The following is a 112921-nucleotide window of genomic DNA, read 5'->3' as shown; positions in this document are numbered from 1 at the left end:
GCATCAGAGCCTCTGAGGCCGGAGGTTGCGCGGGCGTCGCTGAGTGCCCGTGTGAGTTCACTGATCACCGTGCAGCTTGCCCGTGGCAAGGTCGGGGTGGAGGTTGTGGCTTCCCAGTTGCACATGAGCCGTTACACCCTGCACAAGAAGCTGAAGCGAGAAGGATTGACCTTTGCCAGCTTGCTGGAGGACGTTCGCCGTAAGCAGGCGCTTACCTACATGCAGGACAAAACCAAGCCGCTGGTGGAAATCGCCGAGCAGCTTGGGTTCTCGGAGTTGAGTGCATTCAGCCGGGCGTTCAAGCGCTGGATGGGCACTTCCCCGGCTGAATACCGTTCCCTCAGACTTTCTTGAAGATCAGGGTGGCGTTGGTGCCACCGAAGCCGAAGCTGTTACTCATTACCAGGTCCAGCTTCTGATTGTCCATGCGCTCACGGACAATCGGGTAGCCCCCGGCACCTTCATCCAGGTTCTGGATGTTGGCGGACGGTGCGATGAAGCCTTCCCGCAGCATGATCAGGCTGTAGATGGCTTCGTGCACGCCGGCCGCGCCCAGGGCGTGGCCGCACAGCGGCTTGGTTGAGCTCAGCGGCGGGATCTTGTCGCCGAAGGTTTCCTTCAGTGCTTTCAGCTCGGTGATGTCACCGGCCGGCGTGCTGGTGCCGTGGGTGTTCACGTAGCTGATTTCGCCATCCAGATTCTTCATGGCCTGCTTCATGCAGCGTACGGCGCCTTCACCGCTGGGGGCGACCATGTCTGCGCCGTCGGAGGTGGCTCCGAAGCCGACCAGTTCGGCCAGGATATTGGCGCCACGGGCTTCGGCATGCTCCAGTGCTTCCAGGGCCAGGACACCGCCACCGCCAGAGATAACGAAACCATCGCGGTCGGCGTCGTAGGTACGGGAGGCCAGTTCCGGGGTGTCGTTGTACTTGGTGGACAGGGCGCCCATGGCATCAAACAGCAGGCTCAGGGTCCAGTGGATGTCCTCGCCGCCGCCGGCAAACATGACATCCTGGCGGCCCAGGGCGATCAGGTCGGCGGCGTGGCCGATGGCGTGGGCGCTGGTGGCACAGGCGGAGGTGATGCCGTAGTTGATACCGCGGATGCCGAATCCGGTAGCCATGGAGGCGTTGATGGCGCTGCCCATGGTGCGGGGCACCCGGTAAGGGCCGACCCGGCGGATGCCCTTCTCGCGATGGGTGTCGATGGAATCCAGCAGTTCCACCGTGGAGGCACCGCCCTGGCCGAAAATGATGCCAGTGGTGTCGGCCTTGATGTGCTCATCAGTGAGGCCCGACTGCTCGATAGCTTCGCGCATGGCCAGGTAGGTGTATCCGGAAGCCGGGCACATGAAGCGCCAGAGCTTGCGGTCGATCAGCTCGGGCAGGTTCAGGTCAATCTGGCCACACACGTGACTGCGCAGGCCGTTGTCCTTTGCTTCCTGGCTGAAACCAATCCCCGGCTTTGAGTCGCGGAGGGACTGGGCTACTTCTTTCTGGTTGGTTCCCAGGCTGGAGACAATCCCCATGCCGGTGATTACAACGCGACGCATCCTGTTAACTCCTAAAAATCATCGGTCGAGGTGAACATGCCAACCCGGAGGTCCTTGGCGGTGTAGATTTCCCGGCCATCCACTTCCATCCGGCCATCGGCAATCGCCATGGTCAGCTTGCGCCGGATCACGCGCTTGAGATCCAGGCGGTAGGTTACCTTCTTGGCAGTGGGTAGCACCTGGCCGGTAAATTTCACTTCACCGGAACCGAGCGCACGTCCCTTGCCTTCGCCGCCACCCCAGGCCAGGAAAAATCCGACCAGTTGCCACATGGCATCCAGGCCCAGGCAGCCGGGCATAACGGGATCATCAACAAAGTGAACCTTGAAGAACCAGAGGTCCGGGTTGATGTCCAGTTCGGCCACGATGCTCCCCTTGCCATACAGGCCATCGTCGTCTGCGATGTGAGTGATGCGGTCGAACATCAGCATCTGGTCAATAGGCAGGCGCATGTTGCCGGGGAACAGCTCGCCGTGGCCACACTTGATCAGGTCTTCTTTGTCAAAATGATCCGGGTTCATAGTGCCAGTGTCTCAGTTACAAAATGATTTACTCATACTTTAGCGCCTATTCGGGCCGGTGCTATTGACCTTTAGTGGATGATTACCGGTTGATTGTCTGAATTCGGGGTTCCGGATCCCCTGAAACGGGTCAATTGACAGTCATCAAAGACCCCGTACCCGGCCTTTGCTAGCCTGACCCGAACCTGAACCTGGAATCGTCATTAAACGGGATTCCCCGGAGGTGTCTATGAATGGCGAAGAACTGGCAATTGAGGGCGATCTGGCGCTGCGGGGTGACCGGGTCGAGATTCAACTGGAGCGGCAGATTGATCATTCGCCGGCGCGGGTGTGGGCGATGTTAACCGATTCCGTGCATCTGGCCAGCTGGCTTGCCCCGGGCGTCATCGAGCAGCGGCCCGGTGGCAGGGTGCAGCTGGAGTTCGGCAACAGCGGAACACCCATCGACTGCTACATCCGGGCGTGCGAGCCGCCGCGTTTGCTGGCCTACTCCTGGAGTGCCGGTGATGACCCGGAGCGACCGCTGACCTGGGAGCTCGACGCGCTCGGGGATTCCGGCGAGGCAACCCGGCTCCGTCTGACTCTGTCCCTACCCAACGATGAGCTGGTGCCCATTGCCTGCGCTGGCTGGGATGCCCATCTGGAAATGCTGATGGCCGCCCTTGAGGGTATAAGCATTCACTTTCCCGCTGACCGGTTCCGGCTGGCCCGTGCGGTCTTCTCCGAGTTGGCAAAAGAAAAGCTGGCTGCCTGAGTGGCAGCCAGCTTACCTGCTCCCTTCCTGACTTACCCTTCCTTTCCGTCCGGCCGTGGTGACGCCAATACCCCGGTGTAGCGGATCAGGAACAGTCCGAATGCGACGAACCACAACACGGTGCTGCTGCCGATGCCCGGGTGCCAGGGAATGATGTCAAGGGCCGTGAGCACTCTGATCAGCGCCGCCAGATGAATGGCAATGAAGGCCAGCACCATGCCTCGAGGCAGTACGAGCGGGCGGCCGGTGTGGCCCAGGGAAACCCGGGCGATCACGCCAAGGATCAGGCAGCTGACAGCCCCGGTACCGGCGGCGTGGCTCCAGGCATTGGACGGCCACCCGGCCAGCAGGGTGCCGGCCAGCAGTGCCAGTGCTACCGGAACCCAGAGAATGGACAGATGCAGGATCCACAACAGCGGTTCCTCTCGGACCAGCCAGCCCTTCCAGCCGGCCAGCCGGACCAGCATCAGGGTTGCGGCGACGATGGCGAGTAATCCGCTTATGGTTTGCCAGCCGGTGACCAAAGAAGCCATCAGCAGGATCATGGAGAACAGAGTGGCCATGTCCAGGGCAGGCACCATACGGATGCCTGAAGCATCGAGGCCGTGCTGGCGCAACCAGCCACTGGAAAAGGCCGGCGTGATGCGCCCGCCGATGATGCTGATCAGTGCCATGGCCATGATCAGGGCGCCGTAGCTGTAGGTCATGTCCAGACGCAGCACGAACCCGATCTGCATCAGCCAGAGCAGGCCCAGCACCACCAGGATCATCAGCTGCCGCTTCTGCCGGGCATGCCAGACGCGCCAACCGGCATCAATCATGACCAGGGGCAGGAAAGCCAGGTTGACGGTGTGGACCAGCCAGTCCGGCAGACCGGCACCGAAGGCCAGAACCAGTCGGCCTGCCAGCCAGACGCCCCAGAGCGCTACCAGCCTGACCCCGTGGGTCCGGTTGGTACCGGTCCAGACGCAAACCGCGGTCAGCAAAAAGCCGGCGACGGCCGCGCTCAGGAACCCGAACAGCATTTCGTGCTGGTGCCAGAACAAGCCGGGCATGGCCAGGGGCAGATTCAGCACGCCGGTTACCTGCATCACCCACACCGGCACCACCACCAGCGCCAATACGGTCATGGACAGGAAGAAGATGCGAAACGGATAGCTGAACAGCTGACGGATGCTGGCCGCATCCTTGGTCGCCGAGGTCGGGATTGCCTGCATAGCGGGCCTCCATAATACATATATTTGTGTTATATGTTATTCCTTCGTGCTGGAGATGACCATACCCCCAACCGGGTATCTTTGCGTACAATGCCTCTATCACATTGATTCAGAATGGAAGTCTTATGAGTGCCTACCTGATTTTGAAACACCTGCACATGACGACAGCGTATATCACGGTGGTGCTGTTTGCCCTGAGGTTGCTGATGGATGCCGTCGGTCGGCCGGAATGGCGGCGCACGCCGCTGCGCTGGATTCCCCACGCCAACGACACCATCCTGCTGGTAGCGGCCATCAGCCTGCTGTTCGTGACACCCTGGATGCCCTTTGTCCACGGCTGGCTGACGGCCAAGATCTTCCTGCTGGTTGGCTACATCGTCGCTGGTCTGTTTGCGCTGAAAACCACCCTCGGCACCCCGACCCGGGTCTTCGCCGCCGTTCTGGCGTTTATCCAGATCGGCGCCATTTTCCATCTGGCCATGACCAAGCCGGTATTTGGCTGATCAGCGCCGCTCCGAGATCGTCCGGGTCAGCTCCTGCAATTGCGCCTGCACTGACTGGAGCTGACGGGCGATTTCATCCCGTTCATCGTGGGCTTTCTGGGCCTGCTTGGCGTTCTGCTCCTCTCCCATTACTTCCAGAATGGCGCCGATCATCATGTTCAGGAACACAAAGGCGGTCAGGAAGATGAAGGTGAGGTAGTACAGCCAGCTGAGCGGGTACTGCTCCATGGTGGCGTACATCACATCGGTCCAGTCCTCGAACGTCGCGACCCGGAACAGGGTGAGCATGGCAATGGCGACATCGCCCCACAGCTCCTTGTCGACATCCGCAAAGAACAGCGCGCCCATGGCCGCATAGATGTAGAAGATGATGAACATCAGAAGGGCGATGTAGCCCATGCGGGGGATGGCCTTAAGGAGGGAGTTGATCAGGAACCGGAGCTCCGGCACCACGGAGACCAGGCGCAGGACCCGGAATACCCTGAGCAGTCGACCCAGCAGTACGGCCTCGGAGTTGTCCAGCGGGATCAGACTGCCTATCACCACGATGGTGTCAAACAGGTTCCAGCCGTCCAGCAGGAACCGCCGTTTAACCGGGCAGGCGGCAAACCGGAACAGGATCTCGATCAGGAAGAACACGGTGATGGCGTTGTCCATCACGGTCAGGCTCTGCTCCACCAGCGGTGGCAGATCGTAGGTCTTGGCGCCGATGGTCAGGGCCGACAGGATGATGATGGCAATGACCGCGCCCTGAAAGATCTTGCTCGATTCTATCCGGCGCAGGGTGTTGAAACCGGCAACAGGACTCAGTTCCGGGGACATGCTGGAGCTCCGCGTAAAGAAAACCGGCGCCAATTCTAATGGCTGGCGGGGGTTGGGGGTAGGGTATTTACCCTGATGTCACGATTGGCTCAGGCCTGGCCGAGGATGATCCGCCATTCCGATTCGCTCACCGGCATCACCGATAACCGGCTTCCTTTGCGCACCAGGGGCAGATTCTCGAGACCCGGGAGGGTCCTGAGTTCGTCGAGCGGGATCAGCCGGGGCAGTGTGCGGACAAACTTCAGGTCCACCGCATCCCAGCGAGGCTTGTCCGGAGCGCTCTTCGGATCGTGATAGTCAGAGGAGTCGTCGAACTGGGTCGGGTCCGGATAGGCGCTTCTGACCACCTCCACAATCCCGGCAACACCGATGTGTTTGCAGCTGGAGTGGTAGATGAAGACCTCATCCCCTTTGCTCATCTCTCTCAGGAAGTTTCTGGCCTGGTAGTTGCGCACACCGTCCCAGGGGATGGATTGTTCGGGTGTCCGGGCAAAATCCTCGATGCCGCATTCGGAAGGCTCTGTCTTGACCAGCCACTTTGCCATGATGTCCTCACTTGGTTAGCGCACCCAGTATACCAGCAAAAAAAAAGCCCCCGGAGGCCGGGGGCGCAGTATTGCAACCGAGGCTTGCCGGAGAGAATCCGGGTCACTCCCGTTTCGGCGGCGTCTTGCCGACGGGTGGTTGATGGTGCGGGCGATTCAGAGGGTAGAACAGGTGCGGTGTTGCCAGTTCCGGCAGGTCGGTCCGTTCCTCATGGGCAGCCCATTCCTCCCGCTCCGCGGTCCGGATGGCGTAGTGCATCCAGACCAAGGCGGCAGCCACGATCACGAACATCAGCATGAAGCAGCTCTGCCAGATGCCGGTGATGTCATTCAGGGCACCGAAGGCCAGGGGCAGGATAAAGCCGCCAAGGCCCCCGATCATGCCCACAACACCTCCCACAGCGCCGACATGCATCGGGTAGTACACCGGAATGTGCTTGTACACCGCTGCTTTGCCCAGGGACATGAAGAAGCCGAGGGTGAAGATCAACACCACGAACATCGGCAGGCTCATGTCCAGGGTGAAACGGATGTCGCCCTCGATGCCGTGCACGACGTAGTCTGTGGGCGGGTAGCTGAGCAGGAAGGTACAGACAACCGAGGCACCGAATGTCCAGTACATGACCCGCCGGGCACCGAACCGGTCAGACAGCCAGCCGCCCAGGATCCGGAACAATGACGCGGGGATGGTATAGAGCGCCGCAATCATGCCGGCTGTTTTGATGTCCAGCCCGTACACGCCAATCAAAAAGTGCGGTAGCCACAGGGCCAGGGCCACGAAGGCACCAAACACGAAAAAATAGTAGAGGGCAAAGCGCCAGACCCGCAGCTCCCGGAGCGGCTCCATCTGTTCCATGAAGGTTTTGGCCTTCTCGCCGCCGCGCTCCGCGGCAAGCGGATCTTCCCTGGCCAGGATTATGAACACAACGCCCATGATGGCCAGCACCGTGGCATAGATCTGGGCGGTCTGTTCCCAACCGAAGGCCACCAACAGGAACGGAGCGCCGAAGTTGGTCACCGCAGAACCCACATTACCCGCACCGAAGATGCCCAGCGCGGTGCCCTGGCGCTCCTTCTCGAACCAGGCAGCGGTGTAGGCCACCCCGACAATGAACGAGCCACCGGCCAGGCCAACCCCCAGAGCCCCAACCAGCAGCATGGGGTAAGTAGTGGCGAAGGTGAGCAGGTACACGCAGGCGGCAGTAGTGAGCATCAGGATGCCGAACACCCAGCGCCCGCCGTAACGGTCGGTCCAGATGCCCAGGAATAAGCGGCTGATGGAACCGGTCAGGATCGGGGTGGCCATCAGCAGTCCGAGCTGGGTATCCGATAACCCCAGGTCTTCGGCAATCCGGATCCCGATGATGGAAAAGATGGTCCACACCGCAAAGCACAGGGTGAACGAGAAGGTCGATAAACCCAACGCCCGGTATTGCTGTGGTCGTGTCGGAGTAGTGGTCATTGCTGCCCTCCATTCCAGCATTCGATGATGTTTTAACCATACCAAATACGGGGTTTTTTGATGCGGGGCATTGGAGGTACCTCCACATGGATGCAGCGGTGGTAGGAAAGTGACGGCTTTGGCCGGTAAGGGGATAGGTACTTGATTTCTCTCGTGGGGTAGGCGCCAGAAGCGTTGATTTACGTCAATTATGGGGGGTGGCGGAATGTGGGCTAATGGCTGACAGATATCAATTGATCCCCCCTCTTGAGGGGCGGATACCTGCCTTCGGAGAAGCCCATGAAAATCATGATTGCCTACGATGGTTCGCGCAATGCCAGGTTGGCACTGGCTCAGACCATCACCATGTTTCGCGACCTGAAACCGCAGCTGACCCTGGTGGCCGTGGCGGAAAACCCCCGGGATATCACCTCGGGTAATGAGGATCTGTTCCAGCAGGAAGTCACCGAGCTGAAAGATTACCTGAACGAGGCCATGGAGGTGTGCCAGAACGAGGACGTGGCTGCCGAAACCATGCTGCTCGAGGGCGATCCTCGCAAGATGCTCCTGTATGCCGCCGAGAAAAAGATCCACCCGGAGATGCTGGTGATTGCCCGCCACAGCCATGAACCGGACGGTGGGTTCATCGCCCGCTCGCTCACCTATTTCGTGGACGAACTGGATTACATGACTTTCGGCAGCGTGAGTTCGTTCCTTGCCCGCCGGATCCAGTGCCCACTCCTGATCCTGCCCAGCCGCTGAACCGGCCAGTACCGAGATTCTGATTGATAGCCCAAGGAGGCTGAAATGAAAGTCGCAGACGTCTTCCGCTTCAGGAACGCCGAGATCAAGGCGCTGCACCTGACCTGGATTGCATTCTTTATAACCTTTTACGTGTGGTTCAACATGGCGCCGCTGGCGTCCAGCATGCTCAAGAGTGTGGACTGGCTGACCACCGATGACCTCCGTCTCTTTGCCATCTGCAACGTGGCGTTGACGATTCCGGCCCGCATTGTGGTGGGCATGGCCCTGGACCGGTTCGGTCCCCGCCGGGTGTTCTCGGTACTCATGGTGCTGATGTCCATCCCGGCACTGTTTTTCGCTTTCGGTAACACCATGACCCAGTTGCTGGTCAGCCGCCTGGTGCTCAGCTCCATCGGTGCCAGCTTCGTGGTCGGCATCCACATGACTGCCATGTGGTTCAAGCCCAAGGACATCGGCTTTGCGGAAGGCTTCTATGCCGGTTGGGGTAACTTCGGTTCCGCCGCGGCCGCCATCTCCCTGCCCACCATCGCCCTGCATATGTACGGCGGTGAAGACGGCTGGCGCTGGGCCATTGCCCAGAGCGCCATTGTCATGGCGGCCTATGGCGTCTACTACTGGTTCGCCATCACTGACGGCCCTGTCGGCACCGTTCACCGCAAGCCCCGCAAGGCGGTGGCCCTGGAGGTGAGCACCTGGGGTGACATGGTCAAACTGATTCTCTGGACCATTCCCCTTGTGGGCGTGCTGGCCATCCTGGTCTGGCGCATCCAGAACATGGGCTACCTCAGCACCACCGGTGCTGCCATTTGCTATGCAGTCATTTTTGCCATCGTCTGCTACCAGATTATCCAGATCCTGCGAGTCAACGTGCCTATCCTGAAAAAGGGTGTCCCGGAGGATGACAAATACCCGTTCAACAGCGTTGCGGCCCTGAACAGCACCTACTTCGCTAACTTCGGTGCCGAGCTGGCCGTAGTCTCCATGCTGCCCATGTTCTTCGAGGAAACCTGGAGCCTGAGTGCCACCGCGGCCGGACTGATTGCCGCCTCCTTTGCCTTCGTGAACCTGGTGGCCCGGCCCATGGGTGGCCTGGTCTCGGACCGTATGGGTAACCGCCGCTTCGTGATGCTCAGCTACATGTTCGGTATTGCAGTCGGCTTCGCCATGATGGGCCTGATGAACTCCAGCTGGCCGCTGATCATTGCCGTCGGTATTACCGTGTTCACTTCTTTCTTCGTGCAGGGTGCCGAGGGCGCCACCTTCGGCATCATTCCCTCCATCAAGCGCCGGCTTACCGGCCAGATCTCCGGTATGGCGGGGGCCTACGGTAACGTCGGGGCGGTGGTGTACCTGACCATCTTCACCTTCGTCACCCCGACCCAGTTCTTCTACATTATTGCCGCCGGCGCCTTCATCAGCTGGGTGCTGTGCGTGATGTGGCTGAAGGAGCCGGAGAGCGGTTTCTCTGATGAGTACCACGTCTCCTCCGTGGACCGCCAGATCGAGGAAGAGGAGCGTCTGCGCCAGGCTGCTGCCAGCACCAGCTGAGGTCAGCTCCTCCAGAAAGCCCGCCGGGAGTAATCCCGGCGGGCTTTTTTTGTTTTTAGGCAGGCGGGGCGTAATCGGGCTCAAAAAACGGTCCAATTGCTCGGGCAGGATGAAATGACCCTGCCCCGGAGAAGTGTCAGCTGAACATGACCGGGGAGGACAATGGCCATGGAAAAGGAGGATCTTGAAGCCGCTGACCGGTTTGAAACGGTCGCGGAAACCTATGAACAGCTGCTGGTGCCGGCTTTGTTCGGTCAATGGGCAGCAGCGGTAGCGAATTCAGCGTCGGTCCGGGAAGGACAGCGGGTGCTGGATGTTGCCTGCGGCACGGGCGTCCTTGCCCGGACCTTGGCAATGCGGGTTGGTCCGGAGGGTATTGTTGCCGCACTGGATATCAACCCGGCGATGCTGGCGGTCGCACGGAAAAAGGGAGCTCAAGCTATCGAATGGCGTGAAGGGCCGGCAGAGCAGTTGCCTTATGGAGACGCGCAGTTTGACGCTGTTGTAAGCCAGTTTGGGCTCATGCTGTTCCCGAGCCCCGAGCGTGCGCTGCAGGAAATGATGCGGGTCCTGGTTCCCGGTGGGCGGCTGGCAGTGGCGGTGTTCGATTCGCTCGATACCCTGCCGGCCTATGCGGCGTTGGCGGACATTTACGCACGTGTTGTCGCCGAGGAGGTCGGACAGGCCCTGCGCAGCCCATTCAGCCTGGGCGATGTCGATGTGCTGGCATCGTGTTTCGCCGATGCGGGGATCGCTGATGTGGTGATAACGAGTTCGGAGGGCACGGCCCGTTTTCCGGATGTGGGCACGATGGTTGCGGCTGATGTGAGGGGTTGGTTTCCTTTCGCACAGATCCGGCTGGACGAACAGACCGTTGACGTTGTGACCCGGGAGGCCGAGGAAGCGTTGGCGCCGTTTACCGGGCCCGATGGCACCGTGGAATTCCCGTTGCCGGTTCATATCGCTTCAGCAGTGAGGGCTTGAAGCCGTCCGGTTCGGAAAGGGAGTGGGCTGAGAGGCAGAAAAGCACCGGCCTCCACACAGGAGGCCGGTTGGGGCAGGGCGTTGCTGTCCTGTTCTAGGGGTTCTTGATGTACGCGTTCTTGCGCAGGTAGAACCACCAGTTAACCACCAGGCACACCGCATAGAACACCGCGAAGCCGTACATGGCCACCTCCGGGGTGCCGGCCTGGATTTCCTGGCCCATCACCCGGGGGGCGATGAAAGCGCCGTAGGCAGCGACGGCGGAGGTCCAGCCCAGGACCGGGCCCTTCTGCTGCTGGTCGAAAATGAACCCGATGCTGCGGAAGGTGGAGCCGTTACCAATACCGCTTGCGGCAAACATGACGATGAACAGGATCAGGAACAGGGCGAAGTAGCTGTTCGGATCTGTGGAGTTGTAGGCCAGCATCATCACGTAACCGGTTGCCACGGAAGCGACCACCATAACCACGGAGATGATCTGGGTCACGATGGAGCCACCCATCTTATCGGAGATCCAGCCGCCCACCGGACGGATCAGTGCACCTACGAACGGTCCCATCCAGGCCCAGGTCAGGGCGCTCGGTGCATCCGGATTGACCACCCGGGTCATGGTGCCGTCGGCGCCCACTTCCATCATGTTGCCGAAGATGACGCTGATGGACAGGGGCAGGGCCGCAGAGAAGCCGATAAAGGAGCCGAAGGTCAGGATGTAAAGCACGGTCATGGACCAGGTGTGCTTGTTACTGAAAATCGCGAACTGCTTCTTGATGTTGGGCTGGATGTCGCCGGGAATCAGGCGCAGCAGGACCACGGTCAGGATGATGGTTAGCGGCAGGGCAATCCACATGTTCATGATGCCCAGAGCCCAGACACCGATAATGGAGGTCAGGAGGCCCACGCCATAAAGTCCCAGGATCTTGCCGAAGGCGGATATCGGGCTGCCCGGGTTCGGGGTGACCACCTTCAGGTTGTTCATGCCGAACCAGCCGGCAAAAGCCAGCGGTATCAGAAACACCAGCCAGATGAAGCCGGCATTCTGGATCCAGGTGTCGGTGCCGGCTTCAATACGGCCGATCAGGGTACCGCTCGGGCTTTGCAGCTGCATCGGATCGCCGGCGAGGGCACCGAAGATACCTACTGTCATCACCAGCGGGATCAGGATCTGCATCGTGGTAACGCCGAAGTTACCGAGTCCGGCATTCATGCCCAGGCCATAACCCTGTTTGCTCTTGGGATAGAAGGCGCTGATGTTGCTCATGGAGCAGGCGAAGTTACCGCCGCCGATACCGGACAGCAGCGCCAGGGCCTGGAACACGATGAATGGTGTCTCCGGATTCATCAGGGCGATGCCAGTGCCGAGCGCCGGAAGCATCAGCAGTGCAGTGGTCAGGAAGACTGTGTTACGGCCACCGGCAATCTTGATCATGAACGAGGCCGGAATCCTCAGGGTCGCGCCGGAAAGGCCTGCTATTGCGCTCAGGGTGAACAATTGGTCCACCGTGAATGGGAAGCCCAGATTCTTCATCTGAGTCGTGATCATGCCCCACATCAGCCAGACCGCAAAACCGATCAGCAGGCTGGGGATTGAAATCCACAGGTTGCGGGTGGCAATACGCTTGCCCTCCCGCTCCCAGAACTCTTCACTTTCGACATCCCAGTGTTCGATGTCTGCGTTGGTTTTGGCCATTTTCTGCTCCTTGATTTACTGCCCTGGCACCACGGAACCCCGTGGCTATTTGGGTTTGGTGTCATTGTGCAAATCAAGTGGCAGAACCAATCTTGATATTCATCAAGGAAACAGCTGGCTGAATTGTGGTGGCGAATCTCAATACCATTCGGCTGTCTTGGCGGGCTCTTATAGTGCTTTAAAAACAACAGGTTGCAATGGTGATATTTCCAAAGTGGTAGCCTGTGGCAGCCCTGGCGCAGTAGAGGTAGCCAATCATTTCCGGCGGTTGTGAGCGGGCCGGTAGAGGATCAAAAGCTGTGTGGCGACCCCAAGATAGGCCAGGCACCAGAGCCCGGCGGACACCCACAGCCAGCCGGGACTGGCGAAGGGCGTTGGGCCGGCGAGGTAGCGGAAAATCGCGGACAGTCCGAGCATGGCAGCCAGGGTGACAGGTTGCCAGCCCGGTGGCGGGCAGCGCGAGGCCCGCTGCCAGGCCAGCCGCAACATGACGCTGGCGGAGAGCGTTCCCAGGGCCCCGATCGTAATCAGATGCAAGGCCGGTGTTACGGCGATGCCGGCAAGCAGATGGGTGCCAGCGACCGCGGCGCCTGCGGCAAGCCAGAGATAGCCGGTCGCAAGCACCAGCAGATCCGGGCGCTCCGGGCAATGCCACAGGCGCCACCGGAGAATCCTGACAGTAATCAGCAGAGCTGCGGACAAGAGCACTGCACCGGCCAATCGTTCGGTGGCTGCGTTCATGGCCAGGCCCATGACCACGATCAGCAGCACAATCAGCGCCCCCTCGATTCTCGGCTGGACCCTGGCCTCAAGGGGAATGCCTTTCTTTTCCAGGGTACCGGCGACTGCAGGCGCAATGATCCGTCCGCCCATAAAGGTCATCAACAGCAGCAGGCCCAGAACCGCGGATTGCAGGAGTCGAGTCCGGTCCGGAAACAGGCTTTCCGGCCCGACCAGTCCTGCGAGCCAGAAACCCGGCACCATCAGGCACAGCACCAGGATCAGAGGGCCGGCTATCTTGTTGCGCCATTTTTTTGCGGCGTTGAACCGGGGCACCACGTAACGGGCTAGCAGCAGCGCAAAGGCGGGGCTCAGCAGCTGAGCGGGCCAGCTGTCCGGTGCCAGCAGCCAGGTGATTCGTGCCAGTAACCACAGGGTGAACAGGGTGGCCAGTATCCGGCGGGGCTGTGGGCCGAGGGTATAGCCGGCGATCAGCGCCAGGGCAAAACCGAAGACCAGTTCATGACCGTGTCCGGCTGCCAGCAGCCCTGGCGGCCACCCGGAGCCCGAAAACACCCCATAGATGGACAGGGGCACGGCGAGGGCGGCAAGAATGGCAGCAGCCGGAAAGAACAGCCAGAACGCATGAGTGTTTTTGCCGGGGCGGGCCGACTTGTCCGAGGTCATCTGCTGTCCTTGACCGTTGGGTGGTGCAGGGCTAACAGTTAAAAGTATCGGAGGCCGATCTGTAAAGGTGCATCATGAATATTACACAACTAGCCCGTCTGCCGTTCTCCGGCAATGGCGCCTGGTCAGAACTGCGGCGCCTGAACCTCTCCATTCCCTTCCTGGCCTGGGTTGTAGTGGTACCCATGTCCTTCCTGCCGCCGGTGCTGCTCTATTATGCCGGCACCCAATACGGGGACAGCTTTATCGAGGGCTTTGGTGGCAAGGAATGGCGTTTCATCACCACTATCCTGTTCCTGGCAGAGCTGCTTACGTTCTTTGTCATGGGATGGCTGATTCACGCAGTGCTTGATAGCCACAAACTGGAAACCAGTTACCAGGATTGCTATCTCCTGGCTGCCATCGCGCCTCTGCCCCTGTGGCTGTCGTCGTTGGCCTTGCTGGTTTCGGCGCTGGCAGTAAGCGTGGTAGCGGTGTTTGCAGGGCTGTTTCTGTCATGCGCGCTGGTGTATCAGGGGTTGCGTTCAATCTGTGAGCGTAAGGACAACGATGTCGAGATGATGTCGGCCACCTACACCATTATGGCCGCGTCCTTGCTGGCCTGGGGTGTCCTGATGGCGATGGTCTGGGCGTTCTGATCAGGCGGCGTAAGGCAGAACACCGTAGTAGATGGCGCTGAAGTGGCAGGCACTGCCGCCGATGACGAACAGGTGCCAGACCGCGTGCATGTAGGGAATGCGGTCCGCCAGGTAGAAGGCGACGCCGGCGGTGTACACAACGCCGCCGGCGATGGTCAGGTTGAGTGCGGTTTCACTGAGGCTGGCCACCAGGTCCGATGAGGCGAAGGTGATCAGCCAGCCCATGGCAACGTAGATTCCCACCCGTGCCAGCTTGAAGCGGTTCTTGAAAATGACCTTGAGAATCACCCCGGTCAGTGCCAGCGACCAGATCACGGCAAAAAGGGTCCAGCCCACGGTACCCCGCATATTCACCAGCAGGAACGGTGTGTAGGTGCCGGCGATCAACAGGAATATCGCGCAGTGATCCAGGGTCTTGAAGGCCCGTTTCAGCTCCGGCCGCCGGGCGCCGTGATAGAGCGCCGAGGCCAGATAGAGAAGAATCAGGGACGCCCCGAAGATACTGAAGCTGACGATCTTCCAGGCATCGCCGGACTGACTTGCGCCGGCAATCAGTGCCACGGTGCCGATAACGCTGAGTAGGGCGCCAATACCATGGGTGGCACTGTTCAGCCACTCCTCGACGCGATGGTGAATGGAGTCAATGGTCTGCTGTGTTTGGGTCATTGCTGGGGATTCCGGATTAGCCATTGGTCTAAGGTACTTCAGCGTACACTTGTACGCAATGGTTCGGGATGAACATCCTGTGACCACGTTCAGAAAAACTGAACAAGGCATCTGAAAACTTCCGGTTTCATGGTCATCCAGCTGGCAGTAACCTTCCGTATATACTTAAACGACGGGAGGTTACCGATGGCGAAAGTTCTTGTTCTTTACCATTCCATGTACGGTCACATTGAAACCATGGCCGAAACAGTGGCTGAGGGTGCGCGCAGCGTTGAGGGCGCGGACGTAGTGATCAAGCGGGTGCCGGAAACCATGCCGGAGCAGGCATTCCTGAATGCCGGTGGCAAGGCGGACCAGGACGCACCGGTTGCCGATCCGCAGGAACTGGCCAACTACGACGCCATCATTTTCGGCACGCCGACCCGCTTCGGTAACATGTCCGGACAGATGCGCAACTTCCTGGACCAGACCGGCGGGTTGTGGGCTGGAGGCAAACTGCACGGCAAGGTTGCAAGTGTGTTTGCATCCACCGGGACCGGAGGCGGCCAGGAACAGACAATCACCTCTTTCTGGACCACTTTGGCCCACCACGGCATGGTCATCGTGCCCCTGGGCTATGGCATTCCGGAGTTTTTCGACATCTCCGAAACCAACGGTGGCACTCCCTATGGTGCGACCACCATCGCCGGCGGCGACGGTTCACGTCAGCCGAGCGAAAAAGAAGTCGCCATTGCCCTTTTCCAGGGCAAGCATGTGGCTGAACTGGCGGTGAAGCTTCACGGTTAATCGATATTGCTCTGCAAAGCGTTGAGCGGTTTTGGGCAGTCAGGATTCCTGACTGCCCTTTTTTGTGCCCGAATCAGCGAGCGGCCCGGTCAGCGGCACCGGTTTTCAGCCTCGAGAAAGTCGCCGGCACCACCCCGAGCCAGGATGCGAGCTGGTTGTCCGGCACTCGTCGAACCAGCTCCGGATACTCCTCCAGCAACAGCTTGTAGCGTTCACTGGCCGGCATGGTGTGTTTCCGGAACTCCCTCATGCTGGTCAGTTCCGCCAGTTCCTCGGTCAGTGCCAGGGCAAAGCGGGGCCACAGACCATCGCCATGGGACTGGATGGCAGACCGGAATGCGGCAAAGTCCGCAACCCAGAGGGTAGCCGGTGTGCTGGAGGTCAGGCACAGGGTATTGCGCACCGTGCGGCTGCGGCCGAAGACCGGCCATACCAGATCACCCTCTGAGAAGAAGTGGTGCACGGAGACTTTGCCGTTGGGCGCTTCCCGGAATAGCCTCAGGATGCCGTACTGAACCAGATAGACGTTCGCCCACGGGGAATCATGTTTCTCGAGGTTCGTCTCACCGTCTATCCGGCGTTGATGGAACAGGCGGGTCAGATCGCCGAGAAACCTTGCTTCCGGGCTGTGCTGGTCCTTGCCCAGGCGGATTCCGAACACGCGGCTGAGGCCATTGAGCAGGGCCACTTCGGCGGGGGCGCTGTCTTGCTGAATGACGTCAGGGTTGTTTTCCCCAAGCATGCAGGGGGCTGAGGAGACGTCTGGCCTGAAGATGCTGTTCATGGTTCTGACCCCGATTGGACTATGGGTAAATTATGGTATCAGAAAAGCATCTTTTGAAATGACTTAAATCATTAAGGCTTTTTCACTGAGTCGATTTAGGTCGGTAGCTTTTGGCTGCGGAGCGGGCCCGCCAAGACGAGGTCAGATGAACGCTTTCATCTGACCCCATGTTCATTCCCGGGACCTCAGTGACTGGTCCCCTCTTCGTAATTGATCTTGTTCCAGACGTTGTACTTACCGGAAGGCTTGTTCATCGGAATACGCTTCTCCTCCTCCAGGGTGTCGGCATCGTAGACGATGACGGCGCCGTCCTTGTCCCACACACTCAGTAGCAGCTTTTCGCCGTAGCGGTCGAATTCCACGTGGGCGGCGACCTTGCCCGGGGCCGGCTGAAGCGTTTGCACGATCTCCAGGGTCTTCTTGTCGATGACGTGGACCTTGTCCTTGTTGGGGCCGAAGAACACATCCACCCAGGCGTACGGGGAGTTTTCGTGGCTGCGCATGAAGAATCCGGGGCCCTGGGTTTCCAGGGTTTTGATCACGTCCCAGTTGTCCATGTCGATGATGGACACGGCGCCGGTGCGGAAGTGGGGGGTGGCCATCACCCGGCGGCCCTGGTATTCCCAGGTAATGCCGGAACCCAGGTGGGGCATGCCGGGAAGCGGAAGCTTGGCGATGGTGTTACCGGTGTCGAGGTTGATCACATAACCGTGCTTGCCGTCACGGGCGGCGCCGATGACGTGTTCGTAGCCGGGGTCGAAGAAGAAGTCGTCCAGCCAGGTGTCGGTTTGCATCCGACGAACCTCGGCCCCGCCATTGTTCACGGTGATTTCCCAGGCTTCGGGAATGTCCTTGAGTGCCGCAATGAAGCTGTCCCGCGGTGGGGCGGCATAGACAGCACTGACCCGGGAGCTGTCGCCGGCGTCGTTTTCCACGGGGATAATCTCCATGAGCTTCAGGTTGGCGGCGTCGAACAGAACCAGGGTGTGGGGCAGGTAGTTGGCAGCCATTACGTAGTTGCCATCGGCGGAGACAGCGATGTTGCGCATGTTGATGCCGGCGCGAATTTCCGCCACCACTTTCAGGTTGTAGAGATCGTACTTGGTAATCCAGCCGTCCCGGGATCCGAAATAGACGTAGCGGCCATCCGGACTGTATTTGGGCCCGCCATGCAGGGCGTAGCGGCTCGGGAAGCGATGAATGGGCTCCATGCTATCACCATCGAGGAGGGTGACGTGGTGATCGCCGATTTCCACCACCAGGAACAGGTTCATCATGTCCGCTTCGTACACCGGCTCATCGGGCAGGCTGCCTTTCGGGTGGGGTAACAGGTGGCTGCTGAGGATTTCCTGTCTACCCCAGACCGGCGTGACTTCCGGAGGCTGATAAATGAAGTTGGCCAAGGCCGTGACCGATGCCTGGTTCAGGGTATCGCCGAAGGCGGGCATCTGGGTGGCAGGGCGGCCAGCGGCGATGACGCTCTCGGCCTCGGCCTGGCGAAGCCGGGAGAGGTTTTCCGGTAACAGGGCCGGGCCCATGCCCCCGAGCCGATCCGTGCCGTGGCAGCTGGCGCAATGTTGCTGATAGAGGGCTTCGGTTTGCATGCCGGTAGCTGCCAGCAAGGCCGGTGCTGCAGACAGGCTGGCACCAAGCAGCACGGCGGATTTCAGGATTTGGCGGATCGGGATTCTGTGTTGCGTCACCGGGGATGGCTCCATGTTCCGGGTTGTCGGGTGCTGCTCAGGCCGGGCGAGTCAGGGCGCTGTCCCAGCCTGCCTGGGCCGGTCGGGCCAGCTTCTCGGCGAGTTTGACCACGTCACCGACAATGATCAGTGTCGGAGGTTGGAAGTCTTCCCGGCGGATGGTGTCTTCCAGGTCCTCAAGGGTGGTAACCGTCATGTGTTGCAGGGGAGTCGTCCCGCGCTCCACCAGGGCCACCGGACAATCGGCCCCCAGGCCATGGGCGGTAAGTTCCCGGACAATAGTCGGGGCGTTGTGCAGGCCCATGTAAAACACGCGGGTCTGGCCCGGAGCTGCGAGTACGGCCCAGTTCAGCTCCAGGGAGTGGTCGGCTTTGCGGTGGCCGGTAACGAAGGTCACGCTCTGGGCATAGTCCCGGTGGGTGAGAGGAATGCCGCAATAGGAGGCGCAGCCGGCAGCGGAGGTGATACCAGGCACAACCAGGAAATCGATGTCGTTATCCACCAGCACCTCCGCCTCTTCGCCGCCACGGCCGAAGATGTACGGGTCGCCGCCCTTGAGCCTGACCACTCTGCGTTTTTGAGTAGCCAGTTTGACCAACAGTTCGTTGGTCTCCTCCTGGGGCACGTAATGGCACCCGCTGGCCTTGCCTACGTGGATGCGCTCGGCACCGGGGTTAACCAGTTCCATGATCTGGGGGGATACCAGGCGGTCATAGACGATGGCGTCTGCCTGCTGAATCAGCATCAGGGCCCGCAGCGTCAGCAGGCCCGGATCGCCTGGGCCGGCGCCGACAATGGCGACGTCACCGGGGCGTAGCGGCTGCTCCGCGAGCTGGAATTCCACCAGGCATTTCTTCCTTGGATTGGGGGTCATGGCGCCACTCCTCACAGATTGTGTACCGGAATTTCTGTCACCGGGGCGGCCACACGTCGGGGCGCATCCACCACACCGATTTCCTCGTTGGTCAGGTAACAGCCGGGGTCTTCTTCCCAGAAGTCCCCGGAAATGTTGTAGGCCCGAACGCGGGTGTTGCCGTTGCAGATGCCCAGGTATTTGCACCCGGCGCAGCGGCCCTTGACGGGTCTTGGGTGTTGGCGGAAACCCTGCATCAGGGGGTCCCGGGCTTCCGACCAGATTTTTGAGAACGGGGCCTGCCGGACATTGCCCAGGTTGTAATCCCACCAGAACGTGTCCGGGTGCACGACGCCCAGGTTGTCGATATTGGAAATGTTGACGCCGGAGGAATTGCCGCCCCAGTTGGTCAGGCGTTGCTCCAGGGCCGGAACCTGGTCCGGGTAATGCTCCTTGGCCCACTCGATCAGGAAGGGGCCGTCCGCGTCGTTGTTGCCGGTCACGTATTCCCGCTCGATGCCGCGCTTCAGCTCGTCATGGCAGTGATTGAACAGCAGGGTCATGGCATCACGGGTCATGTCGTACCAGGCATCGCGTTTGCGGTTGCGACCGCCCCGGCCGGAATAGTTCAGGTGCGACAGGTAGAATTTGTCGATGTGGTGTTCGTCCAGCATGTCGAGCATGGCCGGCAGTTCCGGGTAGTTGTCCTGGGTCAGGGTGAAACGCAGGCCCACCTTGATACCGGCCTGCTTGCACAGGGCAACGGCGTGCATGGATTCGCGGAAGGCGCCTTTTTTCTGGCGGAAGGTGTCGTGGGTCTGCTCCAGGCCATCGATGCTGATGCCGACATAGTCGTAGCCCACTTCTGCAATCTTTCCGATGTTGTCTTCGGTGATCAGGGTGCCGTTGGTGGACAGGCCCACGTAGAAGCCCATAGCCCTGGCCCGGTGGGAGATCTCGAAGATGTCCGGGCGCATCAGCGGTTCCCCGCCGGAGAGGATCAGTACCGGCACACCGAAGGCTTTGAGGTCGTCCATGGTGGCAAAGACTTCCTCCGTGCTCAGCTCGCCCTTGAAGTCGATGTCGGCCGAGATCGAATAGCAGTGTTTGCAGGTGAGATTGCAGCGGCGGATCAGGTTCCAGATCACCACCGGGCCGGAGGGCCTCGGCACCGGACGCACCGGGGTCGGCTCCATCAGGCTCTTGATGTAGCGGGTCATTCGGAACATGGGGCATCTCCCTGCTTTTTCAGTCGTAAGCCGGTTTTCTTGAGAATCGCCGAGCTGTAAAGGATGCTGTGGCCGGAACAGGTGGTTCCCAGCAGTTCCCTGATCTGCCGGGCCTTGTCCTCCACTTCCTGCCGGCTGGTACCGTGGACCATGGCGAACAGGTTGTAGGTCCACCAGGGCAGGTGCCTGGGGCGGCGGTAGCAGTGGCTGACAAAGGGCAGTTCACCGACGCGCCGACCCATGGTCGAGACGGCCTTGTCGTCGATATCCCACACGGTCATGCCGTTGAAGCGGTAACCGAGCTTGTAGTGATCGGGCACCGCGGCCACCCGCCGTAACACGCCGGCGTCCTGCATGCGCTGGAAACGGGCCAGGATTTCGTCCGCCGGGATGCCCAGTTGTTCGCCCAGCGTGGCCCAGGGATCGGTGGTCAACGGCAGCCCCCCCTGGGTGGCCAGAATCAGTTGCCGGTCCCTGGCGCAGAGCTGGTAATAGGTGCCGGCGTCCCGTTCAGACGGGAAAGTGGAGACGGACATGGAACTCCTCCTCCTTGGGCATGTTGTAGACCGGGTAGCCGGTGCGCGCCTCGATCTGTTCTATCACCTCGGCGATGCCTTCGCCGGCCTCGGTCGCCAGAACGAACCACATGTTCAGCTCATGATCCCGGCGGTAGTTGTGAGCCACTTCATCTAAGGCGTTGACCTGACTGGCCACCCGGTCAAAGTCCTCTTCGGCAACGCGCATCGCCGCGAGCGTCAGGCCGCCACCCATTTCACCGGCATTGAACATCGGGCCGAAACGGGTAAAGACACGCTCTTCGAGCAGTTTTTCAAGGGTGTCGAGCAGGGCCTGCTCGCTGATGTCGAGTTCTTCGGCCACGGCCAGGTAAGGACTGGCAACCAGGGGCAGGCCGTGCTGGAGCCGGTTGATAACCGCTTTCTCCAGATCGGTGAATCCCTGCTGCTGCGTCTCCCGACGTGAACGCTCAATCGTGGCTGACATAACGGCCTCCCCGTTGGCGGTAGGCTTTGGTGCTGAACAGGACCGTGTGGGGAAAATCCTGAAGGTGCTTGTCGGCAATGAGACTGTCGATCTGGGACAACACCCGGTTGCGGTCGACACCATGAATCATGCAGAACAGGTTGTAGGGCCATTCCGGAAGCCGGCGAGGGCGCTGATAGCAAAGGGTTACGAAGGGTGCCCGGGCGACGGCCTCACCAACGGACGTGACCCAGCGATCCGGTACGTTCCAGACCACCATGGCGTTGGCGGTGTAGCCCAGGGTGCGGTGTTTCACCACCAGACCGAGCCGTTTGATCAGGCCCTGGGCCTGCCACTGGTCCACGGCGGTCATGACTTCCTGTTCCGTAAGGCCGGTCTGCTCGGCGAGGGTTTGCCAGGGCCGGGTGGTCAGGGGCAGCCCATGCTCCAGTCTTTGTCGGAGCCGTAACAGTCCCCAGGCGCTGATCGGCCCCTGGCCGGCCACTTCCGGAACCACCGCCAGGTAATCAATGGAGGTGTTCACGGCAATGCCTCCCAGTCGATGTCGAAACCCAGATCGATGTGGTAGCCCTCGACCATGGGCAACCTCAGCATGGGCAGGCGCAGCTGGTGTTCCAGCTCGTCGAGCCGCTCATCCAGAGTGTCTTCATCCGGTGCGGTCATGACGAACCAGAGGTTGTAGGTGTGTTCCCGGGCGTAGTTGTGATTGACCCCGCGGGCACGATTGATGCGGGCAGCCACCAGGTCCATCTGCTCCTCTGGCGCTGCCACCGCGGCAAGCAGGCTGGCGCCTGCCCGCCGGTGTTCGAATACAGGTCCGACCCGGCTGACGACCTGATCGGACTGGAGGGTCTGCAAGCGGTCGATAATCTCACCTTCGGAGATACCCAGTTGCCGTGACATCTCCAGGTAGGGACGCTCACACACCGGGAGATTCCTCTGATACAGGTTGATCAGTTGCTTGTCAGTACTATCCAGTCTCATTGATCTGTCCTCCGGGCCGGAAACGGGTCAGTACACGTCGTGCTGGGTGTTGTAGACATTGAACTTGCCGGTGGGGGTCACCAGCCGCTCGTCCTTGATCACCTTCTTCAGCTTGCGTGTCTTGTCATCGACAACCACCAGGGCTGAGGTCAGATCCTGGGCATTCCATACCGAGAACCAGACTTCGTCACCGGCGACGTTGTACTCCGGCTGCACGACCCGCTTGGGGCCCTCTCCGACATCGGCCCATTCGGCGATCGGCAGTACCTCATAGCCGGCCTCCAGATTGTTGATGTCGAACACCGCCACGCTCTGGCTGACGGCCTCTGCCGGGTTCAGAGCCGTGTCCACATACAGGTTGTCGGACTTTGGATGGGTCTTGATGAACAGTGAGCCGCCGCCCTGGCCGTTCAAGGTGCGGACGACTTCCCAGGCCTTGTCCGGATGGCCTTCCGGGTCAGTGCCGATCAACTGGATGGTCGGGTCGCCCAGGTGGCTGGTGGCCCAGACCGGGCCATGCTCGGGATCCACGAAGTTGGCGCCCCGGCCCGGATGGGGAATCTTGCCCACATCCACCAGTGCCGCCAGGTTACGGTCCCGGGAGTCCACCACCGCAATCTTGTCGGACTGGTTGGCGGCGGTCATGAAGTACCGCATGCTGCTGTCCCAGCCACCGTCATGCAGGAACCGGGCGGCGTCGATGGTGGTGACGCTCATGTTGTCGAGATCCTCGTAATTCACCAGCATGATCTTGCCGGTTTCCTTGACGTTGACGATGAACTCGGGATGCTCGTGGGAGGCAACGATGGCGGCAACCCGCGGTTCCGGGTGGTACTCCTGGGCGCCCACGGTCATGCCCCGGGTGCCGACAATCTTCTTCGGCTCCAGGGTCTCGCCGTCCATGATCACGAACTGGGGTGGCCAGTAAGTGCCGGCAATGGCGTACTGGTCTTCATAGCCCTTGTACTTGGAGGTTTCCACGGACCGCGCCTCCATACCGACCTTGATCTTGGCGACGGTATCCGGCTCTTCCATCCACAGGTCCACCATGTTCACCAGCGCATCACGACCAATTACGAACAGGTAGCGGCCGGAGGCGGACATCCGGGAGATGTGGACGGCATAACCGGTATTGATGATATGGGCGATCTCATGTGTGTCACCGTCAATCAGGGCAATCTGGCCGGCATCCCGCAGCGTCACGCTGAACAGATTCTTCAGGTTCAGGTCGTTCATCTGTTTGGTAGGCCGGTCCTCAGGCGGGACAATCACTTCCCAGGTAGCCTTCATGTCTTCCAGGCTGTACTCGGGTGGCTGGGGCGGCTCGTGCATGACGTACTTGGCCATCAGCTCCACTTCGTCCTCGGTCAGGTCGCCCGAGGTCAGCCAGTTCGGCATGCCCGCCGGTGAACCGTAGCTGATGAAGGCCTTGAGGTAATCGATACCCCGCTCCTGGGTGATGTCCGGCGTCAGGGGCTTGCCGGTGGCACCCTTGCGGAGCACGCCGTGACAACCGGCGCAGCGCTGGAAATAGATTTTCTTGGCTTTTTCGAACTCGGCATCGGTCAGGTCGGGTGCTCCGGGTGAACGGACAACCTTGGCCGAGCCGGGCTCTACGGTACTGGCTGTGCCTTCATAGGCTGTGGATGCCGGGTCATCGGGATGTTTCGTGGCGTCCGTGGCAGCCAGGGCGCCAAACGACGCGACGGCCACCGCCAGAGCCAGGGGTTTGAAGATTATGCGCGATACTCTCATCAGGTTCTCTCCTTGGATTTAAGAGTCCCTTTAGATTTCGCTTCTTGAGCTCCATGAACATTGATTAATATCAGATGAATGTTATTTGTTAGCCGACTACCCCTCAGTGGGTATTTCTAAAGATCACTGGTATTGCATTCCTCTTTTAACCAATATCAAGGATGACGCAATAGGGCGTTGCGACCATGATTCTGAAAATCTGAAAACGGGAGCGGAGCGATGGGCAGGCGAAAAGGCTGGAAGCGGGAGCTGAGTCTCCTTGCGGTTTGTTCCCTGCTGCTGACGCCGGTCACCGGCGCGGAATCCCGAACCCAATCGAACCTGGCCAACCTGGTGTTGCAGGATTGCGGATCGTGCCATGGGATGACTCTCAAGGGGGGACTGGGGCCGGCTCTGCGCCCGGAAAACCTCGAGAGGCTGCCTGCCGAAGCCATTGCCGCGATCATCCGCGAGGGGGTGCCGGACACCGCCATGCCGCCCTGGAAACCTCTCCTGGCACCTGAAGAAATTGACTGGATCAGTCGGCAGTTGAAAGCCGGCACCCTGATTTCACCGCAATAGCATACTCGGAGGCTCGCCAAGCAATGGATCGTCCCGGACATGTTTTCCATCGTCTGTTACTGATAGTCCTCCTGATGGTGGGGCTTGCAGGCTGCCAGGTGTTCACTCCCGCCTCACCGTCGCATGAATTGATGGGCACCGGTGATCTCGGGCTGATCATTGAGCGTGCGACCGGTTCGGTGCTGGTGATCAATACCTCTCGGCACACAGTGCTCGGGCGGGTTGAAGGGCTCGGGGATCTCTCCCACGCCTCGGTGGTTTACTCCCGGGACGGCCGCTACGGCTTTGTGTTCGGCCGCGATGGCGGGCTGACCAAGGTGGATCTGTTGGCCCGGTCCATTGTCGAGCGGGTGATCCAGTCCGGTAACAGCATTGGTGGCGCCATTTCCCAGGACGGCCAGTTCGTGGCGGTCTCCAACTACGAGCCCGGGGGCGTGAAGGTTTTTGACAGCGAGACCCTGAAGCTGGTGATGGATATTCCGGCCAGCTACACAGACGCCGAGGGCAAGGCAGTGCACTCCAAGACCGTCGGGTTGGTGGATGCACCGGGCAACCGGTTTGTCTTCAGCCTGTTTGATGCGGACGAAATCTGGACCCTCGATATGGCCGTTTCCGGGCCCGAGGTTCGCAAGTTCGATGCTGGCGACGCCCCCTACGATGCGCTGATCACTCCGGACGGCCGTTACTACATTGCCGGCCTCTTCGGCGAGGACGGTTTGTCCCTGCTGGATCTGTGGAATCCGGAGCAGGCGGTGACCGAGATCCTGCCGGACTACGGCAAGAGCGAACAGAAACTGCCGGTGTACAAGATGCCTCACCTGGAAGGCTGGGCCATCGCCGATGGCCGGGCGTTTTTCCCGGCGGTCGGGCACCACCAGGTGCTTGTGGCGAAGATGGATGACTGGTCACTGGTGGACCGGATTCCCGTGCAGGGTCAGCCGGTGTTTGTGATGGCCAGCCCCGACAACCGGCAGATCTGGGTCAGCTTTGCCCACCCGAATAACGATGTGGTGCAGGTGATTGATTCACAGGCACGGGAAATTATCCGGACCCTGGAGCCTGGCGAGGCGGTACTGCATATGGAGTTTACACCCCGGGGCGAGGAGGTCTGGGTGTCTGCCCGGGACAGCAATCGGGTGACGGTGTACAGCACCCGGACCCTGGAGCCGGTGGCAACGCTTGATGCGGAGAAACCCAGTGGCATCTTTTTCACCAGCCGGGCCCATGCGCTTGGTCTGTAGCCATCCTCGGGGTCGGGTTGCCTTGACACTGGTGTTTGGCATGGCGGTGTCGGCGGGCTCTGGTGCAGCCGGAAATCCGTCGCCATTGGGGATCCGCATCGAGTCCGTTACGGAGGTGACCGCCGTTGCCCGCCACCGTCTGACCAGCTTTCTGGCACAGGCCGGCTGTTCGGCGGATGTGCGGTTTGGTGAGCCTGGACAGGATGTCGTGCTTGAGTTCCGGTCCGGTGAGACCGGGGCCGACAATGCGCCGGTGCTGGTGGCAACCAACCGGAAGGGCAATCGGCCCACGCCTGTCTGGGTGACCCGCCGAACGGCGGGGGTAGGTTCAATCGCCGAGCTGGCAGGGCGTGATCTTGCGACCGTGGAGGGGCCGGATCCGCTTGGTTCCCGATTGGCCCTGGCAGCCCTGGCGGAAGTGGGCGTGAAGCCGGCCCGGCAGCAGCTTTATGAAGCCGGGGACTATAGCTCGGCGCTGGGCCTTTTACTCCACAATAACACCCATGCGGCGGTTTCGGAGGCGGGCTTTGTTGAGCCGATGCTGAAGAAAAATGGTCTGGTTGTCACCTGGGCCGGCAAGCCTGTTTCCGCAGGTGGATGGTATCGGGGAACGGGCTGGAACATGCCCGCCCTGCTTTGCGAGGATGCTCTGGGAGGGCTCACCCGCAGCGGTGATCGCCAGATCTTCTCGGTTTTTCCCGAATGGGTTCATGGTTTTAGCAGGCCTGAGCGCCTGAATTCAGAGGAAGTTTCCCAATGACGTTCTATCAACCGGTTGGCAATGAGATCGACCTTTTCCAGGCCGCGGCCGACAACGGCCTGCCTGTGCTGATCAAGGGCCCCACCGGCTGCGGCAAGACCCGCTTTGTCCGCTACATGGCGGAGCAGCTGAATCGGCCAGTGTACACGGTGGCCTGTCACGATGACCTGACGGCGGCAGACCTGGTGGGGCGGCATCTGATCGGTCCTGATGGCACCTACTGGCAGGATGGCCCGCTCACGCGGGCGGTCCGGGAAGGTGGGATCTGCTATCTGGACGAAGTGGTGGAAGCCCGGAAGGACACCACGGTGGTACTCCACCCGCTGGCCGACGATCGCCGGGAGCTGCCCATCGAACGCACCGGTGAACTGCTGGAGGCGGCGCCCGGATTCATGCTGGTGGTGTCCTATAACCCGGGGTATCAGAGCCTGCTCAAGGGCATGAAGCCGAGCACCCGGCAGCGCTTCGTGTCGCTGCGGTTCGACTATCCCTCCGAGGCGTCAGAGCAGACCATTGTCGCCAAGGAAGCCGGCTGCGACCGGGACCTGGCCAGGCAGCTGGTGAGTCTGGCGTCGGCACTGAGGAACCTGAAGGATCACGATCTGGAAGAGGCGGCGTCTACGCGCCTGCTGATCCACACGGCAATGATGATCAAGGCCGGTCTGCCGCCGCTGGATGCGGTGCGTGCCGGCATGATCGAGCCATTGTCGGACGATGAAGCCACGGTGGCAGCACTCATGGAGGTGGTGTATGCAATATTCGGGCGGCCGGGAGAAAGTCGCTAGCGGGGCGGTGATCCCGGTTATCTGGTATTTGCTGAATCTTTTGGCAATTCCGGTGATCGGGTTTGCTGTGCTGGTGTGGTTGTATCTTCATGGCGAGGATGACCATATCCTGCGCCGGGCCCATGCCCGGGCGGCGCTGATCATGTCGGTGGTCGGCGCGGTGTTGATCAGCTCTGGCGTGGGCGTGGCCTGGCTGGCCCTGGGCAATACCGGGCACTTCTGGACCTTTTCCCTGGTGTGGGCCATCGTGCTACATACGGGGTTTGTGTTGTGGGGGATGGTGGCCCTGGCGCAGGCGATGGCTGACAAGAAGCCTTTGTTTCCCAAGCGCTGGTTGTAGCCCTATGAAGACGGGGTCAGATGAAGGCTTTCATCTGACCCCAGGTTCCGGCCAGCTCGCGGGGTTACTCCGGGGTCTGATGAAAGCCTTCATCTGACCCCATCTTCACGCCGAAAACACCCCAGATGGGGCACTAGCTCGCCGCATGAAACCCGGCGATCACCGCCACCACCACCGGCGCCCAGGCCTGGGCGGCGAGGCGCCAGCCTCGTGGCGCTTTCCGCATTTCCATGAAGTGGTCTACCAGCAACATCGCCTTCACCACAATCAGCGCAAACACCAGCCAGGCCAGGAACCCGGGCCCCAGACCCGTTTGCAGGGCGATGACTGGTAACGCAGTGCAGATCATCAACGCCAGGTAGATTGTCAGCATGTCAGTTTCTCCTCACGCCAGCACATAAACCATCGGAAAAAGCACCAGCCACACCAGGTCTACCATGTGCCAGTAAGAAGCACCGGACTCCATGCCGTTCATGTCGGTACCGTCGTAGTCGCCATTGCCGACTTTTACCGCCAGGACGACCAGGATGATCTGTCCCAGCACCACGTGCATGAAATGGAAGAAGGTCAGGAAAAAATAAAACATGAAAAAGGTGTCGGTGCCCAGGTTGTAGCCTTGGCCATACAGGTCAGCGTATTCCCAGAGTTTGCCCATGGTGTAGACGCTGGAAACTGCCAGCGCGAGCCACAGACGCAGCCGGCTGCCCTGTTCGCCGTGACGGAGCCGGTGCACCGCGGTGGCCACCAGATAGCTGGCGGTGATCAGTGCCACGGTATTGAGCAGACCGATCCACGGATGCAGAACCTCTCGGCCGGCCTGGAAAGTGGCCGGATCAAGACTGCGGGCCACGGTGAAACCGATGAACAGGATGCCGAACACCGCCAGTTCGGCAAAGATGAACATCCAGACGGCGATGTCGCCGGGCAGGTGTCTGGCCCTGGTTGCAGTCAGGTCGTTCATGGTCATCGGGTCAGGTTGAGATAGAGTTTGGGCAGTTGCAGCGGCAGCTGGGCCGGGTCCCGGATGACCACGTAATGGTTGCTGCCGAACACGTAGGGCAGGTATTCGCTGGCCTCGTCGTCGATGGTGACGCAGAACGGGGTCAGGCCGGCCTTATGGGCCTCCTGCACCGCCATGCGGGTGTCTTCCACGCCGTAACGACCTTCGTACAGATCCAGATCGTTGGGCTTGCCGTCGGTGAGCAGCAGCAGGATCTTCTGGTGTTCGTGACGGGTCTTGAGTAATCGGGTTGCCTGGCGGATAGCGGTGCCCATTCGAGTGTAGTAGCCCGGCTCCAGGGCCTGGATGCGACCCCGGATGGTGCCGGTATAGGCCTCGTCAAAGCCCTTGAGGTGATGGAAACGCACGTGGTCCCGGCGCCGGGAGGAAAAAGCGAACAGCGCGAACGGGTCGCGGCTGGCCTGCAGCGCCTCGCTGAGCATTTGCAGGCCATCCCGGGCCACGTCGATCACGCGCTGGTGGTTGTTGATATAGGTTTCGGTGGACAGGGATACATCGGCCAGCACCAGGCAGGCCAGGTCCCGCTGGCTTTGCTGGCAACGCCGGAACAGTTTCTGGTCGATGGCGCCCTGGCGCTGGCGGTTCTGGACCTCCCGCTCCAGGCAGGCATCCAGATCCAGTTCGTCGCCCTCCACCTGGCGCTTCTGCCACTGTTTGAGCGGTTTCAGGGCATTGAACTGCCGTTGCAGCCGTTTGGCGGGCCGCCGCAGAGGTTCGGGCAGCTCTGCCGGCTGGGCGTCCCGGGCCAGCATGGGCTGCAGGCAGCAGAATTTCTCCCGGTAGCTCTGGCTGCGCCAGTCCCACTCCGGCAGGTGAATGCCGGGGCCCAGGCGCAGGTCGTCATTTTCTTCCGAGGGCAGGTCGAGGTCGAACTTGATGGAGGAAGAGGTCTCGCGCCGGTCGTTGGAGACGGAGATCATGTCCATGTCGTCAGCCACGGCCTCGGCGTCTTCCTCCTCGGTGTCGTCACCGGCCCGGTCCACGGGAATGAACTCGGTCCAGGAGAACAGGCTCTCCAGACGGAAGATCATCAGGCCCTGGTCCCGGTCGAACCCTTCGACCCGTTCCGCTTGCCGGCGCTTGCGTTTTTTCGACAGGCCGCCGGGGCTGGATTGGGTGTTGTCATCGCCAATCACCTGGCCGTTGGCAGGGCTCTGGTTCAGGGACGGGTACAGCCACAGAATGACAGGCCATGGGTCGGTGCCGGCATCCGGAATCCGGGTGACGCTGCCAGGGTGAATCAACGCCTGGCGAATGGCGTCTTCCCGGGCCGCTTCGACTGGTGGCAGGTCATCCGGGTGTGGACGCCACTGCAGTGAGTGACTGACCAGGCGCTGATAGATGCGCTCCAGCCCCGGCCAGCGCTCCAGTACGTCCTGGACCATGGCCTGGTTGCCGGTGAACCAGTCGCTTTCCTCCGGTTCCGGCGAGGCGGCCAGCGCTGCCAGCCAGAGGTACAGGTCCCGATTCAGGCTTGCTGACGGAAACAGGGCCACGCGTTCGGGCAGTCGCAGGTTCTGGTCATCACGCCAGGCCAGTTCGAACTTGCGATGGGTGCCGGCGAGCTTGTGCAGGAATCGCCGGCGCAACCGGAAATGCCGGGGTTCGGCCGTTACCAGGCTCAATGCCGGATCACCGCCCAGGGCCCGGAACAGGATGCCCAGGTTGCGGGCTTCGTCTTTCAGGTGGACGGCATGTTCGGGAAACTCGCCCAGCGCCTGGCGGGTGATGTATTCATGCCATTTGTAGCCAACCCATTCTTCCATTGCTTGCTCCTCGTCAGCTCCGCCGCCCGGCTGGTTCGTTGTCCAGCTGGTGCACCGGGATCAGTACGGTCTGGCGGTTGGGCTCGCCCGGCTCCCAGTGCAGCAGGCTGCCCTCGGGATTGTCTTTCTGAACCTCCCGGCAGGCGCTCACGCATTGCAGGCACTGGGTACAGGTGAACTTGGCCCGCTTGTGACTGCGGGTGGGCAGCCGCATCGGGCAAGCTTCGTCACAGGCCTTGGTGCAGTCCCGGCAGGCGGCGGCGCGGGCGGTATCGAAGGTCACCATTCGGCCCCGGCCATTGGTCATCCAGGCGATGCTCTGCACCACGCCGAAGGCGCAGCCATACTTGCAGAACAGATGCCGGGCAAACAGGAAGTCCAGGGTGAAAACGGCACTGGTCACGGCAAGGAATACCGAGGGGTAGAACGCCAGATTGCCGGTCACGAGATCGGTGTACAGAGGAATCGGCGGCAGCAGATACGAGAGCATTGCCAGTGCCCAGGAGAACCCGATCAGTCCGCACACCAGGGTCAGTCCAGCCCAGTGGATGACTTTGCCCCGGCGGCCTTTCTTCAGTGCTTCCCACAGGGTAGGGCGGCCGGTGATCCGGGTCATCAGATGATTGATGGTTTCCACTACGGAAAAATGCGGGCAGAGCCAGCCGCAGTAGATCCGTCCCCATTTCCACGCAACCCAAAGCACCAGCGGTACGAGCACGAGGATGGGGAGAATGAACCAGAACAGGATCTGCCCGGCGACATCCGCCGGTGAGCTATGGGCGACCCAGTCCAGGTTGAGGTTAAAGGAAAGCGGAAACCCGAACAGGATAAAGCGGGTCTCGGTCAGGTCGTAACGAAACAGGTTGAGGACCGGTGCAAGCAGGAACAGCGCGAAGAAACTGACCCGGGTGATCAGGCGATTCCTCTGCAGAGTGTCCTTTGGGTTGACGGCTTGTGCTTGCACGGTCGGTATCCGGGTTTGGCGGGGGCTGCCGGGCGGCCGGCAGCCCCGCTCAGGGGTGGGTTTACGCGTCTTCGGTGGCGGGGCCGCGGACTTCTTCAGCCGGGGATGCCTGGCCTTTGATGAAGAAGCTGCCGAAGTACACGATCAGTCCGGCCAGGAAGAAGCAGCCGGCCACGAAGCGCATCCAGTAGAACAGTGAGATGTTGTCCTGGGTGGCCATAAACGACAGTGCCTCGCCGCTTTCCGGAATCCGTTGCAGCCAGATCTGCAGGATGCCGGCGCCGGTCAGGAACAGGGTGATGAACACCATGGAGATGGTCATCAGCCAGAAGCCCCACATCTCCAGTATCTGGGCGGTATTGCTGTTGCCATAGGGGCGGCCGCGCATGATCGGCATGGCGTAGGAAATGATGGTCAGCACGATCATCACGTAGGCACCGTAGAAGGCCATGTGGCCGTGGGCAGCGGTGATCTGGCTGCCATGGGTGTAGTAGTTCACTGGGGCCAGGGTATGCAGGAAGCCCCACACGCCCGCGCCCAGGAACGCCATCACCGCCGTACCCATGGCCCAGAGCATGGCGGCCTTGTTCGGGTGATTGCGCCGGCGGCGGTTGATCATGTTGAAGGCGAACAGCACCATCATGAAGAACGGCAGCGGCTCCAGCGCGGAGAACACCGAACCCAGCCATAGCCAGTACTCGGGCGGACCGATCCAGAAGAAGTGGTGTCCGGTGCCTATGATGCCGGTGATCAGGGCCATGGCGATGATCACGTACAGCCACTTCTCGATCACTTCCCGGTCAACGCCGGTAATCTTGATCAGCACATAGGCCAGGATAGCCCCCATGATCAGTTCCCAGACACCCTCAACCCACAGGTGCACCACGAACCACCAGAAGTACTTGTCCAGGGTCAGGTTACCGGGGTTGTAGAAGGAGAACAGCCAGAGCACTGCAAGGCCGATCAGGCCGGTGATCAGCACAATGTTAACGACGGTTTTCCGGCCCTTCAGGGCGGTCATCATGATATTGAACAGGAACCCGACCACTACGAGCGCTATCCCGATCTTGGTGATGGTGGGCTGCTCAAGGAATTCGCGGCCCATGGTAGGCAGCAACTTGTTCATGGTGACATCCGCCAGGGTGGCGTAGTCCACGAACAGGTAACCGAGGATGGTCAGAGTGCCGGCGGCTGCGAACACCCAGAACAGGATCCAGGCCAGCAAAGGACTGTAGAGCTCCGTTTGTGCTTCTTCCGGCACCAGGTAGTAGGTGGCGCCCATGAAACCGAACAGCAGCCAGACAATCAGCAGGTTGGTGTGCACCATCCGGGCAACGTTGAAGGGAATTTCCGGGAACAGGAAGTCTCCCACCACGTACTGCAGACCCAGCACCAGGCCAAACACAATCTGGCCGGCGAACAGGATCAGGGCGAAGATAAAGTAGGGCATGGCGACCCGTTGGGACTCGTATTTCATGTCGTTTCTGCTCCCTCAGCCTTCAATGTTGGGTGGCCAGCCGTTATCGTCGATCTTGGACGTCCACTCCAGGAACGCCGCCAGATCCTCGATTTCCCGGTCGGTCAGATTGAATTGCGGCATCTGCCGGCGGCCCGGCACGTTGGTAGGCATGGCATTCATCCAGCCCTTCATGTAGGCCTTGAAGACCTCGGAGTCACTGGCACCCCGGCGGTCGAACACGTTGGCCAGCTCCGGTGCGAAGTAGGCGCCTTCGCCCATCAGGGAATGACAACCGACACAGTTGTTGTTTTCCCAGACATGTTTGCCCCGGACTACCTGCTCGGTGAGTTGGTCCCGGTTATCCCGTTCGGGCATGGCCCGTGATTGAGTATCAAAAGTCAGGGCCAGGAACAGCAATACAAAGAAGGCACTGCCTCCCAGGTAGATGTTCCTGGCCATGCTTTTGGTAAAGCGCTCGGCCATCGGTCTCTCTCCTTGGTCGTTGTGGAATACCTGACTACAGCACTAGGATATAAAGATGCATCTGAAATGCTGTTGATGATTATCAAGCATTACCGAATTTCACACTATTGCGCCGGGGAGTTACCTCCGGAGGGGTAGGTGATAGACTTCGCGCGCTGAACTTCAATCCTGTTGTCCGGAGTCCTCGATGGCCGCTGCACTGGCGCTATTCCTGAAGCTGATCCCCCTGTATGTCACGGTTGCCCTGGGCTGGATAGCCGGTCGTTTCCTGGAAGCCAGCGGCAAACATATCGCCGGGATCATGCTCTACATTGTCACGCCGTCGGTGGTGTTTTCCGGGGTGATGGCGGCGCCGCTGTCGCCAGAAGTGGTCCTGCTCCCGTTTCTGGTCTTCGCGATATCTTCAGTCCTTGGCATTGCCCAGTTGAAGCTGGCGAGGCGGGTGGTTACTGACGGCAGCGCCAGCATCATTCCCCTTTGTGTGGGCTCCGGGAATACCGGTTATTTCGGCGTGCCGGTGGCTCTGCTGCTGTTCGGGGAAGAGGGGCTGGGTCTGTATATCGTGTGTATGCTTGGCACCACGCTGTTCGAGAATTCGGTGGGGTTCTATCTGGCGGCACGGGGTCGTTACGATCTCAAGGATTCACTCTGGCGGGTGGTAAAGCTGCCTTCGGTATACGCGTTTCTCGCGGCGGTGGCGCTCAACCTGTCCGGGTTCCGGATCCCGGATATCTTTGTACCGCTGTTCGACAACCTGCGCGGCGCTTACAGCATCCTGGGCATGATGATCATTGGTATGAGCATTACCTCGTTCCGGGGACTGGCCGGCAATATCCGGTTCACCGGGCTGGCCTTCTTCGGCAAGTTCGTGGTCTGGCCGCTGGTGGCCATTCTGTTCTGGTGGCTGGATGCCAACATCCTGGGCATTTACGATACCGCCGTGCACCAGGCCATGTTCCTGATCTCTATCACACCGATCGCAGCCAACACCGTAGTGATTGCCACCTTGCTGGATACTGCGCCAAGGCAGGCGGCAGGCACGGTACTGCTGACCACCCTTTTTGCGCTGGCGTTTATCCCGGTAATGATTTCCCTCGCGTTCTAGAGCTCTTGGTGGCGGGCTCCATGGCGCCGGCCCGTGCCTCGAAGATGTCCTTGCGGGCATGGCGAACCACACTGATGCCGGCAGTAACCGCGAGGCTGCCCATGATGGCTGCCACCACCAGGTCCGGCCAGGCCGTGCCGGTGCCAAAGACACCCAGGGCAGCGCCCATGACCGCAATATTGCTGATGGCGTCGTTGCGGCTGCACAGCCACACCGAGCGCATGTCCGAGTCACCCTCCCGGAAGCGGAACAGCATGACGGCGACACTCACATTGGCTGCCAGCGCCAGCAGACCCACGGCGCCCATGGTCAGCGGTTCCGGCGTGATTCCGCTCTGGGCTACCCAGATGGCCCGGGCCCAGACTGCAAGGCCAAAGGTGGCCATGGTGAGACCCTTGATCATGGCGGCTCGGCCGCGCCAAAGCATGCCCATCGACAAGACGCTCAGGGAAAGGATGTAGTTGGCACTGTCGCCAAAGAAGTCGATGGCATCGGCCATCAATGAGACCGAGCCGGACTGGATGCTGGCAATACCCTCCACCAGGAACATGGCAAGGTTCACCCACAGGGCGATCCAGAGAGCCTTGCGGAAGCCGGGGGCGGGGGATTTGGGTTCGGGAGCCGAGCAACTGCAGGCCATGATGTCCTCCTGTGGTCAGTTGCCTATAGTAAAAACCCTGTAGCAGCTACAGGGTCAATCCCCGGAGTCGGGTCCCTGGAAATCGTCAGCTGTGGCCCTGGCCGTGGGTGCCAGGTACGTGGTTGTGGTCACTGGCCATGTCCAGTTTGTCGAGCTCGGAGGTCAGCCCTCCGAGTATGCCGCATTCGCTGACCGTGCCCCCGTCACTGCAGGCGGCCTGCAGCTTTTCCAGGGTCTGCTCCAGGCTTGCCAGCTCCTTCAGGCGCTCCCGCACATGATCCAGGTGACGCGCCAGCAGAGCATCCACATCACTGCAGTCCGCCTCAGGTTGTTCCGCCAGACGGATCAGTTCGCGGATCTCGTCCTGGGCCATATCGAGGTTACGACAGCGTTTGATGAACAGCAGCCGGTCCAGATGGGCCTGTCGGTAGCTGCGATAGCCGCTGGAATCACGGACCGGTTCGGGCAGAAGACCGATCTTCTCGTAATATCGGATGGTCTCTACGGGAATGCTCGCCTGTCTGGCAATGGCTCCGATTCTCAAGGCTCCCCTCCTTCAGGATTTGAGCGCCAGAATGCGCCGGGCACCGTCAAGTACGATCAGACCCACTATGGTGCCGACCACGAGGTCGGGATAGTTGGAACCGGTCCAGGCCACAAGGACGCCTGCTACGATAACCCCGAGATTAATGATCACGTCGTTGGCGGAGAAAATCCAGCTGGCTTTCATGTGGGCGCCACCATGCCGGTGCCTCGAGATCAGGATCAGACAGGTGCTGTTGGCCACCAGGGCAATCAGAGCCATCACCATCATTAGCGCCGATTCCGGCTCGCTGCCCAGCAGGAAACGCCGGCCCACTTCCAGCAGTACCCCGAGGGCCAGGATCAATTGCAGAACGCCGGCAAAATGGGCTGCGCGCACCTGCATCCGGAGGCTATGGGCAACGGCATACAGTGACAGACCATAGACAGCAGCATCGGCGAACATGTCGAGGGAATCTGCAATCAGGGCGGTGGACTGGGCGATTACGCCGATGGTCAGTTCCAGCACGAACATCACCGCATTGATGGCCAGCAGGATCTTCAGGGTGCCGGATTCTTCACCGGCACGAGTCGCCGCTACTGTGGCAGCTTCGATGGCGTCCGGATCCGCCGCGCGTGTCTCCTGCAGGGTTGCCCCCAGTCCCAGGGGCAGGAGCCTGTCAGTCACAGGTTGGGCTTCGCCGTCATGAAGCACCCGGAGCTGGCGATTTTCCAGATCGAATGACAGTCCGCCGATCTGCGCACAGCTGTCCAGCGCCATGCGAATCATCCGTTCTTCCGATGGGCAGTCCATTTTCGGAATACGGTACAGGCTGACCCATTCGCCGGATGTTACGGGCGCCGCCGGAGTTGGGGTCCCGGTATTGACTGACTTACAACCGCATTCACCACTTCCGGGTTCACTCATAAAACGAATTGCCCCACCCACTTTTTCAGGTTCACGTCCAGGGAATATCGATCAGGGCGCGAAGGCCGCCCCGAGCCCCGGTGTCAAACGTAAGTGTACCACCGTAACGTTCGGTGATTTCTCTGACGATGGCCAAGCCAAGTCCGTGGCCCGGAGTCTGTTCATCCAGCCGAAGCCCGCGGACACCGAGAGAAGGCACGGATTCGGAGTGAACTCCGGGGCCGTCATCCTCGACCCGCATGATCATTCGGCCGTCTTCCTCCAATAGTGAGAGCTCGACAGTCTTTTCCGACCACTTGCCCGCATTATCCAGCAGATTGCCGAGCACTTCGTTCAGATCGTGTTCCTCGAGCGGCCAACGCCGTTCCTCCATCAATTCGGAGGATAATTCGAAGGACTTTTCCGGATAGAGCCTGCCCAGCATCCAGAGAAGATCCCGTGCCTGCTTGACCGGGTAGGCGCTTTTCCCCACTTGAGGGCCGGCAAACCGGCTCCGGCGCATTTCCGCTTCAAGCTGTTTGTCGATATCCCCGAGTCGGGCCGCCATTTCGTGTCTGAGGGGGGCGTCCAGCGGGCGGCTGGTATCCTCCAGTATCTGCCGGGTTGCCGCGATGGGGGTTTTGACGCTGTGCGACAGATTCGCCAGCGCATCCCGGGAGCGTTCCAGTCGCTGGTCGAGGGAATCGAGCAATTGGTTGAGCTGTTGCACCAGGGGCTGGAACTCCTCCGGGGCCTGAACGGCAATACGAGAGATTTCGCCATCCTGAAGCCTTTTCAGAGCAGCCTTGAGGGTCACGACGGGCCGCATGGACAGGGTGATGCCCAGCCAGATCACCGCAACGAGCAGCACGATCAGAAGAATGGAGACAATGGCGGTCCACGCATGCAGCTCGGCCTGGCTGCGTTTCAGGGCGCCCAGATCTTCGGAGACAATCACGACAATGGGTGTGTCGCCAACCCGGAACGACGCCCTGTAGGCCAGGATACTGGAGGGGCTGTCCGCACTCCCTCTGCGATCGACCTGAGTGGCACCGTCCGGCCCGGACTCGAGCAAGGGCATCAGCAGAGGCGTCCAGGATTCCGGGGAAATGAGGGTGCGGAAGGGAGACTGGATGGCAAAGGAATGGTGAAAGACTTCCTGGAAATAGTCGCCGGTCTGGAGTGTGTCGATGCGACCGCCGGATTCCCGGATCTGGTGTTCAAGGAACGCGACCTCGTCCTTCAGTCGGCTTTCAACGAATTCCCTTGCCATCCGGTCCAGTAATAGCCCGTGTACCAGCCAGGCCAGAGCCATCAGGCCGATGCCGGCGGGTAACAGCAGGACGAGCAGGGTGCCCTTCACGGACACCGGCTTCTTAAACAGTGTCATTGAACAGATAACCCTGGCCCCGTCGTGTTGCGATGGTGTCCGGGCCCACCAGTTTCCTCAGGCGCCGGATGTAAGCCTCGATCACATTCTCGCTGGGGCTGTCGTTGAGGTTGTAAAGCTGCTCCATCAACTGTTCCTTGGAAAACACATGCCGGGGGCGGCTCATCAGGCAGCGGAGCAGTCGGAATTCGGTGCCGGTCAGAGTGTGCTCGGTGCCGTCGGCCAGTTTCAGGCTCTGGCGATTCTCATCCAGCTCGAACCGGCCCGCTTTCACCACCGAGTGAACCCTGCCTTCACTGCGGCGGACAATGGCATTGAGGCGGGCGATCAGTTCTTCGGTCTGGAAGGGTTTGGCCAGGTAATCGTCCGCGCCGGCCTTCAGGCCATTTACCTTGTCCTGCCAGTCGCCCCTGGCTGTCAGAATCAGGACCGGCAGGTTGATCTGGTTCGCACGCCATTTCCTCAATACATCCAGGCCGCTCCCGTCGGGCAACCCAAGATCCAGAACCACCGCCCGGTAGTCCTCCTGTTCTCCCAGCATCACAGCCTCCCGGACCATGGAGGTGATATCCACACTGAAGCCCGCTTTTTCAAGCTGGCGGGCCAGGCCATCGGCCAGCAAGCGGTCATCCTCAACAAGCAGTAGGCGCATGTTTCTTTTCCTTATCGGCGTCTTGTCGGCCGCGTCAGTGTCACTGACTTACCTGAATTCAGCCTGAACTCTAAATTGTTGGTCATTTTCAGAAAGGATTCAGGTTTGTGCGAGATGGTATCAATCGTTTCTTGGCATTGCTCAAGTTTCAGGGCAAGCCGACTGGCGTACTAACGCACATTATTTCACAGGAGAAGATGGGATGAATGCATCAAAGCTTTTTGTTGCGGCTGCGGCCATGTCGATGACCGCAACTACATTTGCCGCAGGCAGTCACGGTGGTGGTCATGGAAGCAGCATTGGTGAGCCCGGAAATGCAGGCGATGTTTCCCGCACCATCCAGGTGGAAATGCACGACAACTATTACGAACCCGAAGCCATCGAGGTTACTCGAGGCGAGACCGTGCGTTTCATGATCGAGAACAAGGGCAGACTGGTGCATGAATTCAATATCGGTACTCCCGATATGCACGAGGCCCATCGGGACGAAATGAAGATGATGGTCGAGCACGGCGTGATTCAGGGTGGCAAGCTCAATGAGGACATGATGAATATGGATATGGGTAACGGCCACACCATGAAGCATGATGATCCCAACAGCGTACTGCTCGAGCCGGGCCAGAAGAAGGAAATCATCTGGACCTTCAGCAGCAAGACCAACATGGAATTCGCCTGCAATATCCCTGGCCACTACCAATCCGGAATGTACGGTGACGTGAACTTCGATTCCGCAGCCGACACCCAGGCCCGCGCAGACTGATCCCGCCCGAGGACGATAAGAAGGGAGCACCACTTTTCCGGTGCTCCCGTTGCAGTATTCCAGGAGTAACCAACACATGAAAAACGCCCTTATGGCAGGGGCCCTCGGGCTCCTTATGCCTGTGATGGCCGCTGCCGGTGAGTACAGCCTCACCGTGGACCGCGTGATGATCGACACCGGTGACTTTGTGAAAGAGGGCATCGGCTACAACGGAGCCTCTCCCGGACCGGTACTCAGGTTCAAGGAAGGGGAGAGCGTGACGATCAATGTCACCAATAATCTGGATGAGCCGACCTCCATTCACTGGCACGGACTGATCCTGCCGTTCGAGCAGGATGGTGTGCCGGGTATCAGCTTTGAGGGTATCCAGCCCGGTGAGACGTTCACGTACGAGTTTCCCATCGTGCAGAGCGGCACCTACTGGTTCCACAGCCATTCCGGTTTTCAGGAGCCCAACGGCGCCTATGGTGCAATCGTGATCGAACCCGAGGGGCGCGAGCCCTTCCGGTACGACCGGGACTATGTGGTCCAGCTCACCGACAAACACCCGCACGATGCCAACCGGGTCATGCGTAACCTGAAGATGATGCCGGATTACTACAACCGTCAGCAGCAGACGGTCGGGGATTTCTTTGCCGATATCTCTAAGCACGGTTTCATGACCGCCCTGCAGGACCGTCTGGCCTGGGGCGACATGCGCATGATGAAGGCCGACGTGGAGGACGTTCAGGGTTTTACCGGCCTGATCAACGGCAAGGGGCCCGAGCAGAACTGGACCGGCGTATTCGAGCCGGGTGAACGCATCCGTCTTCGATTCATCAACTCGTCCGCCATGGCGTACTTTGATATCCGGATTCCGGGTCTGGAGATGACCGTGGTTCAGGCCGATGGCAATAACGTGCAGCCGGTTACCGTGGACGAGTTCCGTATCGGTGTGGCGGAAACCTACGATGTCATTGTCCGGCCGAAGACCGCCGAGGCCTACACCATCTTCGCCGAATCCATGGGGCGGTCGGGCTATGCGAGGGCGACTCTGGCGCCTGAGGAAGGCATGCAAGGGCCCGTGCCCGAACTGAGAGAGGCGCCATTGCTGACCATGGCCGATATGGGGGGCATGCATGGTATGGCCGATGGCGATATGGCGACCCGCGACGGTGCGGAAGACATGGACCATGGCAACATGAGCCAGGGTTCAATGGAACAGGCCAGTATGAATGGCAGCTCCGGCATGGCCGCTGACGCTGGCACTTCGATGGCCGGAATGGACCACTCGGGCATGGATCACGGTGCCATGATCATGGCCGAAAGTGGTGCCAGCGATCCCTTCTACGCGGAGGGTAGCGGCCTGGTGCCGGTGGCGGCGAATGGTGGCAAGTTCCTCTCGTACTCGGATTTGCGGGCCCAGAAGCCACTGTACGAGGAGCGGGAGCCCACCCGTGAAATCGAACTGCGCCTGACCGGCAACATGGAGCGGTATACCTGGAGTATTGACGGCGTCAAGTATGAGGACGCGGAACCATTGAAGCTGCAATACGGCGAGCGCGTCCGGTTCAAGTTTGTTAACGAAACCATGATGACGCATCCGATGCATCTGCATGGCATGTGGTCGATCCTCGATGTGGGGGCCGGGGAGTGGAACCCGGTTAAACACACCGTCAGCGTTCAACCGGGCACTACGGTCTATATGGAAACCGAGGTGGACGCGCCGGGCCAGTGGGCTTTCCATTGCCACCTGTCCTACCATGCCGCCTCCGGCATGTTCCGCAAGGTCGTGGTCGAGGGTGGTCCGGACCAGGGCAACACCGCCGGCGTTGAAGTTGCGAATGACGGAGGTGATGCATGAGGACTTTGACCCTGTCTGCGCTTGCACTGGCATTGACGTTGCCATCGTTGCCCGTGCTGGGCAGTGATATGCCGCAGGACCAGTCCGGCCGGAAGGACGCGCTGAGCCTCTGGGGTGTCCAGTTCGAGGAACTGGAATATCGTTACAGTGACGATGACGAGGAACTGGGGGTCTGGAACGGCGATGCCTTCTACGGCACTGATGAACTCAAGTTCCGCTGGCTGACTAAAGGTGAGTACGCGATCGAAGAAGAGGCCTATGAGAAGCTGGAAAACCAGTTGCTCCTGCAGACGCCGGTTTCCAGCTTCTTCGACGCCAAGGCCGGCGTGCGCTTCGACACGCCCGAGGGCCCGGACCGTACCTATGGGGTGTTGGGGCTGACCGGCCTGGCTCCGCACTGGTTCGAGGTGGATGCCAGCCTGTATGTCAGTGACGAAGGCGATACTTCGGCGGAGTTTGATGCCGAGTACGAGCTGCTGTTCACCAATCACCTGATCCTGTCTGCTGCACTGGATGCCACTGTTGCTTTCAGTGAAGACCGGGAAATTGGTGTGGGCAAGGGGCTGGTTTCTACAGAAACCGGGCTCCGGTTGAGCTATGACCTGGTTGACCGGTCCTTCTCGCCCTACCTGGGCGTGGTCCACGAACGCAAATATGGCGACACCGCCGACTTTGCGGAAGCAGAAGGGGGAGGCACCGAGGACTGGTTCGCCGTTATCGGAGCCAGAGTCTCGTTCTGAGTCCGCCTCTGACGCTCCAGCTAACGGGCCGAGGGTACCCCCCTCGGCCCGTTTTTTGTTGCTGACAAGTTGATGTGGGTCAACCGGGGGCGGTTGAGGCAGCTGATTTTCAGCCGCAATTCAGCTTCGGATGTTGTGATGAGGTCAAAGCAAGCAGGTTGGGAGGTGAATGCCATGATCAAAGCTCACAAAGCAACCAGTCAGGAACCCTTTCTTCTCCACAGGAAATTGCCCGTTGAGGGGCTGGGTGAGAGTCAGTGGGAGGATTTCATTCACGAACTGAATCACCACCCCTGCGTGGACTTCGCCGAGCGCAAGCCGGGCAACCGTCTATTCGTGACCTATGATGGAAGTCATTGGTCCATCGATGAGTTGCTCGATCTGGTTGCAGGCTATGACGGGAGGCTTCCCGGAGGCTGGTGGACGCGCAGGAAACTGGCCTGGTACCGGTTTACCGATGACAACGTCCGGGCCAATGCCAATCACGAGCCATTCTGTTGTTCGAAGATTCCGCCAATGAAACGAAAGTGACAGGAGGTTGAATGGGCAGTGAGCAGGACAGAACCACCCATTATCAGGAAGGAAGTCTGACGCTTCCCGGAACCGTGATGCTGGGAACCGGCGTCATGATTGGCGCCGGTATCTTCGCACTGACCGGCCAGATGGCCCAGATGACGGGTGTGCTGTTTCCGCTGGCCTTTCTGGCGGCTGCGGTCATCGTGGCCTTCAGCGCATACTCCTATATCAAGATCTCCAATGCCTGGCCATCCGCCGGAGGCATTGGTATGTATCTGCACAAAGCCTACGGGAACCGCTTGCCAACTGCGTTCAACGCCTTGCTGATGTATTTCTCGATGGTGATTGCCCAGAGTTTTCTGGCGCGTACTTTCGGTTCCTACACCATGCAGTTGTTCGGCGGCGACGAAAGCGGACGCATGGTACCCATTCTCGGCGTATCGCTGATCCTGGGGGCTTTTCTGATCAACCTGCTGGGTAACCGGATGATCCAGGGAGTGGCCTCCTTCATCGGCATTCTGAAAATAGGGGGGATACTGGTTTTCGGGCTGGTGGGTGTCTGGATCGCCGACAGCATATCGGTTGATTTCTCCACACCGGGAGAAGCGGGAACCGCTGGTAATTTCCTGGGTGCCACCGCGCTCGGGATACTGGCCTTCAAGGGTTTCACCACCATCACCAACAGTGGCTCCGAGGTGAAGGATCCGCACCGGAACGTGGGGCGCGCTATCGTTATTTCCATTGCAGCCTGTGTGGTGATCTACACCCTGGTTGGCTTTGCCGTTGCCAGCAATCTTTCACTGGCTGAAATCATTGAGACCCGGGACTACTCCCTTGCTGCAGCCGCACGCCCGGCACTGGGGGATTATGGTGTCTGGTTCACGGTTGCCATCGCCATGATGGCCACCGCCGGTGGCATTCTGGCCAGTATCTTCGCTGTCTCGCGCATGTTGGCCATGCTGACGGAGATGAAGCTGGTGCCCCACAGTCATTTCGGCATGCCGGGAACCATCCAGAAGCACACGCTGGTCTACACTGTGGTCCTGGGGCTGATCCTCACGGCCTTTTTTGATCTTTCCCGCATTGCGGCTTTGGGGATCGTCTTCTACCTGGTCATGGATATTGCCATTCACTGGGGCGTGCTTCGGTATCTGCGGGCAGATGTGAAGGCAAGCGTCTGGGTGCCGGCGACGGCGATCATTCTGGATATGCTGGCACTTGGTGGTTTTGTCTGGGTGAAACTGAACACCGATCCTTTTGTTATCGGTGTGGCCGTGGCAACGATGGCCGTGATTGCCATTGTCGAGCAGCTGTTCCTGACCAGAACTGCGCGCACCCGGGAATCCGGGCATGAGGGAACTCAGGTGCATCATCACCATTAATAGGTTATCGACCTGGAGAGCAGTACCATGATGGGAAATGGAGCGTTTGGTAATACCATGTTTTATAACACGATGTGGGCCGGACACTGGTTGTGGATGCTGGTGATCGGCATTGTGGTCGTCATACCGGCCTGGCGTATTTGCCAGCGCACGGGATATCCGGGCTGGATGGGCATTCTGATACTGATTCCAGTGGTTAATCTTTTCCTGCTTTATTTTCTTGCGTTTTCTGAATGGCCCGCGGATAAACAAGGGGGGCCGGATGCCTGAGCACCAGCACGCTCACCATGCGCACCACGGTGAAGGGGAAAGTGGAGAGCACCTCGCCAAGGACCCGGTTTGCGGAATGTCCGTAGACCCCCACACGGCCGAGCATCGAAGTCAGCACGGTGGAAAAACCTGGTATTTTTGCTCGTCACGCTGCCAGTCGAAATTCGACGAGGACCCCGAACAATACCTCGGCGGGCAACCGCAACAGGAAGAGGCCGTGCCGCCGGGCACTATCTACACCTGCCCGATGCATCCCGAAATTCGCCAGCAGGGACCGGGAGACTGCCCCATCTGTGGTATGGCTCTGGAGCTCGAGCAGGTGAGCCTGGATGATGGGCCATCCGCAGAGCTTACGGACATGACCCGCCGGTTCTGGATTGGACTGGTTCTGACTCTGCCGGTGCTGGTGCTTGAAATGGGCGGGCACCTGACCGGGCTTGATCACATTGTCGCCCCTCAGATATCCAACTGGATCCAGTTGGTGCTGGCAACACCGGTTGTTATGTGGTGTGGCTGGCCGTTCTTTGTCCGGGGCTGGAAGTCCGTGGTCAGTCGCAACCTGAACATGTTCACGTTGATTGCCATCGGTACCGGCGTGGCGTTGATATATAGCCTGGTGGCGACCCTTGCCCCTCAGGTTTTCCCGGCAGCCTTTCGGCAGGAGGATGGCTCGGTTGCCGTCTATTTCGAGGCCGCGGCGGTCATTGTGGTGCTGGTCTTACTGGGGCAGGTGCTGGAACTCCGGGCCCGGGAAAAAACCTCGGGTGCCATCAAGGCCTTGCTGGATCTGGCGCCGGCAACCGCCAGGAAACTGGACGATGCGGGCGGTGAGTCCGATGTGTCGCTTGATCAGGTCAAGGTTGGCGACCGCCTTCGGGTTCGGCCCGGAGACAAGGTGCCACTGGACGGAGAGGTGCTTGAGGGCAGCTCCAATGTGGACGAATCCATGGTCACTGGTGAGCCTTTGGCGGTCAGCAAGAAATCGGGAGATCAGGTGATTGGCGGCAGCATCAACCAGCAGGGCAGCTTTATCATGCGGGCCGACAAGGTTGGCCGGGACACCATGCTGTCACAGATTGTGCAGATGGTGGCGAGCGCCCAGCGCAGCCGCGCGCCCATTCAGGGCCTGGCCGACAAGGTCGCGGGCTATTTTGTGCCGGCCGTGATCCTGATCGCCATTATCGCCTTTATCGTCTGGTCCGTCTTCGGGCCCACGCCGCCCATGGCCTTCGGGCTGATTGCCGCTGTGAGCGTGTTGATCATCGCCTGCCCCTGTGCCCTGGGGCTGGCCACGCCCATGTCGATCATGGTCGGCGTCGGCCGGGGTGCCCAGAGTGGTGTGCTGATACGGGACGCGGAAGCTCTGGAGCGCATGGAAAAGGTGGATACGGTTGTGGTGGACAAAACCGGCACACTGACAGAAGGCAAACCTCAGGTCACAAAGCTGGTTCCTGCCGAGGGATTCAGCGAGGAAGAACTCATGCGGTTTGCCGGCGGCCTGGAAAAGGGCAGTGAGCACCCGCTGGCCCATGCCATTCTCGACAAAGCCGGGGCCATGGACCTGACGCTGCCAGAGGCTGAGGGTTTCGATTCCCCGAATGGCAAAGGCGTGACCGGAAAGATCGATGGGCAGCAGGTACTGATTGGCAACCGGCTGTTGATGGAATCCGAAGGCGTCAATACCTCGGATTTTGAGTCTGAAGCCGACCAGCTCCGCAGGGATGGGGCTACGGTGATTTTCGCAGCCGTTGACGGAAAGGTTTGCGGGTTGCTTGCCATTGCCGATCCGGTGAAAGAAACCACCGAAGCGGCCATAACGGCACTACAGAAGGATGGCATCCGTGTCGTCATGCTGACCGGCGATAACCGAACATCGGCTGAGGCCGTTGCCCGCAAACTGCACATTGACGAAGTGGAGGCGGAAGTCCTGCCGGAGGACAAGGGCAAGATCGTTCAGCGCCTGAAAGATGAGGGCCGTATTGTGGTCATGGCCGGCGATGGCGTAAACGACGCACCCGCATTGGCAACGGCGGATGTGGGTGTGGCCATGGGCACAGGTACGGATGTCGCGATCGAAAGCGCCGGTATTACACTGCTCCGGGGAGACCTGATGGGCATTGTGGAAGCCCGCCGGCTGTCTCTGGCGACCATGCGCAACATCCGGCAGAACCTGTTTTTTGCCTTTATCTACAACTCTGCCGGCGTCCCGATCGCCGCCGGGGTGTTGTATCCGTTTGCGGGCATCCTGCTGTCCCCGATTTTCGCGGCGGCGGCCATGTCGCTGTCTTCGGTCAGCGTGATTGTCAACGCACTGCGTTTGCGAGTGGTCAGGCTGGGACCGGGCCACTGAACTTTTCTCTCACAGGAGATAACCATGTCATACACGATCAACCGTCTCATCAAGAATGTCGATTTTGAGGATGTGGACCAGAGAGCGCGGCAGGCCCTGGGGGACCACGGCTTCGGCGTGCTGACCGAGATCGACGTCAAGGCCACCATGAAGAAAAAGCTCGACAAGGACATGTCTGCCTACCGGATTCTGGGGGCCTGTAATCCCGGTATGGCCTGGGAAGCCATTGGCGTGGAGCCCCGCGTCGGTGCCATGCTGCCGTGCAACGTGATTCTCAGGGAAGTTTCGGACGGCGTGGAGGTCAGTGCCGTTGATCCTGTGGCGTCCATGACGGCCATTGATAATGACGAGCTCAAGCAGGTTGCCGGGAAAGTCAGAGACATGCTGTCTGAGGTTGTCGAGGCGATCTGACCGATGGCCTCGGGCGCCCTGCCTCTGCGCGTGCGTTAAGCCGCAAGAGGGTGTTGGAATCGTTGGTGAAGAGAGAATACCATTCCCGTGCGGTTTTTCCGGAGTTAAAACGAATAGAAGTTCCCTGGTCTCCCGTCTGGCTCATTAGATCAGCGATTTAACCAGACGGGACATTAGCCAGCGGACGATTGAATGGCATGGCTTATTACCAAGTATGCGATTACTGCTGCATTGGTGGTGCTGGTATCTGAAATCGCGAAACGCAGCGACAAACTGGGCGCGCTGATTGCTGCCTTACCCATGGTGACAGTGCTGGCCATGATCTGGCTTTACGCTGAGCAGCAGCCCGCAGAGAAAATCAGCAATCATGCCTGGTATACGTTCTGGTACGTGCTGCCGACCCTGCCAATGTTTCTGGCTTTCCCGTTCCTTCTGCCGAGGTTTGGCTTCTGGGTTTCCCTCGTGATCAGTGCTGTCATTACCATCGCCTGCTTTGCGGCACTGGCGGCCGTGGTAAAGCGGTTTGGTATCTTTCTTCTGTAATTCCGCGTGTTTTAGCCAAGGCTGCCCAACACTGGAAAGGTCGATAGCATCCACGATGCAAACCGTGTCATTTGCCCGGTGATCACCATTACACCCATGATCACCAGCACCAGACCTGCCACTGCCCTCAGTGGTCTGCTCCAGCGACTGAACCCTCGCATCCGCTCGCGAAAGTGCTCGATGAACAGCGCGGTTCCAAGGAATGGCAGCGCCAGTCCCAGCGAATACACTGCAAGGTACAGTATGCCCGTTTCCGCGTTGGCATGGGTTGAGCTAAGGGCCAGTATGGCGCCGAGTATGGGGCCGATGCAGGGCGTCCAGCCGATGGCGAACGCCACGCCCAGCACGAATGCTGCCGTGGGCCGCCCGCCTTCCAGCGTATGCCCCAGGCGCCAGTCCCGTTGCAGGGCCGGCATGCTCCACCAACCCAGCATGAACAGGCCCATGAGCACAATCAGCAACCCGGCCACCAGATTGGCTTCCTGCCGGTAGGCCATCAGCCACTGCCCCAGAAGACTGGCGCTGGCGCCCAGGGCAACAAACACCAGGCTGAAGCCGAGCACAAAGCAGACACTCAGCCACAAGGCTTTCAGCCGATTCGACGCCTCGGTTACTGCGCCGCCGGTAACGACAGACAGGTAGCCCGGGACCAGTGGCAGAGTGCAGGGTGAGAAGAAAGACACCAGGCCGCCAAGGAAGGCGGCGAGGATGCCCCAGGTTGCAAGATCTGGCATTCAGGAACTCCCGAATCAGTGGTATTCCCGGCCGGCAGCCGGGAACGGCCTCAGTAATCTTTGTGCTCGCTGAACACGCTCTGCTGCCCGTTGGCTCGGAAGGCAATCACCTGGTAGTCGTCCTTCCGGCCGGTTTCCATGCCGGGGCTGCCCTGGACCATGCCCGGCACTGAAAGCCCGAGGGTATTGAACTGGGGGTTTTCCAGGTAAGCGAGGATATCGCCAGCCGGCACATGACCCTCGATTACCACATCATCAATCAACGCGGTGTGGCAGGAAGCCAGCTCTCCCGGTACGCCATGGGTCTGCTTGATAGCACCGACGTTGTCGGTATCGATAACGCGGGTCTCAAAGCCGTTGGTCTCAAGGTGCTCAACCCAGCCCTGACAGCAGCCGCAGCTTGGGCTCTTATAGATGGTGATCGCGGGGCCAGTTTCGCCAGCAGAGGCCAGAGGGGTTGATGGTTCGGAGGATTCGTTGGCCTGGATTGCCAGCGTGGTGGCGCCGGCGGCAAGAACAATGGCAGCGACGCCAGTATAAAGGGCAAGTTTTTGGGTCTTCATGGTGATCTCCTGACAGGCATGCCCATTTATGACGGCTTTGCCTGTTAACAATGTGATTCGGGTTTCCCGGGCGATATCGCCCGACAATGAAGCTGCGTCAGGATCAGGAGAAGGCTTCAGGAGGGGGGGTCAGGACGTCGGAAACGGGGCCGTGGTACACCGCTCGGACCGCTGTGGCATTAACGCGGGCGGCGGATTGAACAGGGGGCACGGATGTTCCGGTGGCCATGCCGTAAACAGACGCGGAGGCGCAATGAGGGGTCGCCAGGTGACAATTCTGTTGCTCGGGGGTATCGCACTGTACCGACACTCCGGACGGATTCATGCTCGAGGAATGGTTCATGCCGGCGTTGCCAACCTTGGCCATTCCGTTGCAGCCGGTAGCGTTGAGGCTCGTCTTCGTCGCGTTGGCATTGGCTACCGCGGCAAGCCCCTGGGTCGGGCCGCCGATCAACAGCAAAACGCTTAACAATGCTGCGAGGAGTTGGCGAGACGGCATGTTGGTTTCCGTGTGTCGAACGGTTATCGCCGCCCTGACCTATACTCTGGTTCAGGTGCTTTTTGAACGCGGGGAGAGCGGCAAGCAGAGCAGCAACTTTGATCGTTGAGGTGATTATAAAACCTTTGATCAGGTCATACGTCAAGCGACGGCACTGTTATTTTTTGTTGGGTGATTACGGGCTTGATTGAGATCAACGTGCGGTCTGATTCGCTCAAATAATTCAGCTTGAATTCAGGTGGCTGTGCTTTGCTTTGCTGGCGTGTTCCTACGCTATCCGGGTGCGGTCCTGATCTGAAGCACAAGCAGGCTGGATTTTTGTGGAGGATCTGATCTTGAAAAAGTCGGTGCAAGCGGAAAAAAGCAATGCCGAACCTGGCCCGTTGACGCCGGATGAACTCCACAGAATGGACGCCTACTGGCGGGCCGCCAACTACCTCTCGGTGGGGCAGATCTACCTGCGCGACAACCCGCTACTCACCGAGCCACTGACTCTGGAGCACGTCAAGGCGCGACTGCTGGGACACTGGGGAACCACCCCGGGGCTTAACTTCATCTACGTACACCTGAACCGGATCATCCGAGCGCAGGATCTGAATATCATATACATCACTGGCCCCGGACATGGAGGGCCGGGCCTGGTTGCCAATACCTGGCTGGAAGGCAGCTACAGCGAGCTTTATCCGAACATTCCGCAGAACGCAGCGGGCATGCAGCGTTTGTTCAGGCAGTTCTCGTTTCCCGGTGGCATACCAAGCCACGTGGCGCCGGAAACTCCGGGCTCCATCCACGAAGGGGGCGAGCTCGGTTACTCCCTGTCCCATGCCTTCGGCGCGGTATTCGACAATCCGGAGCTCATTGCGGCGTGTGTGGTCGGTGACGGCGAAGCCGAAACGGGCCCGCTCGCTACCGCCTGGCACTCCAACAAGTTTCTCAATCCTGCCCAGGACGGCGCGGTATTGCCGATACTGCACCTGAACGGCTACAAGATCGCCAACCCCACCGTGCTGGCGCGCATTCCCCGTGATGAGCTGGAGAGCCTGTTCATCGGCTACGGCTACCGGCCCTATTTCGTTGAAGGCGATGAGCCCGCGCGGGTGCACCAGCGTATGGCGGCGACCCTGGATACGGTCATGGCCGAGATCAGGGAAATCCAGCACGAAGCCCGCACCAGGGGCGCCGCCGGGCGCCCGCGATGGCCAATGATTGTCCTCCGAACCCCAAAGGGCTGGACCGGCCCGAAAGAAGTGGATGGCCTGAAGAGTGAAGGTACCTGGCGCTCGCACCAGGTACCTTTCTCCGCGATGGCGAGCAAGCCTGAGCACCTGAAGCTGCTTGAAGACTGGATGAAAAGTTACCGTCCTGAAGAACTGTTCGAGCCGAACGGGGCCCTGAAACCGGAGCTGGCAGCTCTGGCACCGAAAGGTGAACGGCGCATGGGCGCCAACCCGCACGCCAACGGCGGGCTGCTGCTCAGGGATCTGCAACTGCCCGACTTTCGCGAATTTGCTGTTGCAGTCACCAGCCCCGGCGCGGAGCAGGCGGAATCGACCCGGGTTATGGGTACCTACCTGCGCGACGTGATGCAACTGAATAACGAGACGCGCAGCTTCCGTGTGATGGGTCCGGATGAGACCAACTCCAACCGCCTTGGCGCGCTGTTCGAGGAGACGGACCGCGCCTGGATGGCCGAAACCCTCCCGGGAGACGATCACCTGGCGCCGGACGGCCGGGTCATGGAGATCCTCTCCGAACACACCTGCCAGGGCTGGCTGGAGGGGTATCTGCTGACCGGCAGGCACGGGCTATTTTCCTGCTATGAGGCTTTTATTCACATCATCGACTCCATGTTCAACCAGCATGCCAAGTGGCTTAAGGTTGCCGGTAAAGAGGTCCACTGGCGTCGCCCCATTGCCTCACTCAATTATCTGCTGACTTCCCACGTCTGGCGCCAGGACCACAACGGTTTTTCGCACCAGGACCCCGGTTTTATAGACCATGTGGTGAACAAGAAAGCCGACGTTATTCGCGTCTACCTGCCGCCTGATGCCAACACGCTGCTGTGCGTAACCGACAACTGCCTGCGCTCGCGCAACTTCGTGAATGTCATCGTGGCCGGCAAGCAGCCCGAGCCACAGTGGCTCGGCATGGACGCGGCCATCAAGCACTGTACCGCGGGTATCGGCATCTGGGAGTGGGCCAGCAACGATGAGGGCAGCGAGCCGGATGTGGTCATGGCGTGTGCCGGCGACGTGCCGACACTGGAGATCCTGGCGGCGGTGGATATCCTGCGCCATCACCTGCCCAGGCTCAGGGTGCGGGTGATCAATGTAGTGGATCTCATGACCCTGCAGGATCAGGCGGAACACCCGCATGGTCTGTCTCACAAAGACTTCGATACCCTGTTCACCACCGACAAACCGATTATCTTTGCCTACCACGGGTATCCCTGGCTGATCCATCGCCTGACCTACCGGCGCACCAACCATAAGAATCTCCATGTGCGTGGCTATAAGGAGGAAGGCACCACCACCACGCCCTTCGACATGGTGGTGCGCAACGACATGGACCGTTTCCATCTGGCGGCAGACGTTATCGACCGGGTTCCGCAATTGGGGGCTCGGGCAGCCTATCTCAAACAGTGGCTGCGGGACCGGCTTATTGAGCACCAGCATTACATCACCGAGCACGGTGTTGATATGCCGGAAGTAACACAATGGCAATGGGGAACGCCGGCCGGCTGAGGAAGCCTTCATGGTCCGTCAGATTGGCCGCACGCACAATGGGTGGCTTGAGTCGGTCTACTTCGGTGTCGGATGTTCACTGGATGTTTCTGGCGTCGTCGTGTTGATATTGATCCGCGTCAAATAGATGCATCTTCAGGAAGGGTTTTCAGTTCTAGTTCAGTTTGGCGTGTTCAACTGGGATTGAAGCATTTCTTTTTCGCAAGCGCGCAACGGCCGCTTTTCTGCCGAAAAAGAATCATTCTGCCGTTCTGTTCCGAAGGTGACATTATGAAATACCCGTCGCGAAAATCATGGTTTTGGAGCCTCGTCGCCATGTTCTCGATGAGTCTGTCAACGGCGGTGTCTGCGGACGGTGGTCGCGCCTTCATTCCCATGGGGACGGCGGATTCTGTGGGGGTCATGAACCTGGAAACCCACCGATTAACATCGACGATCTCCGGTACGGTCAATACCCATGGATCAGCGCTGACTCCGGATGGCCGCTACCTCGTTGTGGGAAGCCTGACTGCCCATGACAATCAGGAACCTCCCATGCGACCGGAGAGTGTCACGGAAGATGATCACGCCGCCCATCACGGTGGTGGCGGCGCCGCAGCTCCGGAATTATCCGGTACTGGTCGGGTTTATGTCGTGGACACCAGCACGAACGCCATGGAACGGGTATATGAGGTGCCGGGGCCAGTGCATCATGTTCTGGTCACACCGGATGGTCGCTATGCCGTTTCCACACATCCGATGGGTGGGGGTATCAGCGTTGTTGATCTGGATTCCGGAAAAGTCGTTGACGTTATCGCGACTGGCCCTTCTCCCAACTATATAGCGACGACGGGCGACGGCCAGACGTTATTCGTCAGCAATACCGGTAACGGCACGATCAGTGAAGTGGATACCGGGAACTGGTTCGTCAAGCGCAATGTGCTCGTAGGTGGAGGCCCGGAGCACATGGCTCTCGCCCCGGACGGTGATCATCTGTACATCAATGATGCCGCCTCCGGTGAAGCCCTTAAGCTGCGGCTTTCTGACGGTGTCGTGACGGCTCGCTACCAAATTGGCGAAGCGCCTCATGGTCTGGGCCTGAGCGCCGATGGAAAGACGCTTTTTGCCACCAGTCAGGGTGATGAAAGGCTTGTTCGCATAGACCTCACTCCCGGCATCCGAAAAAGTTTCCCGCTCGCCCCGGCTCCCTACCACCTGGCGGTTTCCCCTGTCGATGGCCGCATTTTGGTCACCAGCCGAGGCGAGGCAAAACTCTGGATTCTTGATCCAGTGTCTCTCGCCATTCTTGATGAGGTCTCGCTGGATGGGATAGGTCATCAGATCTCGATTTATAAGCCGTGACGATTGCAGAGTTGGATTGCTCACAAAAGGAACTGTCATGGACCGTCGTTATAAAATCACATTGGCAATATTCGCTGTTATTGCGCTGCTTGTGCTTTGGGGCGAGCACAAGGGTCACTTTCTCGGCGCCTTGCCTTGGCTGATACTTCTTGCATGTCCGTTAATGCACATATTTATGCATGGCGGACATGGTAGTCACGGGCAGCATGGACCGCACCATGGCAAGACTGGAGATGAGCGAGATGAACAGTGAGGCACCGAATATAAGCTATTGAGGATTTGGCTCATGGCACCCTGGATAATAGTTCTTCTTTGGGTCTGGATATCGGATCCGGTTTTTGCGGGCACTCCCTCCGCCGATTCATTAATAGAAGCCATGGAGCATACCCTTTGGTCAGACAGTAACCACGGCCGGTACGTCATGCGTATTGAAAGTGAATACTGGACCCGGGAGCTGCAGCTGGAAGCCTGGATGGACCGGCCCGATCACACGTTAATCCGCATTCACTCGCCGAAAAAGGAGGCGGGCGTGGGCTCGCTGAGAATCGGTGATGCCATGTGGAATTACCTGCCAAAGGTCGACCGAACCATCAAGATCCCGCCGTCGATGATGCTGCAGCCCTGGATGGGGTCCAACTTCAGCAACGACGATCTGGTCAAGGAAAGTTCGTTTGTCGACGACTACACCCATGAGGTTGCCGGGGTAGATGCTTCTGGCGAGGTACCTGTGTATCGGATTGTTTCTACGCCAAGGCCCGACGCGCCGGTGGTCTGGAGCCGGCTTGAATTTGAGGTTCGCGCGGACGCTATCCCCGTGTCGGTGGCCTACTTCGGGGAGCGGGATCAGCTCGTCAAACGGTTGACCTATGAACAGGTCAAGACCATGGACGGGCGCCGGATACCGACGCTGTGGACCATGGTTGATGCGGACAACCCCGAATCCCGCACCGTCATCAGAATTGAAACCATCCAATTCGATCTTCCTTTGGACGAGTCCCTTTTTTCACTGCGCCGTCTGCGCAACCCGGAATGAGTCCCCGCTATGAGCATCGTCAATGTGCAGAATGTCTCGCGGATCTACCGGCAGGACTCCATTGCCGTCAAAGCCCTGAATGACGTATCGGTGGCCATTGAGCCCGGTGAGTTCACCACACTGGTGGGACCTTCGGGGTCGGGCAAGACCACCCTGCTTAACCAGATCGGCGCCCTGGACGAGCCGGATAGCGGGCATATTCAGGTGGCGGGCGAGGAAATTACCGGGCTCAGCCGCAAGAAGCGCACCATTCTGCGGTTGTGGAAGATTGGCTTTGTATTCCAGGAGTACAACCTCATCGGCGTGCTGTCGGCCCAGGAGAATGTGGAGTATGTGCTCATGCTTCGCGGTGTTCCGTTTCGCGAACGACGAGCCGAGGCACAGCGCATTCTCGCGGAGGTTGGGCTGCGGGGAATGGAGCAACGTCTGCCCCACGAACTCTCTGGCGGCCAGCAGCAACGTGTGGCGGTGGCCAGGGCCATCGTCAGCAAACCCGCCATTGTCCTGGCCGATGAGCCCACCGCCAATCTCGACTCCACGACCGGTGCAGCCCTGTTGGACCTGATGCGGGGGCTGAACGCCGAGCACGGGATTACGTTTGTGTTCTCCACCCATGATCCAATGGTGATGGAGCGGGCGCGCCGGGTGATCCATCTCCGGGATGGCGTCATTGAGCGCGAGGAGCGCCGGCCGTGATCGCCTGGCTGCGACTGGCGTTTGGCAATCTCCGGGTCAATCGTCGGCGTACCGGGATCACCCTGTTGTCGGTGGCGGTCGGTGTCGGTGGGCTGGTGTTTCTGTGGGCGTTTATCGACGGCATCAATGCCCAGATGATCAACAACATGACCGGCTATGTGACCGGCGACCTGAAAGTGCATCAGCGCGGGTTTCACGACGACCGGGAAATGAACATTGCCCTGGCCGAGCGCTGGAACCTTGCCCAGGAGGTGTCCGCCGTAACCGGTGTCGCGGCGACCACGGCCAGGGTGACAGGCAACGCGCTGGCCAGCCATGGCAACCAGTCCAGGGCCTTGCAGGTAATGGGGGTCGACAGTGCAATCGAGCCAACGGTCACCCGGCTGGATCGGTCGATTGTTATGGGCCGCTATCTGGAGGGGGGCAATGAGATCATTATGGGCGTGGATGCCGCCGATGCCCTGGAGGTGTCCCCGGGCGAAGAGCTGGTGCTGGTGGTCCAGGCGGCGGACGGCTCCATTGGTGCGGACCGATTCGAGGTGGTGGGTGTTTTTGAAACCGGCATCAAGCGAATTGATGGCTTCGTGGCCCAGATGCCCCTGGCGTCTGCCCAGGCACTCTATGCCTTCCAGGGACGGTTTACCGAGATAGCGGCCCGCGTAGAAGATTCCGACCGGCTCGAAGCGGTGGTTGCAGGCCTGCGGAATCAGATGCAGGCCCGGAACGTAGAGGTCCTGGGGTGGCCAGCGCTGATGCCATCGCTGGTACAAATGGTCGCCTTTCATGATGCTGTCGCCTACATCGTGATCTTCGTGGTGTTTGTGGTGGTGGCGGCCGGTATCGTTAACACCATTCTGATGTCGGTGCTGGAACGTGGCCGGGAATTCGGTGTGATGATGGCGCTGGGTACCCCCAGTAGCCGTATTGTCTGGCTGGTGCTTCTGGAAACAGCGATTCTGGCTGGTCTGGGCTACCTGTTGGGGCTGGCGTTGGGTCTGTCACTGACGGGCTATTTCGGTACCCATGGGCTGGACTTCAGTGCCTATATCAAGGCCATGGATACCATGCCGGGGCTGAGCGGTATCGTCTATCCCACCATCGAGCTCCAGCGCCTGGTGGTCATTGGCGTTGTGGTGGTGTCTGTCGCTCTGCTGGCAGCGGCCATCCCGGCCTGGAAAGCCAGCCGAAACAGCCCGCTGGAGGCGATGGGCGCACGGCGAACTATGATCAACCGTATCCGCCGGATCCATTGGCAGGTGACGTCTGATCATCGGCTGCTGATTTTTGCGCAAATGGCGCTGCGTTCGGTTTTCAGAAATCCACGACGGTCTGTAATCACCGCCTCGGCGACTGCGTTCGGGCTGGCTGCCTATCTGTTCCTGTATGCCTTTGCCGATGGTTTCTTCGAGCAGATGATTCACAACTCGACACAGCAGCTTAGTGGGCATGTGCAGGTGCTGGAAGGGGGGCACGACGTCGATCTGTCGCCGGCTTTACGCATTGCCGACAGTCAGGCACTGCAGCGGCAGTTGCAGGCGCGCCCTGAGGTTGAGGCTGCCGCATCCCGGGTGGTGCTGCGTGCCATGGTGGCCAACCCCGGTAAAAGCCTGCCGGTGGAACTGGTCGGTATTGCTCCGGAACAGGAGAGGGCGGTTACGGAACTTTCCGGGTACATGGAGCAGGGCACCTACGTTCAATCCGGGGAGACGGGAATCGTGATTGGCCAGAAACTGGCCGAGGAGCTGGGTGCCCGATTGGGGGACAAGCTGGTCATTACGGTCCAGCAGGCTGGGGGAGATCTTGCCTCCAGTGCCCAGGCCATTCGCGGTATCTACCGCACCGGCAGTGACCTGTTCGACACCGAGTATGTCTTCACCGATATCAACGTAGCCCGCCGCCTGGGTGGACTGCTGGAAGACGAAGTCTCGCGAATCGTGCTTAGGCTGTCAGACCGCGCAGAGAGTGCCGGCCTGGCGCGAACCCTGAACCAGTCGCCGCTTCTGACCAACGACGGACTGGTGGCCCAGGACTGGGAGACCTTGCTCCCGGTGGTGGTGCAGATGGTGGAGATGAGCCAGGTGGATTTCTATCTCATCCTGTCGGTGGTTTTTGTGGTGGTCGCCATAGGTGTCATGAACACCATGGTGATGTCAGTGATGGAACGTACCCCGGAACTGGGCGTGATGCTGGCGTTGGGCACCAGAGGGTCGCAACTGCAACTGACGATTCTGTTTGAGGCTTTCTTCCTGGCACTACTGGGAATGCTGGCAGGATCGGTGGTTGGCGGACTGCTCGTCGTCTGGCTTGGCACTACCGGCATCGATCTGTCCTCGATCAGTGGTGCCCTGGAAGCCATCCCCGGCATCACCGATCGTATCTATCCGGTGCTGATTTTCGATCACGTCTGGCTTCCCAGCCTGCTGTTGTTCCTGTGCTCTGTGTTGGTGGCGCTGTATCCGGCCTGGCGTGCCTCGCGACTGGATCCGGTGGAGGCCATCCGCCATGGCTAGGCGATCTCCACTGACGCTGGTCGCGATGGCCTGGCTAATGCTGGCGTCAGACGCTGGGGCGGACTTCAGCCATTCGGGATCGCTCAAGAATCTGAGCGTTGGCTCGCGCTCGTTGATTGACGACAGTCGCTACTTCTCGAATCTTACCCGCCTGCGTATTGAGCCCCGTTATCGCTATCGGGACTGGGTTGTGGATGCGGCCTACGACCTGGAGCTGGTGACCGGCAGTTTCCTGGACAGCCCGGAGTTCGCCCTGCTCAGGGACGCTTCCGATCCGCGCTACTGGGATCTTCAGGGGGACGTGCACGAATCGGGAGATGTGTTGGCGCGCCATCAACTTTACCGTGGCACGATCCAGTGGCGCTCGCCGGTCGGTGACTTCAGGTTTGGCCGTCAGCAAGTGAATTGGTCCACGGCGCTGATCTGGAACCCCATGGATATTCTCAATCCTGTCAGCCCACTGCAATTGGAGCCTGATGAACGCATTGGCGTGGACGCGCTGTTATGGGACAGAGCCTGGGGGGCAACCGGCCGGATCAGCGCCGTGCATGCGCCGCAACACACGGACCAGAATGCCAGCACGGCGGCACGGGCCAAGCGTTTTTTCGCCGGGGTCGATGCCGGCGTAATGATGGGCGAGTTCGCCGACGTCACCAAAGCGGGTGTCAGCGGCAGTGGCTCCGTGGCTGGCACCGGTTGGCGCACCGAACTCGTCTGGAGCGGGCCAGATGCGGGTGATAGTTACTGGCAGGGAGTAGCGGATCTGAACTGGGCGTTTCGCAACGGGTTCAATCTGGCCGTTGAATATTTCTATAACGGTCAGCCGGTATCGCCGGGAACGACAGGTCTGGCCAATCTTGTGTCCGCGCAGCCCCTGTATGCCGGGCGTCATTATGCCGGACTACTGGTATGGCAGGATATCAACCCGTTCTGGCTGTACCGGGTGGTGGCCGTCCGTAATGCCGATGATGCCAGTTGGGTGCTTTACCCGAGATCCACGTGGATACTGCCGCTGGGTCAGGAGATCTACTTCACTGTCGGAGCCCAATGGTTCGGAGGTGACCAGGACAGCGAGTACGGGAGACTGGAGCCGCTTGGGCTGATGGAGATTCAATGGTTTTTCTGAAGGTCAGATACCGGCGTCGGGCCGCCGTTGCGCTTGCCGTGATGATCTGGGGCGTCAGCTTTTTTCTCCACTTTTTTTGGGAAATGGTGCAGGTTCCGTTCTTTACCGATATGACTGAGACCCGTCATTGGGATGTGGTGTGGTTGTGTACCCGTGCCACTATCGGAGATGCCAATGTAGCCGTCGGCGCATATGCAGTTGCGGCATGGATATCAAGGGACTGGTTTTGGGCCGTGGGCGGCTGGAGACGGACCAGCCTGTCCGTTTACCTTGCTGTCGGGCTGATTGTAACGATCCTTTTTGAGTGTTGGGCAACAGGGGAGGGCGACCGGTGGAATTATAGCGAGTTAATGCCGATTCTCTCATGGACCGGCACCGGAGTGCTTCCTCTCGCCCAGTGGGCTTTATTACCACTGGTCACGATATTGATTGTCAAATGGATGTTTGTTGGATGGTCAATGTTGAGAGCCAAGTGAAAGAGAGATGGTGGAAGTTGAGAGGCGGCAATTGCTATATGTTTAACGTGTAATAAATAGTCGAGAACCTTCAATGACAGGCGGTCGACTATTTGCTTGGACTGTTAATCCTGAATTTGTCTCAGTAATTCAGTCCGGTTTCAGGTTGGTGTGATTTACTTGTTCGCGATCAGGGCGCCGGTTGTTATCACTTGTTACAGCCTGTGCCCATGTCTCCGCGAGTTAACTTCGCCGCAGGGCTTACCCTGCGGTATTTTTTTGTCCTTCCTTAGTGAATTATATTGAAATGGCAGCTGTTTAATAAAATACAAATAATCTTTTCGTCATTTCATCTCCTATTGGTTGGTTAGTTTATTAAAACACCAGTTTCTGATTTATCCTGAAATTTGAAATAATAAGAGTTAATATTTTTTGATATTTGTCAGGTTTGAAGAATATTTGAGCCAGATCAAAATATACTATTTTTGTTATAAGTTTCAGTTTGGTTTCAGATTAGAGCCATAAGATCTCCGTTCAGAAATAACTTAAATGGAGATTTAAAGTTGTCCATCCCTCCTCTCGTTATAAAACCGGCCATTTTTTGTGTTCTGGTTTTAACCAGTCTGCCCGGTTGGGCGAACTCAGAACTTCAACTGACCAATGTCGTTAACACGGCTATCGAGAACGACCCTTGGCTTCGGCAGAGCGCCCGGATGCAGGACGCGTTGATCGAAGAATCCTATGCAGAGGGAGCGCTCCCTGATCCCCGGGTAACCATCGGCGCCGCAAACCTGCCCACGGATACTTTCGACACCGGGCAGGAAGCAATGACTCAGGCCACAATCGGTTTCTCCCAGCGCATCCCCCGTGGTGACAGTCGTCAGCTGGCCGGTGAACAAAAGACCCGGATGGCTGAAGTGCAGCCATTTCGCCGGGAAAATCGGCGCGAACAGGTAACAGAAAGGGTCACGCACCTCTGGCTCGAGCTCTGGCGAACCCAGGAGAGTATCCGGTTGATAGAGAGCAACCGGGGGCTCTTTGAACAATTGTCAGATGTGGCTGAAGCTGGCTACACCTCTGCAACAATGGGCTCCAGGCAACAGGACATCATTCGGGCTTCACTGGAACTGACCCGGCTTGAGGACCGACTGGCAGCGCTGAACACCCAACTGGCGTTCAGCCGTGAATCGCTGGGTGAATGGATTGGCGCGGACGCAGCACAGTTGCCGGTGCCCGGAGAGATTCCGCCAAAGCTATTGGCCGAACATGCGAAAATGTGGCCGGAAACAGATGTTAATGGGTTAATCCGCCATCCCTCGATCCGTGCCACCGATCAGTTGATTGATGCCCAGGCGATTGATGTGGACCTGGCGCGCCAGGCCTACAAGCCGGAATGGTCTGTTTTTGCGCAGTATGGATATCGGGACAGGGCCCCGAATGGCCAGGACCGCGCCGATCTGTTTTCTGTCGGAATCGGTTTTGACCTCCCGATTTTTACCGGCAACCGACAGGACCGGAAGCTGCGCTCCTCAACAGCCCGCCTGGAAGCTGCCAGGTCCGAGCGGATCCTGCAGATGCGGGAGCTTCAGGCCAGGGCCCGCGCCGCAATGGCACGGATTGAACAGCTTGATGACCGGATCAGGCTATACCGTCAGACCCTGATACCGCAGATGGAACAGCAGGCCAGCGCCGCCCTGACCGCCTACGATAACGACGATGGCGATTTCGCAGAAGCCGTGCGCGCACGCATTGACGAGCTTAACGCCCGGGTTGAGCTGATACAGATTGTTGCCGAGCGCGCAAAAAATCTCGCGAGCTTTCGTTACTTGACTGCCCACTCCTCTGAAACAACTTCTTCCTCACTACCGAACGATCAGGACTAACGACCATGGCCAATCTGATTCGCCCATTGGGCTTTGTATTGCTGGGTGGCGTTGCCGGAGCCGCGGCTGCCTATTGGCTGGCTGCCGAAGCCGGAATGAACCACGCCCCTGACCCAGCCAGCACTGAAAGCAACGAACCTTTGTATTGGGTGGCGCCCATGGACCCCAATTTCAAACGTGATAAGCCGGGCAAGTCGCCCATGGGCATGGATCTGGTGCCCGTCTATAAGGAGGGCGGCTCCGGGGAAGACGCACCAGGCACCGTCCGGATCTCGCCCACCGTGGTGAACAACCTCGGCGTGCGGACGGCGTCCGTGATCCAGGGGCGGCTGCCAAGCACCGTCAGGACGGTGGGTTACGTGCAGTACAACGAGGATGAGATGACCCATGTGCACCCGCGTGTAGAAGGGTGGATCGAAGCCCTCTATGTAAAAGCGGAGGGCGAAATGGTTGAGAAAGGAAAGCCCCTTTACACCCTCTATTCGCCAACGCTCGTCAACGCCCAGGAAGAGCTGATCCTGGCACTGAACCGGGGAAACCAGCGCCTGATCAACGCGGCTGAAGAACGTCTCAGGGCACTGAATGTGCCTGCGTCCGTGATCCGTCACCTGAAAGACGCCCGTGAAGTGCAGCGAACAATGACCGTCCACGCCCGGGCCTCGGGCGTTATCGATAACCTGAACGTGCGGGAAGGTATGTTCATCAAGCCCGGCGACCGGGTTTTATCGATTGCGTCACTGGATGAGGTGTGGGTGATCGGAGAAGTCTTTGAGAGCCAGCTTGCCGCACTTGACTCGGGCAACAAGGTGGTGATGACACTGGATTACATGCCCGGGCGCCAATGGGCCGGGCGCGTGGACTATATCTATCCGGAGATCAACCCGAAAACCCGGACGGCGCGGGTCAGAATGCGCTTTGACAATACCGATGGTGCCCTTTTGCCAGGTATGTTCGCCGCGCTGGAGGTGCAGGGCGAACGCAGAGAGCGGCGCATGCTTGTGCCCAGGGAGTCCATAATCCGCACCGGGCAGAGTGACCGTCTGGTGCTGGCGCTCGATGAGGGCGCCTTTAAGTCCGTCAATGTCAGCGTGGGGCGTATCGGTGACCCGTATGCCGAAATTCTTGAGGGTGCCAAGCCGGGCGATACCGTAGTGACCTCCGCCCAATTCCTGATCGATTCCGAATCCAGCAAAACGTCGGATTTTCAGAGGATGTCAGCGCCAGCCGGTGAAAAGACAGACCCGGAGATGAATCACGGGGGAATGGATCACAGCACCATGAATCATGGCGGAGACGAGTCATGATTTCAGCCATCATCTACTGGTCTGTTCGTAACCGTTTCCTGGTGCTGCTGGCGACTTTGCTTGTCACCGGGCTCGGACTCTATTCACTGAAGAACACGCCGGTGGACGCCCTGCCGGATCTCTCCGATGTACAGGTCATCATCAAAACCAGCTTCCCGGGGCAGGCTCCGCAGGTGGTGGAAGACCAGGTGACCTATCCGATGACAACGGCCATGCTCTCGGTGCCGGGGGCTAAAACGGTGAGAGGCTACTCATTCTTCGGTGACTCCTACGTCTATGTGATTTTCGATGAGAACACCGATATGTATTGGGCCCGCTCACGGGTGCTGGAGTACCTCTCCCAGGTGGCGCCCAGCCTGCCGGACTCGGCCCGGCCCCAGCTTGGGCCCGACGCCACCGGAGTTGGCTGGGTTTATCTTTACGCGCTGGTTGACCGTACCGGCAACCACGATCTGAGCCAGCTGCGCAGCCTCCAGGACTGGTTCCTGAAGTACGAGCTGCAAACGGTACCGGGTGTGTCTGAGGTGGCCGCACTGGGCGGAATGGTGAAGCAATATCAGGTCAAGGTCAGCCCGGAAAAACTACGGGCGCTGGGCATCCCGCTGGCTCACATCCAGAACGCGATCAAACGGGGCAACCAGGAAGTGGGCGCGTCGGTGATCGAGATGGCGGAAGCGGAATACATGGTTCGCACGTCGGGCTATATCCAGTCCCGTGATGATCTGTTGTCGATCCCGCTGGGTCTTGACGATAACGGTACCCCGATTCTCCTGAAAGATGTGGCCAGCGTTGAGGTCGGCCCTCAGATGAGGCGTGGCGTTGCCGAACTGAACGGGGAAGGTGAAGCTGTTGGCGGCGTTGTGGTAATGCGCTTTGGTGAGAACGCCCAGGCAACGATTAATGGGGTGAAGGCGAAGCTGGAGGACCTGAAATCCAGCCTGCCCGAAGGTGTGGAAGTGGTGACGGTTTATGATCGCTCTGGTCTGATCGAGCGAGCCGTCAATAACCTCGGATTCAAACTGCTTGAAGAGTTCCTGGTCGTCGGTCTGGTGTGCATTGTCTTCCTGTTCCACGTGCGCTCGTCGCTGGTGGCAATTCTCAGTCTTCCCGTGGGCATCCTGGCGGCCTTTATTGTTATGCACTGGCAGGGTATCAACGCCAATATCATGTCGCTTGGGGGGATCGCCATTGCCATTGGCGCCATGATTGATGGCGCCATTGTGATGATTGAGAACATGCACAAGCACATGGAACGGACGCCACTCACACCCGAGAACCGTTGGGAAGTCGTCGCAAGGTCAGCCTCCGAGGTGGGTCCGGCGTTGTTTTTCTCGCTACTGATCATCACGGTCAGTTTTGTGCCGGTGTTCGCCCTGGAGGCGCAGGAAGGGCGGATGTTTGCGCCCCTGGCGTTCACCAAAACCTACGCCATGGCGGCGAGTGCGGCTCTTGCGGTGACGCTGGTTCCGGTTCTGATGGGCTATTTCATTCGCGGCAAGGTGCTGCCGGAACACAAGAATCCTGTGAACCGGCTGCTGGTCGGTGCCTATATGCCGGTGCTGAAGCTGGTACTCCGGTTCCCCAGGATGACGGTGGTGTCTGCACTGCTGATACTGGTCATTGGCCTGTGGCCGGCTACCAAAATTGGCAGTGAGTTCATCCCGCCGCTGGACGAAGGCGACCTGATGTATATGCCCACCACTTATCCGGGCATCTCCATTGGCAAAGCCCGGGAGCTGTTGCAACAGACGGACAAGCTGATTGCGACGGTGCCTGAAGTCGAAACGGTGTTCGGAAAAGTAGGGCGGGCCGACACCGCAACCGATCCGGCGCCGTTAACCATGATCGAGACGTTCATCCAGCTCAAGCCGAGGGATGAATGGCGGGAAGGCATGACTACGGAGAAACTGAAGCAGGAGCTCAATACCCTGATTCGCTTCCCCGGAGTGACCAACGCCTGGGTCATGCCGATCATCACCCGTATCGATATGCTGGCAACGGGTATCAAAACGCCGGTTGGTATCAAGGTGGCGGGGCCTGATCTTGCCATTATTCAGGACATCGGCAAACGCCTTGAGGAGATCATGGTAGACATCCCCGGGACTGCGTCTGTCTACTCCGAGCGGGTCGCCGGTGGTCGTTACATCAAGGTGGATATTGACCGCGAAGGTGCCGCGCGCTATGGGCTGAACATCGCCGATGTCCAGCAGGTGGTGGCTTCGGCGATTGGTGGTATCAACGTATCGAGGACTATCGAAGGTCTTGAACGTTACCCCATCAATCTCCGGTACCCGGAGGATTACCGGGATTCGCCCGAAAAGCTGGAACAGCTTCCCATTGTGACCGCGTCCGGGCAGCGAATTGCCCTGGCGGATGTGGCCGATATCCGGGTTGAGGACGGGCCGCCGGCCATCAAGAGCGAGAATGCCCGCCTCAATGGCTGGACCTTTGTGGATATTGATGGGGTCGATGTGGGCACTTATGTAGAGCAGGCCATGGCTATAGTGAGCGACGAGCTTGATTTGCCTGCAGGCTACTCCGTTAGCTGGTCCGGCCAGTATGAATACATGCTCCGCGCCAAGGAAAAACTGACCTATGTGGTGCCGCTGACCCTGGCGATCATTGTCATCCTGCTGTTCCTGAACTTCCGCCGTTTTGCAGAGGTAGGGATCATCATGGGCACGCTGCCATTTGCGATGATCGGTGCCATCTGGCTGATGTATTTGCTCGGCTACAACTTTTCGGTGGCGGTCGGTGTCGGCTTCATTGCCCTGGCCGGCGTTGCCGTGGAAATCGGTGTGATCATGCTTGTGTATCTGAACCAGTCGTACCAGGCAATGCTGGAAACCTGTGAACGGAAAGGGCTGGCCCCGAGGCGGGAAACGCTCCGCCACGCGGTCCTCCACGGCGCCGGACTGCGGGTGCGGCCGGTCATGATGACGGCTGCCGCGATTATCGGAGGGCTGGTGCCTATCATGATCGGTGGCGGTACCGGATCCGAAGTCATGGGGCGGATTGCCGCACCGATGGTTGGCGGGATGATCAGCGCTGTGATTCTGGCTCTGCTGGTGATTCCTGTGGGTTACTACCTTTGGAGAGCCAGAGGCTTGGCTGGTGAGTGAACGGGCTGTATTCGCCGGCCCGTTGACAAATCGGATGAATCTTTTGAGCGAGATCAATTCGTTGCCGTCTCGGCCAGGAAATTCAGTTTGAATTCAGCTCTTGAGCGTTAAATGGGGGTGAGTGTTTTGAACCCGCGTGATGGAGAATGAAGATGGTTTCAGTAAAGAAGCTTGCAGTATGCACCATTCTGGCGGCCGCTCCTGTCTGGGCGTCTGCTCACGGTGAACAGGGCAACTGGCAGGGCCACGGTCCCGGAATGATGATGGACCAGGACCAGATGCGGCAAATGCAGCAGAACTGGTCGCGTATGAACGGATTCATGCAGCAGATGCCCGGGGCCGGATCACCGGAGGAGCGTCAGCGCTTCCTCGAAAACCACTGGGAGGCCATGGAAGACCAGATGGAGTTGATGCACCGGGGCATGATGGGCCCGGGCATGATGGGAGGCGCCGGCGGCATGATGGGCGGTAACCAGGGGCAGGGCATGATGAACAATCAGCCTGGCCAGGGTAATCGTCAGGGCAATGCCGCTGGCATGTCACCCGATCAGCGTTTGCAGTTCATGCAGGAGCGCATGGACCAGATGCAGTTGATGATGGAACAGATGCTACAGCATCAGCGGCAACTGAACAGAAACAGTAATTGAGGCAAATTGATCCCGGTTCACCAATCGGTTTGACAGCTGTGCTAGGTTGAGAAGCATCTTTTTCGATTTTCAGGATGCGGAGGCTTGCGTGCTGGAACGGCTGCAACGTCGATTGGGTCTGCAGACAATACCGGGAGTATTTTTCACCTCTGCCGGGGTGGCAACGTTGTTTGTTGCCCTGGCGGTCCCCTTTGATCAGGCCGTAGCCGAGTATTTCGGCCTGCTGACCGGTTGGGTGGCCCGCAATCTTGGCTGGTTTTACATCCTTGCGGTCACCTCCCTGCTGGTGTTCTTGCTGGGCCTGGCGGTCAGCCGCTATGGCACCATCCGGCTTGGCGGCGACGACAGCCGGCCGGATTATTCCAACCTCACCTGGTTCACTATGTTGTTCGCTGCCGGTATCGGCACCATCCTGATGTTCTGGGGTGTGGCGGAACCGGTTTCCCATTTCGCCAACCCGCCGTTCGACGGGGTCTCGCCCGGCTCCGAGCGGGCCGCCAGTGATGCTATGACGGTGGCGCTTTACCACTTCGGGCTGCATACCTGGACTATCTTTGCCATGCCGGGCCTGGCGATTGGTTACTTTGCCTACCGCCACAACCTGCCCATGCGCATCAGCAGTCTGTTTTACCCGATTCTCGGAGAGCGGGCCTTCGGACCCTGGGGCTGGGCGGTGGATGTGATTGCCGTGCTGGGCACCCTGTTTGGCGTCGCCACCTCACTCGGGCTGGGGACCCTGCAGCTCAACAGCGGGCTGAATTACCTGTTTGGCGTGCCCTCTACCGGCCTGGTTCAGGTCATCCTGATTGCGGTTATTGCCAGCATCGCTGCCACATCCGTGGCCCTGGGGCTGGACAAGGGGGTGCGTCGGCTGTCCCAGCTCAACATCCTGCTGGCCATGGTCCTGCTCGCATTCGTGCTCGCCGTCGGGCCAACCGTGTTCATTGCCGAAGGCATGGTCCAGAGCGTGGGCGATTACTTCGATGCCTTGCCCTGGCTGGCATTCTGGACCGAAACCTTCAAGGAGACCGACTGGCAGCGACAGTGGACCCTGTTCTACTGGGCCTGGACCATCTCCTGGGCGCCCTATGTCGGCATCTTCATTGCCCGCATCTCCCGGGGGCGGACCATCCGCGAGTTTGTCGGTGGTGTCCTGTTTGCCCCCACCGCTTTCACGCTGGTGTGGTTCGGGATCTTCGGTTTGTCTGCCATCCAGGTCGAGATGAATGGTGTGGTGGCGCTGGCGGACCAGGTGCAGCAGGATCCCTCCGTGGCCATATTCGCTTTTCTGGAAGCCTTCCCGCTGGCAGAAGTGGCGTCGGGGCTGAGTGTGGTGATCATCGTGATCTTCTTTACCACCTCCTCGGATTCCGCTTCCCTGGTCATTGATCTGCTGACCCGACGGGACGATCAGCCCTCACTGGTGCGCCAGCGGATTTTCTGGGCGGCGGCGCAGGGAGTGATTGCCGCGACGCTCTTGCTGGCCGGCGGGCTCGATGCCCTGCAAAACGTCATTACCTCACTGGGCCTGCCTTTCTGCATTTTGCTGATCTTCATGGCTGTGTCACTGTTCCGGGCTCTAAGAGCGGATTACCGTGGTTACAGCGTCGAAGCCCTGGTCCAGGGAAGAGCCTTCCCGGAAGTGGAGGCCACCGCCGAAACCAAACAGGAGAACGAGTATGTATCGGAAGCTGTTGATCGCCATTGATCCGGAAGATGACGGCGAGGGTAAACGTGCCCTGGAGGCCGCTGTGGATCTGCTGGCCGAGGACGGGGAGCTTCACCTTGCCAGTGTCTATAGTCCCGGCGGTGGCGGATTTTTCCCCCACGTGACAGAGGAAGCGCCGGAACAGAAGGAAGCTGAGGTCCGCGAAACGCTGGATCTGCTGGCTCGCAAATACCTGCCCCTGAATCGTAACGCCAGCTTTCATGTGGTGGCCGGCACCGCCGGTGACAAACTGGTGGGGCTGGCCGGCCAGCTGTGTGCCGATCTCCTGGTCCTGGTGTCACGTGGTAGCAGCGGCCACTGGCCCCTGCGCCGGGCCACCGTGGAGTATGTCTCGGTGAACGCGCCCTGCCCGGTGCTGGTGCTGCCGTCACTGGAGAAAGCCGAGCCGGGGGCAAAGGACGAGGAAAGCGACTGATCAGTCAAACAGCGACAATTGATCCGGCTTTCCCCTGTCCGAGGGCAGCGTCGGCCGTTTCTGAACGGGGCCCTTGCGACTGCCATGGCGTTTCAGTACCCGTTCGGTTTCGGCCCGGCTCACATGCTGTTTCCGGAACTCGCCAATTGCCCTGCGCGCCGTCCGCGCCGCCTGTTCGTGGTCGCACACCGGGCTGATGTAGGTATTGCCCCCGAACCGTTGTTTCTGTGCCGGAGTCATCAGCCAGGGGGTGTGTATCATCTCTGCGGGTACGCCGGCTAGCTCCGGTAGCCAGCGGCGAACGAATTCGCCATCCGGGTCCAGCTTCTGGCTCTGCAAGACCGGATTGTATATGCGCAGGGCGTTGATACCGGTCAGGCCGGATTGCATCTGCGCCTGGGGGTAATGGATGCCCGGCTCGAAATCCGTGAACTGCCGGGCCAGATGCAGGGCCGGCTCCCGCCAGTGCAGCCATAGCTGGTAACTGGCCACGGCCATCAGCATGGCCCGCATCCGGAAATTGATCCAGCCGGTATGGTGCAGGGCACGCATGCAGGCATCCACCAGCGGCCAGCCGGTCTGTCCTTCCTGCCAGCGCTGAAGGCGCTCGGTGTCATTGGGGCTGTTTTTCAGGTTTTCCAGTTCCCGGTGCATGGCCCGGAACTCCAGTTCCGGCTCATCCTCCAGCTTCTGGATGAAATGACAGTGCCAGTGCAGGCGGGAACGGAAGCTGGTCAGGCTGCGCTGCTTTCGGGGCAGGGTATTGCGATGCTGCCCGGCGGCCCTGGCTTGCTGATAGATTTCTCTCAGGCTTACGGTTCCGTAGGCAATATGCGGGCTCAGCCGTGAGCAGGCCCGGACCGCGGTCACCGGGCTGGAGATGTTGTACTGGTAGCCGACACAGCGCCGTTCGAGGAAGGACGTGAGCAGATTTTCCCCCCGAGTGCTGCCGCCGGCCTGTCGATCCGGACAGGCGTCGTTACAGGCCGGTTGCGGGGGATGCCAGGCGCTGGATGCGTGCATGCCCGCCGGCAGTGGCGGCAGTTGCGCCGGAGCGTCATGGATGCCGGCTTTCATCACGCGGGACCACTCGTCATCCCACCGGTCCCGATCCCGCAGTCGCCGTACCACCCCGAACTGCTGCCACTCCCTGAACTCGATATCATGGCTGTCACACCAGGCAACGACGGACCGGTCCCGCTCAAACGTCCATTGGCCTCCGGTTTCCTGGTGGCAGAAGACCCGCTTCACGCCAACGCTTTTGTGCAGTTGTGTCAGTATCTCCGTGACTGAACCGCCACGTACGATCAGATCCGAGCGCAGCTTGCGAAGCTGGCGCTTCAGGTCGCGCAGGGAATCGTCGATAAAGCCCCAGTGTCGTTCCGAGGTATCCGGCAGTTGCCAGTAACCCGGTTCGACAACGAACAGTGGCAACACTGGCTCGCCCAGAGCTGCCGCGGCCACCAGGGGGCCGTGATCCCGGGTTCGCAGATCACGTTTGAACCAGACCACCGTGGTCATGCCCGTTGCCTCACGGTGCGGCGGCAACGCTCACTGCAATAACGTACGTTTTCCCAGTCCCGGGCCCATTTCCGACGCCAGGCGAACGGGCGCTGGCAGACAGGGCAGGTCTTGGTCGGCAGGTTGGGTTTGTTGTGGCTCACCAGCGGTTTCCGGTTTGATGTTCGGTCTGTGTTACGCCTGCGCCGCGAATGGGGATCAGCCTCCCTTCAGCAATAGGCGATGTTTGGACAATTGCTGGCGACCCGTTCCCACTGGATGGTGACATGCTGGATATTGAAGTCGTGGGCCAGCATCTCGGTGGCCTGCTCGAGGACCTTGTCATCGTCCCGCGGGTCCGGTTTGACGAGATGTACGGTGAGCGCATTCTCGGTGGTGCTCAGGCCCCAGATGTGGAGATGATGCACCGATTCGATGCCCGGGAGCTGATTGAGGCTGGCGAATACCTCCCCGGGATTGATGTTCCTGGGGACCGCATCCACCGCCAGGTTCAGGGAATCCCTGAGCAACCGCCAGGTCCCGATGAAAATGACGGCGGCAATCACCAGGCTTACGACCGGATCAATCCAGTTTGCCCCGGTATACATGATGATCAGCCCGGCGACCACGACACCGACCGAAACCGCGGTATCCGCGGCCATGTGCAGGAAAGCGCCCCGGATGTTGAGGTCGCCCTCCTGTCCTTTCATGAACAGCATCATGGTCAGGCCGTTGATCAGGACACCGATGCCTGCCACGACGATTACAGTCATGCCGGCGACCTCCGCCGGCTCGCTGAAGCGGCGGATGGCTTCCCAGGCAATCCCGCCAACTGCCGCAATCAGGAACAGGGCGTTGAACAGGGCGGCCAGGATAGTGGATTTTTTCAGGCCGTAAGTGTTCCGATCGGTGGCCTTGCGAGTGGCCAGCCAACTGGCTGCCCAGGCCATGATCAGGCCCAGAACATCACTCAGGTTATGGCCGGCGTCGGCGAGCAGTGCCAGTGAACCTGACAGCAGGCCATAGACAGCCTCAATGGCAACAAAGGCAATATTGAGTCCAATGGCCAGTGCGAAGGATCGGCTGTGGGTATCGAAATGACTCGCGTGGCTGTGCCTGTGGTCATGGTGGCTGTGCATCTTGCTCTCCCGGTCGGCAGGTCTGGCAGGGAGTTAAAAGCCTGTAGTAACTACAGGGTCAAGTCTCAGCTGCGGGACTCCGAGGCCAGGTGCGCCAGGTCCTCGCTGACCTGCTGTGGTGTCAGTCCGGGACGGAGCAGCAGGCGGGCTTTTCCAGAACGATCGAAGACATAGACCGCACTGCTGTGGGAAACGTTATAGTTGCCATCGGCATCCGGCTCGTCATAGCCGAACGTGGTTCGATAACGTTTGGTGAGGTCGCGCAGTTCCGGTTCGGCGGCGGTCAGACCCACGACGTGGTCGCCGAAAAAACTGGCGTAGCTTGTGAGTCGTTCCGGGGTGTCCCGCTCGGGATCGACACTGACGAACAGCGTCGTGATGTCGTCGCGGTAGTCCGCTGGTAACTGGTTCACCGCCTTGCGCAGATCGGTGAGGGTCGTGGGGCAGACATCGGGGCAGGAGGTGAATCCGAAGTAGAGCAGTCGGATGTCGCCCGCGGAATCCTTCGGCGTAACGGTCTGGCCGCCGCTGCCAACGAGTTCGAATTCGAGCTCCGGCATCAGGCCGGAGATGTCCTTGCCATGCCACTGCTCGTCATTTCCGAAGCAGCCAGTCAACGCCAGGACAGAAACAGTCAGGATCAGGGGCAACAGCCGTTTTGTCATGAACTCTCTCCCGCCAATCTTGATGGCTTCATAACTCTGCCGTCCTCGTGCATGGCCCGGCGCAGGATCAGCAGGATACCGATAACGCTCATCATCGCCGGGGGAATCCAGGTGAGCAGACCTCCCAGGAGTTGGTCGGTTTCCGGCGCCATGGGCCAGGCCCGGCCACATACCTCGTAAACGTCATACACCATGCCCCGGGAGAACACGATCCAGGCACCGAGAACCATCTGGGGAATGGCCACTGCCGCCAGTATCAGGATGCGTTTGCCGTAGCCCAGCGCATTGGTCAGAACCGGTGAGCGTGGATCGAACATCAGCCACCAGAACAGCAGGCCATCCAGCAACATGCTCCAGTTCATGGTCCAGTACAGCTGGCGCGAGAGCATGGCGTCGAAATGGATCGGTGGCCACAGCCAGAAATAGATCAGGCCGACAAACAGGACAGCGGCAATCACCGGCTGCTGCAGGATTCGGTAGACCCAGCCCAGTGGGCGTAGCCAGGAGCGAAGGGTGGGCCCCATTTGTTCGTACCAGAAACGGAAGATGGGTAACGGATTGGACAGGGCTATCAGGAACGGTCCCAGGTGATGCAGGATCAGGTGCTGGCCCCGGTGTACAAAGAACATGTACTGGGAATAATAATCAAACCGGGTCTGCATGACGCCGTAACACAGCAGTACCCCGACCACGAACGTAACGATGCGCACGGAGCCGGGGCGTTCCTCGGGTGCCATGTGCAACAGGGCGTAGCTGTAGCCTGCCAGTACCAGCGCGAAACCGAGTATGGTCAGGGGTGAAAAATCATAGGGGGCCAGGAAGCCGATATCGGGCATGGAAACCACTCTGTGTGCAATCGCAGCCAACCGGGTTTATCTTTTTTGTTATACAACACCGAGTTTTAACCCCTGCGGTCCGGATTGCAAGGGTAAAAACAGTTCCAGTGCGGAGACACCAGATGGCGCGATTCAACGAGGCGATACCGGCCCCTTCGGTCCTGATTTTCGATTGGCACGGCACCCTGGTGGATACCCACGATGCCATGTTCAGCGCCATGGAGGAGATGCTGCCGCAGCTGGAAGAACTTGGCCTCGTGGAGCGCTTGTTACCGGAGGACCAGTGCCGCACCCGGGATGATGCCCGGCTGGTGCGTTACATCCGGATTTTCCGGCGCTTGCATCCGCGGATCCTGGCCGAGCGCCGGGTCTCTCGAACCGACATCTTCAATGCGATCTTCGGTGAGGACAAGGAAGCCAAGCTGATCGCCCACCAGGCCTACAATACTGCCTATCGCAAATATTTCGGCCAGGTGAGACCCTTCCAGCCGGGTGCTTATGAATACCTGTCGGCATTGAAAGCCATGGGCATCCGGTTGGCGGTATCCACCAACCGCAACCGCGAGTTTCTGGACAAGGAACTGAGGATGGTGGACGAAGGCCGTTGGCAGTATCTCTTTGACGCCACGGTGTGTGCCGACGACGTTACCGAGTACAAACCGGACCCCCAGGTGATCCTGAAGGCCCTGGAAAAGCTCGAGCTGCCGGCGGACAGCCGCGCCTGGTACGTGGGTGACAGCTACGTGGACATGCTCACTGCTCACAAGGCCGGGGTCTCGGGCGTATTCTACAATGGCGCGTGCTGGGAGCAGGACCGTATCGACAGCTGGTTCACCAAGCGGGATGCCCCGGCCGCGATCCTGGACAGCTTCGAGGATCTGCTCAACCTGCTGGCGTTGCTGGAACGCCAGGAACCGGAAGTCTTCGCCCAGGCCCCGGCTGAGGTGCGGCCCAGGCCATTCCCGCCCCCGGAACGCCCGGAACCGAGAATCGAGCCGGACTGGCACCCGGCCGTGGTCCGGTTGATTCGCCCGGCGGTGGTGCTGTTCGACTGGCATGCAACCCTAGTGGATACCCTCGACGCCATGTATCACGCCGTGGATGACATGCTGCCGGATTTCCACAAACTCGATCTCATGGACCGGATGGTGGCCCCGGAGGACAGCAAGACCCTTGAGGATGCCCGGTTGGTATCCTACGTGCGTGAATTCGCCAAACTGCACCCCAAGGTCAAGGCGGACCGGAAGATTTCCAGGACGGATATTTTTGAGGTGCTGTTTGGTGAGGATCAAGAAGCCAAGCAGGTGGCCCACAAGGCCTTCAACCACCATTACCGGAACCACTACGGTACTGTTAAGTCTTTTGAGCCGAGGGTCCGGGATGTGCTCGAGGGGCTGAGAAAACTGAACATTCAGGTAGGGGTGATCACCAACCGGGACAGGGAGTTCTTCGAGCACGAGCTGGATGCGGTGGAGGGCACCGGCTGGTCCAATCTGTTTGATGTGGATGTATGTGGTGACGATACCCCGTTGCGCAAACCTCACCCGGACCAGTTGCTGCTGGCGGTCCAGAAGCTGGACTACCCGCCGGATCCGAGTGTCTGGTATGTCGGAGACAGCACCACCGATGTGATCGCCGCCAAGCGGGCAGGGATGACCTCGGTGTTTTTTAACGGCGCCCAGTGGGATCAGCCCTGGCTGAACAAGATCTTTCCGGGTACCCATAAACATCCGGACAAACCGGACGTGGTGGTGAACGATTTTTCCGAGTTCTGGGCGCTGGTGCTGGCCTGCGAGGTGGGGCCGCCGTAAGGACTGATTTCAGGGCCGGGCCTGGAGCGCCTCTTCCACATCCAGCCCGAGCATCACGACACCAAGCGGCTTGCCGCCTTCTTCCGGAGTAATCGCCGAGCTGACCATGATCTGGAAGCGGGAGGTGGAGCCATCGTAGCGAATGGGAGAAATGTAGAGATTGCCGGCGGAGTCGGGGGCGTCCATAACCCGCCTGAACTTGGGTTCGTCACCCTGCCAGAAATCGGATGAGAGGCGGCTCATGGCCGCGATAGTCCCCAAACGGTTGACCACAATGGCCTCGGTTACCAAGCCCGGATACTTTGCCTTCCATTGACGCAATGCCTTTGAAGCAGGCAGCTGAAGTATGTGTCGGGCCAGGAGGATGGCCTCGCCGGGGGCCTTTGCCTGCCAGTCCCGATCGATTTTCTGGATATCTTCGGGGGCTGGATTGGTCGAACCGTCGGCGATTGCCTGCCGTAGATCAACCTGTTGCGCCAGATCGTCCAGCAGGGAAACCGCTAGGTGCTCAGCCTGATGGCGTTCGGTCGAGGACAGCGTGATCTGTTCCTCCATGCAGCCGGGAAGGGCGCGATTGAAAGCCGCCAGGAAGTGAGGGTGACTGGCGTCAAATTCGCGGTTCAGGTACAGGTACAGCGGCGCGTAACGCGCAAACTCCATGTGCATCGTCTCGAGGTTTTCGCCCATGGGGCCGGCCAGGACCGCCATCAGGCGCCGATCCATCAGCGCGGCATCAATCCGTCCGCGTCGCAGCAGTGCGAGCAACTGTTCGGGCGTGCCCACGGTGAGAAATTCCCCATAGCCGGAAGCTTCCATCCAGGCCAGCTCGTTGCTGCCATTGACCACGCCGATACGGGCACTGGAGGGCTCGGTTTGCGCCTCGGTGCTGAAGAAGTACCATTTTTCGAGGGCTACGGGATCGCTGCGCAGGGCGACGGCGTCAAGTTCGGTGGAGGCGTCAAGGGCGAAGTAGCCGTCGATCATGTACCGGCGCAGTTCATACAGGGCCCGATTCGGTGGCGCCAGATGAATCTCCGGCGCCCAGCCCGCCGCCCGGGCAGCACAGGTGATGGTCTCCACGGTCTCCCCGGCCACCGATACCTGTTGGTCCAGCAATTGGATCCGGTACTGGTAAGGGGGAGCCTCGTAGGTATAGAGTTCCAGGATTCGCGGGTCCGCCACGCTCAGGGAAGGAGCCAGTATCGGCAAGAGCGACAGCAACTGCCTGGCAAGCATGATGGTCGTTTCGTCCCTGTTGTTGACAATCGTGCTCTCAGCCTAGCAGGCTTCCCGGGCTTTTGCCGCACAACGTTTGGGCATATCCTTGTAACCATGAAAAACAACAAGATCCGAAGCCATGACTGACACCAAAGCGTCTATCCTGGTGGTCGATGATGATGCAGCCATCCGGGAGTTGCTGCAGGAGCACCTGTCCCGGGTAGGCTATGACATACGGACCGCCGAGGATGGTGAGCGGATGCGGCTTCTGCTCGCAGAACGGCCTGCAGACCTCATCGTACTGGATATCATGCTGCCGGGTGATGACGGCTTCACTCTGTGCCGGGAGATCCGGGAGCATTCCCAGGTGCCGATCATCATGCTGACCGCCAGTTCTGACGAGACCGACCGGGTGGTGGGCCTGGAGATCGGCGCCGACGACTACCTGGCCAAACCGTTCAGTGCCCGGGAGTTGCAGGCCCGGGTCAAGGCGCTGTTACGACGGGCCCGGTTTGCCAGGGCCGAAAATCCCCGTTTCATCCTGTTTGACCGCTGGCGCCTGGACACCCTGGCCCATGAACTGATCGACGAGAATGGCCAGTCAACGGCGCTTTCCGGTGCCGATTTTGCTCTGCTCCAGCTGTTTCTGAACCACCCCAACCAGATCCTGGACCGGGACACCATCTCCGACGTTACCCGGGGGCGGGAGTCCATGCCGCTGGACCGGGTGGTGGATGTGGCGGTCAGCCGGCTCCGGCAGCGGCTCGGCGATCAGGGTCGTAACCCGAGGCTGATCAAGACGGTGCGGGGAGCGGGGTACCTGCTCGCCGCCACGGTAAGTCATGGCCCTGAATAGTTCCGGCGATCAGCGATCCCTGTTCTGGAGCTGGGTGCCGTCCTCCCTGCTCGGCCGGGTGTTGCTGCTGACGCTGTTGGCCATGGCCGGAGCCCAGGTCATTTCCAGTGCTGCCTGGGTCGCCACCTATCGGGCCCAGCAGGAGGAGGGCCTGGTCGCCACCACCCGGAACCTCGCCCAGTCCGCGTCGGCGACCGTGCAGTTTTTCAACTCCCTGCCTCAGGAATACCGTCACATAGTGCTCGATCAGTTGCGGGACATGGGCGGTACCCGTTTCTTTGTCTCCCTGAACAGCAAGCGCATCGACATGACCCCGTTGCCGGATACTGCCCGCAAGCAACTGGTCATGGAGGAAGTACGCTCGGTGTTGCGCCAGCGCCTGGGTAACCGAATCAACCTGCATGTGGATTTCGTGCATCCGGACAATTTAAGGATCCTCAATACCGAGCTGCCGCTGGACGCCTTGCCGCGCTCCTGGGCCCACTATGCACTCACCCTGGAGCCGCTGAACCCTCCGGTGATGGTGACCCAGATCGAGGTGGATCAGGATGAGTGGCTGTACCTGGCAGCCGCCCTGCCGGCTCCCTTCGTGTCCCTGGAGGAGGAAGGTATTCCCGGCCAGCAGATCCTGTTCGTGGTGGTCATGATCGGCATCCTGTTCCCGGTGCTGGCGTGGCTGATCCGGCAGCAGACCCGGCCCCTGCGCAAACTGGCCAGGGCCACCCGGGATCTGCCGCTGGATGACGCCACACCGCCACTGAAGGAGCAGGGCAGTGCCGAGATTGTTGCTGTCACCCGCAGTTTCAATACCATGCGCCGGCGCCTGCAGAGCTACATCAGCGACCGGGAACAGCTGTTTCGTGCCATTTCCCATGATCTTAAAACGCCGATTACCCGCTTGAGGCTGCGGGTTGACCTGATCGAGGACGAGCCCATGCGGCAGCGGCTCGAAGCAGACCTGCAGGAACTGGAAGTGCTGGTCAAGAATGCGCTCCAGTCCATGAAAGACACGGATATCCACGAGAACGCAGAGCCCGTGGATATCGAGCGCATGCTGCGCGGTATGGGTGAGGCTTATCAGTCCGGGGGGGCACGCCGTGTCACCGTTCAGGGTCACTGCCGGCGTTACCGGGGCAAGCCGCTGGCGCTGAAGCGATGCCTGGGCAATCTGGTGGACAATGCGGTCAAGTACGGTCACGTGGCCCGGGTACGTATCGAGGATGAGCCCGGCCGGTTGGTGATCCATGTGGAGGATGAGGGCCCCGGGGTGCCGGAGAACCAGTTGGCCCGTATTTTTGAACCCTATTACAGGTTGCAGGCCAGCCAGCGTCAGGGCCATGGACTGGGGCTGGGAATTGCCCGCAACATTGCCCAGAACCATGGCGGAGAGCTTGTCATTGCCAACCGCACCGAAGGTGGCCTGCATGTCACTCTTACCTTGCCGCGGCACTGAAGGGTTAATGTAACAAAGGTGTTACATCGGTCTTTCAGTTTGATACTCATCGTCTCGGTTTCCTGCCATAGACTCCGAAGTTGTGAAGACAACAAAAACAAGGAGTCAACATGTTTCACGCTACGAATTCCCCTGTGAAGGGCCGGCTCGCCGGTCGATCTCTGGCTGTTGCAGTCGGGCTGACCTCGTTGGCCATGGCGGCCGGTTCGGTGCAGGCCCAGGAGCAGCAGAGCGTCGAGGAGCGGCTGGCTGCACTGGAAGAAAAACTCGCTGAAGCAGAGCCGAAGGCTACGGGTGACGAAGGATTTTCCTTCAACACTTATGCCCGCTCCGGGCTGTTGCTCAATGGCGACCTGCAAAGCGCGCCGGGCGGTCCCTACCTGACCCCGGCTGGCTCCGTGGGCGGTGCTGTGGGCCGCCTGGGCAACGAACCGGATACCTACCTGGAAGCCATCCTCAACTACAAACAGGTGGCCGAGAACGGCACGAAATCCCATTACCGTCTGATGATCGCGGATTCCACCACGTCATCGAACGACTGGACCGCCGGTGATGGTGCTTTGAACGTGCGCCAGGCCTATGTGGAGTTCAGCAATCTGGCCAGCTTCTCCGGTATTTTCGAGGATGCGTCGATCTGGGCCGGCAAGCGCTTTGACCGGGATCTGAACTTCGACATCCACTGGCTGGACAGCGACATTATCTTTCTCGGGGGCCTGGGCGCCGGTATTTACGACGTCAAATTTGCCGATAACGTGGAATCCAACTTTTCCCTGTACGGTCGCAGCTTTGTCGATTTTCCGGCAGATACCGATTTTGTCCCGGAAGGGAGCTACAGCACCGATAACCTGATCCTGACTGCCGACAACTACTTCGGCAACGTGCAGTGGACCCTCAGTGGCATGAAAGCCCAGGACAACGATGTGCGCCTGGTGAGCGGTAGCAATACCACGGCCGCTGAAACCGGCGTTCACACCATGCTCGCCTACCATGGCGACAGTTTCTTTGGCGTTTCCGACGGCAACTTCAAGGTCGCCGTTCTACACGGGCAGGGCCTGGGGGCGGAAACCAAGAACATCGGCGCAGACGGCAATCTGCATGAGGATGCGGTCAGCACGCGTCTGGCGGTTTACGGCACGACTTACCTGAGCGAGAACTGGCGCCTGGCACCGGCGATCCTGGCAGAAACCAGTGAGGACCGTTACATCAAGGGCGACGAATACCAGTGGCTGACCTTCAATGCCCGGCTGGCCCAGGAGCTTACCGCCAATTTCGAGATGCAATACGAGACGTCCTGGCAAACCATGGACCTCACCACCCAGGGCTACGAAGGACGTAGTGCCGTGGACGGCGACTATAGCCGATTTACCGTAGCGCCCACCTTCAAGCCACAGGTTGGCGGGTTCTGGAACCGTCCGGAAATCCGCCTGTTTGCTAGCTACTCCACCTGGGATGACGAGCTTGAAACCTATGCCGCTGGCGACCCGCTGGGTGCCGACAGCGATTTCGAGAGCGGCCAGTGGACCTTTGGCACGCAAATGGAAATCTGGTTCTGAACCTGATCAAGACAACAAAACAGGAAGGAATGACCATGAACCTATTCAAGAAAACCCTTACCGCTGCGGCCGTGACTGCCGCACTGTTGCCAGCCCAGGCCGTCCAGGCCGGTGAAGTGGAAGTGCTGCACTGGTGGACCGCCGGCGGTGAAGCCCGCGCTGCAGCCGCCCTCAAGGAAATGATGGAAGAACAGGGCCACACCTGGAAAGACTTTGCCGTGGCCGGTGGCGGCGGTGAAGCCGCCATGACCGTCCTCAAGACCCGTGCTGTGTCCGGCAACCCGCCGGCAGCGGCGCAGATCAAGGGCCTGGATATCCGGGAGTGGGCCAAGCTGGGCTTTCTGACCAGCCTGGATGACGTGGCTGAGGCCAACAACTGGAATCAGCTGATTCCGCCGGTGATTGCCGATGTCATGAAATACGAGGGCAACTACGTGGCCGTGCCGGTCAACGTGCACCGGGTCAACTGGCTGTGGGCCAACCCCGACGTGCTGGAGAAGACCGGCGTCAAATTGCCGACCACCCTGGATGAGTTCTACAAAGCCGCCGAGAAACTGGAAGCCGCCGGAGTGATTCCCCTTGCCCACGGCGGCCAGCCCTGGCAGGACGCCACCGTATTCGAAGCGGTTGCACTGGCGGTGATGGGACCGGACGAATTTGCCCGTGCCTTTGTTGAACACGATATGGAAGTGATCAACAGCCCGGTGATGGAGAAGGTGTTCTCCGAGTTCGCCAGGGTGATGAGCTATGTGGACGACGACGCCGCTGGCCGTGACTGGAACACCGCCACCGGCATGGTAATCCGTGGCGAGGCCGCCATGCAGATCATGGGCGACTGGGCCAAGGGCGAATTCACCGCCGCCGGCCTGACCCCGGGTGAGGACTACATCTGCGCGCCGGCCCCCGGCACCACCGGTGAATTCACCTTCAACGTGGATTCATTCGCCATGTTCAGCCTGAGCGATGACGAAAACACCAAAGCCCAGAAGGATCTGGCCCGCACCATCCTGGAGCCGGAGTTCCAGACGGTGTTCAACAAGGCCAAGGGGTCCATCCCGGTTCGCACCGATATGGAGATGTCCGGATTCGATGCCTGCGCCCAGGCGTCCATGGACACCTTCAAGAGCAGTGCCGATACCGGCGGACTGGTCCCGAGCTTCGCCCATGGCCTGGCGACCACCAGTTATATCCAGGGCCAGATCTTTGACGTTGTCACCAACTTCGTGAACAGCGACGACAAGGATCCCGCCCGGGCTACCGATCAACTGGCAGCCGCCATTCAGGCCGCCATGTGATCCGGCGGGGGCCGCCCGTTCGGGTGGCCTCCGATCCTTTCGGGAGAGACTTCATGGAACACATTCAACGCCAACCTGTCCGGGTGGCCCGGTCGCGCCCGGGTCTGCTGGACGCGCTGCAGCGCTGGCTGCCCAAGCTGGTTGTGGCCCCGACCTTTGTGCTGGTCGGTGTCGGTATCTACGGCTTCATGATCTGGACCGGCATCCTGTCGTTTACCAGTTCCAGCTTCCTGCCAGTGTATGAGTTTATCGGCTTTGACCAATACGCCAAGCTGATGTCCAACGACCGCTGGCTCACCGCCTCGGTCAATCTGGGTATTTTCGGCGGACTGTTTATCGCCTGTTGCCTGGTGATCGGCGTGCTGCTGGCCATCTTCCTGGATCAGAAAATCCGCCAGGAAGGTGCCATTCGCACGATCTACCTGTACCCCATGGCCCTGTCCATGATCGTCACCGGTACCGTGTGGAAGTGGATCCTCAACCCCAGTCTGGGGCTGGAGAAGCTGATGCATGACTGGGGCTGGAGCTCCTTCAGTTTCGACTGGCTGGTCAGCTCGGACATGGCCATTTACACCATTGTCATGGCGGCTGTCTGGCAGGCCTCGGGGTTTGTCATGGCCCTGTTCCTGGCGGGACTCCGGGGTGTGGATTCCTCTATTATCCGCGCCGCGCGGATTGATGGAGCCAGTATGCCGCTGATTTACCTGAGGATTGTCCTTCCCAGCGTGCGGCCCGTTTTTTTCAGTGCCGTCATGGTGCTGGCCCACATCGCCATCAAGAGTTTTGACCTGGTCATGGCCATGACCGCCGGCGGCCCGGGTTACTCCACCGACCTGCCTGCGGTGTTCATGTATGCCCATACCTTTACCCGTGGCCAGATGGGCCTGGGTTCGGCCAGCGCCATGCTGATGCTGGGCGCGATTCTGGCCCTGCTGGTGCCTTACCTTTACTCCGAGCTGAGGGAGAAACGCCATGACTGATGTCGTCCGTAACGGCTTTCGTCCCAGCCGCGTGGCTGTCTACGGCGTGTTGCTGCTGGCCGCGCTGGTGTACCTGATCCCGCTGTTCATCATGCTGGTGACCAGCTTCAAGACGCCGATGGATATCCGCACCGGTAACCTGATGGCGCTGCCCACCGACTGGACCACTATCGGCTGGACCAAGGCCTGGTCAGAGGCCTGCACCGGCGTCGATTGTGGTGGCATCAGCGGTTACTTCTGGAACTCGTTCAAGATGACGGTGCCGGCCGTGCTGATTTCGACTTTGCTTGGCGCCTTCAACGGCTATGTTCTGTCGAAGTGGAAGTTCAAAGGCTCCAACCTGTTCTTCGGTATGCTGCTGTTCGGCTGCTTCGTACCGTTCCAGGTGGTCTTGCTGCCAATGGCGGCGACGCTTGGTTTCCTCGGCCTCGCCAACACCACCGCCGGCCTGGTGCTGGTGCACGTGATTTATGGCGTGGCCTTCACCACGTTGTTCTTCCGTAACTATTACGTGGCCATTCCGGATGCGTTGATCAGGGCAGCGCGGCTGGACGGCGCCGGCTTTTTCACCATTTTCTTCCGCATCCTGCTGCCCATGTCGACACCCATCTTCATGGTGTCGCTGATCTGGCAGTTCACCCAGATCTGGAACGATTTTCTGTTCGGCGTGGTGTTCGCAAGCGGCGACAGCCAGCCGATCACCGTGGCGCTGAACAACCTGGTCAACACCAGCACCGGGGTGAAGGAATATAACGTGGATATGGCCGCGGCCATGATCGCGGCGCTGCCCACCCTGGTGGTCTACATCGTCGCCGGCAAATACTTCATCCGGGGCCTGACCGCCGGATCTGTCAAAGGTTGACCTGAGAGGATAACAATAATGTCTCAACTGGAACTGCGGAGCATCCGCAAAACCTATCCGGGCGTTGCCGAGGAAACCCTCAAGGGCATCGACATCGACATCGCCTCCGGTGAATTTATTATCCTGGTGGGCCCGTCCGGCTGCGGAAAGTCCACCCTGATGAACACCATCGCCGGGCTGGAAACCATCACCGACGGCTCGATCGTGCTCGATGGCAAGGACATCTCCAGCATGGAGCCGAAAGACCGGGACATCGCCATGGTGTTCCAGTCCTACGCCCTGTACCCGACAATGACTGTGCGGGAAAACATTGCCTTTGGCCTGAAAATCCGTGGCCTGCCAAAACAGGAAATCGATCAGGAGGTTGAGCGGGTGGCTGACCTTTTGCAGATCTCCGGCCTGCTGAACAAGAAGCCATCGAACCTGTCGGGTGGTCAGCAGCAGCGGGTAGCCATGGGGCGGGCCCTGGCCCGCCGGCCGCGCATCTACCTGTTTGATGAACCGCTCTCCAACCTCGACGCCAAACTGCGGGTAGAAATGCGCGCAGAGATCAAAAAACTGCACCAGCGCCTGAAAACCACCATCGTGTATGTGACCCACGACCAGATCGAAGCCATGACGCTGGCGGATCGGATTGCCGTGCTCAAGGACGGCGAGTTGCAGCAGTTGGGCACGCCCAGGGAAGTCTATAACACCCCGGCCAACCTGTTTGTGGCAGGATTCATGGGCTCACCGGCCATGAGCTTTGTGCCGGTTTCCGTGGAGCAGGGCGAACACGGATTGCAGGCCGAAGTGCGGGGCAATAACGGTAGCGCCATCAAGCTGCCAGTCCCCGATTACCTGGTTGACCGGGTAGGACGCGAGGTGATTCTGGGCATCCGCCCGGAACACATCACCCAGCCCCAGGATCAGAAGAACGATCAGACGCTGGTCACCAAGGGCGAGTTCACCATCGAGGTGACCGAGCCCACCGGCCCGGACGTGATCGCGCTGATCCAGCTCAACGAAACCAACGTGCACTGCCGGATCGATCCGGAGCACCCCGTGGAGTGGGGCGAGACCGCGGAGTTGATGTTCGATATGAAAAAAGTGGTGTTCTTCGATCCGGAAACGGAGAAGCGGATCGTGCCCCACTGAGGCTCTATCTCGGAGCTTATAGCTGCTCCAGGTGCGCTAACAGATAGTCGGCGCGCCGGAGCAGCGCCTCCCGTCTCTCCGGTTTCTGCTTGTCCCAGTTGCGGTACATCATGCCCATGCGAGGATTGCCCGCAAACTCATTCCGGTGCCGGTCGATGAAGTGCCAATACAGGGCATTGAACGGGCAGGCGTCGTCCTCCGTGGCTTTATTCACCTTGTAGTAGCAGTTGGCGCAGTGGTCAGACATGCGCTGGATGTACTTGCCGCTGGCGGCATAGGGTTTCGAGCCCAGGTAGCCGCCGTCGGCATGCATCACCATGCCCAGTACATTGGGTAGCTCCACCCAGTCGTAGGCATCGGCATACACCGCCAGGTACCAGTCGCAGATCTCCTCGGGTCTGATGCCGGCCAGCAGGGCAAAGTTGCCGGTGACCATCAGTCGCTGGATGTGATGGGCGTAGGCGTTGTGCCGGGTGGCATCGATGGCCCTGTGCATGCAGCGCATCTGTGTTTCGCCAGTCCAGTAGAACCAGGGCAGGGGGCGGGTGTTGCCCAGTCGATTTTCCTGCGCATACCCCGGCATGTTCAACCAGTAGATGCCTCGCACAAATTCCCGCCAGCCGAGAATCTGGCGGATGAATCCCTCCACAGCATTAATCGGCGCCCGCCCCGAATACCAGGCCTGGGCCGCGGCTTCGCAAACGGCCAGTGGGTCCAGCAGCCCGCAGTTCATGTAGGGTGACAGGATGGAGTGAAACAGCCAGTCCTCGGAATCAGAAATGGCGTCCTGGAAGTCGCCGAAGCAGGGGAGGCCGAAATCGATAAAGTATTCCAGGGCCGCTTGTGCATCCTGCGAAGTAACGGCGAGATGGAAGTCCTCCGTGGAGCCGAAATGATCAGCAAAGTGCTCCTCGACCAGCGCGATGACGTCCCGGGTGATCCCGTCAGGCTCGACCCTGAAGGGGGCGGGCGCCGCGGGCTTGCCGGTCCACTTCTTGCGATTGTCCGCATCGAAGTTCCATTGGCCGCCTTCCGGTTCGCCTTCGGGTGTCATCAATAACCCGGTTTTTTTGCGCATTTCCCGGTAGAAAAACTCCATTCGAAGCTGTTTCCGGCCCTTTGCCCAATCGGCGAATTCGTCCTTGCTGGCAATAAACCGGGTATCTGGCCGGATTTCTACTGGCACGCCGAGGCGCTCATGCCACTGGCTGATCTGCTCATGCAGGCGCCACTCGCCGCACTCGGTGGTGATCACCTTGTCCGCGTTCAGCTGTTGAACCTGATCTGCCACCACCGCTTCCAGGCTCTGGTTCGGATTGTCCGGGTGATAGCGCTGGTAATGCACCTGCCAGCCGTCTTGCCGGAGGCGGCCGGCAAAATGGCGCATGGCACTGAACAGCAGTACGAGCTTTTTCTTGTGATGGTTGGTGTAGCTGGCCTCGTCATGGACTTCCGCCATGACAATCACATCCTCGCTACGATCGGCTCCATCGAGGGCGCTGAGGGTGGGGGAGAGCTGATCGCCCAGAATGAGAATGACGTTGGCCATATACGGACTCCGGCAGTTGCGGGTTACACCAAAGAGGTAGCCAGAATACGCCAAGGGCGCAAGGGTGGTTCAGCGCGGAGGATGCTAGACTGAAAGTCATGATCAGCTGACCCGAATCAAACCCTTCAGGGCCGGAGTCGGCGATAATGTTTATAAAGAGGGGGTCAGAAGAAGGCTTTCTTCTGACCCCGGAGTAGTCCCCGAACTCTGATGCGAACGTGGGGTCTGATGAAAGCCTTCATCTGACCCCGACCTGGACTTTGACTCCCGACTTCACCGACCAAACCGAGTTACCTATGGCTTCCAACACCGCCACCGCGACCAAGAACGACCTCCCCGCCTTCATCTGGGACGACGCCCTGATCCGGCGTTACGACCTCAGCGGCCCCCGCTACACCTCGTATCCGACGGCGGTGGAATTCACCCCGAACTACCGGGTCGAGGACATGGTCAAGGCGGCCGGTCGCAGCAAGGCAGCGGGTGGCCCGATCTCCCTGTACACCCACCTGCCGTTCTGCGCACACCTGTGCTACTACTGCGCCTGCAACAAGGTGATCACCAAGAAGCGTGACAAGGCCATGCCCTACGTGGAGCGGGTGCTCAAGGAAGCGGCGATCCAGTCAAAGCTGTTCGGCGCCGACCGCCCGGTCCAGCAGCTGCACTGGGGCGGTGGAACGCCTACCTTCCTGCCGAAGGATGTGATGCAGCATCTGATGGCAGGGTATGGCGAACTGTTCAACCTGCAGACCGGCGATGACCGGGACTACAGTGTGGAGATCGATCCCCGGGAAGTGGACCAGGACACCCTGCCAACCCTGTGGGACCTGGGCTTCAACCGCATCAGCCTGGGTGTTCAGGACGTGAATCCCGAGGTGCAGAAGGCGGTCAACCGCATCCAGCCCCGGGACATGACCGAGGCGGTGCTGAACGAGGCTCGCAGGATCGGCTTCCGCTCCATCAATCTGGACCTGATCTACGGTTTGCCGTACCAGACTCCGGAGAGTTTCGCCGAAACCCTGGAAGCGGTTATCGAGATGTCTCCGGACCGCCTGTCGGTGTTCAGCTACGCGCACCTGCCGGACCGGTTCTATCCGCAGACCCGGATCCAGGCCGAGACTCTGCCAAGCCCGCAGCAGAAGCTCACCATTCTGCACAACACCATCAATCGCCTGCTGGAGGCCGGTTACGAGTACATCGGCATGGACCACTTCGCCAAGCCGGACGACAGCCTGGCCGTTGCCCAGCGGGAAGGCCGCCTGCACCGGAATTTCCAGGGTTATACCACCCACTCGGACTGCGACCTGGTATCACTCGGTGTCTCCGCCATCGGCCAGACCGACGACGCCTACTTCCAGAACAACCACGACCTGCCGGCCTGGGAAGCGGCCATCGACGCCGGCCAGCTGGCCACGGTACGCGGTGTGAGCCTGAGCCGCGACGACCGCATCCGCCGCTGGGTCATCGGCCAGCTGATCTGCCAGTTCCGCCTGGACCGCCAGCAGTTTGCCGACGCCTGGGGCGAGGACTTCGACCGCTACTTTGCCGACGAACTCAGCCGCTTGCGCCCCATGATCAAGGACGAACTGGTGGCCGACGAGGGCCAGGTGCTTCAGGTTCAGCCTGCCGGTCGGTTGCTGATTCGGGCCATCTGCCAGATCTTTGACCTGTATCGGAAGGAAGGTGCGAGCCAGCGGTTTTCGCGGATTATCTGACCGCCGGGGCAGGGACCTAAGTTGGGGTCAGATGAACGCGTTCATCAGACCCCTGTGCTGGCTTCCCACCCCAGGGGTCTGAAGAAAACCTTCTTCTGACCCCGGGTTAGCGCCAAACCCCAAGCCAGACTCCAAGACGGGATCTGAAGAAAGCTTTCTTCTGACCCCATTGTTACTCCCACCAAGCTCGATCCCAACGTCACTCCCCACGCCACTCCGCTGACAAAGGTCAAGGCAACCCAACCCCCCGCCCGCTACCCTCTAACCACCCAATTCCAGCGGAGAAACCCATGGAACTCGTGTGCCCGGCCGGCAGTCTGCCGGCCCTGAAAACCGCCGTGGACAATGGTGCCGACGCGGTCTATATCGGCTTCCGCGACAGCACCAACGCCCGCCAGTTCGCGGGGCTGAACTTCAATGACAAACGCGCCGCCGAGGGCATTCACTATGCCCATTCGAAAGGCAGCCGGGTCTTCTGTGCCATCAATACCTACCCGCAACCGGATGGCTGGGAACAGTGGAAGGCTGCGGTCGACCGCGCCGCGGGCCTGGGGGTGGATGCCATCATCCTCGCTGACATGGGCCTGCTCGATTACGCCGCCAGCCGCTACCCGGACATCCCGCGCCACCTGTCGGTGCAGGGTTCGGCCACCAGCTATGAGGCCCTGTCCTTCTACAAGGACAACTTCGATATCCGCCGGGCAGTGTTGCCCCGGGTGCTGTCCCTGGACCAGGTGCGTGGCGTGGCCAGATACAGCCCGGTGGAGCTGGAGGTGTTCGCCTTCGGCAGCCTGTGCATCATGGCCGAAGGGCGCTGCTACCTGTCCTCCTATCTGACGGATGAATCCCCCAATACCCGCGGTGCCTGTTCACCCGCCAAGGCCGTGCGCTGGCAGGAAACACCCCGGGGACTGGAGTCGCGCCTGAACGACGTGCTGATCGACCGTTACGGCCAGGGTGAATCCGCCGGCTACCCGACCCTGTGCAAGGGCCGGTTCGAGGTGGAAGGCAGCGTCTATCACGCCATCGAGGAGCCAGTGAGCCTGAACACGCTGGACCTGCTGCCGGAGTTGCAGGAGCTGGGCATCAGCGCCGTCAAGATCGAGGGCCGCCAGCGCAGCCCTGCCTATATTGCCGATGTGGCCCGCACCTGGCGCCAGGCGCTGGATAACCTGGATAGAACGCCGGGCATGTTCACCGTGGAGGATGACTGGCGCAACACCCTGTCCGGGCTCTCCGAAGGCGGCCTGACCACCCTGGGCGCCTATCATCGCAAGTGGAAATAAGGTTCTGCCAATCATGATGAAACTCTCTCTCGGACCCATCCTGTGGTTCTGGTCCAAGCAGACCGTGTTCGATTTCTACGCCAGGGCCGCCGAGTGGCCGGTGGATACCATCTACCTGGGTGAGGCGGTCTGCTCCCGGCGCCGTGAACTCAAGCCGGACGATTGGTTCGATCTGGCCCGGGACCTGAAGGCCTGCGGCAAGGAGGTGGTGATCTCCACCCAGACCCTGATCGAGTCGGAGGCCGACCTGCGTCGTCTGCGCCGGATCTGCGATCAGAATGAGTTCCTGGTGGAGGCCAACGATCAGAGTGCGGTGCAGGTGGCCAGCCGTCACCACATTCCGTTTATCACCGGCCCCTCCATGAACATCTACAACGTCGCCACTCTCAAGGTGCTGGCGAAGCAGGGACTGAAAGGCTGGAACCTGCCAGTCGAGCTGGGCAAGGAGACCCTTGAGCAATTGATCAACGGCCTGAAACAGGAAGGCCTGGCACTGCCCGCCGAGGTGTTCGCCTGGGGGTTTCTGCCCCTGGCCTGGTCGTCCCGCTGTTTCACGGCCCGCCACTACAACCTGCCAAAGGACAACTGCGAGTTCCGTTGTTTGCAGCATCCCGACGGCATGGAATTGCGTTCCCGGGAATCCCAGGAACTGTTCCGCCTGAACGGCATTTCCACGCTCTCGGGGTCCCGATACGACCTCATGCGTGAACTGCCGGAAATGGAGCGGATGGGTGTGAAGACGGTGCGCCTGAGCCCGGAACATCAGGGCATGGAGGAAGTGGTAGAGCGCTTTGATCAGGTACGCCGGGGTGAAGTGCCTGCCACCGACCCGCTGCAGCTGGTGCAGGCACCACCCTGCAACGGGTACTGGTATGGCAAGCCGGGGATGGATCTGATCCGCTAAGACCGATCAGTCCCGAACGGGTTTGACGTCTGGGAAGCGGTCAGACACATACGTGCTGTGGCACTGGATGCAGTTGCCTGTCATTTTGCCGAACAGCTTGTGTTGCTTCTCCGTGTCGTCATTCCTGCCGGCCTCTGCCAGCGATGCCGCGAGTTGATGAAACTCCTTGTCCAGCTTGATAAAGCCTTCTGGTACGGCCGACATCAGGTCTTTGCGATCCTGTTCGGTGAGTGACTGCTGCAGGATGAAGCTGTCGTGAATATCCTGGGCTTGTTTCGCAACCTTGTCATGTTGACCCATAACGATGGCCGAATGAATCTGCCCCATCGCCGTCTGAATGGATCGCATCTCTTCGCGCAGCAGACGATCCAGTTTGTCGGTGAGCTTGGGAGTGACCGGCTCTGCGGCCGTGGCAGCGAATGACACAGTAAGGCTCAGGATGAGGATGCCCAGAAGCGGGCTGTTTGTTTTTGTCATGAGGATGCCCCCTCTATCGATGAATGTTGAGCGTCGGTCAGGCTATCAGTGTTGGGTGGTTTGCCTGTTGAGATATGTTAATTGTCTGCTCCGTCGAATCCTCCAGGCTTATGGGGAGTTGGAAGAAGTAGCCCACCCCAGATCTTCCAGGATGACATAGAGCGCCGGCAAACCCAGTAACACGACCAGAGTCGATACCAGCAGGCCGAACACCACGGAAATCACCAGCGGAATCACCGCCATGGCCTGAGTGCTGGTTTCGGCCAGCAAGGGCAGCAGGCCGGCGACGGTGGTGCTGGTGGTGATCAGAACGGCCCGGAACCGGTTCCTGCTGGCGGCACCAGCAGCTTCGGCAGTGCTCATGCCCTGTTCCCGATAGCTTTTGATGAACTGCACCAGCAGGATGGCGTTGTTGACCACAATACCGGCCAGGGACGCCGCGCCGATCAGCGAGGGCATGGACAGGTTGTAACCCATGATCAGGTGCCCCCAGACCGCGCCCATGAACGCCACCGGAATCGATAGCATCACGATGACCGGCTCCAGATAGCTGCGGAACTGGAACGACAGGATCAGGAAAATGCCCAGCAAGCCGATCAGCAGGCCCCGGGCGATGGACTGGCCGGTTTCCCGGGAGCGGGCGGTCTGGCCCTCCACCTGTAGCATGATTTCCGGCCATCGTTCGCGAAGCTCCGGAAACACACGGTTCTGAAGATCGGTGACGATGGCATCGGCGTTGGTCTTCCGGCCGTCGACATCGGCCGACACCGTGACGGTGCGCAGGCCGTCAATGCGGGTAACCTGGGCCCACTGCCGCACGTCGGTAATGTCGGCCACCTCCCGTAGCGGGATCATCTGGCCGTTCCTGCCGGTGATGACCGTGTCTTCCAGAAACGCCCGGGTGGTGCGCTCGGCGCTGCTCTGGCGCACCAGAATCTCGATGTGCTGGTCGCCGATCTGCACCGTGTCGACAATATCCCCCAGCAACCCGGTGCGGATCTGGCTGGCGACATCGCTGGCGGTCAGGCCCAGGGCCAGGGCACTGTCTTTGAGTTTCAACGTGCGCTGGGGTTTGCCGGGGCGCAGGTCGTCCAGCACGTTGAAGGTCCCGGTGTAGTTGGCCACTGCGTTACCAAGAAAACGGGCTGCTTCTTTCAATTGAGCCAGATCGCTGCCCTGCAACCGGATCTCGATCGGAATGCCCGCCGGGCCGAATCCCGGTTCCTGAATGTTCAGGGCAATCAGGCCGGGGATGTCGCCGATTTCCTGGTACCAGCGGTCGGTCAGGGTGGCCAGATCGACGGTGCGGTTTTCTGCGGTGAGCAGGTCGGCCATCACCGTGGCCACATGCGCGCCTTTCTCGCCGGCACCGGCGTGCTGGTTGAAGCGGGTCTGAACGTTGCGCACCAGAGCCTGGTCATCCGGTTGCTCGGGGCTGTATTCCTCGCTCAGCCGGAGCATGGCTTCGGTTATGCGGTTGGTGATTTGCCGGGTCTGGTGCAGGGGGGTGCCCTGGGGCATCAGTACCCGGGCTTCCAGTACATCACCGTCGATTTCCGGCATGGCCTCCATACGCACGTGGCCACCCGCCATAAGGCCGACAGACCCCAGCAGAATGATCACCATGCCGGCCAGCACCCCGTAGCGAAAGCGGATGGCTGTATCGGCCAGTTGCCCCACCTTTCCCCGGCTTGTTTCAAAGCCCCGGTCAAACCGCGCGCGAAAGCGGGAAGCGGGTTTGTCCCGGCCTGTGCCCAAACCACTTTTCAGGTGATGGGGCAGAATCCAGAAGGCTTCGATCAACGAGGCGGCCAGGGCGGCAATCAGCACCACTGGCAAGACTTCCAGTACCGAGCCAAGTTCGCCGGCCAGAAACGCCAGGGGGAGAAACACCGAGACGGTGGTCAGAAACGAGGACAATACCCCCGGCAGGATTTCCAGGGTGCCACGGGTCGCGGCCTGAAGCGGAGTAGCGCCTTCAGTGGCATGGCGGGCAATGTTCTCGGTGATCACCACCGAGTCATCCATCACAATGCCGATGGCCATCAGTAGCGCCACCAGGGTGATCATGTTCAGGGACAGCCCGGTCAGTGCCATCATCACAAAGGCGCCGGCAAAGGCCGCCGGCAGGCCAAACAGCGCCCAGAAGGCCAGCCGGGGCCGGAAGAACAGGGCCATCACCAGCCCCACCAGCAGCAGGCCGGTAATGCCGTTGCCGACCAGCATCTGCAGGCGGTCCCTGACGATGGAAGTCATGTCCTGGGTGATCTCCAGGTTGACGGTGCCATCCCGCCGGGCAGTTTCTTCGGCAATGAATGTCTGCAGTGAATCCATCACCCGCAGGGCATCGTCGTTCCGGTTTTTGTGGATTTCCAGAATGATCGCCCGCTGGCCGTTGAACTCGGCGCGCTCTTCCTGCCGTTCATAAGTTTCAGACAAGGTGGCGATATCGCTGAGGGTGAGCACGGCGCCGGCCTGACCGCCCAGTACGGGCAGGCCGGCGAGTGTTTGCAGCGAGCGCCGCTCATCCACAAACCGTAGCTGGATATCCTGGCTGTCGGTTTCCAGGGTGCCCAGGGGCATGTCGACGTTCTGGCCGCCGATGGCCCGGGCAATATCCCGTACACCCAGGCCATACTGGCGTATGCGGTCCCGGGATATCTCCACCTGCCACTGGCGCTGGGACAGGCCCACAGGCACCACATCAGCCACACCATCGATGGCAAACAGGCGGTCTTCCAGCTGCTTGGTGTAGCTTTCCAGGTGGTCGAAGCTCATTTGCCCGGTGACGGCTATGGCAGCCACCAGGTCGGTTCGATAAAGCTCCCGGATGATCGGGTCTTCGGCTTCTTCCGGCAGGTCGGTCAGGGCTTCAATTTCGGTGCGGATGTCGTCCAGAAACCGGCCCATATCGCCCTGCGGTGCCATGCTGGCAATGGTCTGGGCCTGATTGTCCCGGGCCGTGCAGGAGATCTCCTGCATGTAATCCACCCTCTGCAGCGCTTCCCCCAGGCGCTGACAGATGGCTTCCTCCACATCGGCCGCCGTGGCGCCCCGGTACTCCATGGTGATGCTGACTTCCGGCGGCAGATAGTCCGGAAAGGTTTCCCGGGTAAGGTTGGGGGCGGCAAACAGCCCCGCTGCCAGAATCAGAATCAGCAGCAGGTTACCAGCCGTGGGATGGCCCGCGAACCACCGGATCACGGTTGATCTCCCGAGGCCGGTTGTTGCCCGATTTTCCCGTCAGTCTCAACCGCTTGGGGAGCCAGCAGAGTTCCATCGATGGCGGGTACCAGATCATCCAGAACCAGCCGGTCCCCCGGTTTCAGGCCTTCACTGATAACGGCCAGATCCCTCTGCTGCCACGCGACCGTGACCTCCCTGCGCTGCAGGTGATTGTCTTCATCGGCGAGGTAGACCACGCCCTGATGAACGGCGCTGGCCGGGATCACGATAACCGGCTTGGGAGTGGGGGCGCCAATACTGGCCTGCACGAACATGTTGCGCACCAGCGGTGGCCGGGCCGGCGGATTGGCGTTGCGGTAAGGTTCTTCCACCGAGATCACCGCCTGAACAGTCCGGGTGGCCGGGTCGAGACTGCTGGTGACCCGGGTAAGTTTTCCTGACCAGTGGGCATCCGGCACGTTGGTGGGGGTCACCCGGACCTGCAGATCTCCCAGGGATAATTGGTCATGAAAATCGGTGAAGTTGTAGGTTGTACCGGCACCGGGTTCTGGCAGGCTGTCGTCCGACAGTTGCGACAACACCCGGCGCAGGTCTGCCACTTCCAGCTGCACTGTGGCCTCGGCCCGGGTTATGTCGTCGGCAATGAACAGGCTCTGGCCGGGGCTGACATGCTGGCCGGTGTCGATATCGGCCTGATGGACCCGAAGGTGCCAGGGTGCTTCAAAACGGGTGTCTTCCAGGTCTTCCCGGGCACTGGCCAGGGCCGATTCGGTTCTGGCCTTGCGAGCTTCAAGGGTATCCTGCCTGACCGGAATCAGGTTCAGCTGGTTTCTCAGGCTCTGGACCGCCTGTTCCTGCTGCAGGGTTGCCCGCTGTTGTTCGTCGTACCGGGTTTCAGAGAGGGCGCCCCGCTCGGTCAGGGTTCTTGCCCGGTCCAGTTCCCGCCTGGCCAGCGTCAGTCGACGCTCTTCCAGCTTCAGCAACTCACCGGTATTGCGCTCTTCCTGCGCCAGTTGTCGCAGTTCGGCTTCGATGCCCGCCAGATCTGCCTGGGCGGAGGATTCGGCCAGTTCATAGCGGGTGGGGTCGATCTCAAGCAACCGCGTGCCTGCGGCGATCAGGTTGCCGCTCTCCAGCTCCGGGTGCTTCCAGATAACCCGCCCGCCAACATTGGCCACAGCATTCCAGCTTCGGGCCGGCAGCACCTGGCCATAGCCCCGGGCTTCGGTACGGAATTCCCGGGGCGTGACTGTCACTGTGCGCACCGGGGTAGAGGCTACCTGCGCCTCTGCCCGTTCCGGCGGTTGTTTCAGCTTTACCATGATCACGACAAAGACGATGCCGGCGATCAGGGCCAGAGCCAGAGTCAGTTTATTTTTCCGGGTCATCGGGCTTCTCCTGAAAGCTGGCGCTGTACAGTTTGAAGATTCGGGGTGCCGCCTGCTCAAGGGTATGCATCTCGCCACTGACCATGGCCTGAACTACCAGCCCCTGAATGGCACCGAGATACAGCACCGCCGCAGCCTCGATATCGATACCGGGGGCGATGCGCCCCTGCTGGATGCCAAGATCCAGCAGTCCGACCACCTTCTTGCGGTAGCGGGCGAGTGTCTGGCGGATGATGGTTTTGGCGGGGCCGTTGCCGGGCTTCTGCAATTCCCCCAGCATCAGGCGCGGAATGCCCGGGTGCCGGGCGATAAAGCCCACGTGGGCCAGGAACATGGCCTCCAGTGCCTGGTCTGCCTGCTGGTGTTGGTCGGCGGCACTGAATACCTGCCGGGTGAGCTGCTCCGACACCCAGCCGGCCACCGATTCCCACAGCCGGCCCTTATTCGGGAAATGCTTGAACAGGGCTCCCTGCGACAGGCCCATTTCATCGGCAATCCGGGCGGTGGTGAGCGTCGCTGGATCCTGCTCGCCGCAAAGCTGGATGACCGCCTCAATGGTGGCGGATTGGCGTTGCTCGGTGCTGCGGTAGGGCCGCTTGGTTGTTTCGGTCGCTTCAGCCATCAAATCGTCCAAAGGAAAGTAATTAATTACTTTAGTTTGGCGGTTGACTCGTGAATATGCAAGTCTGGCCATGGTCGGAACTCGCCCTGGTGTGACTCGCATCATGGCTTGTGAAGACAAGACGAAACTGACACAGGAACGAAGTTATGGACATCAGACTCAAGCGTGCTTATGAAACCCCCGCCCGCTCAGACGGCCCGCGCGTGCTTGTGGACCGTATCTGGCCCCGAGGCGTGGCCAGGGAACAAGCTGATATCACCCATTGGCTGAAAGGGCTGGCACCGTCCACTCAACTGCGCAAGTGGTTCGGGCATGATCCGGATAAGTGGTCGGAGTTTCTCGAGCGCTACCGGAAAGAGCTGCAATCGGACGATGCCCGCGAGGATCTTGCAGTACTCAAGAGCTTGCTTGGGGATCACGACCGCATCACGCTGGTATTTGCGGCAAAAGATACCGACCACAACAACGCTGTTGCGCTTCGGAATTTCATCCTGGCCGATCGTTCAAGTTTTCTTTAATCGGGAAAAGTGATGCGTGTCATTGCGTCATCGGACTCTCGGGTAAAAGATATATCCATATGCTCTCAAGGAGGTGTGCCATGACAGTCAACGAAGGCCTTCGCCTGATGGCCGGCGTGTTTACGCTGATATCCATTCTGCTCGCCCATTATGTAAGCCCTTACTGGCTTCTGTTTACCGGGTTTATTGCCCTTAACCTGATCCAGTCGGCCTTCACCAAGTGGTGCCCGGCAATGGTGATTCTGAAGAAAATGGGGTTGAAGGAAGAAAAGCCGGTTAGCTGAGTTCCAGGAACTATCAGACCTGCTCCCGCACCAGCATCATCTTGATATTCCCAATAGCTTTCATGGGGTTGAGTCCCTTGGGACAGTATGCGGTGCAGTTGCCAATGCCGCGGCAGCGAAACACACTGAACGGATCCTCCAGTTTTGCCAGACGCTCCCGTGTGGCGGTATCGCGCGAATCCACCAGGAACCGATACGCCTGAAGCAGCCCCGAGGGCCCGATATACTTCTCCGGGTTCCACCACCAGGAAGGGCAGGCGGAGGTGCAGCAGGCGCAGAGGATGCACTCATAAAGTCCATCCAGCTTTGCCCGGTCTTCAGGGCTCTGGAGGCGCTCGATGGCCGGTTCGGGATCATCATTGATCAGCCAGGGTTGCACCCGTTCGTACTGTTTGAAGAACAGGGACTGATCCACCACCAGATCCCTTATCACGGGCATTCCCGGTAACGGGCGAATCTCCAGTGTCTCCTTCTTACCCATAATTTCCGCCACTCTCGTGATGCAGCCCAGACCGTTGCGGCCATTCATGCTGAGGCCGTCAGAGCCGCAAACACCTTCCCGGCAGGAACGACGAAACGAGAGTGTTGGATCGCGGGTTTTGAGATGTTCCAGGACATCGAGGACCATGCGGTTGCGGAATTCACCGTCAACTTCGATCTCCTGATTGTAGGGGGCGTCATCCTGTTCCGGGTTGTAGCGATACAGGCGAACAGTAAAGGCCGACATTTTACTACCCTCCTGGAAATTCATTCATTTTCAGTATGGGTTTAAATTCAGGTTAGCAGAAACGTGCGATTTCGCCGTGTGGGCTATGCAGAAACATGAGCCCCCGGCCTGTTGATTGGCTGCCAGCGCACGAAAGCTTTGTTCCTCTTTTTCTAGAACTGGAAGCGCGGGAACAGCACATCCCGTTCCAGGCAGATTTGTTCTGAAAGCCGGAAGTCCAGGCTTTTCAGTTCCCGGTAGAAACGCCTCCAGGAACGGCAGGCGGACTCCGGTGCATAGTAGTCGCGGGTCATCTCGCGAAGCTTTTTCAGTTGCCCTTTGATGATTGAATGCTCCTCGTTCATCTGAGCAATCGGTGTTTCCGGTCTGGGCGGCTGGTCATGCACCATCTTGGTCAGCACGTGGGTGTTTTCCCGCTCAATGTGATCCTTGAGCGTATGCTCCAGGTTCTTGATAGCGAGGGTAATGCCTTTGGGCACATCAGGGCTTGCCCTGTGAACCGCTTCGATCTTGCGGGCAAGTCTGTGAAGCTCTGGCAGTTTCGCAAGATGGCCGGCATCGTAACCTCGCGTTATCAGCTCCAGCAGCACGTCAGTGTCCAGTTCTTCAATTGGCGGTTGTTGATTGTTCATTGCTCATCCTCCTCTCTTGATTTAACATACATATAGAATACATTTTAATGAGTGTCAAGAATCGTTCTCATTTCCTGGTGCATGGGGGGCAGAGATGAACTGCAACAAGCCGGAACACATCAAAGAGAAGGTCTGGGAGCAGCACCTGAGATGGCTGGACCTTGTAAGCGATGAGTGCAGATCCAATCAGCTCAAGCGTCAACGCGAGAAGCGCAAAGGAGGTGGAGCCCGTGAGCATCAACGCTGAAGTGACACCGGAGGCCCGTGACTATCTGGTCGCTATACTGACGAAACAGGAAGTGCCGGGAATGGCAGCCCGGGTCTATGTGGAGAAAGGCGGCACCCAGCAGGCCGAGACTTGTCTGGCTTTCTGTCCGCCAGGCCATGAAGCGACCGGGGATGTGAGGAAAGACTTTGAAGAGCTGACTCTGTATTTCGAGGCGGCCAGCGTGCCCTACCTTCAGGATATGGAGATTGGTGTTCAGGGCGAGGGGAAGCTCCAGAGCCTGACTATCAAAGCGCCGCATTCCAAAAAGCCGGCAAAGCCACCGAAAACCTTTGTTCTGTCAGAGAGCTGTGAAGCCCTGCGGGTTCCTTCCGGTGCGTCCACAACGCTGCCGGAGGGGGCGTCCGTCTCCATAACCCAGGCACTCGGCGGAAGTTTCACGGTCAAGTACGAGGGTAATCTGTATCGCCTGTCTCCGGAGGTGACTCGCCGTCTGGGGTTTCATTCAGACGCCATCCTGTTCGAGCCGCCGGAAGATGGCCGGATCAGCGAGCAGCAATGCTGGGATGCATTGCGACTGGTTTATGATCCGGAAATTCCGGTGAATGTTGTCGGCCTGGGACTCATCTATAAACTGGATTTTGACCAGGATAAGCATTTTGTCCGTGTCGAAATGACGCTGACATCACCAGGTTGCGGCATGGGCGATATTATCGCTGGTGACGTGAAAGACAAACTGCTGCAAGTTCCCTGGGTCGAAGATGCAACAGTGGACATCGTGTTTGATCCTCCGTGGAGTTACGACAGTCTTGATGAGGAAGCGCGCCTGGAACTGGGGCTGATCTGACTCAGCCAGCTTCCTTTACGATCATGCCCGGGTGCGTTTAACCCGAGCGGATGGTTCCTGACATCGGGCAATTTTCCATGAACCTTTATGCATTACTCTGGGCAGTGATCATGTCCAGTGACCGGGAGCCGAAGGTGAAACCAGATTGGCAACCACAGCCTGAAAAGTTCGAGATCTTCCCGTGGAACAGGAACTTTGAAACAGGCCTCGAGGAGATTGACGAGCAGCACAAGGTGCTGGTCGATATTCTCAATCGGCTTGCGTGGCATTTCGCTTCCGATGTTTCCAGAGTCACTTCTGATCATGTTCTGGACGAGCTGCTCTCTTACGCAGCCTACCATTTCAAGTCAGAGGAAAAGATCTGGCAGGAAGCACTCGGTGGATCGGATATGGCCAGAAACCATCACGATGCCCACCAGATGTTTTTTGCCCAGGTCCAGGCGCTCAAGCAAGATCATGGCACCGAAGAGGAAAGGCTCTCAGAGCTATTCAGTTATCTGACTCGGTGGTTGGCATTCCATATTCTGGAATCAGACCGGCGTATGGCACTTACCGTCAAGGCGGTGAGGAGCGGGCTGTCTCTCGAAGAGGGTCGGGAGCAGGTGGATTCGGAACTCAGCGGGTCGGTTTCGGTGATGGTGAATGCTTTGCTCGAAATCTACTCCAAGCTTTCTTCCCTTACGGTTCAGTTGTTGCAGGAGAAAATGGCGCGGCATAGGGCCGAGGCTGAACTGGATCGGCTTCAGAGAAGGCGGTGATGCATCGGTTTTGTTGAATGCTGGGCCAATCTCCCATCCTTAAAAACAGCCGTTTGGTGATCTTGATCAGGCACCCGGGAACAGGATGCTGCGAAGACTGACATTCCACTCCAGGCCATCCAGCAGGTTCTTCAGCGCAAGTCCCAGCTCAGTGTCCCCCTCAATGACCAGGCGCCGCTGGAAGAAGAGCTGATCCGGGTCCTGGCGCCGCTCGGCCAGGGTTCGGAATGCCGACAGGGAGCCGCGGATGGTGGCTTCCCCTGGCCCTTCGACCACTCTCAGCCTGCCTGACCAGAAACCCAGGGTTATGCCCGGGTGACCTCCATTGAGTTCGAGGCGGATCCGGCGGTCTTCGAAATCATCGAACTCGCCATCGGCCATGGCCTCGGCGAACAGTCGATTCAGTGGGGCCTCGGCTGCCAGTTGTTTGACCGGCATGGGGATACGCTGGTCGATGACGTCCAGCACCGGAGCGGGAGACGGGAGGTATTCCCGGAGTACTGCCAGGGACTGGTCGAGTAACGGGTGGTGTGTGGGGAACGCTGGCAGTTTGGGTAGCGAGAGGTGCATTGTCGGCTCCGTCATTTGGCTCTGGAGCAGGGTAGGGGAAATCTTGTTTGGGGGCTTTGATATAACTCAGGGGTGGGGTCTGAAGAAAGCCTTCTTCTGACCCCTGTTTAACCTGGGTGGTGGACTGAAAATGGGGTCAGAAGAAGGTTTTCTTCAGACCCCTGGGGGTTGACCCCGTCATTGGGGCCCCTCAGCGGTGCAGGCCTTCCTCTACTGCCCAGACGGCCACTTCCACCCGCGAGCGCAGGTTGAGTTTTTTCAGCAGGTGCTTCACGTGCACCTTGACGGTGCCGTCGCTGATGTCGAGTTTGCGGCCGATCATCTTGTTGGACAGGCCTTCGGCGATCAGGCGCAGGATGTCCTTTTCCCGGGGGGTGAGGCTGTCAAAGTCCGGTCGTGCGGTCTGTTGCGGCTTGTTGGAGCGCAGCGCCTGGGCCAGCAGGGTGGTCAGGCGGTCGCTGATCACCATTTTGCCTACGGCAGCCTGGTGCAGCTGGGCGATCATTTCCTCGGGCTCCATGTCTTTGAGCAGGTAGCCGTCGGCACCGGCGCGCAGGGCGGCGACCACGTCATCTTCCTGATCGGAGACGGTGAACATCACGATGCGGGAGCTCACATTCTGTTCCCGTAACTTCTTCAGGGCCTCGATGCCATCCATCTCCGGCATGTTGAGGTCCATGAGGATCAGATCCGGCTCCATCTCGGTGGCCATGCGGATGCCATCGGTGGCATTGCTTGCCTCACCGATAACCTCCATGTCGTCTTCCATGTCCACCAGCTGCTTGATGCCCTGGCGCAGCAGTGGGTGGTCGTCGATCAGCAAAATACTCGCGGGTGATTCAGACATGGTCTCTCTCTTGTGTTCAGGCACTGGAAACTTCGGTTGGAATCAGGTTCCGGCTCTTGGGGACGAATGTTAGCGTGACTTCCACGCCGCCTTCATCCCGGTTCTTGACGTTTACCTGTCCGCCCAGGGTACGGGCGCGGTCCTGCATGATAATCAGGCCGTAGTGATTTACTGGCTGGTCGCCGCCGGGCAGGCCCTTGCCGTTGTCCCGGATCCGGGCCTTGACCTGCGGAGACTCGAACATCACATCCACAGATATATCCGTGGCGTCTGCATGCTTGACGGCATTGGCCAGCCCTTCCCGGACGATCTGAAGGGTATGGATCTCTTCATTCGGCGACAGAGTCTGGGGAGGCAGGTTGTAATTGAGCTCCACCGGCTTGCCCAGGCGTTCGCTGAATTCGTCAATGGTTTTTCTCAGTGCGGTGGCCAGATCCGGCGTGTCCAGTTTCAGGCGGAAGGTGGCCAGCAGCTCCCGCAATTGCCGGTAGGCACTGTTCAGGCCGGTACTGAGCTCGTCCAGAATCCCGTCGTGGGCCTTCTTCTGGGGGCCCTCGATGTTGAGGCGCCGCAGGCGAGCCACCTGCATCTTCAGGTAGGAGAGGGACTGGGCCAGGGAATCGTGGAGTTCCCGGGCGATCACGGTGCGCTCTTCGGCCAGGGTCAGCTGCTGCTCCTCGGTGATCTGGCGCTCCAGGTAGATAGCTGTGGCCAGTTGGTCACTCAGGGTTTCAAGCAGCCTTCGGGCGGTCTCGGACAGCCCTTTCTCATTGGGGTACCAGACTTCCAGGGTGCCCAGCAGCATGCCCGGCGTTCGGATGGGCAGCAGCAGGCGCCGGCCATCGTTTTCTTCCACCGGTAGGTCATCGTAGACCTCGGGCGTCACCAGGCAGGCGTTGCAGTGGTGGTCCCGGCAATAGAACGGGCGCTCCCTGGTGGCCGTGGTGACGGCTCTTACCGGTTCGGCAGACTCCCGGTCGTGGAGGTAGAGGTTGATCGGCCCGATTCCCAGTAACTGCTCGAGATCCTGCAGCATGGGGACAGCACCACTGCACAGGTCGTGGTTGGCAAACAGGCCACGACTGGCGGAATGCAGCAGCTGGAGCGCCGAGTGGCTCTTCTCCAGCTCCTCGGTCTTGGAGCGGACCCGTTCTTCCAGCTCGTAGTAGGTGAGGGCGAGTTCGCTGGTCATCTGGTCAAACGCCTGGCCCAGCTGCGCCAGTTCATCCGAGCCCTTCAGCTCCGCCTTGTGGGAGAAGTCCTGTTCACCCACGGCTGTGGCAATGCCCACCAGCTTTCGCAGGGGCCGCAATACCCGGTTCTTGAGGTCCAGGAACAAGGCGATCACGATCAGGACGGAGAACACCAGGCTGATGATCTGGATCAGGTGCAGCAGGTCGATCCGTGCTTCGGTTCGCTGCTCGAGCATGCCCACCATGGTATCGACTTCCGCCACGTAGTTTTCCGCAGCGTCGAGCATGGCTGGCGTGATCGGCGCACCGGCGGGGTGGTTTTGCAAGGCCGGCCGGAGTTCTTCCTGCCAGGCGTCAAGAATGCTCTGGTACTGTGCACTCAACGGGTGATCGACAGCCTGCGGCAGGGCTCGGAGGATGGTGGCATCAGAGAGTTTTTCGCCGTAGTCGTCCATCATGCCGGCCAGGCCGTGCTCATCTTCCCTGTGGAGCCCGGTTGCCGCTGCGTGGGACAGCAGGTTGAACGCTCCCATGCGCAACGCCCCGGCCAGGTTGATGGCGGTGGCGTTGCCCTCGATGCTTTTGGAGACCGCAAGTGTGGTCGCCATGCTGACGACCGCGGTCAGTACGATGGCGCCAACAACGATGGCGATACGGTTAACTAGGGGGCTTCTGGATTTCATGCTGTCAGTTGCACGACGCCTTGTCGAAAGTTTGCTGGCGGGGCTTCAATTATGACCGCATTTCACCGCTCTTGATACCTCCTTGAGGATAGTCAATTACCCCGATAGTTGGTAACCCATCATAGTCTTTGACCCCTTGAGGAGCAAAAGATGAGACTAAAAGTTGGGTTATCAAGGGTTAAGGCTATGACGGTGCAAATGGATCCGGATGACGACACGCTGGCGTCGCTGTGGGTAGTGCTGCCCCTGGCGTTGTTCGGCTTTGTCGTGGCGGCCGGATGCTGGACGCTGTTTGCGGTGGCCGGGGTGCACCTGCGGGCGGAGCTTGAACTGTCCAGCCTCCAGTTCGGCATTCTGCTGGCGGTACCCATGGCCGTGAGCGCCTTGTTGGCGGTACCCGCCGGTCTGGCGGCCCGCAAGTTCGGCGCCCGGAATATCATGCTGTTCTGCCTGGCGGGGCTGGCCCTGTGTATGGTTTTCATGCTCACCGCAGACACCTACGCCGGTTACCTGGTCGTTGCCAGCGGGCTTGGCCTGGCCGGTGGTTTCTACAGCGCGGGTCTGCAATTTGTGACCGGCCATTGTGAACCCCGGAGGTTGGGTCTGGTGTTGGGTATCTTTGGTGCCGGTGTGACCGGGGCAGGGTTTAACTATTACCTCGTCCCCCTTTTCCATAAGGCCTTCTCTTGGCAAGGCGTGCCAGTGGCCTACCTTATTGTTCTGCTCCTGGTCCTTGCGTTACTGATGCTGCTGACGTCGGCTGAGGATTCCCGGGCCGAGCCTGGAAGTGAGACTTCGGTGCGGGTATTGCTTCGCCAGCTGAGCCATCACCGGACCTGGCACCTGTGCGCCTATTTCGGCGTGGTGGCCGGCAGTTTTTTCGCGCTTGCGCTCTGGTTACCGGATTACCTGGCCTCCCAGTTCGAATTGCCCGTTCAGAAGGGTGCCAGTCTGGCCCAATGGTTTGTCATACCCGGTGCCCTGGCGCAGATTGTCGGTGGGGGATTGTCTGATCGCTTTGGCAGTGGGCGGGTGATCAGCCGGTCGCTGCTGCTTTGCCTGGTCTCGCTTTTTGTCCTGTCCTACCCGCCTATGACGTTATTCATCCGGGGGGTGGACGACACCATCCGCTTGGAGTTTGCCCTGCCACTGATGATGGAAGGCGCCTTTGTGGTGTTGCTCGGCGTGGCCCTGGGTTGTGCCATGGGTGGCCTGCAGCGTCTGGTGATCCTGGGTAACCGGTCAGTCGCTGCGTTTGTGGCGGGCCTGTTGCTGGTTGCGGCCAGTCTGGTCGCCTTTGTTCTGCCCGTCGTCTTCGGTGCAGTAAACCACTGGCTGGGTATCCGCAGCGCCGTGTTCATGATCCTTTTCCTTCTGCTGTGCAGCTGCCTGTTCCTGTTCTCCCGGGACAGCCGCGAGCACGAGCGTATGAGCCTTCTCCACCCGGGGATATAGAGCGCCTACCACCAGGGTGGTAGAACCGGGTTATGTAGTAGTAACCACGCAGATTTCAGGGTTTCTCTATTCCACAATGGTTCCACATCGGAAACCGATCCGGAGAGAGACCATGAGTCATTTGATCGATAAACTGAACTACTTCAGGAAGAAGCGTGAGCCGTTCGCCAACGGCCACGGCGAAACCCATGACGTCAACCGTGACTGGGAAAACAGCTACCGCCAGCGCTGGCAGCACGACAAGATTGTGCGGTCCACCCACGGCGTGAACTGTACCGGCTCCTGCAGCTGGAAGATCTACGTCAAAAACGGTCTGGTAACTTGGGAAACCCAGCAGACCGACTACCCGCGCACCCGCCCGGATCTGCCCAACCATGAGCCTCGTGGCTGCCCCCGTGGCGCCAGCTACTCCTGGTACATGTACAGCGCCAACCGCCTGAAGTACCCGCTGATGCGCAAGCACCTGATGAAGCTCTGGCGTGCAGCCAGGACCCAGCACAGCGACCCGGTCGAAGCCTGGGCCTCCATCGTCGAGGACCCGAAGAAAACCGCCGAGTACAAGCCTCGCCGGGGCATGGGTGGCTTTGTCCGTTCCAGCTGGGACGAGGTCAACGAGCTGATCGGTGCCGCCAACGTCTATACCGCCAGGAAGGTGGGCCCGGACCGTATCATCGGTTTCTCTCCGATTCCCGCCATGTCCATGGTTTCTTACGCGGCCGGCAGCCGCTACCTGTCCATGATCGGTGGCGTATGCATGAGCTTCTACGACTGGTATTGCGACCTGCCGCCGGCCTCCCCGCAGACCTGGGGCGAGCAGACCGACGTACCCGAATCCGCAGACTGGTACAACTCCGGCTATATCATCGCCTGGGGCTCCAACGTGCCCCAGACCCGGACTCCGGACGCCCACTTCTTCACCGAAGTGCGCTACAAGGGCACCAAGACCGTTGCGATTACCCCGGATTACGCGGAAGTCTCCAAGCTCTCCGACGAGTGGCTGAACCCGAAGCAGGGCACCGACGCTGCTCTGGGCATGGCCATGGGGCACGTGATTCTGAAGGAATTCCACGTCGACAAGCCCAGCGAATACTTTACCGATTACGTTCGCCGCTATACCGACATGCCGTACCTGGTCATGCTGGAAGAAAAGGACGACGGCAGCTACGTGCCGGGCCGTTTCCTGCGCGCCAGTGATCTGGTGGATGGCCTCGGTGAAGAGAACAACCCCGAATGGAAAACCATCGCCATTGATGAGGCGTCCGGCGAGCTTACCGCACCGAACGGTTCCATCGGCTACCGCTGGGGCGAGAAGGGCAAGTGGAACCTGAAGCAGACCGCCAAGGACACAGACGTCAACCTGCAGTTGTCCATGGTCGAGAAGCACGACGAAGTTGTCGATGTCGCTTTCCCGTACTTTGGTGGTATCGAGCACGACCATTTCCAGCACGTTGAGATCAAGGACATCCTCAAGCACAAGCTGGGTACCCGCAAGGTGAAGCTGGCGGATGGTTCCGAGGGTCGCGTGGTCACCGTCTATGACCTGATGGTCGCCAACTACGGCATCAGCCGTGGCCTGGGTGATGATGACGGCGCCACTTCCTATGACGAAGTGAAGCCCTACACCCCAGCCTGGCAGGAAAAGATCACCGGCGTCCCCGCCGAGAAAGTGATCCGCATTGCCCGCGAATTCGCGGACAACGCCGACAAGACCAAGGGCCGTTCCATGGTCATCGTCGGTGCCGGTATGAACCACTGGTACCACATGGACATGAACTACCGCGGCCTGATCAACATGCTGATCATGTGTGGCTGTATCGGCCAGAGCGGTGGTGGCTGGGCCCACTATGTCGGACAGGAGAAACTGCGTCCGCAGACCGGCTGGCAGCCTCTGGCGTTCGGCCTGGACTGGCAGCGCCCGCCTCGCCACATGAACTCCACCTCCTTCTTCTACGCCCACTCCGGCCAGTGGCGTTATGAGAAGCTGGGTGTCGACGAGATCCTGTCGCCGCTGGCGGACAAGTCCAGGTTCGGTGGCAGCCTGATCGACTACAACGTGCGCGCCGAGCGCATGGGCTGGTTGCCGTCCGCGCCGCAGCTTAACCGCAACCCGCTGACCATCGCTGCCGAAGCCGAGAAGGCTGGTATGGACGTGGCCGATTACGTGGCCCAGTCCCTGAAGGACGGCTCCCTGGCCTTCGCCAGCGAAGACCCGGAAGCACCGGAGAACTGCCCGCGCAACATGTTCATCTGGCGCTCCAACCTGCTCGGTTCCTCCGGTAAGGGCCACGAGTACATGCTCAAGTACCTGCTTGGCACCAAGAGCGGCCTGCAGGGCAAGGATCTGGGGCACGAGGGTGGCGCCAAGCCCCAGGAAGTGAAATGGCGTGACGAGGCGCCGGAAGGCAAGCTGGACCTGCTGGTGACCCTGGACTTCCGTATGTCCACCACCTGCCTGTATTCCGACATCGTTCTGCCGACCGCAACCTGGTACGAAAAGAACGACCTGAATACCTCCGACATGCATCCGTTCATCCACCCGCTGACGGCGGCCACCGATCCGGCCTGGGAAGCGCGTAGTGACTGGGAGATCTACAAAGGCATTGCCAAATCCTTCTCCAGGGCGGCCGAGGGTCACCTGGGTGTCGAGAAAGATGTGGTCACCCTGCCGTTGCTGCACGATGCGCCGGCCGAGCTCGGCCAGGCGTTCGACGTCAAGGATTGGAAGAAAGGTGAGTGTGACCTGGTTCCCGGCAAGACCGCGCCCAACTTCATCACCGTTGAGCGGGATTACCCGAACACCTACGCCCGCTTTACCTCCCTCGGTCCGCTATTGGACAAGCTGGGCAATGGTGGCAAGGGCATCAACTGGAACACCGAGAAGGAAGTCAACTTCCTGAAGGACCTGAACTACACCCACCTTGAGGGTGCCAACGCGGGTCGTCCGAAGATTGAAAGCGCCATTGATGCGGCCGAAGTGATTCTGACCCTGGCGCCGGAAACCAATGGCCAGGTGGCGGTAAAAGCCTGGGCGGCCCTGTCGGAGTTTACCGGCCTGGATCACACCCACCTGGCGACCAACAAAGAGGAAGAGAAGATCCGCTTCCGGGACATCGTGGCGCAGCCGCGCAAGATCATCTCAAGCCCGACCTGGTCTGGCCTGGAAGACGAGCACGTGTCCTACAACGCCGGTTACACCAACGTCCATGAGTTGATCCCCTGGCGCACCCTGACCGGTCGTCAGCAGTTCTACCAGGATCACGAGTGGATGCGCGCCTTCGGTGAGAGCCTGCTGGTATACCGCCCGCCCATCAACACCAAGGCTGTGGGCAGCATGATCAACCAGCGCAGCAACGGTAACCCGGAGAAAGCGCTGAACTGGATTACGCCGCACCAGAAGTGGGGTATCCACAGCACCTACAGCGACAACCTGCTGATGCTGACCCTGTCCCGCGGTGGTCCGATTGTCTGGCTGAGCGAGGACGACGCCAAAGAGATCGGGGTGGAAGACAACGACTGGATCGAACTGTTTAACGCCAACGGTGCCATTGCGGCCCGGGCAGTCGTGAGCCAGCGGGTCATGCCGGGCATGGTGATGATGTACCACGCCCAGGAGCGGATCGTGAACATTCCCGGCTCCGAGATCACCGGTACCCGAGGCGGTATCCACAACTCGGTCACCCGGGTGTGTCCGAAACCGACCCACATGATCGGCGGCTACGCCCAGTATTCCTACGGGTTCAACTACTACGGCACCGTCGGCTCCAACCGCGATGAGTTCGTGGTGGTTCGCAAGATGCACAACGTCGACTGGCTCGACGGCGAAGGCAACGACACTGTTCAGGAGGCTGTAAAATGAAAATCCGTTCCCAAGTCGGCATGGTGCTGAACCTGGACAAGTGCATCGGTTGTCACACCTGTTCAGTCACCTGCAAAAACGTCTGGACCAGCCGTGAAGGCATGGAGTACGCCTGGTTCAACAACGTCGAAACCAAGCCCGGTATCGGCTACCCGAAAGAGTGGGAGAACCAGGACAAGTGGAAGGGCGGCTGGATGCGTGACAGCTCCGGCAAGATCCGTCCGAAAATCGGCGGTCGTTTCCGGGTGTTGGCGAACATCTTCGCCAACCCGGACCTGCCGGAAATTGACGACTACTACGAGCCGTTCGATTTCGATTACCAGCATTTGCACACCGCAGGTGACAGCAAGCACCAGCCGGTCGCCCGGCCACGCTCGCTGATCTCCGGCCAGCGGATGCAGAAAATCGAATGGGGTCCCAACTGGGAAGAGATCCTGGGCACCGAGTTCGCCAAGCGCCGCAAGGACAAGAACTTCGACCAGGTCCAGGCGGACATTTACGGCCAGTTTGAAAACACCTTCATGATGTACCTGCCACGCCTGTGCGAGCACTGCCTGAACCCGGCCTGTGTCGCCAGCTGCCCGAGCGGGGCCATCTACAAGCGTGAAGAGGACGGCATCGTCCTGATCGACCAGGACAAGTGCCGCGGCTGGCGGATGTGTGTCTCCGGCTGCCCGTACAAGAAGATCTACTTCAACTGGAAGACCGGCAAGTCCGAGAAGTGCATCTTCTGCTACCCGCGCATCGAAGCCGGCATGCCGACCGTGTGCTCCGAGACCTGCGTAGGCCGGATTCGCTACCTGGGTGTGCTGCTGTATGACGCAGACCGCATTGAGGAAGTGGCCAGCGCCCCGGGCGAGCATGAGCTCTATGAAAAGCAGCTGGAGATTTTCCTGGACCCGTTCGATCCGAAAGTCATCGAGCAGGCGAAGAAAGACGGCATCCCGATGAACGTCATCGAAGCCGCCCAGCAGAGCCCGGTGTACAAGATGGCGGTCGACTGGAAACTGGCCCTGCCGCTGCACCCGGAATACCGCACCCTGCCCATGGTCTGGTACGTGCCGCCCCTCAGCCCGATCCAGTCTGCCGCTGAAGCCGGCAAGGTCGAGTTCGACGGCGTACTGCCGAAGATCGAAAGCCTGCGGATCCCGGTCAAGTACCTGGCCAACCTGCTCACCGCCGGTGATGAGAAGCCCATCGTTCTGGCCCTGAAGCGGATCATGGCAATGCGCCTATACAAGCGCGCGGAAACCGTGGAAGGCAAGGAAGACCTGCGTGCCCTCGAGGAGGCAGGACTGACCAAGGCCCAGGCGGACGAAATGTACCGCTACCTGGCCATTGCCAACTACGAGGACCGTTTCGTGATCCCGACCAGCCACCGCGAGCTGGCCAAGGAGGCCTTCCCGGACGCCACCGCCCATGGTGAGCGCGGCGGCTGTGGCTTCAGCTTCGGTGACGGCTGCAGCGGTGGCGACAGCGACTTCAGCCTGTTCGGTGGCAAGAAACAGACCACCAGCATGGTGAGCAAGCTGGCGACCGTGAAGCAGGTCGACCCGAAACAGCTGCAGGAATAAGGAGGCCAAGATGCAACTTCTCAAAGTACTGGCACGGGTACTGGAATACCCGACCGAAGAACTTCAGGCCTCCAAGGATGCCCTGGTAGCCGCTGTCCTCGAGGACAGCCGGCTGCCCCGGCAGAACAAGGAGCAGCTGCTCACCTGCCTCGACCGGCTGTGTGACGGCGACCTGCTGGACCTGCAGGAAAACTACGTGGGCATCTTCGACAAGGGCCGGGCCACCTCCCTGCTGCTGTTCGAACACGTCCACGGCGAATCCCGCGACCGCGGCCAGGCCATGGTGGACCTGATGGAAGAGTACCGTCGCAACGGGCTGGAAATCGACGCCCGTGAATTGCCGGACTACCTTCCTTTGTTCCTGGAGTACCTCTCCACCCGCCCGTGGGAGGAAATCCGGAACTGGCTCGAGGACATCCACCACATCCTGGGCCTGCTGGGCGAACGTCTGTTCCAGCGCCAGAGCTTCTACCACGTGGCCATGGACTCCCTGCTGATCCTGTCCGGTCGCAACACCGACCGCCAGGAACTGGCAAAGATCGTGGCCTCGGAAGAGCGCGACGACACCCCGGAAGCCCTGGACAAGGTCTGGGAAGAGGAAATGGTGAAATTCGTGGATGACCAGGGCAGTTCCTGCAGCTCCGGTGGCGTCGTTGGACAGCGCCGCCGCGAACTGGAACAGACCCAGACCATTCACCTGAGTGATCAGCTGATGACGGACGCCACACCCCGTCCGGCAGGGCGCGCCTGAGGCGCAGGAGGAAAAGACAATGTCCTATATCAATACACTCTTGTTCGGGGTCTACCCCTACATCGCCCTGATCGTACTGTTTGTCGGTACCTGGGCGCGCTATGACCATGGCCAGTTCACCTGGAAGGCACACTCCAGCCAGATGCTGCGCAAGAAAAACATGGTAATGGCCTCTGTGCTGTTCCACGTAGGCGTCCTGGTGATCTTCTTCGGCCACCTGGTGGGCCTGCTCACCCCGCACTGGGCCTATGAGTGGATCATCACTCCGGGCCAGAAACAGGTCATGGCCATCCTGGTCGGCGGCATCGCCGGCGTGATGGCCATCATCGGCGGCGGCATGCTCGCCTGGCGCCGCATGACCGACCCCCGGGTCCAGGCCAGCAGCACCTTCGCTGACAACATGATCATCATCATCCTGGTGGTCCAGCTGGTTCTCGGCATGCTCACCATCCTGCCGACACTGGGACACCTGGACGGCAGCACCATGCTCAAGTTCTCTGCCTGGGCGCAGGGCATCTTCACCCTGCAGGGCACCGGCGTAGCGGACTACATCGCGGACGTGAACTGGATCTACAAGACCCACATCTTCCTGGGCCTGACCATCTTCGTACTGTTCCCGTTCACCCGTCTGGTGCACATGCTCAGCGTGCCGGTCGAGTATTTCGGCCGGAAGTACCAGGTGGTGCGCAAGCGGGCGTGAGATGAAAAAGGGGTCAGATGAAAGCGTTCATCTGACCCCAACTATACAAAGGTGAACACCATGCAACTGATCCCCACTGGCGAAGCCGACAAGCCCAGAAACCAGTTCCCGCCGGTTTACGTGGGTGAAACGCTGATTCCGGAAGACGACATCGCCCGGGAAATGCAGCACCACCCGGCGGAAGAAGTGGCAGAGGCCTGGCACGAAGCCGCCAAAGGCCTCGTTATTCGTCAACTGCTCCTGCAACAGGCCGCGCTCCTGAAGCTGGACGACATCGCTGACGAAGAAGACCGCATCGCCCGCGTCCTGGAGCTGGAACTCAACGTTCCGGACCCCACCGAGGATGACTGCGAACGCTTCTACGCCGCCAACCCGGCCCGCTTCCGCAGCCCGACACTGATGGCCGTCAGCCACATCCTCCTGGCCGCCGCCCCGGACGACGTCCAGGAACGCATCCGCCAGGAAGAGGCCGGCCGCCAACTGTTGTCATCCCTCCTGGATGGCCGCTCCCGGTTCGCCGAACTGGCCAAACAATACTCCGCCTGCGAATCCCGTCACCAGGGCGGCAGCCTCGGCCAGATCAGCAAGGGTCAGACCGTGGAAGAATTCGAACGCCCGGTCCTCAGCCTCCAGGAAGGCCTGAACCCGGAACTGATCGAAACCCGCTACGGCTGGCACATCGTCCGCGTCGACCAGCGCATCGACGGCGAGCAACTGCCCTACGAGCACGTGAAGCCCCAGATCCGTCAGTACCTGAGCGAAAGCGTGACCAGAAGGGCATTCCGGCAGTACCTGCAGGTGCTGGCTGCGGAAACTGGTGTGGAAGGGGTAGATCTTGAACTCCCTGACTCTCCATTAATGCAGTAATGCTGTAGAGCCCGTCCCACAAGTTCTGGAGGTTGGCGGGGAACCCCCTTTCCAAAACTGTGCGGAGCCAGGGATGGCGGAGCTCAAGCGTCACATGGACGTGCCGCAAGGAGCGTGTTTTGGAAAGGGGGTTCCCCGCCAGCCTGTGCTCCGGTTTTGGCCGTCCAGTCCGCGCCCCGATTTTACTTAAGTAGATAGCAAAACTAATTTTTGAGTTAAGTCAATTACTCAGGAATAACCGCCCGAATACCCCCATCGGGGGAGCGATTTTTAACCAGTTTGCATCTACCATTTAAATCAAGATTTTGAATGCATGTATATGCAGGGGGAAACACAAATGGCACTGATGCAATCAGCCGACACCCGCTACCGCAAACCCGTACTCGTAGCCGTCAACAAACCTTTTGACGACGAAGATGGCCTCCAGGCACTGCGCAGCCACCCGCTGTTCCGCAACCTCCGAGCCCGGGATCTCGAGAGTCTCATCCAGCAGTCCCGTCGCCTGCGCCTCGGACACCACCAACTGCTGTACCGCCAGGACATGCCGGCACACCACTTCTTCTTCGTGATCTCCGGCCGCCTGCGCCTGTACCGCCTGGACTCATCCGGCATCGACCGCACCCTCGACAGCATCGCCCCGGGCGACTGCTTTGCCGAAGTCATGATCTACGCCGATCCGCCCCGGTATGCCTGCTACGCCGAAGCCCTGAAATCCAGCGAAGTGCTGATGATCCCGGTCAAAGCCTACCGCGAGCTGCTGGACCAGCACCCGGAGTACGCCCAGGCCGCCCTGAGCCACTACGCCAAGCGCGCCGTCACGCGTTTCCACGACCTGGAAATCATGACCGTCCAGAACGCCCGGGACCGCCTGATCCGCTACCTGATCGACCTGCTGCCCAACGGCACCGAGCAGGGCGGAGAAGTGGAACTGCCGCTGCCCAAATGTCTGGTGGCATCGCGCCTGGCCATGCAGCCGGAGACCTTCTCCCGGATCCTGGCCGACCTGAAATCCAACGGCCTGGTGCGGGTAAACCGGAGCAAACTGTTTATCTCCGACCCCCAGCGACTGATTGAAATCAGCCAGTAATTCATTGCCCTGAAGCCTCCAGGCTCTTCCAGAGGAGGATGTGTGAAACCGAGAAAGCAACGCCCGCTGATCTATTCCTGCTCCGGCTGCTCCGACGTGGCGCAGCTGGCCAACAACGCGGCGGTCCGCCTGGACCACGAAGGCAGCTTCGAGATGTCCTGCATCTCCGGGGTTGGTGGCAAAGTGCCGGCACTGGTGAAAACCGCCCGGTCCGGCCGCCCGATCACCGTAATCGACGGCTGCCCCCTGCATTGCGCCCGTGCCTGCCTGGAAAATGTCGGTGTGGAACCGGATGAACACGTTCTCCTGTACGAATTCGGCTTCAAAAAACACTATGGCCAGAGCTACGGCGACGAGGCAGTGGAAGAAGTCTGCGACGAGGTCCGCAACCGCGGGCTCGTCCAACACCTCATTGCCCGCCAGGCCTGAAACCTGGCGGATACCTCTCTTTCAAGGAACACCCATGATCAGCAACTACCAGGATCTCATCCAGGCCACCCGTGAACAGGCCGAACCCCAGCGCCTGTTGTTCGTCTTCTGCCGCGCCGAGCTGCCGGAT

General features: G+C 59.9%; 108 protein-coding genes and 2 pseudogenes (2 of these 110 cut by a window edge). 63 read left to right on the top strand and 47 right to left on the bottom strand.

Annotated elements, in window-relative coordinates; all coding sequences use genetic code 11:
• Positions 1-354, top strand: the 3' portion of a protein-coding gene (locus ACQUTG_RS02895; protein ID WP_428917951.1) for a helix-turn-helix transcriptional regulator. It extends 3 nt beyond the left edge of the window; 354 of the gene's 357 nt are visible here — the last part of the coding sequence; the start codon falls outside the window, past its left edge; the stop codon is at positions 352-354.
• On the opposite strand, the gene fabB is transcribed toward ACQUTG_RS02895, so the two are convergent.
• Both fabB and fabA read right to left on the bottom strand, forming a co-directional pair.
• A complete protein-coding gene (gene fabB, locus ACQUTG_RS02890; protein WP_428917950.1) occupies positions 341-1552 on the bottom strand; it encodes a beta-ketoacyl-ACP synthase I in 1212 nt (403 codons plus the stop codon). The two genes, ACQUTG_RS02895 and fabB, sit on opposite strands and share 14 nt — an antisense overlap.
• Positions 1553-1563: 11 nt before the next feature.
• Positions 1564-2073 (bottom strand): bifunctional 3-hydroxydecanoyl-ACP dehydratase/trans-2-decenoyl-ACP isomerase, encoded by a 510-nt coding sequence (gene fabA / locus ACQUTG_RS02885; protein ID WP_410327708.1) that lies wholly within the window; start codon positions 2071-2073, stop codon positions 1564-1566.
• Positions 2074-2302: 229 nt separating this feature from the next.
• Between fabA and ACQUTG_RS02880 the strand changes: the two genes are divergently transcribed.
• Positions 2303-2827, top strand: a complete 525-nt coding sequence (locus ACQUTG_RS02880; protein ID WP_428917949.1) for an SRPBCC family protein — start codon at positions 2303-2305, stop codon at positions 2825-2827.
• A gap of 32 nt (positions 2828-2859) precedes the next feature.
• Here ACQUTG_RS02880 and ACQUTG_RS02875 read toward each other — a convergent pair whose 3' ends face one another.
• Positions 2860-4044 (bottom strand): NnrS family protein, encoded by a 1185-nt coding sequence (locus ACQUTG_RS02875; protein ID WP_428917948.1) that lies wholly within the window; start codon positions 4042-4044, stop codon positions 2860-2862.
• A 125-nt stretch (positions 4045-4169) separates the two neighbouring features.
• On the opposite strand from ACQUTG_RS02875, the gene ACQUTG_RS02870 reads away from it, so the two are divergent.
• Positions 4170-4547 carry a SirB2 family protein gene (locus ACQUTG_RS02870; protein WP_428917947.1) on the top strand — a complete coding sequence of 126 codons (378 nt, stop codon included), beginning with the start codon at positions 4170-4172 and terminating at the stop codon, positions 4545-4547.
• On the opposite strand, the gene ACQUTG_RS02865 is transcribed toward ACQUTG_RS02870, so the two are convergent.
• The 3 genes from ACQUTG_RS02865 to ACQUTG_RS02855 form a co-directional block, all read right to left on the bottom strand.
• On the bottom strand, positions 4548-5369 hold the full coding sequence (locus ACQUTG_RS02865; RefSeq protein WP_428917946.1) for an ion transporter: 822 nt from the start codon (positions 5367-5369) through the stop codon (positions 4548-4550).
• An 89-nt stretch (positions 5370-5458) separates the two neighbouring features.
• On the bottom strand, positions 5459-5914 hold the full coding sequence (locus ACQUTG_RS02860; RefSeq protein WP_428917945.1) for an EVE domain-containing protein: 456 nt from the start codon (positions 5912-5914) through the stop codon (positions 5459-5461).
• A gap of 103 nt (positions 5915-6017) precedes the next feature.
• On the bottom strand, positions 6018-7376 hold the full coding sequence (locus ACQUTG_RS02855) for an MFS transporter (protein WP_428917944.1): 1359 nt from the start codon (positions 7374-7376) through the stop codon (positions 6018-6020).
• Between the two features lie 279 nt (positions 7377-7655).
• Here ACQUTG_RS02855 and ACQUTG_RS02850 point away from each other — a divergent pair, with 279 nt between their 5' ends.
• From ACQUTG_RS02850 to ACQUTG_RS02840, 3 genes are all read left to right on the top strand, one after another.
• The gene (locus ACQUTG_RS02850) at positions 7656-8117 is read left to right on the top strand and encodes a universal stress protein (RefSeq protein WP_428917943.1); all 462 of its coding nucleotides are present in this window, start codon (positions 7656-7658) and stop codon (positions 8115-8117) included.
• 45 nt (positions 8118-8162) lie between these two features.
• Positions 8163-9668 (top strand): MFS transporter, encoded by a 1506-nt coding sequence (locus ACQUTG_RS02845; RefSeq protein ID WP_428917942.1) that lies wholly within the window; start codon positions 8163-8165, stop codon positions 9666-9668.
• A gap of 168 nt (positions 9669-9836) precedes the next feature.
• Positions 9837-10652, top strand: a complete 816-nt coding sequence (locus ACQUTG_RS02840) for a class I SAM-dependent methyltransferase (protein WP_428917941.1) — start codon at positions 9837-9839, stop codon at positions 10650-10652.
• A 94-nt stretch (positions 10653-10746) separates the two neighbouring features.
• Here the strand turns inward: ACQUTG_RS02840 and ACQUTG_RS02835 are convergent, their stop codons facing one another.
• Together ACQUTG_RS02835 and ACQUTG_RS02830 are read right to left on the bottom strand one after the other, a co-directional pair.
• Entirely contained in the window at positions 10747-12339 is a 1593-nt protein-coding gene (locus ACQUTG_RS02835) for an MFS transporter (protein WP_428917940.1), read from the bottom strand.
• 255 nt (positions 12340-12594) lie between these two features.
• Positions 12595-13746: an NnrS family protein gene (locus ACQUTG_RS02830; protein WP_428917939.1), complete on the bottom strand. Its 1152-nt coding sequence runs from the start codon at positions 13744-13746 to the stop codon at positions 12595-12597.
• Positions 13747-13820: 74 nt separating this feature from the next.
• On the opposite strand from ACQUTG_RS02830, the gene ACQUTG_RS02825 reads away from it, so the two are divergent.
• Positions 13821-14384, top strand: coding sequence for a Yip1 family protein (locus ACQUTG_RS02825; protein ID WP_428917938.1), 564 nt, complete (start codon positions 13821-13823; stop codon positions 14382-14384).
• On the opposite strand, the gene trhA is transcribed toward ACQUTG_RS02825, so the two are convergent.
• Positions 14385-15050 carry a PAQR family membrane homeostasis protein TrhA gene (trhA, locus tag ACQUTG_RS02820; RefSeq protein WP_428917937.1) on the bottom strand — a complete coding sequence of 222 codons (666 nt, stop codon included), beginning with the start codon at positions 15048-15050 and terminating at the stop codon, positions 14385-14387.
• Between the two features lie 186 nt (positions 15051-15236).
• On the opposite strand from trhA, the gene wrbA reads away from it, so the two are divergent.
• The gene (wrbA, locus tag ACQUTG_RS02815; protein ID WP_428917936.1) at positions 15237-15836 is read left to right on the top strand and encodes an NAD(P)H:quinone oxidoreductase; all 600 of its coding nucleotides are present in this window, start codon (positions 15237-15239) and stop codon (positions 15834-15836) included.
• A gap of 73 nt (positions 15837-15909) precedes the next feature.
• Here wrbA and ACQUTG_RS02810 read toward each other — a convergent pair whose 3' ends face one another.
• From ACQUTG_RS02810 to ACQUTG_RS02770, 9 genes and pseudogenes are all read right to left on the bottom strand, one after another.
• Positions 15910-16620, bottom strand: a complete 711-nt coding sequence (locus tag ACQUTG_RS02810) for a Crp/Fnr family transcriptional regulator (protein WP_428917935.1) — start codon at positions 16618-16620, stop codon at positions 15910-15912.
• Between the two features lie 185 nt (positions 16621-16805).
• Entirely contained in the window at positions 16806-18224 is a 1419-nt protein-coding gene (locus ACQUTG_RS02805; protein WP_428918449.1) for a cytochrome D1 domain-containing protein, read from the bottom strand.
• A 136-nt stretch (positions 18225-18360) separates the two neighbouring features.
• A pseudogene (gene cobA, locus ACQUTG_RS02800) lies at positions 18361-19170 on the bottom strand (uroporphyrinogen-III C-methyltransferase); the annotation flags it as partial.
• A gap of 38 nt (positions 19171-19208) precedes the next feature.
• Positions 19209-20405 carry a heme d1 biosynthesis radical SAM protein NirJ gene (gene nirJ, locus ACQUTG_RS02795; RefSeq protein WP_428917934.1) on the bottom strand — a complete coding sequence of 399 codons (1197 nt, stop codon included), beginning with the start codon at positions 20403-20405 and terminating at the stop codon, positions 19209-19211.
• Positions 20393-20941: an Lrp/AsnC family transcriptional regulator gene (locus ACQUTG_RS02790; protein ID WP_428917933.1), complete on the bottom strand. Its 549-nt coding sequence runs from the start codon at positions 20939-20941 to the stop codon at positions 20393-20395. The genes nirJ and ACQUTG_RS02790 overlap by 13 nt, the downstream gene beginning before the upstream one ends.
• Entirely contained in the window at positions 20916-21407 is a 492-nt protein-coding gene (locus ACQUTG_RS02785; RefSeq protein WP_428917932.1) for an Lrp/AsnC family transcriptional regulator, read from the bottom strand. Before ACQUTG_RS02785 ends, ACQUTG_RS02790 begins: the two co-directional genes overlap by 26 nt.
• Entirely contained in the window at positions 21391-21891 is a 501-nt protein-coding gene (locus ACQUTG_RS02780) for an AsnC family protein (protein ID WP_428918448.1), read from the bottom strand. The genes ACQUTG_RS02785 and ACQUTG_RS02780 overlap by 17 nt, the downstream gene beginning before the upstream one ends.
• Positions 21892-21926: 35 nt before the next feature.
• On the bottom strand, positions 21927-22391 hold the full coding sequence (locus ACQUTG_RS02775; protein ID WP_428917931.1) for an AsnC family transcriptional regulator: 465 nt from the start codon (positions 22389-22391) through the stop codon (positions 21927-21929).
• Positions 22392-22418: 27 nt separating this feature from the next.
• Entirely contained in the window at positions 22419-24146 is a 1728-nt protein-coding gene (locus ACQUTG_RS02770) for a cytochrome D1 domain-containing protein (protein WP_428917930.1), read from the bottom strand.
• 219 nt (positions 24147-24365) lie between these two features.
• Here ACQUTG_RS02770 and ACQUTG_RS02765 point away from each other — a divergent pair, with 219 nt between their 5' ends.
• The 5 genes from ACQUTG_RS02765 (at position 24366) to ACQUTG_RS02745 (ending at position 27833) form a co-directional block, all read left to right on the top strand.
• Positions 24366-24707, top strand: coding sequence for a c-type cytochrome (locus ACQUTG_RS02765; protein WP_428917929.1), 342 nt, complete (start codon positions 24366-24368; stop codon positions 24705-24707).
• A gap of 74 nt (positions 24708-24781) precedes the next feature.
• Positions 24782-25948, top strand: a complete 1167-nt coding sequence (locus tag ACQUTG_RS02760; RefSeq protein WP_428918447.1) for a cytochrome D1 domain-containing protein — start codon at positions 24782-24784, stop codon at positions 25946-25948.
• A 31-nt stretch (positions 25949-25979) separates the two neighbouring features.
• Positions 25980-26708 carry a hypothetical protein gene (locus ACQUTG_RS02755; protein WP_428918446.1) on the top strand — a complete coding sequence of 243 codons (729 nt, stop codon included), beginning with the start codon at positions 25980-25982 and terminating at the stop codon, positions 26706-26708.
• Complete coding sequence (locus ACQUTG_RS02750; RefSeq protein WP_428917928.1) at positions 26705-27493, top strand: CbbQ/NirQ/NorQ/GpvN family protein; 789 nt, start codon at positions 26705-26707, stop codon at positions 27491-27493. The genes ACQUTG_RS02755 and ACQUTG_RS02750 overlap by 4 nt, the downstream gene beginning before the upstream one ends.
• A complete protein-coding gene (locus ACQUTG_RS02745) occupies positions 27459-27833 on the top strand; it encodes a hypothetical protein (protein WP_428917927.1) in 375 nt (124 codons plus the stop codon). The genes ACQUTG_RS02750 and ACQUTG_RS02745 overlap by 35 nt, the downstream gene beginning before the upstream one ends.
• A gap of 133 nt (positions 27834-27966) precedes the next feature.
• Here the strand turns inward: ACQUTG_RS02745 and ACQUTG_RS02740 are convergent, their stop codons facing one another.
• The 6 genes from ACQUTG_RS02740 to ACQUTG_RS02715 form a co-directional block, all read right to left on the bottom strand.
• On the bottom strand, positions 27967-28206 hold the full coding sequence (locus tag ACQUTG_RS02740) for a cytochrome C oxidase subunit IV family protein (RefSeq protein WP_428917926.1): 240 nt from the start codon (positions 28204-28206) through the stop codon (positions 27967-27969).
• A 12-nt stretch (positions 28207-28218) separates the two neighbouring features.
• Complete coding sequence (locus tag ACQUTG_RS02735; protein WP_428917925.1) at positions 28219-28794, bottom strand: cytochrome c oxidase subunit 3; 576 nt, start codon at positions 28792-28794, stop codon at positions 28219-28221.
• Positions 28795-28796: 2 nt separating this feature from the next.
• A complete protein-coding gene (locus ACQUTG_RS02730) occupies positions 28797-30620 on the bottom strand; it encodes a nitric oxide reductase activation protein NorD (protein WP_428917924.1) in 1824 nt (607 codons plus the stop codon).
• Between the two features lie 13 nt (positions 30621-30633).
• Positions 30634-31584, bottom strand: a complete 951-nt coding sequence (locus ACQUTG_RS02725; protein WP_428917923.1) for a 4Fe-4S binding protein — start codon at positions 31582-31584, stop codon at positions 30634-30636.
• 61 nt (positions 31585-31645) lie between these two features.
• On the bottom strand, positions 31646-33061 hold the full coding sequence (locus ACQUTG_RS02720) for a cbb3-type cytochrome c oxidase subunit I (protein WP_428917922.1): 1416 nt from the start codon (positions 33059-33061) through the stop codon (positions 31646-31648).
• 15 nt (positions 33062-33076) lie between these two features.
• Positions 33077-33526: a c-type cytochrome gene (locus ACQUTG_RS02715; RefSeq protein WP_428917921.1), complete on the bottom strand. Its 450-nt coding sequence runs from the start codon at positions 33524-33526 to the stop codon at positions 33077-33079.
• A 187-nt stretch (positions 33527-33713) separates the two neighbouring features.
• Between ACQUTG_RS02715 and ACQUTG_RS02710 the strand changes: the two genes are divergently transcribed.
• Positions 33714-34631, top strand: coding sequence for an AEC family transporter (locus tag ACQUTG_RS02710; protein ID WP_428917920.1), 918 nt, complete (start codon positions 33714-33716; stop codon positions 34629-34631).
• Here ACQUTG_RS02710 and ACQUTG_RS02705 read toward each other — a convergent pair.
• The 5 genes from ACQUTG_RS02705 to ACQUTG_RS02685 all read right to left on the bottom strand — a co-directional run bounded on the left by ACQUTG_RS02705 (position 34600) and on the right by ACQUTG_RS02685 (position 38742).
• A complete protein-coding gene (locus ACQUTG_RS02705) occupies positions 34600-35271 on the bottom strand; it encodes a cation transporter (RefSeq protein WP_428917919.1) in 672 nt (223 codons plus the stop codon). The genes ACQUTG_RS02710 and ACQUTG_RS02705 overlap by 32 nt on opposite strands.
• Before the next feature lie 85 nt (positions 35272-35356).
• Positions 35357-35815, bottom strand: coding sequence for a Cd(II)/Pb(II)-responsive transcriptional regulator (cadR, locus tag ACQUTG_RS02700; protein ID WP_273167934.1), 459 nt, complete (start codon positions 35813-35815; stop codon positions 35357-35359).
• A 12-nt stretch (positions 35816-35827) separates the two neighbouring features.
• Positions 35828-36721 (bottom strand): cation transporter, encoded by an 894-nt coding sequence (locus ACQUTG_RS02695; RefSeq protein ID WP_273167936.1) that lies wholly within the window; start codon positions 36719-36721, stop codon positions 35828-35830.
• A gap of 31 nt (positions 36722-36752) precedes the next feature.
• Complete coding sequence (locus ACQUTG_RS02690) at positions 36753-38090, bottom strand: ATP-binding protein (RefSeq protein ID WP_273167938.1); 1338 nt, start codon at positions 38088-38090, stop codon at positions 36753-36755.
• On the bottom strand, positions 38077-38742 hold the full coding sequence (locus ACQUTG_RS02685) for a response regulator transcription factor (protein ID WP_273167940.1): 666 nt from the start codon (positions 38740-38742) through the stop codon (positions 38077-38079). Before ACQUTG_RS02685 ends, ACQUTG_RS02690 begins: the two co-directional genes overlap by 14 nt.
• A gap of 202 nt (positions 38743-38944) precedes the next feature.
• Here ACQUTG_RS02685 and ACQUTG_RS02680 point away from each other — a divergent pair, with 202 nt between their 5' ends.
• The 9 genes from ACQUTG_RS02680 (at position 38945) to ACQUTG_RS02640 (ending at position 47557) form a co-directional block, all read left to right on the top strand.
• Complete coding sequence (locus tag ACQUTG_RS02680) at positions 38945-39502, top strand: cupredoxin domain-containing protein (protein WP_113864087.1); 558 nt, start codon at positions 38945-38947, stop codon at positions 39500-39502.
• 76 nt (positions 39503-39578) lie between these two features.
• Entirely contained in the window at positions 39579-41345 is a 1767-nt protein-coding gene (locus tag ACQUTG_RS02675; RefSeq protein ID WP_428917918.1) for a copper resistance system multicopper oxidase, read from the top strand.
• Between the two features lie 68 nt (positions 41346-41413).
• The gene (locus ACQUTG_RS02670; protein WP_099614202.1) at positions 41414-42085 is read left to right on the top strand and encodes a copper resistance protein B; all 672 of its coding nucleotides are present in this window, start codon (positions 41414-41416) and stop codon (positions 42083-42085) included.
• 174 nt (positions 42086-42259) lie between these two features.
• Positions 42260-42616, top strand: coding sequence for a hypothetical protein (locus tag ACQUTG_RS02665; protein ID WP_428917917.1), 357 nt, complete (start codon positions 42260-42262; stop codon positions 42614-42616).
• A gap of 11 nt (positions 42617-42627) precedes the next feature.
• Positions 42628-43983 (top strand): APC family permease, encoded by a 1356-nt coding sequence (locus ACQUTG_RS02660; protein ID WP_113864085.1) that lies wholly within the window; start codon positions 42628-42630, stop codon positions 43981-43983.
• A 27-nt stretch (positions 43984-44010) separates the two neighbouring features.
• Positions 44011-44253, top strand: coding sequence for a hypothetical protein (locus tag ACQUTG_RS02655; RefSeq protein ID WP_170003631.1), 243 nt, complete (start codon positions 44011-44013; stop codon positions 44251-44253).
• Positions 44246-46603: a heavy metal translocating P-type ATPase gene (locus ACQUTG_RS02650; protein WP_428917916.1), complete on the top strand. Its 2358-nt coding sequence runs from the start codon at positions 44246-44248 to the stop codon at positions 46601-46603. The genes ACQUTG_RS02655 and ACQUTG_RS02650 overlap by 8 nt, the downstream gene beginning before the upstream one ends.
• Before the next feature lie 24 nt (positions 46604-46627).
• On the top strand, positions 46628-47014 hold the full coding sequence (locus ACQUTG_RS02645) for a DUF302 domain-containing protein (RefSeq protein ID WP_099613909.1): 387 nt from the start codon (positions 46628-46630) through the stop codon (positions 47012-47014).
• Between the two features lie 192 nt (positions 47015-47206).
• The gene (locus ACQUTG_RS02640; RefSeq protein ID WP_099613910.1) at positions 47207-47557 is read left to right on the top strand and encodes a DUF3147 family protein; all 351 of its coding nucleotides are present in this window, start codon (positions 47207-47209) and stop codon (positions 47555-47557) included.
• 11 nt (positions 47558-47568) lie between these two features.
• Here the strand turns inward: ACQUTG_RS02640 and ACQUTG_RS02635 are convergent, their stop codons facing one another.
• Both ACQUTG_RS02635 and ACQUTG_RS02630 read right to left on the bottom strand, forming a co-directional pair.
• The gene (locus tag ACQUTG_RS02635) at positions 47569-48291 is read right to left on the bottom strand and encodes a cytochrome c biogenesis CcdA family protein (protein WP_428917915.1); all 723 of its coding nucleotides are present in this window, start codon (positions 48289-48291) and stop codon (positions 47569-47571) included.
• 50 nt (positions 48292-48341) lie between these two features.
• Positions 48342-48854: a DUF411 domain-containing protein gene (locus tag ACQUTG_RS02630; RefSeq protein WP_099613912.1), complete on the bottom strand. Its 513-nt coding sequence runs from the start codon at positions 48852-48854 to the stop codon at positions 48342-48344.
• A gap of 323 nt (positions 48855-49177) precedes the next feature.
• Here ACQUTG_RS02630 and ACQUTG_RS02625 point away from each other — a divergent pair, with 323 nt between their 5' ends.
• From ACQUTG_RS02625 to ACQUTG_RS02555, 15 genes are all read left to right on the top strand, one after another.
• Positions 49178-49462, top strand: coding sequence for a hypothetical protein (locus tag ACQUTG_RS02625; protein WP_428917914.1), 285 nt, complete (start codon positions 49178-49180; stop codon positions 49460-49462).
• 238 nt (positions 49463-49700) lie between these two features.
• Positions 49701-52097: a phosphoketolase family protein gene (locus ACQUTG_RS02620; RefSeq protein ID WP_428918445.1), complete on the top strand. Its 2397-nt coding sequence runs from the start codon at positions 49701-49703 to the stop codon at positions 52095-52097.
• 315 nt (positions 52098-52412) lie between these two features.
• The gene (locus ACQUTG_RS02615) at positions 52413-53438 is read left to right on the top strand and encodes a YncE family protein (RefSeq protein ID WP_428917913.1); all 1026 of its coding nucleotides are present in this window, start codon (positions 52413-52415) and stop codon (positions 53436-53438) included.
• Between the two features lie 37 nt (positions 53439-53475).
• Positions 53476-53691, top strand: coding sequence for a DUF2933 domain-containing protein (locus tag ACQUTG_RS02610; protein WP_113864080.1), 216 nt, complete (start codon positions 53476-53478; stop codon positions 53689-53691).
• Between the two features lie 168 nt (positions 53692-53859).
• On the top strand, positions 53860-54471 hold the full coding sequence (locus ACQUTG_RS02605) for an outer membrane lipoprotein-sorting protein (protein WP_428917912.1): 612 nt from the start codon (positions 53860-53862) through the stop codon (positions 54469-54471).
• A 9-nt stretch (positions 54472-54480) separates the two neighbouring features.
• Positions 54481-55167 carry an ABC transporter ATP-binding protein gene (locus tag ACQUTG_RS02600; protein ID WP_099613921.1) on the top strand — a complete coding sequence of 229 codons (687 nt, stop codon included), beginning with the start codon at positions 54481-54483 and terminating at the stop codon, positions 55165-55167.
• A complete protein-coding gene (locus tag ACQUTG_RS02595) occupies positions 55164-57677 on the top strand; it encodes an FtsX-like permease family protein (RefSeq protein WP_428917911.1) in 2514 nt (837 codons plus the stop codon). Before ACQUTG_RS02600 ends, ACQUTG_RS02595 begins: the two co-directional genes overlap by 4 nt.
• Positions 57670-58803: a hypothetical protein gene (locus ACQUTG_RS02590; RefSeq protein ID WP_428917910.1), complete on the top strand. Its 1134-nt coding sequence runs from the start codon at positions 57670-57672 to the stop codon at positions 58801-58803. The genes ACQUTG_RS02595 and ACQUTG_RS02590 overlap by 8 nt, the downstream gene beginning before the upstream one ends.
• The gene (locus ACQUTG_RS02585) at positions 58791-59279 is read left to right on the top strand and encodes a hypothetical protein (RefSeq protein WP_099613924.1); all 489 of its coding nucleotides are present in this window, start codon (positions 58791-58793) and stop codon (positions 59277-59279) included. The genes ACQUTG_RS02590 and ACQUTG_RS02585 overlap by 13 nt, the downstream gene beginning before the upstream one ends.
• Before the next feature lie 542 nt (positions 59280-59821).
• Positions 59822-61141: a TolC family protein gene (locus ACQUTG_RS02580; RefSeq protein WP_428917909.1), complete on the top strand. Its 1320-nt coding sequence runs from the start codon at positions 59822-59824 to the stop codon at positions 61139-61141.
• A gap of 5 nt (positions 61142-61146) precedes the next feature.
• Positions 61147-62445 (top strand): efflux RND transporter periplasmic adaptor subunit, encoded by a 1299-nt coding sequence (locus ACQUTG_RS02575; RefSeq protein WP_428917908.1) that lies wholly within the window; start codon positions 61147-61149, stop codon positions 62443-62445.
• On the top strand, positions 62442-65567 hold the full coding sequence (locus ACQUTG_RS02570; protein ID WP_099613927.1) for an efflux RND transporter permease subunit: 3126 nt from the start codon (positions 62442-62444) through the stop codon (positions 65565-65567). The genes ACQUTG_RS02575 and ACQUTG_RS02570 overlap by 4 nt, the downstream gene beginning before the upstream one ends.
• Positions 65568-65719: 152 nt before the next feature.
• Positions 65720-66214, top strand: a complete 495-nt coding sequence (locus ACQUTG_RS02565) for a hypothetical protein (RefSeq protein WP_428917907.1) — start codon at positions 65720-65722, stop codon at positions 66212-66214.
• Between the two features lie 88 nt (positions 66215-66302).
• Positions 66303-67922 (top strand): BCCT family transporter, encoded by a 1620-nt coding sequence (locus tag ACQUTG_RS02560; RefSeq protein ID WP_428917906.1) that lies wholly within the window; start codon positions 66303-66305, stop codon positions 67920-67922.
• On the top strand, positions 67894-68358 hold the full coding sequence (locus ACQUTG_RS02555; protein WP_428917905.1) for a universal stress protein: 465 nt from the start codon (positions 67894-67896) through the stop codon (positions 68356-68358). Before ACQUTG_RS02560 ends, ACQUTG_RS02555 begins: the two co-directional genes overlap by 29 nt.
• On the opposite strand, the gene ACQUTG_RS02550 is transcribed toward ACQUTG_RS02555, so the two are convergent.
• From ACQUTG_RS02550 to ACQUTG_RS02530, 5 genes are all read right to left on the bottom strand, one after another.
• On the bottom strand, positions 68359-69879 hold the full coding sequence (locus tag ACQUTG_RS02550; protein ID WP_428917904.1) for an FAD-binding domain-containing protein: 1521 nt from the start codon (positions 69877-69879) through the stop codon (positions 68359-68361).
• Positions 69876-70022: a DUF2256 domain-containing protein gene (locus tag ACQUTG_RS02545; protein ID WP_428917903.1), complete on the bottom strand. Its 147-nt coding sequence runs from the start codon at positions 70020-70022 to the stop codon at positions 69876-69878. Before ACQUTG_RS02545 ends, ACQUTG_RS02550 begins: the two co-directional genes overlap by 4 nt.
• A gap of 66 nt (positions 70023-70088) precedes the next feature.
• Entirely contained in the window at positions 70089-70997 is a 909-nt protein-coding gene (locus tag ACQUTG_RS02540; protein WP_428917902.1) for a cation diffusion facilitator family transporter, read from the bottom strand.
• 65 nt (positions 70998-71062) lie between these two features.
• Positions 71063-71662, bottom strand: a complete 600-nt coding sequence (locus ACQUTG_RS02535) for an SCO family protein (protein ID WP_428917901.1) — start codon at positions 71660-71662, stop codon at positions 71063-71065.
• Positions 71659-72498 carry a cytochrome c oxidase assembly protein gene (locus ACQUTG_RS02530; protein WP_428917900.1) on the bottom strand — a complete coding sequence of 280 codons (840 nt, stop codon included), beginning with the start codon at positions 72496-72498 and terminating at the stop codon, positions 71659-71661. The genes ACQUTG_RS02535 and ACQUTG_RS02530 overlap by 4 nt, the downstream gene beginning before the upstream one ends.
• A gap of 122 nt (positions 72499-72620) precedes the next feature.
• Here ACQUTG_RS02530 and ACQUTG_RS02525 point away from each other — a divergent pair, with 122 nt between their 5' ends.
• Positions 72621-74309 carry an HAD family hydrolase gene (locus ACQUTG_RS02525; RefSeq protein ID WP_428917899.1) on the top strand — a complete coding sequence of 563 codons (1689 nt, stop codon included), beginning with the start codon at positions 72621-72623 and terminating at the stop codon, positions 74307-74309.
• 9 nt (positions 74310-74318) lie between these two features.
• On the opposite strand, the gene ACQUTG_RS02520 is transcribed toward ACQUTG_RS02525, so the two are convergent.
• Positions 74319-75545, bottom strand: a complete 1227-nt coding sequence (locus ACQUTG_RS02520; protein WP_428917898.1) for a substrate-binding periplasmic protein — start codon at positions 75543-75545, stop codon at positions 74319-74321.
• Positions 75546-75666: 121 nt separating this feature from the next.
• Between ACQUTG_RS02520 and ACQUTG_RS02515 the strand changes: the two genes are divergently transcribed.
• The 7 genes from ACQUTG_RS02515 to ACQUTG_RS02485 all read left to right on the top strand — a co-directional run bounded on the left by ACQUTG_RS02515 (position 75667) and on the right by ACQUTG_RS02485 (position 83663).
• Entirely contained in the window at positions 75667-76383 is a 717-nt protein-coding gene (locus ACQUTG_RS02515) for a response regulator (protein WP_428917897.1), read from the top strand.
• Entirely contained in the window at positions 76370-77836 is a 1467-nt protein-coding gene (locus ACQUTG_RS02510; protein WP_428917896.1) for an ATP-binding protein, read from the top strand. Before ACQUTG_RS02515 ends, ACQUTG_RS02510 begins: the two co-directional genes overlap by 14 nt.
• Positions 77837-77946: 110 nt before the next feature.
• Positions 77947-79389 (top strand): carbohydrate porin, encoded by a 1443-nt coding sequence (locus ACQUTG_RS02505; protein ID WP_428917895.1) that lies wholly within the window; start codon positions 77947-77949, stop codon positions 79387-79389.
• A gap of 35 nt (positions 79390-79424) precedes the next feature.
• Complete coding sequence (locus tag ACQUTG_RS02500) at positions 79425-80684, top strand: ABC transporter substrate-binding protein (RefSeq protein ID WP_428917894.1); 1260 nt, start codon at positions 79425-79427, stop codon at positions 80682-80684.
• A gap of 53 nt (positions 80685-80737) precedes the next feature.
• A complete protein-coding gene (locus tag ACQUTG_RS02495; RefSeq protein ID WP_428917893.1) occupies positions 80738-81664 on the top strand; it encodes a carbohydrate ABC transporter permease in 927 nt (308 codons plus the stop codon).
• Positions 81657-82526, top strand: a complete 870-nt coding sequence (locus tag ACQUTG_RS02490; RefSeq protein ID WP_428917892.1) for a carbohydrate ABC transporter permease — start codon at positions 81657-81659, stop codon at positions 82524-82526. Before ACQUTG_RS02495 ends, ACQUTG_RS02490 begins: the two co-directional genes overlap by 8 nt.
• Positions 82527-82544: 18 nt before the next feature.
• Positions 82545-83663, top strand: a complete 1119-nt coding sequence (locus tag ACQUTG_RS02485) for an ABC transporter ATP-binding protein (protein WP_428917891.1) — start codon at positions 82545-82547, stop codon at positions 83661-83663.
• A gap of 16 nt (positions 83664-83679) precedes the next feature.
• Here ACQUTG_RS02485 and ACQUTG_RS02480 read toward each other — a convergent pair whose 3' ends face one another.
• Positions 83680-85212, bottom strand: a complete 1533-nt coding sequence (locus ACQUTG_RS02480; RefSeq protein ID WP_428917890.1) for a cryptochrome/photolyase family protein — start codon at positions 85210-85212, stop codon at positions 83680-83682.
• A gap of 296 nt (positions 85213-85508) precedes the next feature.
• Between ACQUTG_RS02480 and hemN the strand changes: the two genes are divergently transcribed.
• The 3 genes from hemN (at position 85509) to ACQUTG_RS02465 (ending at position 89114) form a co-directional block, all read left to right on the top strand.
• Positions 85509-86924 (top strand): oxygen-independent coproporphyrinogen III oxidase, encoded by a 1416-nt coding sequence (hemN, locus tag ACQUTG_RS02475; protein ID WP_428917889.1) that lies wholly within the window; start codon positions 85509-85511, stop codon positions 86922-86924.
• Between the two features lie 290 nt (positions 86925-87214).
• Positions 87215-88210, top strand: coding sequence for a ubiquinone anaerobic biosynthesis protein UbiU (gene ubiU / locus ACQUTG_RS02470; RefSeq protein ID WP_428917888.1), 996 nt, complete (start codon positions 87215-87217; stop codon positions 88208-88210).
• A 13-nt stretch (positions 88211-88223) separates the two neighbouring features.
• Positions 88224-89114, top strand: a complete 891-nt coding sequence (locus tag ACQUTG_RS02465) for a U32 family peptidase (RefSeq protein WP_428917887.1) — start codon at positions 88224-88226, stop codon at positions 89112-89114.
• A 6-nt stretch (positions 89115-89120) separates the two neighbouring features.
• Here ACQUTG_RS02465 and ACQUTG_RS02460 read toward each other — a convergent pair whose 3' ends face one another.
• From ACQUTG_RS02460 to ACQUTG_RS02445, 4 genes are all read right to left on the bottom strand, one after another.
• Positions 89121-89591 (bottom strand): cytochrome c, encoded by a 471-nt coding sequence (locus ACQUTG_RS02460; protein ID WP_428917886.1) that lies wholly within the window; start codon positions 89589-89591, stop codon positions 89121-89123.
• Between the two features lie 108 nt (positions 89592-89699).
• Complete coding sequence (locus ACQUTG_RS02455) at positions 89700-92795, bottom strand: efflux RND transporter permease subunit (RefSeq protein WP_428917885.1); 3096 nt, start codon at positions 92793-92795, stop codon at positions 89700-89702.
• On the bottom strand, positions 92792-94165 hold the full coding sequence (locus ACQUTG_RS02450; protein ID WP_428917884.1) for an efflux RND transporter periplasmic adaptor subunit: 1374 nt from the start codon (positions 94163-94165) through the stop codon (positions 92792-92794). Before ACQUTG_RS02450 ends, ACQUTG_RS02455 begins: the two co-directional genes overlap by 4 nt.
• A complete protein-coding gene (locus ACQUTG_RS02445; RefSeq protein WP_428917883.1) occupies positions 94149-94787 on the bottom strand; it encodes a TetR/AcrR family transcriptional regulator in 639 nt (212 codons plus the stop codon). The genes ACQUTG_RS02450 and ACQUTG_RS02445 overlap by 17 nt, the downstream gene beginning before the upstream one ends.
• 146 nt (positions 94788-94933) lie before the next feature.
• Here ACQUTG_RS02445 and ACQUTG_RS02440 point away from each other — a divergent pair, with 146 nt between their 5' ends.
• Positions 94934-95305, top strand: a complete 372-nt coding sequence (locus ACQUTG_RS02440; RefSeq protein ID WP_428917882.1) for a DUF488 domain-containing protein — start codon at positions 94934-94936, stop codon at positions 95303-95305.
• Between the two features lie 80 nt (positions 95306-95385).
• Positions 95386-95589, top strand: a complete 204-nt coding sequence (locus tag ACQUTG_RS02435) for a YgaP family membrane protein (protein WP_092002002.1) — start codon at positions 95386-95388, stop codon at positions 95587-95589.
• Between the two features lie 13 nt (positions 95590-95602).
• On the opposite strand, the pseudogene ACQUTG_RS02430 reads toward ACQUTG_RS02435, so the two are convergent.
• Together ACQUTG_RS02430 and ACQUTG_RS02425 are read right to left on the bottom strand one after the other, a co-directional pair.
• A pseudogene (locus tag ACQUTG_RS02430) lies at positions 95603-96316 on the bottom strand (succinate dehydrogenase iron-sulfur subunit); the annotation flags it as partial.
• Positions 96317-96468: 152 nt separating this feature from the next.
• The gene (locus ACQUTG_RS02425; protein ID WP_428917881.1) at positions 96469-96948 is read right to left on the bottom strand and encodes a hemerythrin domain-containing protein; all 480 of its coding nucleotides are present in this window, start codon (positions 96946-96948) and stop codon (positions 96469-96471) included.
• Positions 96949-97042: 94 nt separating this feature from the next.
• Between ACQUTG_RS02425 and ACQUTG_RS02420 the strand changes: the two genes are divergently transcribed.
• From ACQUTG_RS02420 to ACQUTG_RS02410, 3 genes are all read left to right on the top strand, one after another.
• Complete coding sequence (locus ACQUTG_RS02420; RefSeq protein ID WP_428917880.1) at positions 97043-97195, top strand: hypothetical protein; 153 nt, start codon at positions 97043-97045, stop codon at positions 97193-97195.
• Positions 97179-98021: an iron-sulfur cluster assembly protein gene (locus ACQUTG_RS02415; RefSeq protein WP_428917879.1), complete on the top strand. Its 843-nt coding sequence runs from the start codon at positions 97179-97181 to the stop codon at positions 98019-98021. Before ACQUTG_RS02420 ends, ACQUTG_RS02415 begins: the two co-directional genes overlap by 17 nt.
• Positions 98022-98098: 77 nt before the next feature.
• The gene (locus ACQUTG_RS02410) at positions 98099-98779 is read left to right on the top strand and encodes a bacteriohemerythrin (RefSeq protein WP_428917878.1); all 681 of its coding nucleotides are present in this window, start codon (positions 98099-98101) and stop codon (positions 98777-98779) included.
• 66 nt (positions 98780-98845) lie between these two features.
• Here ACQUTG_RS02410 and ubiT read toward each other — a convergent pair whose 3' ends face one another.
• From ubiT to ACQUTG_RS02395, 3 genes are all read right to left on the bottom strand, one after another.
• Complete coding sequence (ubiT, locus tag ACQUTG_RS02405; protein WP_428917877.1) at positions 98846-99349, bottom strand: ubiquinone anaerobic biosynthesis accessory factor UbiT; 504 nt, start codon at positions 99347-99349, stop codon at positions 98846-98848.
• A gap of 190 nt (positions 99350-99539) precedes the next feature.
• Complete coding sequence (gene narL, locus ACQUTG_RS02400; protein WP_428917876.1) at positions 99540-100196, bottom strand: two-component system response regulator NarL; 657 nt, start codon at positions 100194-100196, stop codon at positions 99540-99542.
• 16 nt (positions 100197-100212) lie between these two features.
• Positions 100213-102072: a histidine kinase gene (locus ACQUTG_RS02395; RefSeq protein WP_428917875.1), complete on the bottom strand. Its 1860-nt coding sequence runs from the start codon at positions 102070-102072 to the stop codon at positions 100213-100215.
• Between the two features lie 186 nt (positions 102073-102258).
• Between ACQUTG_RS02395 and ACQUTG_RS02390 the strand changes: the two genes are divergently transcribed.
• The 9 genes from ACQUTG_RS02390 to ACQUTG_RS02350 all read left to right on the top strand — a co-directional run.
• Entirely contained in the window at positions 102259-103527 is a 1269-nt protein-coding gene (locus tag ACQUTG_RS02390) for an MFS transporter (protein WP_428917874.1), read from the top strand.
• A gap of 112 nt (positions 103528-103639) precedes the next feature.
• Positions 103640-107383: a nitrate reductase subunit alpha gene (locus tag ACQUTG_RS02385; protein ID WP_428917873.1), complete on the top strand. Its 3744-nt coding sequence runs from the start codon at positions 103640-103642 to the stop codon at positions 107381-107383.
• Positions 107380-108957 (top strand): nitrate reductase subunit beta, encoded by a 1578-nt coding sequence (narH, locus tag ACQUTG_RS02380; RefSeq protein WP_428917872.1) that lies wholly within the window; start codon positions 107380-107382, stop codon positions 108955-108957. The genes ACQUTG_RS02385 and narH overlap by 4 nt, the downstream gene beginning before the upstream one ends.
• 10 nt (positions 108958-108967) lie before the next feature.
• Complete coding sequence (gene narJ, locus ACQUTG_RS02375) at positions 108968-109708, top strand: nitrate reductase molybdenum cofactor assembly chaperone (RefSeq protein ID WP_428917871.1); 741 nt, start codon at positions 108968-108970, stop codon at positions 109706-109708.
• Between the two features lie 19 nt (positions 109709-109727).
• On the top strand, positions 109728-110408 hold the full coding sequence (narI, locus tag ACQUTG_RS02370; protein WP_428917870.1) for a respiratory nitrate reductase subunit gamma: 681 nt from the start codon (positions 109728-109730) through the stop codon (positions 110406-110408).
• A gap of 60 nt (positions 110409-110468) precedes the next feature.
• A complete protein-coding gene (locus ACQUTG_RS02365) occupies positions 110469-111275 on the top strand; it encodes a peptidylprolyl isomerase (protein ID WP_428917869.1) in 807 nt (268 codons plus the stop codon).
• A 337-nt stretch (positions 111276-111612) separates the two neighbouring features.
• The gene (locus ACQUTG_RS02360) at positions 111613-112362 is read left to right on the top strand and encodes a Crp/Fnr family transcriptional regulator (RefSeq protein WP_428917868.1); all 750 of its coding nucleotides are present in this window, start codon (positions 111613-111615) and stop codon (positions 112360-112362) included.
• Between the two features lie 42 nt (positions 112363-112404).
• Entirely contained in the window at positions 112405-112791 is a 387-nt protein-coding gene (locus ACQUTG_RS02355) for a putative zinc-binding protein (RefSeq protein WP_428917867.1), read from the top strand.
• 34 nt (positions 112792-112825) lie between these two features.
• Positions 112826-112921, top strand: the start of a protein-coding gene (locus ACQUTG_RS02350; RefSeq protein WP_428917866.1) for a ribonucleotide reductase subunit alpha. Its footprint extends 306 nt past the window's final position; 96 of the gene's 402 nt are visible here — the first part of the coding sequence; its start codon is at positions 112826-112828; the stop codon falls past the right edge of the window.

The sequence above is a fragment of the Marinobacter sp. DUT-1 genome, assembly GCF_050379415.1.
Taxonomy (GTDB): domain Bacteria; phylum Pseudomonadota; class Gammaproteobacteria; order Pseudomonadales; family Oleiphilaceae; genus Marinobacter.
The sequence above is the reverse complement of the archived record's forward strand: the minus strand, read 5'-3'. Positions and strand labels throughout refer to the sequence as shown.

What these genes read in the sequence shown, in the direction of transcription:
- ACQUTG_RS02645 (WP_099613909.1), top strand. Translation starts at nt 46,628, where the DNA reads ATGTCATACACGATCAACCGTCTCATCAAGAATGTCGATTTTGAGGAT.
- ACQUTG_RS02480 (WP_428917890.1), bottom strand. Translation starts at nt 85,212, where the DNA reads ATGGCCAACGTCATTCTCATTCTGGGCGATCAGCTCTCCCCCACCCTC.
- ACQUTG_RS02530 (WP_428917900.1), bottom strand. Translation starts at nt 72,498, where the DNA reads ATGCCCGATATCGGCTTCCTGGCCCCCTATGATTTTTCACCCCTGACC.
- ACQUTG_RS02490 (WP_428917892.1), top strand. Translation starts at nt 81,657, where the DNA reads ATGACTGATGTCGTCCGTAACGGCTTTCGTCCCAGCCGCGTGGCTGTC.
- ACQUTG_RS02720 (WP_428917922.1), bottom strand. Translation starts at nt 33,061, where the DNA reads ATGAAATACGAGTCCCAACGGGTCGCCATGCCCTACTTTATCTTCGCC.
- nirJ (WP_428917934.1), bottom strand. Translation starts at nt 20,405, where the DNA reads ATGTTCCGAATGACCCGCTACATCAAGAGCCTGATGGAGCCGACCCCG.
- ACQUTG_RS02675 (WP_428917918.1), top strand. Translation starts at nt 39,579, where the DNA reads ATGAAAAACGCCCTTATGGCAGGGGCCCTCGGGCTCCTTATGCCTGTG.
- narL (WP_428917876.1), bottom strand. Translation starts at nt 100,196, where the DNA reads ATGTCTGAATCACCCGCGAGTATTTTGCTGATCGACGACCACCCACTG.
- ACQUTG_RS02790 (WP_428917933.1), bottom strand. Translation starts at nt 20,941, where the DNA reads ATGTCCGTCTCCACTTTCCCGTCTGAACGGGACGCCGGCACCTATTAC.
- ACQUTG_RS02690 (WP_273167938.1), bottom strand. Translation starts at nt 38,090, where the DNA reads ATGACACTGTTTAAGAAGCCGGTGTCCGTGAAGGGCACCCTGCTCGTC.
- ACQUTG_RS02575 (WP_428917908.1), top strand. Translation starts at nt 61,147, where the DNA reads ATGGCCAATCTGATTCGCCCATTGGGCTTTGTATTGCTGGGTGGCGTT.
- ACQUTG_RS02630 (WP_099613912.1), bottom strand. Translation starts at nt 48,854, where the DNA reads ATGAAGACCCAAAAACTTGCCCTTTATACTGGCGTCGCTGCCATTGTT.
- ACQUTG_RS02445 (WP_428917883.1), bottom strand. Translation starts at nt 94,787, where the DNA reads ATGGCTGAAGCGACCGAAACAACCAAGCGGCCCTACCGCAGCACCGAG.
- ACQUTG_RS02665 (WP_428917917.1), top strand. Translation starts at nt 42,260, where the DNA reads ATGATCAAAGCTCACAAAGCAACCAGTCAGGAACCCTTTCTTCTCCAC.
- fabA (WP_410327708.1), bottom strand. Translation starts at nt 2,073, where the DNA reads ATGAACCCGGATCATTTTGACAAAGAAGACCTGATCAAGTGTGGCCAC.
- ACQUTG_RS02785 (WP_428917932.1), bottom strand. Translation starts at nt 21,407, where the DNA reads ATGTCAGCCACGATTGAGCGTTCACGTCGGGAGACGCAGCAGCAGGGA.
- ACQUTG_RS02765 (WP_428917929.1), top strand. Translation starts at nt 24,366, where the DNA reads ATGGGCAGGCGAAAAGGCTGGAAGCGGGAGCTGAGTCTCCTTGCGGTT.
- ACQUTG_RS02605 (WP_428917912.1), top strand. Translation starts at nt 53,860, where the DNA reads ATGCGTATTGAAAGTGAATACTGGACCCGGGAGCTGCAGCTGGAAGCC.
- ACQUTG_RS02740 (WP_428917926.1), bottom strand. Translation starts at nt 28,206, where the DNA reads ATGCTGACAATCTACCTGGCGTTGATGATCTGCACTGCGTTACCAGTC.
- ACQUTG_RS02535 (WP_428917901.1), bottom strand. Translation starts at nt 71,662, where the DNA reads ATGACAAAACGGCTGTTGCCCCTGATCCTGACTGTTTCTGTCCTGGCG.
- ACQUTG_RS02500 (WP_428917894.1), top strand. Translation starts at nt 79,425, where the DNA reads ATGAACCTATTCAAGAAAACCCTTACCGCTGCGGCCGTGACTGCCGCA.
- ACQUTG_RS02670 (WP_099614202.1), top strand. Translation starts at nt 41,414, where the DNA reads ATGCCGCAGGACCAGTCCGGCCGGAAGGACGCGCTGAGCCTCTGGGGT.
- ACQUTG_RS02385 (WP_428917873.1), top strand. Translation starts at nt 103,640, where the DNA reads ATGAGTCATTTGATCGATAAACTGAACTACTTCAGGAAGAAGCGTGAG.
- ACQUTG_RS02655 (WP_170003631.1), top strand. Translation starts at nt 44,011, where the DNA reads ATGATGGGAAATGGAGCGTTTGGTAATACCATGTTTTATAACACGATG.
- ACQUTG_RS02735 (WP_428917925.1), bottom strand. Translation starts at nt 28,794, where the DNA reads ATGAACGACCTGACTGCAACCAGGGCCAGACACCTGCCCGGCGACATC.
- wrbA (WP_428917936.1), top strand. Translation starts at nt 15,237, where the DNA reads ATGGCGAAAGTTCTTGTTCTTTACCATTCCATGTACGGTCACATTGAA.
- ACQUTG_RS02495 (WP_428917893.1), top strand. Translation starts at nt 80,738, where the DNA reads ATGGAACACATTCAACGCCAACCTGTCCGGGTGGCCCGGTCGCGCCCG.
- ACQUTG_RS02360 (WP_428917868.1), top strand. Translation starts at nt 111,613, where the DNA reads ATGGCACTGATGCAATCAGCCGACACCCGCTACCGCAAACCCGTACTC.
- ACQUTG_RS02505 (WP_428917895.1), top strand. Translation starts at nt 77,947, where the DNA reads ATGTTTCACGCTACGAATTCCCCTGTGAAGGGCCGGCTCGCCGGTCGA.
- trhA (WP_428917937.1), bottom strand. Translation starts at nt 15,050, where the DNA reads ATGACCCAAACACAGCAGACCATTGACTCCATTCACCATCGCGTCGAG.
- ACQUTG_RS02590 (WP_428917910.1), top strand. Translation starts at nt 57,670, where the DNA reads ATGGCTAGGCGATCTCCACTGACGCTGGTCGCGATGGCCTGGCTAATG.
- ACQUTG_RS02570 (WP_099613927.1), top strand. Translation starts at nt 62,442, where the DNA reads ATGATTTCAGCCATCATCTACTGGTCTGTTCGTAACCGTTTCCTGGTG.
- ACQUTG_RS02565 (WP_428917907.1), top strand. Translation starts at nt 65,720, where the DNA reads ATGGTTTCAGTAAAGAAGCTTGCAGTATGCACCATTCTGGCGGCCGCT.
- ACQUTG_RS02550 (WP_428917904.1), bottom strand. Translation starts at nt 69,879, where the DNA reads ATGACCACGGTGGTCTGGTTCAAACGTGATCTGCGAACCCGGGATCAC.
- ACQUTG_RS02870 (WP_428917947.1), top strand. Translation starts at nt 4,170, where the DNA reads ATGAGTGCCTACCTGATTTTGAAACACCTGCACATGACGACAGCGTAT.
- ACQUTG_RS02460 (WP_428917886.1), bottom strand. Translation starts at nt 89,591, where the DNA reads ATGACAAAAACAAACAGCCCGCTTCTGGGCATCCTCATCCTGAGCCTT.
- ACQUTG_RS02855 (WP_428917944.1), bottom strand. Translation starts at nt 7,376, where the DNA reads ATGACCACTACTCCGACACGACCACAGCAATACCGGGCGTTGGGTTTA.
- ACQUTG_RS02810 (WP_428917935.1), bottom strand. Translation starts at nt 16,620, where the DNA reads ATGAACAGCATCTTCAGGCCAGACGTCTCCTCAGCCCCCTGCATGCTT.
- ACQUTG_RS02710 (WP_428917920.1), top strand. Translation starts at nt 33,714, where the DNA reads ATGGCCGCTGCACTGGCGCTATTCCTGAAGCTGATCCCCCTGTATGTC.
- ACQUTG_RS02650 (WP_428917916.1), top strand. Translation starts at nt 44,246, where the DNA reads ATGCCTGAGCACCAGCACGCTCACCATGCGCACCACGGTGAAGGGGAA.
- ACQUTG_RS02775 (WP_428917931.1), bottom strand. Translation starts at nt 22,391, where the DNA reads ATGAGACTGGATAGTACTGACAAGCAACTGATCAACCTGTATCAGAGG.
- ACQUTG_RS02615 (WP_428917913.1), top strand. Translation starts at nt 52,413, where the DNA reads ATGTTCTCGATGAGTCTGTCAACGGCGGTGTCTGCGGACGGTGGTCGC.
- ACQUTG_RS02425 (WP_428917881.1), bottom strand. Translation starts at nt 96,948, where the DNA reads ATGAACAATCAACAACCGCCAATTGAAGAACTGGACACTGACGTGCTG.
- ACQUTG_RS02465 (WP_428917887.1), top strand. Translation starts at nt 88,224, where the DNA reads ATGATGAAACTCTCTCTCGGACCCATCCTGTGGTTCTGGTCCAAGCAG.
- ACQUTG_RS02540 (WP_428917902.1), bottom strand. Translation starts at nt 70,997, where the DNA reads ATGCACAGCCACCATGACCACAGGCACAGCCACGCGAGTCATTTCGAT.
- ACQUTG_RS02410 (WP_428917878.1), top strand. Translation starts at nt 98,099, where the DNA reads ATGAACCTTTATGCATTACTCTGGGCAGTGATCATGTCCAGTGACCGG.
- ACQUTG_RS02435 (WP_092002002.1), top strand. Translation starts at nt 95,386, where the DNA reads ATGACAGTCAACGAAGGCCTTCGCCTGATGGCCGGCGTGTTTACGCTG.
- ACQUTG_RS02610 (WP_113864080.1), top strand. Translation starts at nt 53,476, where the DNA reads ATGGACCGTCGTTATAAAATCACATTGGCAATATTCGCTGTTATTGCG.
- ACQUTG_RS02485 (WP_428917891.1), top strand. Translation starts at nt 82,545, where the DNA reads ATGTCTCAACTGGAACTGCGGAGCATCCGCAAAACCTATCCGGGCGTT.
- ACQUTG_RS02760 (WP_428918447.1), top strand. Translation starts at nt 24,782, where the DNA reads ATGGTGGGGCTTGCAGGCTGCCAGGTGTTCACTCCCGCCTCACCGTCG.
- narJ (WP_428917871.1), top strand. Translation starts at nt 108,968, where the DNA reads ATGCAACTTCTCAAAGTACTGGCACGGGTACTGGAATACCCGACCGAA.
- ACQUTG_RS02845 (WP_428917942.1), top strand. Translation starts at nt 8,163, where the DNA reads ATGAAAGTCGCAGACGTCTTCCGCTTCAGGAACGCCGAGATCAAGGCG.
- narI (WP_428917870.1), top strand. Translation starts at nt 109,728, where the DNA reads ATGTCCTATATCAATACACTCTTGTTCGGGGTCTACCCCTACATCGCC.
- ACQUTG_RS02830 (WP_428917939.1), bottom strand. Translation starts at nt 13,746, where the DNA reads ATGACCTCGGACAAGTCGGCCCGCCCCGGCAAAAACACTCATGCGTTC.
- ACQUTG_RS02840 (WP_428917941.1), top strand. Translation starts at nt 9,837, where the DNA reads ATGGAAAAGGAGGATCTTGAAGCCGCTGACCGGTTTGAAACGGTCGCG.
- ACQUTG_RS02625 (WP_428917914.1), top strand. Translation starts at nt 49,178, where the DNA reads ATGCTCGAGGAATGGTTCATGCCGGCGTTGCCAACCTTGGCCATTCCG.
- ACQUTG_RS02520 (WP_428917898.1), bottom strand. Translation starts at nt 75,545, where the DNA reads ATGCTTGCCAGGCAGTTGCTGTCGCTCTTGCCGATACTGGCTCCTTCC.
- ACQUTG_RS02440 (WP_428917882.1), top strand. Translation starts at nt 94,934, where the DNA reads ATGGACATCAGACTCAAGCGTGCTTATGAAACCCCCGCCCGCTCAGAC.
- ACQUTG_RS02770 (WP_428917930.1), bottom strand. Translation starts at nt 24,146, where the DNA reads ATGAGAGTATCGCGCATAATCTTCAAACCCCTGGCTCTGGCGGTGGCC.
- ACQUTG_RS02390 (WP_428917874.1), top strand. Translation starts at nt 102,259, where the DNA reads ATGACGGTGCAAATGGATCCGGATGACGACACGCTGGCGTCGCTGTGG.
- ACQUTG_RS02715 (WP_428917921.1), bottom strand. Translation starts at nt 33,526, where the DNA reads ATGGCCGAGCGCTTTACCAAAAGCATGGCCAGGAACATCTACCTGGGA.
- ACQUTG_RS02680 (WP_113864087.1), top strand. Translation starts at nt 38,945, where the DNA reads ATGAATGCATCAAAGCTTTTTGTTGCGGCTGCGGCCATGTCGATGACC.
- ubiU (WP_428917888.1), top strand. Translation starts at nt 87,215, where the DNA reads ATGGAACTCGTGTGCCCGGCCGGCAGTCTGCCGGCCCTGAAAACCGCC.
- ACQUTG_RS02660 (WP_113864085.1), top strand. Translation starts at nt 42,628, where the DNA reads ATGGGCAGTGAGCAGGACAGAACCACCCATTATCAGGAAGGAAGTCTG.
- narH (WP_428917872.1), top strand. Translation starts at nt 107,380, where the DNA reads ATGAAAATCCGTTCCCAAGTCGGCATGGTGCTGAACCTGGACAAGTGC.
- ACQUTG_RS02750 (WP_428917928.1), top strand. Translation starts at nt 26,705, where the DNA reads ATGACGTTCTATCAACCGGTTGGCAATGAGATCGACCTTTTCCAGGCC.
- ACQUTG_RS02685 (WP_273167940.1), bottom strand. Translation starts at nt 38,742, where the DNA reads ATGCGCCTACTGCTTGTTGAGGATGACCGCTTGCTGGCCGATGGCCTG.
- ACQUTG_RS02835 (WP_428917940.1), bottom strand. Translation starts at nt 12,339, where the DNA reads ATGGCCAAAACCAACGCAGACATCGAACACTGGGATGTCGAAAGTGAA.
- ACQUTG_RS02420 (WP_428917880.1), top strand. Translation starts at nt 97,043, where the DNA reads ATGAACTGCAACAAGCCGGAACACATCAAAGAGAAGGTCTGGGAGCAG.
- ACQUTG_RS02525 (WP_428917899.1), top strand. Translation starts at nt 72,621, where the DNA reads ATGGCGCGATTCAACGAGGCGATACCGGCCCCTTCGGTCCTGATTTTC.
- ACQUTG_RS02860 (WP_428917945.1), bottom strand. Translation starts at nt 5,914, where the DNA reads ATGGCAAAGTGGCTGGTCAAGACAGAGCCTTCCGAATGCGGCATCGAG.
- ACQUTG_RS02850 (WP_428917943.1), top strand. Translation starts at nt 7,656, where the DNA reads ATGAAAATCATGATTGCCTACGATGGTTCGCGCAATGCCAGGTTGGCA.
- ACQUTG_RS02395 (WP_428917875.1), bottom strand. Translation starts at nt 102,072, where the DNA reads ATGAAATCCAGAAGCCCCCTAGTTAACCGTATCGCCATCGTTGTTGGC.
- ACQUTG_RS02640 (WP_099613910.1), top strand. Translation starts at nt 47,207, where the DNA reads ATGGCATGGCTTATTACCAAGTATGCGATTACTGCTGCATTGGTGGTG.
- ACQUTG_RS02515 (WP_428917897.1), top strand. Translation starts at nt 75,667, where the DNA reads ATGACTGACACCAAAGCGTCTATCCTGGTGGTCGATGATGATGCAGCC.
- ACQUTG_RS02635 (WP_428917915.1), bottom strand. Translation starts at nt 48,291, where the DNA reads ATGCCAGATCTTGCAACCTGGGGCATCCTCGCCGCCTTCCTTGGCGGC.
- ACQUTG_RS02745 (WP_428917927.1), top strand. Translation starts at nt 27,459, where the DNA reads ATGCAATATTCGGGCGGCCGGGAGAAAGTCGCTAGCGGGGCGGTGATC.
- ACQUTG_RS02880 (WP_428917949.1), top strand. Translation starts at nt 2,303, where the DNA reads ATGAATGGCGAAGAACTGGCAATTGAGGGCGATCTGGCGCTGCGGGGT.
- ACQUTG_RS02825 (WP_428917938.1), top strand. Translation starts at nt 13,821, where the DNA reads ATGAATATTACACAACTAGCCCGTCTGCCGTTCTCCGGCAATGGCGCC.
- fabB (WP_428917950.1), bottom strand. Translation starts at nt 1,552, where the DNA reads ATGCGTCGCGTTGTAATCACCGGCATGGGGATTGTCTCCAGCCTGGGA.
- ubiT (WP_428917877.1), bottom strand. Translation starts at nt 99,349, where the DNA reads ATGCACCTCTCGCTACCCAAACTGCCAGCGTTCCCCACACACCACCCG.
- ACQUTG_RS02705 (WP_428917919.1), bottom strand. Translation starts at nt 35,271, where the DNA reads ATGGCCTGCAGTTGCTCGGCTCCCGAACCCAAATCCCCCGCCCCCGGC.
- ACQUTG_RS02600 (WP_099613921.1), top strand. Translation starts at nt 54,481, where the DNA reads ATGAGCATCGTCAATGTGCAGAATGTCTCGCGGATCTACCGGCAGGAC.
- ACQUTG_RS02730 (WP_428917924.1), bottom strand. Translation starts at nt 30,620, where the DNA reads ATGGAAGAATGGGTTGGCTACAAATGGCATGAATACATCACCCGCCAG.
- ACQUTG_RS02875 (WP_428917948.1), bottom strand. Translation starts at nt 4,044, where the DNA reads ATGCAGGCAATCCCGACCTCGGCGACCAAGGATGCGGCCAGCATCCGT.
- ACQUTG_RS02555 (WP_428917905.1), top strand. Translation starts at nt 67,894, where the DNA reads ATGTATCGGAAGCTGTTGATCGCCATTGATCCGGAAGATGACGGCGAG.
- ACQUTG_RS02585 (WP_099613924.1), top strand. Translation starts at nt 58,791, where the DNA reads ATGGTTTTTCTGAAGGTCAGATACCGGCGTCGGGCCGCCGTTGCGCTT.
- ACQUTG_RS02805 (WP_428918449.1), bottom strand. Translation starts at nt 18,224, where the DNA reads ATGCAAACCGAAGCCCTCTATCAGCAACATTGCGCCAGCTGCCACGGC.
- ACQUTG_RS02510 (WP_428917896.1), top strand. Translation starts at nt 76,370, where the DNA reads ATGGCCCTGAATAGTTCCGGCGATCAGCGATCCCTGTTCTGGAGCTGG.
- hemN (WP_428917889.1), top strand. Translation starts at nt 85,509, where the DNA reads ATGGCTTCCAACACCGCCACCGCGACCAAGAACGACCTCCCCGCCTTC.
- ACQUTG_RS02695 (WP_273167936.1), bottom strand. Translation starts at nt 36,721, where the DNA reads ATGAGTGAACCCGGAAGTGGTGAATGCGGTTGTAAGTCAGTCAATACC.
- ACQUTG_RS02450 (WP_428917884.1), bottom strand. Translation starts at nt 94,165, where the DNA reads ATGACCCGGAAAAATAAACTGACTCTGGCTCTGGCCCTGATCGCCGGC.
- ACQUTG_RS02365 (WP_428917869.1), top strand. Translation starts at nt 110,469, where the DNA reads ATGCAACTGATCCCCACTGGCGAAGCCGACAAGCCCAGAAACCAGTTC.
- ACQUTG_RS02865 (WP_428917946.1), bottom strand. Translation starts at nt 5,369, where the DNA reads ATGTCCCCGGAACTGAGTCCTGTTGCCGGTTTCAACACCCTGCGCCGG.